Below are 115,343 nucleotides of genomic sequence, written 5' to 3'. Positions count from 1 at the left end.
TGTTTCGCCCTGCCTTTCCTCTTTGTGATTTGGTGTTATTTAAAAGCTAATAGGGTGAACTCCCACGGTATATTTTCGCCTTTCCAACCAGGATGTTCATCAAATCGCTGCAAATTAAAACCAGTCGTAATGACGGAATTAAGGATCTCACTCAGTGTATGGTATCTAAGCGATACATCCGGAAAATCTTGCTGCTCTTGCCCACTAAAAAATCTTTTATAAGCTAGGTCTCCTTTGTGCAATTCAGTATTAAAATAGGCAGGGATATAGTTGAAGTCTGAGCTGATGCATCTTTTTATAGGATGATAATCACTTAAAATCATTCGTCCCCCTTCCTTAAGAATTGAAAAAAGCACCTCCATCAATTTATCGATGTCCTCGAAGTAATGCAAAACTCCGCCTTCCATATAAATAATGTCAAAACGATTTCTGTATTGAACCAAATCAATCTCATAGACATCTCCCACTATGTAATCGATAACCGTATTTGCACAATCGGCTAATTCCAAAGCGTATCTTCTATTTTCTTCTGATATATCGAAAACCGTTACCTCGGCACCTAATAAAGACAACGGAACAGCTTTTCTTCCATTCGATCCGCAGACATTTGCCACCTTCATCCCGTCTAGTTCTTCAAAATAGGTTTGATGCTTTTTTAAATTCGCCCTCGGATTGTTTATGATTTCTTTTGCCTTTTCTTCCGGCGAACCGTCCCGCTTATTCCAAAATTCATATGCACGATGTTCCCAAGCACTTTTATTGATTCTGCTCTGTTCACGCATTGGAGTTCTCCTTCCCTAATAAATTCGGTTTCTCTATCTAACCTCATAATAGCAATAATCTCCATGGATGATTCACACTTCGTGAAAACGAAAACCATTCGTATAAGTATAGAGAGGATCCCTTTTTATCTTTACAGGTACTGAGACGGCTTCAGTAAAAAGCAGCCAAGGAAAATTTCCAAGTTAAAAAGCACAGCTTCTCTGTAAATCAAAACAGAGAAATTGGGCTTTTCAGCTCCTTCATTTGTTTAGTGAATTCATTAACTGGAAGAAGTATTCTGGTTCATGTGTCTTATTTAAGCTATACCATGAATTCAATGCATCAGGTGCAACTACATCCAATTTCCTCAATACTTCCACCGCAAATTCCAGCGGCGCTATTCCGGATGCCGTAATTAAATTCCCATCCGATACCGCAGAATTCAACTCGTAGAAATCTTCTCCTTTATAGTCAGGGCAGACCATTTTGGTATACTCCAAGTTATTGCTTGTATGCCTTCTAGTATCTAAGTATCCCCTATGCGCAAGAGCCTCAATTGCACCGCAAATCGCAGCAACAATGACGCCATGCTTTAAAGCTTCGCCCACCCGTTCCAAGACAGGTTGATGAATTTTTTCATTCCAAGTAGTTCCTCCAGGCAAAATCAAAAGATCATTCCTCTCAAGCATGCATTCGTTGAGTGAAAAATCCGGTTTTAAGTGCAGCCCTCCCATCGTCGTAATCATCTCTAGGTTCGCTCCTACGGTAATGACCTTTAAAGGCGCTGCCCCTTTTTTGAAATATCTTCCTGAGTTTAGTTCAGCAATTAAATACCCATATTCCCAATCCGACATTGTATTAAATACATAAAGATACGCTTTTGTTGTCTGCATCCCCTGACACTCCAATCACATTTGATAAAGCAATTATAAAACGACTTCCCTGACAGCTAGTGTCAGGGAAGTCATCATACTTCATGAAATTTAATTAAATCTACTAGAACTTCGACAATTCTATTCTTAAGACTGATTGGCTCAATTACTTTAACGGATTTATTGTATGGCAAAAGCAAATGAGGGACATACGTATGGATCACATCTTCTTCAATAAGAAAAACGGCTTGAGTTGGAGTACGTTCTTGTAGATAATGTCCCAAAAACCAATGTTGGCACACATCATCCAATACATTTTTATTCCCGTTAAGAACCAACGGAATAACCCCTGCTTGCTCTTCCATCGTCGGCAGCAGATTTTTTATGAAAAAGTCGCGTGCCGAAAAATTCTCTGGCCGGATAAACTTGTTTTTAGTGAGCAGCAGACTTTCAATTCAATCTACCCTGAAACTGCGGATATCGTTCCTCACATGGCAAAATCCAATCACATACCACTTCTGATTCCAATAGAGTATTCTGTACGGATCGACCAATCGATCATTCGATTGGGTTTCGCCGCTTTTTTGGTAAACAACTGTTACGGAGTGTCCAGCAACTAAAGCTTGCTCCAATTCCTTCAAAAACGGTTCTGCAGAAATCGAACCGCTCCGGCTGATTACTTCAAGACTTGTGATATGTTGGTTGACCTTTGTTTCCTGCTCTTGATTGGAATGATTGCTTAATTTTGAAATGGCCCTATTTAGGGCTTCCCCTCCATAATAGCCCGCTTCTTCTGCAAATACAGCAGCGTGAAAAAGGGAAGTCTGCTCCTCAAAATCAAAAAAAGAGGAGCCTCAATAAAATGGTTCAATACCGTGTACCCCCCGTTATGGCCCGGTTCGGAAACGATGGGGACGCCGCTTGTTGAAATTGTATCGATGTACCGATAAACCGTCCTGATATTCATCTCCAGCTTTTCTGAAATTTGCTTCGCCGTAATTTTTTCACCTGAACGAAGCATCCAGAGGATTGCCAGCATATTGTCGATCTTTGGCATATGATTCCACCTTTATATGTAATTCTTTTTGGTTATGTACTAAATTCAATTGATCTGTAGAAGAGTCTACTTCTTTTAAATATGACTTCTTTTAATCTATCTTTAAGAAACTACTTAGCATGGATGAAAAATTTCTCAAGGGGCAATTTCGAGGATCCTTCCAGTGTCCGGAATAAAGAGAAAGGAGATGTGCTCTTGGCTTGAAGGCACGGTTCCCACAAAAGCATAGCCCCATCTAGGCGCGAAAGGATTCCAGGAATCGTCCCGATCGAGAGGCAAGTTGTCTTGTTCGGTCAACTTCAGGTCTTGGCCATAGGCGTCCAAAATCTCCTCTTGGGCTTGCTGATGGGTGTATTCTGGCAACGAAAAGAAAATCGACGCTCCTACTACCAGAACAAATAAAAAATAAGCGCCATACCGCTTTTCCGGCATAAGGTGTTTATAGACGATGACATGGAGGCTTAAGAGGATAATCGGCGTATTTAAGAGCATCACATGACGGTAAATTTGTGCATTTACAATAAAGAGAAGAAGCAAAACAACGAGGGATAAGAAAAGCCCAACACCATATTTTTTCAACAAGTTACCTCCTGCTTCTATTGGCATGAACTAAATTCGTCAAAAATAAATTACTAAAGAATTCTTACTTAAAGTAAACCGAGTGCGGCCAAGGAAAAGGTGAAATCAGTAAAATCAAGGAATTACATGGATCTTATTTCAGTAATCTCGGCGTTTTTGTATTTCTGAGCAACTCAAAAGTATCGGGAATCTGAAAGTAATTTGTTTAGCATTAAGTTACATTCATTTTGGAATTAGTTCTCGAGTCTTTCTAATTAGAAATCACAATTGAGAAAACATTCAATGGTTCCATCACTTCTTCATCTTCTTCCATCTCATTGGAAATCTCGTCATGAGTCTCCGTTATAGGGAGACCCTCGTGAAACGGAAATTGCAAAAATTCAGCTACAATGGGTTCTATACTCGCGATTGTTTTGTATGGTCTGCCAAAAGGTAACTTTTCATGGAAATCAGATATGAGACTGAACTTTAGGCTAGCGGCCTGCCAGTCAAACCAAGCATAAAAAATTATGGGATGATCACTGGTTTGGACAATCTGTTCTTTTCTATTGGTTTGAACTTGAGTAAAGAATAAAACCAATTCTTCCTTGGTGAATTCATCCACCAGCGCTTGTCCCATCGAAACGGACCAAGTGTTTTCTCCTGTCTCACTGAAGAGGTCCTCAATAGAGTTTCCAATAAAGATAGGGTCTTTTATAATTTCGTTCAGCTCTTCTATAAACTCTTTTTTGCTCATATGGGCCTCCTGACTGCATGAAAAATAAAGAATAACTCGCTGAATACCTTTACCATGAAATTACGTTTTGAATGTAACTTAATTGTTAATAAGTTACATTCAGATTCAAAGAAATATTTTTTAAAGAATACAATAAATATTGGTGCTGGTATAGAAATTAAAGAAACTATTATTTGTTTGATTCAATAGACCATCCAGTTAAGACTGACAAGATAGAACGTTTTGAAGTAAGATGACAGTATTTGAAAGGCTTTAAAGGGAAAGGGGCTTAATAAATGGAGAATCAAGAATACTCTTATATAACTATTTTCGGTCAAATGGGAGATAGAAACGCGAATAAAGCAGTCGGCTCTCATTTCCCTGAATTAACAAAGCTTTTAGATCACCATTGCGATAAACCCTACTGCAAAGATGTAGATCAATTTCTTGTAGCGTTCAGAGTGGATGGGGAAATATGGTATTTTGAGTTTGAAGGATGTGAAAAGTTACGCCTTAGCAAAAAGAATAGATATATATCGATTGATGTCTTCATGGCACGCGATAAATGGGGAAATATCGATGAAAAAATCATTAAAACATATATAATCACTAATTTAAGAAAAGCTCTCAAACTTTCGATAAATCGGTTAAAAAAAGAAAAATATGTGGTAAATGAGGAAAAGCTTTGGAATGACTTCAAGCACGTAGAAACCAAATTTCTCTCTCCGTGACAAACGATAAGAATATCAAGTTAAAACAGAAACTGAATGTAACTTATTTCACAATAAGTTACATTCGTTTTGCGGCTATTATATAAAATTGATTTTAAAGGATCTCAATCACTGAAATCCTTTCAGTTTTCTTCTTGATACTCGGTCCATATTTTTAAAGCCACGGGATAACATTTTTCAATTGGTAAACACTCATCAAACCATTTTATTAAAACTTGTCGGATGTCTAATGCGAGTTCATCAATTGATTTCGCATGATAGGAAAGTCTTTCAATTTCTCTTATTTCAGGTTCATATTCGTCATTTGGGCATCCCATTTCTAATAAACCGATTGGATCCCACTCATCGATAGTTTTTTTAATAAATAGATACTCAACCATAACCATGTCCCCTTAAATTTGTAGATAAGTTAAGTAGGCTTCAATTTCTATTAATGCCTCTTTTTCTTTATTTGAATGTAACTTAACTGCACATAAATTACATTCACTTTCACTAAGCTAGCACCTTTCATTTGTTTTCTATCTTAGCTCATGAATATCTAGTAAAATTTCCCCTACCATTCCCGCCATTCTTCGGTAATGTCTTCCTCTGTCTCCAAACCGGCGTTTTGCGCTTTTTCCATGATGAAATCACAAAGTTCTTCCCGTTCCAGTGTCTCGATGAAGGAATCATATTTTTCATTTAATGCATTTAAACGAAGGATCGTTTCCTTTACTTTCCGAAGGATTTCTTCGTCACTCGGGTTTTGAAGATGAGAAAGGCCTTCCCTATAAGCTTGAAGCACTTTCTCTGTTGCGGCTATATTTTCATCTGTAAACAGGTCGTCGCCTTCGTCCATTCGAATTTTCCAAGCTTGCGTAGGTAAAGGCTGCTCCAACTGATTTGCGTTTTGCTGGACGAATTCAGCGTCTTGCGACAATGATTTTTCTATAAAAAGGGGTCGGTCACTGAACCTATCCCCTTCTATTAGCTTGTGGGAATAATGTTTCTTATTCGTGAAATAAACGTATTCCAGCTCGAGGCACGGTGAGACGTCCCCATCTACTACAGTGGAATCCCAAAATTTCATGCTTTCTAGATGCGGGAGGTGTTTTATGAAACGGATGGATGGAATCGTTCCACAGTTATCTAAAGCTAAATCTTCAAGCGACCAGACCTTGCCTATCGGAGAAAAATCCTCTATTTTTTTCGCAGACTCTATTTCGAGATCTTTCAACTTTTCCGACAGATGCTGTATCGCGCTGATGTCCATCAGGCTTCTCATACTGAACAGGCCCAGGCGCCGCAATTTCTTTAATCCTTGGATCCCTTCCAGGGAAGTGATGTTGGAGCTGATGAGCTCGAGATCTTCGAGCGCTTTCAGGTCTGTGAACTCCTTGAGGTTTTTCTCTTTTGATTTATAGCCCGAAACCTGCATTTTCTTCAAGTTGATCAGGCTGCCCATGGCCACGGCTTTCGGGGGCAGTGTGCCGTAGATCTCTTCCAATGTGGTTAATTGGCTAAAATCGATCGCCAAGGAAGGAGCCGTATCATTGATTGACAAAACTTTAAGCCCCTTCAACTGATAGAGTCCACTCAAATTCTTCACATTCGGACCTTCCAGGGAAAAAGATTCGATGGTTGGGCATTTACTTAAGAAATCGATTTGGGATTCTTCATAGGAATAGGTCACCTTTGCACTTTTAATTTGGTGTGTTTGGATATACAGAATGGATTCTTGTACGTTATTTTTCCCAATTAACACTGTGATTCCATCCTCGTCTTTTCTTGTACGAATTTTACTTTGGTCCATAGTTCCTCCTTGGTTATCTTTTAGGCATTGGTATCAAAACTCTTATGTTAAATATACGTAGAACTAAAATTAATAGCTAGATAATTTGGAAAATCAAAGCGTTCGTAAAAGCACACTTATACAAACGAAAATGGAGAAAAGAGGCGCTCTAAACGGCCTCTTTTCTCCATTTGTATTCATACAACTTCTGATAATCTGATGATATGTGAATTAAATTGGTATTTTGCGTAAACTTAAAAGTCTAAACTAAGAGTAAGTTCTATTCTCCCTCCACCTTCAAAAAGTTTATGTATGTTCGTTAAATTGATATTTTGCGAACAAATATGAATTTAGAGATTGGATAAATGCCTTTTTGTCGAAAAGTATCTCTCCTTCTTCTATTCCTAAAATGTACCCGCTCGCGGGAGTATTTCCTGAGAGACATTGGATAACATCGACTCTTTCATTAATTCAATCCACATTTAAATGTCAGCTAAAAATGGATTCAGCATAAATTTTGACTATCTTTGAATTTAATCCTTTTGTATAAAAGATAATAAACTAAATAATAAAGGAAGTGTTCTGATGTCTGCTCCACATGAAAAAACATATTAGCTGAACAGTATGTTAATCAGGCCATAAAGGATATGTCCTTCTATATTGTCGAATATGTACGGGCAAAGAAACGGGCCACTTATTCGGTGCGTACGCTAAGCGGCTACCTGCACGATTTTAAGCGTTTCTTTAATTGGCTGCGTCAAGAAGGCTTCAGTGATGCTGAAACCAACGTTGCAGTCCCCTACACCGTTTTAGAGTCACTGAAAAAGAAGGACGTTGAAATGCTCTTCGAAATGCTGATGGACGAAAAGATCGAGAAGCGCAAAGACGTCTTTACCACCCGCTCCATCGACAGCACCAACCGCTTTATCCAGTCGCTGAAGTCCCTGTTCAATTACCTGACGACGGAAAGCGAAGACGACGAAGGTGAATGCTATTTCTACCGAAACGTCATGGCAAAAATCAAATCGCCAAAAAAGACTGAATCGACTGCCCGCCGATCCAAACGAATCAGTGCCAACACCTTTGACATATTGGAAATGAAGGATTTCTTGCACTTTGTCCGGGAGGAATACGTATTGACTTTGACCTCTCGAGCAGCCGCTCGCTTCGAACGTAATCGACTACGCGATATTGCGATCATTTCCCTGCTTCTAGGGAGCGGTGTCAGGATAAATGAAGTCGCAGGATTGCTAACTACTGATATCGACTTAATCCATGGGGACATTCACGCTCTCCGCAAAGGTAACAAGTTGGACACCATTAGCATCACCGATACTGCTATGACGGATTTAAAAAATTACCTGGATAAACGGGTGCAGCTCTACAGCCCTGAAAAGAAGAATCTATTCGTCTTCTTGACAAAGTATCGGGGTAAAGCCAATCCGATTTCAGTTGAATCCATTGAAAAATTGGTGAAGAAGTATTCGGAGTCATTCATGGCCGGGAAACGGTTAAGCCCTCATAAGCTACGTCATTCTTTTGCCAAGGGTTTTCTGGATGAAGGTGGATCGCTTGTGGCATTACGCGATCAATTAGGTCATAATTCAATTGAAACCACTTCCCTTTACACCAACCTCAGCCAAGAAGAGCAGCGCGTCATTCTGAGGAGAATGGATAATAAAGATTAGGAAAAAGTTAAAAAATTAGCGAAAGGAATCACTATCAGTAGTGTTCCTTTCGCTTTTCATTACAGTGGTTATTATAGTATATTTTTATATTTTTTAAACAAACTCACTCCATGCTTTGTAAAGATTATATAACGCTTTTTCATCGCTTTCTCCATTTATTGATCTTAAAGTTAAATTGTAAAGAATTTCTCTAGGATCCAGCGTAAGAGTGTTCGAGAAACCAATCGTTACTGGACGATTTAAATATTCAACTGTTTTTGGTTTTGTTCGATATCCCCAACTTAAATCACCGTGATTTCTAATTAACACTTCGTTGAAGTAGATTGCTATATCCATCGCAATACAAACTGTTCCTTCGCTAGGTTTTTCTGTATTTTCCATTAAAGATTCATGAAGCCAATCTGGTGCGTTTAACCTTTCTTCAGCAAGGTCTTCTGCTGATTTCGGAGCACTTTCAATTTGCAATAAAAACCATTTCCACAAATTCACTAATGATAGTGGTGTAAAATCAAGATCTTCTTTGTCTCCTCCCCCTGTATATACGTAGGCCATTTTTAAAAGTTCTAACCGCTTTGGCACTTCTTCCATGTACCAATCGTAATGTAGTTGCGCTTCTTTTTTTGTCATTTTTTCAAAAGATTCGAATTCAAATGGTGGTTCCATAAAAGGATAGTTCATATAACATTCTCCTTAATAGTAAAGGGTATATTTTATTGCGTATAATGAATTGTATATTTTATACCATGTTTTTTCAAAAAATCTAAAAGTGGCTGAGACGGACCGATCTTGCCGGTTTTGCCGCTTCTGAAAAAATGCCAATGTGCCCCATTTATTTTACCAAGTTTCTTCAATTCAGCATCTTTTAAAACTTGTTTCTTTATAAAACTTGTTAAAGAAGTATAGCCAACTTTTGACTCGTGAGCAATTTTATTAGCATAAGAATCTACTATCCTTTTTCCATAGGTAGTATTGAATGATGTCTGCGTTGAACCTCCTACTAATTTACTCAAATATTTTTCGCCATCTGATCCAGTGTTAAATTTCAGACTTTTAGTTGGCTTTGCTCCTGCTTTTGGTGCACCTGCACGAATAGGACCTAATTTGACTCTATCCACATACATATGCCCATCAGGATCAATAAAGCGAACTGGATTGTTTATGGCATAGTTATATCCGTTCTGAGTGTTTGGACTTTCTATATCCCCGCCATTCGGATCGGAAGAAATAAATACTCCTTCCGTCGGCTCGTAATATCGAGCAATGAGATAATACATTTCTGTATCATAATCGTAATAGTAAGATTTATATCGGAAGGGATTTTCTGTTGCCATTGGTCCATCTTCAGTTAGAATGTTACCCCATGCATCATACGTATATGATGCAACAACGACACCCTTCTGATCTGTTAGATACGTTATTTCATGATTACTGTTATAAATAAAGTAGTAATTCAGATTATTCTTCGTCATTACAGTTGGTAATCCAAAAGAATCGTAAATATATTCTGTAGTAACATTGCCACTATTATCGGTTTCAAAGAGAACATTTATTCCTTGATCATAATGATAATTCGTTGTTTTACCGTTAGTAGTTTTGCTAATTCTACGGCCCTTTTCATCATAAGCATAAATGGAAATTGTAGCACCTGAAAGATTCTTTACACTTGTTAAACGATTGAACTTATCGTAAACATAACTGTATTTTCCGTCTTTAAGCCGATTCCCATTGTCATCATAAGTATATAATTGCCCATCTGCAGAAATAAGGCGGTTGTTTGCGTCATACTCATATAATTTGGTAATAGTGGTGCCATTTTTTATCGTACTCTTACTTATTCTATTCCCGACTTTGTCATAAGAATAGGATTCATCTATTCCGAATTCTGAAAGTTCCTGGTTTGATAGCTGATTTTTTTTATCATAACTATACACTTTTTTCCCAAAAGCGGATGTTACCGTAGTTAGATTACCATTCAAATCATAATCGTTTGTCTCTTCGAAGAGCACATTAGTTCCGAGACTAACTTTAATATTACTTAATTGCTGCGCTACATCATTGCTGTAAAAGGAATGTACGCCATTAACATATCGACGTTCAGAAAGGAGCCCGGCCGTTGTATAATCCATTCCTACTTGAATAGAGCCGTTATGATAGACATTCTTTAATTGATCTTTGGTATCATAAACGAAGCTTTGGGTGAATTTTTTTGTTCCAGAACTTCCTATGATACTAGTCCACATATTAGTAGGAGAGTAATTGTATTCTATTAGTTGATTTCCATTTGATTCAGTTTTCAACTGGTTTAACTGATCGTATGAAAAACTTTTAGCACTATTGGTTTGAGCATTAATTACAGAGGTCTTATTTCCATTTTCATCATATCCATAAGTCCATTTTAATTCACTGTTTATTTTAATTTTATTTGGTCGGCGGTTTGCGTCATATTCTGTTATAACAGATGTTTGGCCGTCGGGTTGTGTTACTTTAACTAAATTTCCAATCGCATCGTAATCTAGTTTTATTGTCTGACCCAAAGGCTCAGTACGAGATATAAATTGATTTTGATCATTATAAGCGAATTTAAAGACGTTTCCTATACCATTTAGAATTGCTATCATATTTCCATTCGCATCATATGAATAAGAAGTCACGTTATTAGTGCCATCTCTCAATGAGACTAACTGATTTTGCTCGTTATAATCATATGAGGAAATATTTCCATTCGCATCTGTTGTTTGAATTATGTTTCCATATTTATCGCTAATATTTGATATACTTCTATTCAGTTTATCAGTAGTTTTAGTCATATAATTTTGTTGATCGTCATACTCATTAACTTCCATTGAGCCATCTGGTCGAGTTAGACTAAGAAGATTTCCATATGGTTCTTGATAAGTAAAATAAGTACTTTCACCTAAGGTGTTTGTTTCCTTAATTAAATCCCCATAGGAATTATACTCATAAGCTACAGTACCATTTGCGTCAGTTTCAGTAAGTGGTTGACTAAAATTATTATAAGTTGTCGAAACGGTATTTCCTAAACTGTCAGTTATTGAAAGTAAATTTCCTTTTGTATCATAATCCTTAACAGTCAAGTTTCCTTTTGGATCTTTAACTGTTTTTAGATTATATTGATTGTCATAGGTAAGAGTTGTATTATATTTCATTGGATCAGTAACGGTTACAACGAGATAATTATTGTTCAAATTATAAGTAGTCTGGTTACCAATTCCATCACTCTCAATTACAATAAAGTTATTTAAATTACTATAATCATAAATAGTAGTGGAACTGGCTTCAGTAATTGATGGTTGCTGCACTGCTCTCAAATAACCATTTTCATATAGGTAGTATGTTTCCCCCCCATTAGGATCTATTATTGCAGATAATAATCCTTCAGAATTATACTGGAATGAAGTTATAGAACCTGAAGTGCCATCTTTGAAATCGGTCACTGACTTCAAACGGCCATCTATATGATAACTATAAGCAGAGTTCTTTGTTCCTTCAAAAGTTGTTGAAATAACGCGCCCATTCTCGTACTGCAAAGTTAAGGTACGCCCTGTAGCATCTTGTATTCCTGTCAATGTACCGTCTACTTGCCGTTGAAATGTAATTCTATTTTGATTACGGTCCTCTTTATATGCAATTCGATATATTCGACTCTGTAATTCAGGATTATCTACCCGTTCACTAAATACAGTACGGTTCCCATTGAAGTCTGTCAGAACAAATATATCAGGGTTTAATTTTGATAATGACTGATAAACACCTGGGGGAGCTGTATAAGTGTTGTTTACTAAATTCCAATCAAATAGATGGGTTGTACCGTCAGCATCTTGATATAAAACGTCATTGTTAGGAAATTGCGATATGGTTTCTGATCCGGTAAATGACCAACCAAATCCAAAAGCAGAATCTTCTACAGCTTTTGAATTATAATTTCGATTAAACAAGAATCCAGAATTTCCGCGACCACTAATGGAAAAATCACTATAATCCACAACAAGATTTCCAGTACCAATATTTATTGCTCCCTGACCATTCACTAGGTCGTGGTAAAAGTAAGCCCAATAATTTTCCATACCTAGCCGGCTGATAGGATAATAAGTGATTGTTAGCTTAGGCGAGTAGTTAAGCATGCCACTGGCATCACTCGAATAGAACTTCTTGTAGGTGGCGAGCGTTTCGTTCGATGACTTTAAAGTCAGGCCAAGGTTCTGCGTCGGTGTATCCATCCATTTCTGGACTGTTTCAGCTTTGATGGGCCATTTGAAAAGCGGTGGCTCTGTGGCAGTGGTTTCTAATGCTCCGACCGTCTGACTCGATAGGAAAGAGCTGTAGTCGCCGCCTTTGTTTGTCCAAAGGGAACCGAGCGTTCGGCGGTTCCAGGTCGCACGGTCCTCTTCCCAAGCGTTGCTTGTTTCATAGAGCTGAATGGAAGCGGCCGTATCGTTCCAGACTGAGGACAAACGCAGGTTCAACTGGGCGTTCATGATCTTGGCACCGCGCGGCAAAGTACCCACATCAAACTGGAGCAGGGAACGGACGATGTTGTTAGTCGTGCTGTTCTTGTATAAGCCCGCTCCAAGTTCCTGGTCCGCGCCGCCAGTCGTATCCGGCAACGCGCTTCGGATCGTCGTGTCGTTCAATGCGTGATTCGGCTGATACACTTTTACGGTCGGATCCAGCACTACCGGGTAGACCCGTTTCGGGTCCTGCAGCCACGCCATGTCCGGTTTTAAAGTCAGCGTCAATTGGTCGCCGGTTTGCTGGGCGTCCACTTCAATGGCATTGGTCCAGGCGCCTTCCGGCACCGGATTCGGTAGATTGGAAACGAACCCTTCCGGTGTCGAGGAGTCCATCATGAACGGCTTCTCGATGGTGAACACACGGTCCTTCGTCACGGCATCAAGCAGGTACAGGTAGCCGTCTGCCGTCCGTTCCAACGTCATGCCGGTAATCTGAAAATCAAACGAATACGAAAGCGGCTCAGTTCCAGCCGGCTGCTTCTTGAGGACGATGTCCTCTTTGATTTTCGTGTTGCCGACGGTGTAGACCAGATCGGTATCCGGATAGATCTCTTCGTACGTGACTTGGTTCTCTTCTGTCACGGCGTCAACCTTCGCGGCAGCTTTTCCTTTGTACTTGATGGCTTTGATTTCCACGGTTTTCCCTTGTTGCTTAAGTGAGACCAGTGAATCCCCACTTGCAGTCTCAGCTGCAAACGAAGCATCAAAGTCGTTTTTTGCGTTGTGGTGACGGCCAGTCGACTTCTCCACGAGGGTATTGTCAATCGGCACCCATTTCTTCGTTTTGGCGTCCTGCACATGGATCGGCTCCGGCGAGATTTCCATGCGGTGCGCCCCATCCTCCTGCTGGAAGACCTGGGTGGTCGCCGTGCGTTCCTCTATAAGTTCAATTTCCTTTTGGAAGGAAGGTGGTTGAGTTTCCTGGACCGGAAGCGTTTCCGGTGTCGTGGATGGATTGGTATCAGCTTCCACAGGCTGAAGCGGTGAAACTATACTGATACACATAACGGTCGCAATAAGCGACAAAAGGTATTTCTTCAATTTCTTTCCCCCTAATGTAGTTGTACTAAAATAGTATAAAAGGAAAGAAATAATAAAATATAGGAATTTGTAATCGTATTGTAATATATTTGAAATAATACATTAAAAAGTTAATTTTATTAACAAATTTTTATGAATATTTTCAATTGATCGTTAAAATAAAAACGGTGTATTAATAAATTATTTCATTACTGCCGAAATTAAAAATTATTATTCGTTAAACTAAAGTTTTGCGAACAAATAGAAATCAAGAAAGAAAGATAACCAACCTCCATTGTTATCTTCCCTTCCTCTATACTCTTAACTTTGGGGTTAGAGAGTGTCTATCAGTTCAGCAAGCATGACACCATCTAACAGTTATCCAACTGCTAAACACAGACTCCTGGATTACTTTATTCATTTACCCATTTCTAAAATTCACTTAAAATTTCTGTAGCCCAGTAATAAAACCACCCTAAGCCTGTGAACCCGACGCCCATTCTCACAATGAAAAAAGGCATTCTAATGAGTTTTAGCATTCCACCCACCAACATCGGAAGAAGCACGCAACCTACTGCTAATATTCCGATAAACAAAGCCATTCTATCGATGACACTGGTGTCTATTTGAGAAAAATCTATCTGCATTTTCTTGGCCTCCCCGTTATCTTTATCGGAAAAATCCCTTTAATTCTTTAGCTGGCTGAATACTGCGATTAACTTCAACGTGAAATAAATTTACTGTTATTTAAAATGTAAACTTTGAACCGTTTTTCTCTAGCGGTACTATGTATAACTGGCATGCTGCTCTATTAGGTTATAGAGACAACCACCTGTTTGGACAGTCATCTTCTCAGGCGGGCCGTCATGCCGTTAATGGATGTTTCCCGTCCTAGAGCCACTGCATAATAGTCGTCTCCGTTGTGTTCGATGGTCGTCAGGATCCAATACGCTCTCTCATCTTCATCTTCGTCCTCATCCTTCACCAGAAGTTCGATGGTACTCCCGCTTGTGAAGTATTCACCGTTCAGCATTTCATAACGGCCAGCGGAATTATGGAAAATCGGCCCTTCTGAGATGACGTCTTTGGACAGATACTCCAGCTTCCGGTGGATACCATCCAACTTTTCGGTCAGTCCACGGTATTGCTGGATTAAAAATCGTTTGTCCGAGTCCCGACTGGGGGCAATGTTTTCTCCATCATCCCCTAGCCGGTAAAGCAGATCATGAAGCTGTTTTTTCAGTTTGCCAAACTCTTTCTGTGTGTCCTCTAATGAAATTTCTGTACTGCTTTTCGAAAAATAACTCAAAGAATCAGCTCCCTCATACAATTTAATATGGCCATTCATGTTCTAACCCAATTATTTTCATCCGGATGACTTCTGCTTAAGGAGAAAACCGGCCTCCAGCATTTTGACAGATAACTCAATCTTATTTCACTATACTTGTTTCAGGAACAGACTTCCAGGTCTTCTCCATCATTTCCAAAGCCAATAATGCCCTCACTTATTTGTAAAACAAAATTCCGGAAGTGGATTTTCAGCAGTTGCAGCTGAACACTCCAACAACCGATGGATCAGTCCAGCATATGCATGGAAGTAATCGTATCAATGGCCAATGGCCATTCGCCAAACGGATCTTCATAGGTGATGATGCGCTGCACATCATCTATTTCCTGGATTGTGCACCGGTGGAATTTGAAATGACGGTCTTCCCAGGATTGGATGAAGACGGTACATTTGCGGTCAAGTGCGACGATCAGCATATCCCCTATAGCCTGTTTTTCATCGGCACTGAGCATCGGCTGCGGATCGCATACTGCATCGGACCCCCAGGCATGCTGCGAGACAAACAACCCCTCCCATTGCGTGTGCCTTCCTCCATTTGATTGACTAAAACTTCTATTTTTCTCCATAATCTACTCCCCTTTCAATAATAAGAACGTTTGTTCTTATTATACCCATTATATTTGGCGAGTGTTCTGTTTCTGAAAAATTTTTATAAGCTAGAGGCGCATTATTAAAAAGAGAAGAAGCTTAGTCGGCTTCTTCTCTTCCGATAATCATGGCTATGTAAATTACATACTTCACAATACTCGTCTCCGAGGCTTATAGAATAGCCTTTTTGAATGTAACATTTTTTTAGCAAATTCACTTTCGCTTGTGATGCTTCTAACTTTTTTGAAATAGGGATTTTGAATGTAACTTAATTAGGATTAAGTTACATTCAAACTGAGTAGAAATTTTCTTGAATTCCCTATCGGCTGTTCATCCGAATACAGCCCCATCCATGCTATAAACTCGTTGCCCTATTGCAGTAACTCCTCAAAATCGTTATAACTAGATTCCATGATGAAAACGCGTGTGAGCCTTTCATTTACATAGCGGTCAATATCCAGCCAATCGAGCTCTTCGTCGTCATCTTCCGTTTTGTAGATAAGCTGCACTTGAGCCAGACCTTTTCTGATCAGTTCTTTCCCAAGCTCCCTCTGCCTATTCGCTACATAATATTGCCCTAATTCCAGGTAGTTCTTAACAAAATAAGGATAGGTTTCGATCGATTTTTTTAAGAAAGCCTCATATTGGATGCTATCTTTCCTTTCATAGTAGCTGGCAAGGAGAAGTGAAATCATGGAAGCAATTTCCGGATCTGCTTTGTTTAGCGCACCCTTTGCTTGTTCAACCAACACATGATCCAACTCTCCCCTATGCAAGCGAGAAAAAAGCAAAATCAAAACGAAATAAATCGGCTGGTCGTTGTGATGCATCAGCGCATCTTTAGTATACTCAGCTGCCTGTTCATAATCCTCAATGGGATCTAAGGTTTCTAGCATAATCAATCGATTCCACCCTTCAAGATCATCGGGGTTTTTCTGTACATAATCGATCAATAAAGCTTCCGCTTTCTCTAATTTCCGATTGGAAACCAGCTCGGTTATTTGTCTCTTTAATTCGCTATCCTTCATGTTCTCACCTCATATCCCTTTATTTGTTGGCTAACCCACAGTTTTCACCTGCGTTGCCCCTTATTCTCCGTCTTTTCCTGCACCTTCAAATAGTATAATGACGTCCGATCAAATGGAAAATTATGTTAATATTTAATAGAGATGTAAGAGGAGGCCACCAATGAAGAAACTATTAAAGGAAATTTCCGCCATTCTACTGCTTATTCTTCTTGTGTTCATCATCTGGTTTATAAGCTTGCGATCAACAACAGGCTATGTGTATCAAGAAATGGAATTGAATCCCTATGGAGATTTACGCACCGAAAATATCTGGGTAGTAGAACTCGAACCAGATGAAACCGAAGGAAAGACAAAGGCCGAAATCATTGAGGCAGTTCAAGCGCAAGCCGATACTTCTCGCTTTCTGGATGAAGGGAGTACGGATAATAGAAGTCCAGGAACGATTTATCAAATCCCGCTAATAAATAGGCAGCTCAGCACCGAGTTTCAGATTGGTGATAAGGTCAAGATATACTGGAGAGGTAGCGTTATGGAGTCGCTGCCAGCAAAAATCGATGGAACAGTCTTAGTAATTAAAACTGGAAAATAATTTAATCTCTTCATAATCAAAAGAACACTTAAAAAGCTGTTTGAAATTGTTTTCTATCTGTTCTATTTGGATTTGAATGTAACTTAATTGCTATTAAGTTACATTCAATTTATTTAATTTATATCCCTCGGTCTTTATCAAACCATTCTTCTCCATTCCAATCGGGAACCATTCCACCTATGGCAGGGAGCAACATTCTCGGATCAGTTGATTGAATAAAACTCATTACTGCTTTTCCTTCGAGTAAAAATCTCCAAGAGTTTATATGGACGACCTCTAACATAGCAATAGCTACTTCAGGATGTTTCGCGAGGAAGAACTCGTAATGAGTGAAAACCAACAAAATGCCCGTATTATTTATTGGTAAATCAGATAGACAATCACTAAACGCAGCTAGGTTTTCACCGTAGTAAGCTGGAAAATTCAATTTCCTCGCAACTTCTTTATGGAAAATCTCTTCATCCCATTCTCTGCAATCAAACCGAACTACCTCAAATCCTTCAGATTCTATCTTTTTAATATTTTTTTCTAAAAGGTCGGTTTTGCCAAAAAGAATTATACTGCCGTTTAGCATCAGTTCTTTCCACTTCACTGGTTTCGTATCTATGTTTTCCTCCTCCTACCTTTCTTATTTTAGAAAGTATTTTAGAAATGCTTTTTCTATAATGCTACTCTTTAAATTTCTTTAGAATAAAGGCTTCGAATGTAACTTAATTCACAATAAGTTACATTCAGACTCCGCATCTAACTATCTCAATCGATTTACAGGTAATCTGACAATCCATCATGGGAATAACCATTTTAACTTGATAAAGAGGAACACCTTCCACGACAATTTCTCTAATCGAAATGTCATGAAAATAGAAAGCCGCGTCATTGGGCGATTGTGGAATATCTCCCTCTGCCCCTTCCAACCAGGTATTGAAGATGGCGGAAAAACATTCCTTAAACAGAACGGTATATTCTCTATCTTCTACTTCATCATCTCTTGAGCCCATATACTTCATTGTCACTAAGTGCTTGCTGTTGTCATAATATAATTCCTTTAACTCTGTATCAATATAGTTCGTTGCCATTAATTGCTCTTCAACAGCTTGCCCACTTAATCTCACTATTGTCCCCTCCATTTCGAAACTTTAGTTGAAAACACATTAAAATACGAATGTGAATGTAACTTAACTGCACTTAAGTTACATTCGATTACTAGTCTTTACATCAAAAATTATCTTCAGATTTTTAAAAGACTTTTCATTTTTATATCTCTAAGAATAGAATTGAACCTCTTTTGTTAAATATACTTAGAACTCAAATTAATAGCTAGATAATTTTGGAAATACAAGCTTTTGTAGAAGTACACTTACACAAAGGAAAAAAGGAAGAGACTTTTTATGAAGTCCCTTCCCTGCCGATAATCCCTCATATGTAAACTCGATTTTATATTTTATTGCACAATACCACTTCATCCAATTATTGATTCCTAGAATGTAACAGCTGAAATGGCGCTAATACATCGAGCTTGGGTTGGGCAACGGTTTTCTGCAGTTCTTCTTTCTTCCCTTCTTCTTCCGAAGAGATAACCTGATTCAATCTATCCAGCATCGCTTTAGCAGCCAGGATCAGCAGCGTCAAGAACACCATCGGGATGAAGGCAATCCAGGGATAAGACGTCCACAGGTAATCCCACCACATCCCAAGTGTGCCTGCCCACTCACCGGACTGCGAAGCCGCGGTACTTCTGCCGAATAGATTTTCCATGAAAACCGTTCCGCCGATGAAAATGCCGAGAATCCCCAGGTGCGCCATCAAAATGAGCGTTTGGATAAACTCCCGGATAAAGATGACAAATAACTGAGGAATCAGGAATGGACGAATGTGCCGGGTGATGATTTGCCACGTACCGGCTCCGAGCGTCCTCGAACATTCGATGAATTCCTTCCGGTAGATCAACTCCACTTCATTGGCAATCAGAACCGAATTCAAAGGAATGAATATCAGCGAAAGGACGGCAATATACAGCAGAATCCGCATCCCGAAAGAAGGGATATCTTCTTGCATCAAAACCCCTTCCCGAGTGGCCCAATTCAATAACAGAAAAGCCAGCAAGGTAATCGGAAAGTAATTGATGGCGTCTGCAATCGATTTTAGCGGCCTTTTTAGTCCTTTCAGAAAAAATTGGAGGAACAAGCCAATAAAAACCGCTGGCACTACCCGCAGCACCGTAATGAGCAAGGCAGCGCCGATGGTGTATTTGGCGCCGACAAGCATGACAATGGCGATGTTACGTCCAAATTCATCCGTTCCAAAAGGAGGATAGACAGAACCGTTGTACGGAGCCGGAAGTGGTTTGCCGTTTTCACCATAGAGCAAGGAAGCCACCGGTATGTGATCATCGAAAAAGATGAAATAGAAGAGGCTGACGAAGAAACAACCGGCAATGAGGCTGAAGCCGGCTAAAAACAATTTATTCTTTACGAGTCGTTTGAACAGATACACGGTTCACCACTCCAATCTCTGACCGGTCGTTTTGTTGATGACCAGTGTCACGAATGCATACAATAGGAAAATGGGCAAATAGAAGAGAATCAGCGTAAAGGCGATGACATTCGGTTCCGGATAGGTCATGATATAGGTGAAGATGCCATTAATGTTAAAGATCCGTTCAAAGATGACCATCGATGATAGGAGCAGCAGCACGATTGACTTGCTGTGGCTAAAAATACTCGGAGTGATGTTCCGCAAAATGTGATGAAAAAACACGTACGTCTGGCTGAAGCCTTTGCTCTTCGCCAGATTTACATAGGTTTTTCCCAGTTCATCCCGCACCAGGAACAAAATCACTTTGTACATCATCAAGGTTGGAATGAGCGCCAGTGCCAAAATCGGCAGCAAATAGGATTTGTTTTGTCCGGTCCCTGCCACTGGAAATAACAGCGTTCCGGTTTGCTTGAAGTAATACAGGACCCCGTACTGGATAACAATGATAATGAATAAATCCGGCAACGCTTCCAACAACGAGATGGTCTTCGAAACCAATTGGAGACGCTTCTCGGGAAGCAGCGTCGTTAAATAAGCCAATCCAATACCGATGAGCAAGGATAAAAGCAGCGCCGACAAAAAAATCGTTAAGGAATAGAAATAATGATTCCAAAACTGAAGGAAAATGGAGTACTCCATTCCGGTCGGACCGATCACTGAAAGATTGGTTGGCGAAATTAGAGATTCCAGGATATGAACGATATGGGAAAGGAACAATCCGCCATCCAGCTGAATGCCATGGGTAAACAACCCCGTGAAAGCGCTTACCAAAATTAGCCCAATCGATACATAAAAAAATCTGAACAGAACATCTAGGAAGGCTTTCATTCGTTTTCCTCACTTTCTTCCCTTTTTTATGATCATTTTTCTGTGTTTCAAGCTTCATTTCTTGTTCGCCGGGACACACATTTGACCCCTTCAGATTAAACACAAAAGCTTTATCCCTAATATACCAAATAAAACCATTTTATAGATTAAATATTTCAATATCTTTTTCTTCTATATGCAGTTGATTAACTTCATTGTACAAAAACACCTTATTTGTTCTAAAACTCGTTCTTAAAAGGATTTTTTGTGAGACAAAAAAGAAGAAGCTCTTTTATAAGCTTCTTCTCTTCCGATAACTCCTGATATGTAAACCTAATTCATTATAATTGAGATCTTACGAAGATTGTAAAGCAATGTTTTATATAAAATGGTTACCCAGTCAATTTTTTTCAGCTAAGCCAGGTCACTGCTCGTTAAGAAAATACATAAATGCCCTTCCGCCAACAATTGGAAAGGCATTTTCTCCATTATTCGGTTTTATTCCAGTCCTTATATGTAAAGACAATAAAGAGCAGAATTGACAGGCTGTAAATAAGCAGAAACCATGAAAATACTATTTGGTGGATGACCCCTACAATGGAGTTAATAAAGACAAGGATTGCCAGCACTAAAACAAAAATTGTTTTTTGTTTTTCAGTTACCTTCATAACGCTTGGATGTTTATGTTACTCATATGTATCCTGCCTCCAATCATATGGTGTTCCTGGGATCGCCTCATAACCAGCGATCATTTCGCTGCAAATACGAAACTGGTTAATAACGGCTTAAATAATTCCAACACAGGATTTACAAACTTTTTTTCTTTCAATAACGCTTGATGGGTAAACCCAAATCCTTTTGAAATGCGAGTTTTCAAACCTTATGGCACGGCCTTTTGAATGTATCATATTTTCGTTTGAAATCAGTTTCGTGGATTTTCTAATAAAGCGCATGGAATTGGGTAAGTGAATGTAACTTAATTAGAGTTAAGTTACATTCAGATTTAACAAAAAGTCTCGAAAAATGGTTCCTAAAAGTTAGTAACTCGGAGAGTAGATCCTGCCGGTATCCATATCCAAGACAAAATCAACTTTTATATCCTCTGAATACGGAAGTTGATCAAAGTTATGAAGCCGGCAAAACACATTGGCAAAATCACGAGTCTCAAAAGTTAATTGTTCTGCTTGTCGATACATCTGCCTCAATTGCTGGTTGGAACATTTTTTACCGGTCAATAAGGCTTGGTTGAAGTAGCCGTTAATTTCAATAATCATCCTTATCACGGCTGGTTGCTAACCAGCTATATAGCTTAAATTTTTCAATACTTTCCTTTTTCCTACGTTACTAGAATTAAGATAAATCAAGTACTTTGAATGTAACTTAATTGCTAATAAGTTACATTCGAACTTAAAACCATTCACTGATTTTCTTCATCTTTAAGTACCCCATATCGTTGTTTTTCGCCCATCCACGAACTTACATCACGCCAGAAAAGCTCTTTAGCGGAAATCCAGCTTATGGGGTGAAGAAACGGTTGATTGATTTGCCACTCTTCATCCTCTGCCCAATAGAAGAGCCCTTCCTTGACCATAAGCTTTGCTCCATAAATGATGGCATCTTGGCCTTCCGCACGAGGAACCACATGGAACTGGGTGACGCCTTTAAAGAGTAACTCAATGGCAGAGGGTTCAGGGACTTGTCTCTGGAACAAGACACGGACACAGGTGTCCAATTCGATTGACATGATCATAGAGAATTCTTCATCAACGGAAGTCTCGGTACACATATAAAGTTCTTTTAGGCAGCTGTCATGAAATCCCCCGAAGAGTTCCATAAAATTTTCAATGTCTACCTGATCATTAAGCTTATTCCAGTTCACGACTTTGCACCCTTTCTACTCCTCTGGTTGATTGCTACACAAAAACTAATTTTCTTAGATTGAATGTAACTTAATTCACATTAAGTTACATTCAGATATTGAGAAAACATTTTAAGGTTTATAAAAATACGGACCGCAGTCTTCTTCGTGAGTTACGACATAAGTCCAGGTGAAGTGTTCATCGACGATATAAAGATCACTGCCTACATGAATGATGTCTTTCGCTTTAAGTCGAGTAGCTTTTGGGATGTGTATTGCTTCTTCGCTGGATGTGCAAATAAGATAGCACCCTGCTTTTTTCTGTAAATCAAATGCTTCTATCGCCCGTTTCTCTTTTAAACACTCGATTTTCCCCCGGCTAAATACATTCCACATGCATTGCTCAAAAGACATCTTTCTCTTTTGCGATTGGCTAATGTTCTTGGTAAAAGCTTCTTCCCATTGTTGCTCTAGCTCATTCTCTTTGTTTGGCACTAGTGTAAAGCTAATATTCTTGTCCTGTAATCGATTTGTTTGTTCATGTAAAAATTCATCCAATCTACTAGCCTCCTTTTTTTAAAGTTCCATATTGTTATTTCCTAATTTTTAACTGAATGTAACTTAACTGCACTTAAGTTACATTCACTTTCGCTAAGGTAGCGCCTTTCATTTGTCCCATACCTCAGCTTATATCCTTCTTGTAAAATTCCCCTCTACCATTCCCGCCATTCTTCGGTAATATCTTCCTCTGTCTCTAAACCAGCGTTTTGCGCTTTTTCTAGGATGAAATCATAAAGTTCTTCCCGTTCCAGTGTCTCGATGAAGGAATCATATTTTTCATTTAATGCATTTAAACGAAGGATCGTTTCCTTTACTTTCCGAAGGATTTCTTCGTCACCCGGATTTTGAAGATGTGAAATGCCTTCACTATACGCTTGGAGCACTTTCTCTGCTGCGGCTATATTTTCTTCTGTAAACAGGTCGTCTCCTTCGTCCATTCGAATTTTCCAAGCCTGAGTAGGTAAAGGCTGCTCCAACTGATTTGCGTTTTGCTGGATTATTTCAACGTCTTGCGGCAATGATTTTTCTATAAAAAGGGGTCGGTCACTGAACCTATCCCCTTCCAGCAGCTTGTGGGAATAATGTTTCTTATTCGTGAAATAAACGTATTCCAGCTCGAGGCACGGGGAGACGTCTCCATCTACTACCGTGGAATCCCAAAATTTCATGCTTTTTAGATGAGGGAGGTGTTTTATGAAACCGATGGATGGAATCGTTCCACAGTTATTCAAAGCTAAATCTTCAAGCGACCGGACCTTGCCTATAGGAGAAAAATCCTCTATTTTTTTCGCTGACTCTATTTCGAGATTCTTCAACTTTCCCGTCAAATGCTGTATCGCGCTGATGTCCATCAAGCTTCTCATGCTGAACAGGCCCAGGCGCCGCAACTTCTTCAATCCTTGGATCCCTTCCAGGGACGTGATGTTGGAGCGGATGAGCTCGAGATCTTCGAGCGCTTTCAGGCCTGTGAACGCCTTCAGGTTTTTCTCTTTTGATTTATAGCCTGAAACCTGCATCTTCTTCAAGTTGATCAGGCTGCCGATGGCCACCGCTTTTGGCGGCAGTGTGCCGTAGAACTTTTCCAACGTAGTCAATTGGTTGAAATCAACTGCCAGGGAAGGAGCCGTGTCATTGATGGACAAAGCTTTGAGCCGCTTCAAGTGATAGAGTCCACTCACATTCTTCACATTCGGACCTTCCAGGATAAAAGACTCGATGGTTGGGCATTCACTAAGGAAATCGATGTGGGATTCTTCATAGGAATAGGTAACCTTTGCCCTTTTAATTTTATTTGTTTGGATATACAGAATGGATGCTTGTACGTTATTTTTCCCAATTAACACCGTGATTCCATCCTCGTCGTTTCTTGTGCGAATTTTACTTTGTTCCATAGTTCCCCCTTAGTTATCTTTTTAGCATTGGAATTAAAACTCTTATAGTAAATATACTTAGAACGAAAATTAATAGCTAGATATTTTGGAAAATGAAACCGTTCGTAAAAGTACACATTTACGAACACCCCCTATAGGATTAAAAAACACAAAAAAGAACGTTCGTAAAGGTCCCTAGCCTCTTTACGAACGTTCACTGGATTCTCGATACTTTTACGGACGGTTTTCCTCTTCCAAAATTAGCTGCAACAAATAAAGCTGCCCGAATCGCATTCGAATCAGGCAGCTTCCTTGCATAGATTTCAACTTTTGTTAGGAAACTTTAATGGCGACCAGCGCATCGTGGATCGCTTCAAGTTTCGATTCCACCCGGTGCATCAAGTAAAATGACACAAAGATCGGGAATCCCACTTCCTGGATCAACCGCATCCACTCATCCATCCTGTCACTCCTTTCTACTAGAAAAAGCTCCCCCTTGCGAGGAGAGCTTCAAGCCACTTTGTTTAGATGGTGAAATCGACGACATTGCGTTCGACGATGCGGGCCGCTTTCGCGACGGTGAATGCTGAGCCTTCTACGACGAAGACGTTTTGAGCGATGATCGACTGCATGCCGGTTTGGAGTTCAAGCGGCGTCAGATCCTCTCTCGGATCCTCCACCGACAGCGTCGCTTCCTTGCCTGCCGCAGTCTCGAAAATCAGTTCCAATGTTTTAGCCATTCCTTATTCCCCCTTTTTTAATGGTTACGCGTAAATGTTCTGCCCTGATTGCTTCTCAAGGAACATCAGCGGCTTCGTGCCAAACCCTGCCAGGACGTTCACTGTTGCAACGATTGCGTCAGCTCCTGCCAGTTCAGCCACGTTGTGGTACGATTTCAATTTCTTCTTCGTCTTGCCCTCTTCGTCAAGGCCATTGTCGAAGGTACAGCGGATGCTTGCGCTTTTGAATTCTGCTACTGCCATGTCGATCACCTCCTTTCATTCGCTATATAGACACAAATGCGGAAAGAGGATACCTTTTTTGATGAATTTTTGAAGAATTGCTTTTATAATAGATGGAGGTACGAATAAACGAGGTGAACAACGTGGCACTTGAAGGCTGGTTTTTATATTTTATCCTTTTCTGGGTCGTGGTACTGGTCGGACTGTTTGCCATTGGCGGCTTTTTCATGTTCCGGAAATTCCTCAAGTCCATGCCGAAAAAAGACGGATTGTCGGATTTGAACTGGGAAGAATACTATGTCGATAAAACCATCCATCTGTGGGGAACGGAAGAAAAAGCCCTATTGAACGAATTGGTGCAGCCGGTTCCGGATCTGTTCCGCCCGGTTGCGAAGCAGAAGATCGCCGGGAAGATCGGCCAGATTCTTTTGGCAGAAAAAGCGAAATCGATCAAGCTCGAACACATCATCCGCGGCTATATCGAAGCGACGCCAAAGCGCGACCATAAATTCCTGCGCAAAAAGCTCGCGGAAATGCAGATTGACATCCAGCCATATGAACAGTATTTCGGTCACTAAAAAAAACGCTGCTCCTCATTGAGGAACAGCGTTTTCTAGTTTTTGCTGCAATTTGCGGTACTGCATGTACATCGCAAGGCGCCAAGGCACGATCATGCCGAACGCGAGCAGCCAGAACATGCCGCCCAGTTCGCCGACATCGATCGTGTCGCTCAGCACCACTTTGCCGACCAGTCGGATCAAAAGCAAGCCGATCAGGATGAAGACGAAGGCTTTCGATCGTTTCAAGTAAATGTCGCCGTCCCGGACTTCGAATTTCGATGTCCAGATCAACACGGACGAAAACAGCATGCCGACTGCCAACGCTTCCACGATCTGCAGCGGGGCCACCCGGAAAAACGGGAAGATGAACATCAAGGCACCCGTCGACATGAACAGCGGCGGCAAGATGATCTTCTTGGCCGATGCGGGCTTTTTCGCCGACTTCGAACGGACGAAAATGGCGAGAATCCCCATGCCGAGCGCTCCGACCGTCGTCGCAATCAGCATCAGCTCAGGCGGAATCATTTCAAGCATGGGCTCCCTCCTTGCTGCATAGGGCAAATGGCGTTGTTTCTTCTATTATTAATCTTTCTTTCATTTCTCCACCTGCTCTATAAGTTAAAATCCTTGGAAGTCTCCGAAAAACGGGCTTAAGATACGTATAATATACGTCATTCCGTCGAAGAAAAGCAAGATGCCGACCCCGATCATGACGTAGCCCCCGGCTTTCATGATCTTCTGGCTGTTGCGGCGGAGCCAGCCCGTCTGTGCGACGAAGAACGATAGCACGAAGAACGGGATGCCGAAGCCGAGCACGTACGCGAGCATATACCAGATGCCCGAACTCGGATTGGTCGCAGCGAGCGCATAGATGGCCGCTGTGATCGGACCGGTGCACGGCGTCCAGCCAGCTGCAAAGGCCACCCCGATGATGAACGTACCCAGGAACCCTGATGGCCGGTTTTTGAACGAGAACTTCCGGTCCTGCATCAGGAACTTCGGCGAAAAGACGCCGATGACGATCAAACCGAAGATCACGATGAAAATCGCGCCAAGCTGGCGGATCAGATCATCGTAGCGCAAGAACCATTCATAGAAAAATGAAGTGCTGAATCCGAGGGCGATGAAGATCGATGAAAAGCCCAAAAGGAAAAATAGCGTATGGTACATGCCGCGACGCCGCATGACTTTCTTGTCGTTCTGGATTTCGTCGATCGTCATCCCGGTGATATACGACAAGAACGCTGGATATAAAGGCAGCGTACACGGGGAGATGAAACTCAAGAACCCCGCACCGAATGCCAGAAATAAATTGATATCAGTGCCCACACTTGTCACTCCCTTACTTTACTCCCCCTATCTTACCAAATATCCCAGCCCAACACCGCCCCTCTGCCTGTGACATCTTTGTGGACAAAGACGAGCCGTTACGTTTCTCAGGCCATCTAAGCCGTCCCGTGAGACATGCTTCAACGCTCCCTTTCATTTTCTGACGCGCTCTTTGCTGTTTTCTTGTTACGGTTTTGTCTTTTTTTAATAAAACCTTATGTAGTTTTCTACATGTATTTTCTCCATAGACCTTCGCTTCTGCATGTCCATTTCACGTCACCGGAGCATTTTTTTACTGCCCAAAGTATCCGGCTCAGATATTCGGCCCGTAGAGGCTGAAAAGGATCAGCGCTGCGTGCAGCACAGCTTGGAGCAAGATCACATAGCCTTCCGCCAACAGGAAGCTCTTCATGAGCCCTGCCGTTTTCTTCTGCAGGATGTAAAGGAAGACGATCAACAGGTTCGGAAGCGATGCAAACACCAGATTCACCGGTATGATCCAGTAAAGGTTATCGATAATTTCCTGGTTGGTGTGGGCCTGCGCCATGCTCATCGCCATCGCAAAGACGACGCCCGCATGGTACGGGATGAGCAGGGAATTTAATAGAATGAATGTTTTGGTCATCGGCTTCTTCCCTCTCCCTTTCCTTCAGCTATATAAAAAAGGCGGCCGAAGCCGCCTCTCCTTCATTCATTTCGCTGTTTCGACGATGCCGTTTTGGAGCAGGTACATCTTGTGGTAGAGCCCGCGATGCATCAAGAGCTGCTGGTGCGTTCCCCGTTCGACGATTTCGCCGTGGTGGAGCACCAGGATGGAGTCGGCGTCCTGGATCGTGCTGAGGCGGTGGGCGATGGCGATCGTTGTACGGCCTTGGCGCATATGCTCCAGCCCCTGCTGGATGGCTACTTCCGTTTCCGTATCGATGTTCGCCGTCGCTTCATCCAACACCAGGATTTTCGGGTCGGTGGCCATCGTACGGGCGAATGCGACCAATTGGCGCTGCCCGCTCGAGAACGTCGATCCGCGTTCGGTGACGACTTGCTGATAGCCGTCCGGCAAGGCATTGATGAATTTATCCGCCTGCACGAACTCTGCGGCTTCGCGCACTTCCTGGTCCGTCATGTTCTGGTTGTGGAGGCGGATATTGCTTTCGATGGTGCCATAGAACAGGAATGGATCCTGAAGCACCAGCCCGATTTTATTGCGCAGTTCTTGGGTCGCGTAATCTTTCACCGATTCCCCGTCGATCAGGATGTCGCCTTCGGCAAATTCATAAAAGCGCATCAGGAGGTTAATGATCGAGCTTTTGCCGCTGCCGGTGTGTCCGACGAGCGCCACGGTCTGGCCTGGAAGCGCCGTAAACGAGATGTTCTTCAGGACGTCCGTCTTGCCGTCATACGAGAACGTCACGTTGCGGAACTCGATTTCGCCTTCGCGAATCTCGCCTGCTGTGTTGTTCTGATGCGGCGCAATGTCCTTTTCATCGAGCAGCGCGAACACGCGCGACGCCGCGACGATCGCCTGCTGGAAAATCGACAGCCGCTGCATGACCTGGTTGATCGGTTCGAAAAACCGGTCGATGTAGGTGACGAACGCATAGATGACGCCGACTTCGACCGTGTTCGAGAACGACGTGATGCCGAAGTAGCTGAGGAGCATGATCAACGCGAGTGCATAGACCAAGTCGATCGCCGGGCGGAGCAACAGGCCGTCGATTTTGATGTTGCGCTTGCCCGCCTGCCAATGCTTGTCGTTGATGGCGTTGAACTCATCCTGCAGCCTCGCTTCCTGGCCGAATGCCTGGATCATGCCCATGCCCTGGACCGATTCGGAAATTTTGCCGTTGAGCTGGCCGAGCCGCTCGCGCAGGTCCTGGTAGAAGATGGAGCTGTATTTGCGGTACAGGTACATGATCCACACGAGGAGTGGCAGGAGGAGCACCGTGATCAATGCCAGTTTGACGTTCAAGAAGAACATCGCGATATAGACGCCGACGATCAGGAACGCGCTCTGCAAAAAGCCGATGAGCACGCTGACGAACATTTCCTTGATCGCTTCGGTATCATTCGTGACGCGCGACACCATGCTGCCTGCCGGCGTGCGGTCGAAATAGCGCATGCCGAGATTCTGCACTTTCGTGAACACGTCGATGCGCAGCTGCTGGATGATGATCAGCGCCGCTTCTTGGAACTTCAGTAATTGAAAATAGCTGATGATGACGTTCGATAGCTGGATGAACGCATAGCCAAGCGCCAGGCCGATGACCGGGCCGCGCGGAAATTCGCCCGGCGTCAAATAGTCATCGATGAACGTCTTGATAAGCAAGGGCCCGAGCACATCGCCGAGTACGGTGAGCACTAGTAAAAATACCGCAAATGCCAGCATTTTCTTATGCGGGGCAAGGTAGCCGAGCAGCCGCTTGAAGACGAGCCATTGGTCTTTGCCTGTAAGTTCCGGCTGTTTTTCCATCATGCCTCGCCTCCTTTCTCGACCAGTTCCTCAAGTTTCTGCAGTTCATACATTTCGTAATAACGCCCTTTTTTCCGCATCAATTCTTCGTGCGTGCCGATTTCCGCGACCGTGCCATTTTCCATGACCAGGATCTGGTGCGCATGCTGGATCGCGCTCAAGCGGTGCGATGTGATGATTGTCGTCTCGCCGGTGCGCATCTTCTTCAGCGAATCAAGGATCGCTTCTTCCGTTTTGGCATCGACCGCAGACAATGAATCGTCGAGGATCAATAGCTCCGGCTGCATCATGAGTGCCCGCGCGATCGAGATCCGCTGTTTCTGGCCGCCCGACAGCGAAACGCCGCGCTCGCCGACGACCGTGTCGTAGCCGTCGCTGAATTGGAGGATGTCTTCATGGATATGGGCAAGCTTCGCGGCCTGGTGGATTTCGTCCATGGACGCCTCCGGGCGCGCGAAGGCAATATTGCCGGCGACGGTCGCCGAGAACAGGAAATGGTCCTGCGGCACATAGCCGATCGCTTCGCGCAGCCGCTGCTTTTTATAATCGTTGATGGAAATGCCGTCATACGTGATGGTGCCTTCGTAATTGTCGAATTCCCGCAGCAAGAGCCGCAGGATGGCGGACTTGCCGGATCCGGTCTTGCCGGCGATGCCAAGCGTTTCGCCCCGTTTGATCGTGAAATGGATATCGCGGAGCGCGGCCCGTTCGTCTCCTGTAAACTGGAATTTCTCCAACGAGAACGAAATGTCGCCGGACGGGCGCCGGTCAAGTGCGCCTAATCGGTCCTCGATTTCCGGCTCCACCGCAAGCAGTCCGCGGATGCGGTCGTAGGATGCGCGCCCCCGCTCGACGATATTGAAGAGCCAGCCGAACGCGAGCATCGGCCATACGAGCAGGCCGAGGTACGCGGTGAATGCCACCAGGTCGCCGATGGTCATTTCGCCGCTGACGACGAAATAGGAACCGAAGCCGATTGCGAGCATGTAGCAGACGCCAATAATTGCGGAAATGGTCGGGTCGAAAAGCGAATCGACTTTCGCGACTTGGATGTTTTCGGCCACCACTTTTTCGGACAAGCGCATGAAATCTTCGACGTCTTCCTTTTCCTGGCCGAACGTCTTGATGACTTTCATGCCCGAGATGCTTTCCTGGGTCTTGTCGTTCAATCCCGAAAACGCTTCTTGTGCGCCGTGGAAGCGTTTGTGCATCAGTTTGCCATAGTAATTTGTCATGTACGCCATCAGCGGCAGCGGCAGCAGCACGATCAGCGTCAGTTTCCAGTTGACTGTGATCGCCATCGCCGCAATGACGAAACCGCCGGTCGCAATCGAGTCGACAAGTGTTAAGACGCCCGCCCCCGCTGTCTGCTGGACCGCCTGCAGGTCGTTTGTGGCGTGCGCCATGAGGTCCCCGACGCGGCGTTTCTGGTAGAACGCCGGCGACATCTGGGTGAAATGGCGGAACAGCTGCTCGCGCAGGTTCCGTGCCAACAGGATTGACGAACCGAAGATCATCAGCCGCCATGCATAGCGCAGCACGTACATGAGCAGCGCCGCTCCCGCGAGCACCGAAAGCCATGTAAAGAGATAGCCGGAAGTCAGTGTGCCGCGGCTGATCTCATCGACGACAAAGCCGATGATGCGCGGCGGCAGGATGCCGAGAAATGCCACGATCAGCAGCATGAAAATCCCGATGGCGTATTGCTTTTTCCGTTCGTTGAAAAACCAGCCCAGTTCTAAAAATACTCGCATTTTCTTTTCCCCTTGCTGTTCATATGTATGTAACCTTTTTTATTCTAGCAAATATCAGGAAGCAAATGGGAAAAATAATTCGACTTGTGAAATAAATCAGTCTTTTGCCGGAAACGGGCTGCCGTCCGCTTTATGGCCGCCGATCAGGCTGGCGCGTTCGACGGCAGTGCCCGCTTCGGTGTAGGAGACGGCGCGCAACACGGCGGTCGGCCCGTATTTTTGGCGCAGCTTGTCCATCGCTGCGCCGAGGCGGCGCGTCTCCCATTTCCGCTGTTCAAACAAGCTCAGCTGCATCGACGTTTCGTCCTCGAGGTTCGAAAGCGTGATCGAAAGCCGGCGCGCCGGCCGCCCGTCGTAGAACTCCGAGAGCAGTTCGCGGCACACGGCGTACAGCTTCAAGGTTTCATTGGTCGCTTCGTCCATCGTCCGCGCCCGGTTGAAGCCGCCGCCGAACGCGTGCTTGCTGTAGCCGACTGCTAGCGTCACAGTCCGCCCCGCCTTGCCGGCTGTGCGGGCGCGCATGGCCACGTCTTCCGCCATTTCGAGCAGCACCGCCGAGATTTCTTCGACGGTCGTGTAATCGCGGTACAGGATCTGCCCTTTGCCATAGCTCACCTGGCCTTCGACAAGCGGCGCCCCGAGCTCCGACAGGTCGATGCCCCACGCGTGGTGATAGAGCTGGTTGCCGACGATGCCGAACACTTCTTCGAGGCGCGAGAGCTCCGCCTGCGCCAAGTCGCCGACCGAGAAGATGCCCATGCCGTTCAAGGTGTTCTCGATGCGGGTGCCGATGCCCCACATTTTGCTGAGCGGCGCGACGGGCCATAATTTCTCCGGCACGTCGTCGAATGTCCATTTCGCAAAGCCGGTCTTTTTCGCATCCAAGTCGAGCGCAAGCTTCGCCATCAGCATTTTCGGACCCATGCCGATTGCCGACGGCAGGCAGAACTGCCGGGCGATGTCGTCCTGGATGCGGGCAATGAGCTCTTCGGCCGTCCCCCATAATTTCTCCGTGCCGCTGAGGTCGACGAAGCTCTCGTCGACGCTGTAGACATGGATGGCTTCTGTCGGTACATATTCCTCCAAAAGCCGGGTAATTTCCATCGCCACCTTCAGGAAAAACGCCATCTTCGGTTCGATCTTCTGGATGCTCGGATCATCCGGGATTTCAAACAGCCGGGTGCCCGTCCGCACGCCGAACTCCTTTTTCAGCCGGGGCGATGCCGCGAGCACAACGCTCCCCCGGTGCTCCTGGTTGCCGATGACCCGATGCAGGCCTCCATCGGGTCAAGGCCAAGGTCAATCGCTGCACAGCTCGCGTAGAAGCTGCGCATATCGAGACAGATGATCGGCCGCTGTTCCAATCCTTCATACATGGTACTCCCTCTTTTCCTGCCGTCTGCTGGTTTCTTCTCCAGCATATACGAACACTTGTTCTTAATCAATATCCGTTTTAGCGGAATCTCAAACACCGCATGGTTTTTATCACGGGGGGGGATTTCTATCAAAAAAGCCGATACTCCCGGGTTTCAGGGTGTATCGGCAAACGGATTTTCAATATGAGCTAGAGGTTTTATTTCCAGCTCGGATGCGCAGATGAATTTCCCGGCAATGCAGTTCCACGAGTCCTGTGCTAGGAATTCAAAAAACCCCTATATACTTTTGGAATCGATTGGTAAAATGGATAAAGAAAGCCCGATTCCAATCCGAAGGAGTGATGTTTATGTTTTGGTTCCTGGTTCCTTTTGTTTCGCTGATCGGCCTCGCGGCAGCAATCGACCGCAAACGGAAGAAGGCCCATAACCTTCCGCTGCAATCCACCCATCCGGACAGCCATGCTGCGAACTCGCCCAGTTTTGAATCCGGCGGGGATGATCATAGTGGAGGGGAGTGAAGGCTGCGAAACTTTTAGATCTTAAAAATTTCTACCAAACGGAAAATCTGCTCCTTGCATCATTGTCAGCCCGAATACGCTCCAAATTTCGGACCTTGTTTTCCAAAGCATTTTGATAAAGCGCTTCAAGCTTCGTTGGATCTTTTGCATAAATTATTACATAAACACTGTCTACTATTAATATTACGAATTCGCAGCTGCTGCTCTGGAACTCTTCATAAGAAGCGATATCCACTGCAGGTTCGTCTGAAGGGAATGCCTTTAAATCGGCGAATATCACATAATAATCGGATCGGCGTAAATGCTTCTGCAAAGTGAGGCCATCCAGGTTTCCAAGGGCATCATTTCCCCATTCTTCCCCGCTCCCGCCGACAATCTCAGTGCCTTCGCCAACCAGCCAATTGCAATTCGCTCCGTTGATCGGCTTTAAGATTTTCCCGAGCCAATTTCCATATTCATTGGGGATTTCAAAACTGATTCCTCTATCCAGAACATTCACCTCCAAAACATTTTTCCGCCCGGCTCGTATACCGTTTACCATCCCTTTAAAATTCTATGTAAAACGGACGCTTGCTCTCATCCAAACAATGCTCGATCCGCTGCCTGAAGTTTTTCCACGTCACCCGTTCCAACGCTTCAGGAAGAGGAAAGAAAGCCACTTCCAAGCTTTCGAAAGAAGTTCTGAATTCTCCGCCGACCGGTTTAGCCAGGAACAGCGTATTGCAGATGGACCCTTCTACATTTTGAAAAATGCCGCAGAAATCCAGCACTTCGATGTCGATCCCGGTTTCTTCTTTTGTCTCGCGGATGGCGGCCGATTTCAGCGATTCGCCTTCTTCGACCTGTCCGCCTGGCATTTCCCAGCCTCTTCGCGGCCCTTTGATCAATAGGATCTCCTGCTTGTCGTTCAGCACAATGGCGGCAGCTGAGACGATGTGTTTCGGCGGGGTAGATGCCGAATTCATTTCTTTTATTTGTCCTGCCATTACTACTCCTCCTCTGTTTTCAGCATCAAATAAATTATTCGTAGGATCATTTCCACACTTCATCCAATTTATCGAAATAGAATGCGATCGCTCTTTTATAAGATAAGTTTTCCGGTTAATAGTCGGTTTATTTGGAATAAATAAATCATATCATAACTTGGTAGTCCGGTTAGATGATGTTGGAAAGGCGATAGAATGATAAAAGGAAGGACCACTCCAACTAGCGGCCCTTCCTTTTCACCTGTTCGCATCAACTTGTTGGTTTCCATTCATCTTAGCATGCGCCTATACCGGAGTGAGCGATAGCCCTCCTCTTCACTCGTCCCGTAAGCCGGGCGTTCTTCCTGCAAATCAAAACCGACGGCTTCGTAGAAGGGAATTCCCATGGCATTCCCTTTGGCGATGGAGACCCATTGTTCCTTGGCGCCGCGCCGGACCTGGTCCTCCGTGATTACTGCCAAGAGCTTGCTCCCGATGCCTTCCCTTTTCCGGTCAGGCGCCAAATACAGCACGAACAGTTCCGCCGTTTCTTCTCCGGTCATTCCGCCGCCTCCTGCCCCGACCACTTGCCCGCCGTCCACCACAATGAACCAGCCGGTCCATTCCCTGCCGGTATTGCTGACTTCTTTGGCAATCCGTTTCCCGTTATAGAATTCCTCAATGATTGCTTCAATCCGCTCTTCCGGAAGCAGCCCTGGGTAGGTTTTCCGGTAGCCGTCGGAACAGACCTTGCGGATGCCGTGCACATCATCCGGCACGGCTTTTCTGATCTCGATCATCGGTCGTTTCCTCCCGCATATTGAATTCTTCATTGGAATACTTCTGCCGCCCTGCATACCGCCCGGATCAATTTCTCTGAGCTCCCGGCAACGATCTCCACTTCGGGCAGATGATAGAACGTGCTCGTCAGTCCGATGTCGTAGACCGCCTCATCCGGCGAATGGAGGAACACTTTTCTGCCGGCAGCGAGAGCCATCCCCATTTCGATATGGCTGCCTTTGCCGGCCGGCAGCAGGATGATGACAATATCCGAACCCATCACCGCGCGCTTCTCGAGTGAACCGATCCGCTCCAGATCGGCCAGATCGGAAGTCCTTCCGTTAACGGTCCAATCATATGTTTGGACAAATCCATGATTTTTTAATTCCTGGCTTATGTATCTAACATTTTCTACATTTTTAAAACTTGAGGCAACGTAAAACTTCATAGTCTTTCTCCTCCCCTCATGAAATCCGTGTTCAATGCCCCGCCATTGGTATCTACTCCTCGATACTTCCTGATATACTTGTTCATAAGAACCGGAAAGGATGATTCTCATGTCTGAACTGACACACTTTAATGAACAAGGGCGGGCCAAAATGGTCGACGTTTCCGAAAAAACTGAAACGGTCCGGACCGCGCGCGCGAAAACCGCTGTTTTATTGAACAAAGCCATCTACGATCAAATCAAAGAAGGCACAAATAAAAAAGGCGATGTGTTCGCAGTGGCGCAAGTCGCCGGCATCATGGCTGCGAAAAACACGGCACAAATCATCCCGATGTGCCATCCGCTCGCCCTCAGCGGCGTCGATATCAGATTCGAATGGAATATCGACGAAGCGGACTCCCATTACGAAGTGCTCATTTATGCGACGGTTAAAACCAAAGGCCCGACCGGCGTTGAAATGGAAGCGTTGACGGCAGCATCAGCCGTAGCATTGACCATTTACGATATGTGCAAGGCGGCCGGCAAGGAAATGGTCATCGGACCGACGATGCTGCTCCAAAAAACCGGCGGCAAATCGGGCGATTATGAACGTGACTGACGGTGTTTTCCCAATTCAAATGTGATGTGGAGGAGCTCCGGCAAGATGAGCCGTTCCATCGCAAGCTTCACCGCTCCGCGCGATCCGGGCAGGACAAAGATGGCTTTATCATGGGCCACCCCTGCCGCAGCGCGGCTTAGGAGCGCCCTTGTGCCGATGTCTTCCGTAAAACTCAAATACCGGAAAATTTCGCCGAATCCCGAGATTTCTTTTTCAAATAGAGGTTCGACCGCTTCAATTGATACATCCCTCTTTGCGATGCCTGTGCCGCCCGTCAAAATGATCGCATCGAGTTCATGATCCCCGAGCCATGCCAAAACCGCTTCTTTTATATCCGCTTGATCATCTTTCACAATCTGGTAGCGGGCCACTTCCATTCCTTTAGCCAAGGCCAACTCTTTTACCAAAGCACCGCCGCTGTCGGTCTCGGGAGTACGCGTATCACTGACGGTCAATACTGCTATGCGGATGGTCCGATCCAATTCAAATGCCTCAGACATATAGATTCCCCTTTCTCTCATTCAATCAAATAATTAATGAAACATCCTTCTGCAACCTTCCGTCTGCCGGAATAAAACAAAAACATCTCTATTTGAGAAGAGATGTTCGCACTGGTGCCTGTTCCTTCATCTCGCCTTTTTCAATTCGGACGATGCGATGAGCGAGTTCTTCGGCATCCGCAATCCGGTGGGTTACCAAGATCACCGGAATCTGCCAAAGTTCATGTATCCTGAACAGTTCCTGATGGCAACGGCTCCGAGTGTCATCATCCAGTGCTGAAAACGGTTCGTCCAAAAGCAGAATGTCCGGCTTTGCGGCAAGAGCCCGGGTTAATGCAACCCGCTGTTTTTCCCCGCCAGATATCTGGTGCGGGTATTTGTGGAGCAGATCCCGGATGCCGAGAAGCCCGGTCAGTTCACTGACATGGGACAGATCGGCGTTTTTGGATAAGCTCAAGAGAATATTTTTTTCTGCAGTGAAATGTGGAAATAAGGCGTAATCTTGAAACAGATACCCGACTTTGCGCTTTTGGATTTTCAAGGGTTTCTCCCCTTGCCGGTAAAAGACCTGGCCGTTCAGGGATATCTCACCGTTGTCCGGCTGAGAAATGCCGGCAATGCAATTGAGCAGCGTCGTTTTCCCCGACCCCGAAGAACCGATCAACGCCATTATTTCCTTATCCAGCGCAAAACTCGTTTTCAGTTCAAACTGATCCAGTTGCTTGCTGAAGTTTACATTCAACATGGCTTCTACTCCCTTCCAAGCCGGACTTCGTTCTTTTTCTTCCAGTAATTCAACCAAGAAATTCCTGCTAACCCCAGAGACGAGATGACAATCACCCAGAACCAGGCTTTTTCCATTTGCCCGGCTTCATAAGCAAAATAGATGGCAAGCGGCACGGTTTCCGTTTGTCCTGGGATGTACCCGGCAATCATTAGCGTTGCGCCGAACTCGCCTATTCCTCTTGCAAATGACAAGATTAGACCAGCAAAAATCCCCGGCCAGGCAAGCGGAAATGTGATGGTCCGGAAAATGCGCCATTCAGACATGCCCAGTGTCCGTGCAACATTTTCCCAGCGAGGGTCCACTTTTTCAAAAGCAGCAAGCGTGCTTTGGTACATCAAAGGCACAGACACGATAAACGAAGCGATGACAGCACCCACCCAAGTAAATACGATACGGACGCCAAACCATTCCTCTAACAGACTTCCGAGAGGTCCATTGATTCCAAATAAAAAAATGAGGCCGAAACCGATGACCGTCGGAGGCAAGACAAGCGGCAGCAATATCAACGCTTCCACGAAGCTCTTACCGAAGAAAATCCTTCTACTCATAAAACGTGCCAAAAAAAGGCTGAAGAAAAACACGAAAAGAGTGGAAATCAGAGCCACTTTCAACGATAAAGCAAATGGCGATAAGTCATATGGCATCAGTCTAGCTCTCCTTTACCGACAAAGAATCCATAGTCCTCCAGCAGTTTCTGCCCTTTACTGCCGGTCAGATAGTCCAGAAACAGTTCAGCTGCTTCCTTATTTTTAGCGCCTTGCATGATGCCGGCCGGATAAACGATGTCCACTCCATCCTGCGGCAAGTCCACCGTCGTTTTGATGCCCGAAGAGCGTTGGGCATCAGATGAATAAACAATGCCCATCTCAGCATTTCCACTTTCAACGTAACTCACTACTTGGCGGGCATCTTTGGCGAAAATCAGGCGGCCTTCAAGATTGTCCCATAATCCAAGCTCTTCTAGTGCCTCTTTCGTATAAGAGCCGACCGGCACACTTTCCGGTTCTCCAACTGCAATCACTCCGCTCGATCCCGCAAGCGTTTCTATCGGGTCCTGCTCCGAAAGTTCTCCAGCTGATGCGAGCACCAGGCGGTTCTCGGCAAAATCGCGGATATCTTCTTTATATACCAATTCTTCTTCCTGCAGAATCTCCATGTCTTTCGCGCTCGCCGACAAAAACAGATCCACAGGTGCCCCCTGCTGAATCTGATTTCTGAGGTTTCCAGAAGAGCCGAAGTTGAAGGCAATGTCCACTTCAGGATGCGTTTCTTCAAATTCTTTTTCGGCAGCGTCCATGACATCTTTCAAACTGGACGCTGCAGAAATAAAGAGTTCGCTGCTGTCATCTGCCGATGTCTTTCCACAGGCAGCAAGCAGTCCAAAAGCCATGAGCAGTGGCATTATTTTTTTCATTCGCAACCCATCTCCTTTATTTCAAGAAAGCCGCTTTCAATGTCTTTGTTCCTGACACGGAAAACGGCTCCTTCTCCCATCGTTCAGAACAGCCCCTTGTCTGCAATAAAACCAGAAGGCGGCGGCTATTGAATTGCCTAGATCCATTGGGGCAGGAATCCCCTCCGTATAAATCGAAGATTCCTCCAATTGCATTACGACAAGAATACCGTTTTTACGAGGCAAGCGTCAAATCAGTTGAGCTTCATTTCTAGCAGTTCAGTGGAATGCCTGCGGGCTCTGCGCGGCAAGGATGATCAACTGGCAGGCCTGAAATGATGCCGGAGCAGAGATTCGCAAACAAAAAACCGGTATTCCTAAGGGGGATAGGAATACCGGTCAAAGGGGTCGCCGGAAGCGGGTACCAAGCGCTTCGGCTTTATAGATGGACTTGTTCACCCGATGAGTTGCTTGGCAAGTCCCAATTGGTGATTCACTTGTTCAAAACCTGTGCCGCCGAGCGAATTCCGGCGCTTCACTGCTGTTTTCGGCTCAAGGGTTACGTAAATGTCTTCCCCGATCAGCGGACTTGCATCCTGCAAATCCGAAAGCGGCAGATCCTTCAGGTAATACCCGCGCTGGATGCAGGTAAATACCAGTTTTCCGGTCACGTCATGCGCTTCGCGGAACGGCATGCCTTTAGCAGCCAGGTAATCAGCAAGTTCCGTAGCATTGGAGAAATCCGAATGTACGGCGCGTTCCATTGAATCGGTGCGGACATTCATGGTCCGGACCATCCCTTCAAAGATCGGCAGCGAGCCCATCAGGGTATGGACCGTATCGAACATGCCTTCCTTGTCTTCCTGCATGTCTTTATTATAAGCAAGCGGCAGGCCTTTGAGCGTCGTCAGCAACCCGAAAAGATTGCCGTAGACGCGCCCTGTCTTGCCTCGGATCAATTCCGCCATATCGGGATTCTTCTTCTGCGGCATGATGCTCGAGCCAGTCGAGAAGGTGTCGTCGAGTTCGATGAAACGGAACTCTTCGCTCGACCAAAGAATGATTTCTTCGGCAAAGCGCGACATGTGCATCATGAGCATCGAAGCATTGCTGAGGAATTCAATAATAAAATCACGGTCGCTGACAGCGTCCAGGCTGTTCTGGTAGACGCCTGAAAAACCGAGGAACCCGGCAGCCATTTCCCGGTCGATCGGGAACGTGGTGCCTGACATCGCGCCTGCGCCAAGCGGCGACAGGTCGATCCGTTTCAGCGACTCTGTCAAGCGCTCTTTGTCGCGCTGGAGCATCCAGAAATACGTCAGCAGGTGATGGCCGAAGGAAATCGGCTGGGCTCTTTGCAGATGGGTATAACCCGGCACCACAGTTTCAATATGGGCTTCCGCTTGATCGACAATTGCCGACTGGAAAGCGGACACTGCTTCTATGATTTCATTTACCCGGTTTTTCAAATATAAATGCATATCAGTCGCAACTTGGTCATTCCGGCTTCTTGCTGTGTGCAGTTTGCCGCCGACCGGTCCGATTTCATCGATTAAATGCTTTTCCAAGTTCAAGTGGATGTCTTCATTCGAAACATTGAATTCCAGATCCCCCGCCTGCGCTTTCACCTTCAGCGTCTCCAGGCCGGAGAGGATCAGTTGGGCATCGTCCTGGGAAATGATCTCACAGGCAGCGAGCATTTTGACATGCGCAGTGCTGCCTTCAAGATCTTCCATGACGAGCTTTTGGTCAAAAGATATCGAAGCGCCGAATTCATCGACCCACTGTTCGGCCGATTTCTGGAAACGGCCTCCCCACAGTTTGGTCATGCTTTCACCTTCTCTTTCACTTGTTCCGTGACGGCGACTTCTTTCTTGTTGACCATTGCATTGACGACTGTCGGAAGGCCCCATAATTCAATGAAACCGACAGCAGATTCGTGATTGAATGTGTCGTCTGTCGAATACGTTGCCAACTGCTCGCTGTACAGCGAATTCGGTGATTTACGCCCTTCTGTGATGGCATGCCCTTTGAACAGTTTCACACGGACCGTACCATTGACGAATTCCTGCGTTTCTTTCAGGAATGCCTCAAGCGCGACACGCAGCGGTGAGAACCATAGGCCTTCGTAGATGATTTCCGTCATTTTCTTTTCGATGACCGGTTTGAAATGGGCCATTTCTTTGACCAATGTGATGTCTTCAAGCTCCTTATGCGCTGCAATCAATGTCATCGCAGCAGGCGCTTCATAAATTTCACGTGATTTGATGCCGACCAAACGGTTCTCGACATGGTCGATTCTTCCGACGCCGTGCTTGCCAGCGATGTGGTTCAATTCAAAGATCAGTTGCGTCAACTTGTACGGCACGCCGTTCAATGCGACCGGCACCCCTTTGACGAATTCGATTTCGACAATGTCCGGCGTATCCGGCGTATTTTCAAGCGCTGACGTCAGCTCATAGGCATCCGCCGGCGGGGTTGCCCAAGGATCTTCCAGAATGCCGCATTCGTTCGCACGTCCCCAAAGGTTCATGTCGATCGAGAATGGGCTGTCGAGATTGACCGGGATCGGGACATTGTGTTCTTTGGCATACGCGATTTCCTCGTCACGCGACCAGCCCCACTGGCGAACCGGCGCCACGACTTCAAGCGCTGGATTCAATGACTTGATCGAAACTTCAAAACGCACCTGGTCATTCCCTTTTCCTGTACAGCCATGCGCAACAGCAGTCGAGCCGGTTTCTTCGGCAATTTCAACCAGTTTTTTCGAAATCAACGGACGCGACAGCGCGGACACCAACGGGTACTTCCCTTCATATAATGTATGGGCTTGTAATGAAATAAGTGCATACTCTTCCGCAAATTCATCTCTCGCATCGATCATGTAACTTTCCACTGCGCCCACCTGAAGCGCTTTTTGTTTGATGAACTCCAAGTCTTTTCCTTCGCCGATGTCAAGGCATACCGCCACGACGTCATAGCCTTCCGCTTTCAGCCATGGAATTGCCACCGATGTATCAAGTCCCCCAGAGTAAGCCAGTACGATTTTTTTATTCAATATGAAAACCTCCAATGTATTTTTATGCATTATCTGATATGAATATTCATATAATAGCATGGAATATTTATTAGTGCAAGTGAATATGCCTCTAAAATTGCAATAAAAAAAAGCAGCCGCAGCTGCTTTACTCTTTACCTATTGTATATTCATGTGTATCAAGATCGATTTTCACTTCAGACATCTTGCCGTTTTCCATATTCGAGAACAGGAATCCGATTTTATTGTCGCGCACGATCGGCTGGCCGAGCATCAGCAATCGGGACAATTGCTCTTTGTTGATGAATGAAAGAAGGGCGTCCGACTGCGATTTCGATTCTGCGTCTGTCAGAATGGAGAGCGACTCCGCTTCCGCTTCCATCGGGAAGCTCTGCTCAAGCGGCCCCATGTAATCGACATTCACTTTCATGCCGGTCCGGATGTCGCCGATGACGGCGTCCGTTTGTTCAGTGCCATTGTCAAAGTTGATTTTCAAGTCTTCCGGGATGGCGAAATAGATATTGTTCACGAGAATCTTATCGGTGGTCACTTGTGTGATGAATCCCTCTTCGGTCATTTCCTGCTGCTGTTCCGCAGCCACTTCCTGCTCCGGTTCTTTTGCAGGCTCTTCTGCCGCTGGCTTTGCTTCTTTATCATCAGAACATGCTGCCAAAAGGAGCAGGCTTGCTAACATCAATCCAAATTTCTTCAAAAGTATTCATTCCTTTTCATCGTAATCAGAGTTGTGCCGGCATTTTTAGAAAAGTCCAACGAGTTCATTTTAACCGCTCCGGCTGCATCATGCAATAGCTGAAGGTTAAGCTTTCGTATAATAGAAGATTCCGATGTCCGACAGGCGCTCCAGGATCAGCCCGTCTTCAAGCAGGTAGTCGATTTGACCGATGGTTTCCGACAGCGTCAGCCCCAGCTCTTTCTCATAGGCATGCGGGAAAAGCTGCCGGGTCAAATCATAGACCGTCCCTTCCCGGCCGTCCAATAGATCGAGCACTTTCATCGCGCGCAGGTGCTGCTTTTCGAGCCGCTGCGTGATCAGTTCATGGACATTGCGCACTTCTTCGCCATGCCCGCTGTAGATGACATCGATGGGCATCTTGAGCAGCCGGCCGAGCGAGGCATTGTATTGGAGCAGGGATTTCGGCCGGCCTTCAGCCGGATCGAACGGCGGCTCGATCAGCGGATTGGAACTGACCTTGGCGATGACATGGTCGCCGCCGATCATTTCCCGGCTTTCTTCATTCCAGAAGGACAGATGGCTTTGAGCGTGGCCCAGCGTTTCCATCACGCCCCATTCCGGATGGCCCGGCAGCACGTCGCCTTCGTTGATGGTCATGTCCAAAGGACGGTCTCCGAGAAGGTTCAACGGCCGTTTCATCTTTTTGACCCAGAACCACAGCTCTTCGGGTACGCCTTCCTCTTGGAGGCGCTCGAGATAAAAAGCGTCATGGTAATCGAAGAATGCCTGGTCGCGGCGCAGCCACAGGTCGTTATAGGGATGGCCATAAAGCTTGGCATTTTCAAAGCCGTCCACCCATCCTGCATGGTCGGGATGATGATGGGTCAGGACGACTTGTTCAATATCTTCCGGCCTGACGTTCGCTTCCTTCAAACCGGCTTTCAGCGCCAGCCACGCTTTCGGTGTTTTCGGCCCGGCGTCGATCAGCGTCAATGCATCGCCTTTGATCAGATACGAATTGACATCGCCTACCGCAAAAGGTGTTGGAATAATAATTTTATGTAAACCCACGTTACCATCTCCTCTAAACTGAATGACTATTCATCTATCATACATCGAAACGGCCGGCCCGTCACCTCCAGCACCATTTGACAAAGGCGCGGAAAACCGCCTATAATGCATGTACATATGAACAAGCTGCGATAAAGGCCAGTACAGAAGGTGATGGTGCCCAGAGAATGCGCTCCTGCTGAAATGCGCATCCCCGCTCCCTTCTCGAACCTGCTTTTGAGCTGCCGTGCAAAACACGGCCGTTTTTCCGCGTTATGGAAATCGAGAAGTGCCGGCAACGGCAAACTTAGGTGGTACCGCGGAAACCAAGCGTTTTCGTCCTTGCAATGCAGGGACGAATGCGCTTTTTTTATTGCATTTCGAATCATTGACAAAAGCCATTCTATAGAAGAAAAGGAAGTGCTGAAGATGAATATTGTATGTGTAGGAGCAGGTTCCATGGCGGAATCGATGATCCATGGCTGGATCAACAAACGCATCATAAAAGCGGAGAATATTGCGGTGATGAACAAATCAGACCTGGAACGGCTGGAAAGCCTGAAGGACGAATACGGGGTCAATATTGTCCAGAAGGAGCGCGTCGAATTGCGCGATGCCGATTTTATCCTTTTGGCGATGAAACCGAAAGATGTTGAAGCGGCGCTGACGGACATCAAAGACAATCTGTCCGGCAATGCGGTGATTTTGTCGGTCGTCGCCGGCGTGTCCATTGAGACGATCCAGCGCCACGTCGGAAACTTGCCGGTCGCGCGCGCCATGCCGAATACTTCGGCGAAAGTCGGCAAATCGGCGACCGGCGTTGCCTGGAGCAAATGGGTGACGCTTGAGCAGCAGCACGACCTGCGGAACCTCCTTTCCTCGATCGGCAGTGTGACGGTCGTCGATGAATCGCAATTGGACGCAGTGACAGCCGTCGCTGGCAGCGGCCCGGCGTATATCTATTATTTCGCAGAAGCAATGACCGAAGCGGCCGTCGCTAACGGGCTTTCCCTTGCAGATGCCAAAAGGCTCGTGCGCCAGACGTTTGCAGGCGCATCCGACATGCTGCAGCAAGAGGACTTTGCGGTGCTCCGCAAAAAAGTGACGAGCCCCAACGGGACGACTGCAGCCGGAATTGCGGCGCTTGAGCGCAACGATTTCAAAGGCATCATCGGCGAATGTGTGAAAGATGCCGCTTCCCGCTCGCAAGCCTTGGGACGGGAATTCAAATAAAGCCTTCTGCTATACTGGAACATAGTGATTCAGCATTCAGAGGAGGCATTTGGAGTGGCAAAATTATTTGAACCGTTTACCATTAAAGACACTACATTCAAGAACCGGATCGTGATGGCACCGATGTGCATGTACCAAAGCGACCAGGAAGACGGACATGTCCGGGATTGGCACCGCGTCCATTATCCGGCGCGTGCGGTCGGCCAGGTCGGTCTGATCATCATCGAGGCAACAGCTGTCCAGCCGGTCGGCCGCATCTCGGCACAGGACCTCGGCATCTGGGACGATGCCCATATCGACGGATTGGCCGACATCGTCCGCTTGATGAAGCAGCACGGCGCGAAAACCGGCATCCAATTGGCGCATGCCGGCCGGAAAGCGACCGTCGAAGGACCGATCCAGGCACCGAGCGCGATCGCGTTCAACGACAAGTACCAGACACCGGTCGAAATGAGCCAGGATGAAATCAAGGAGACCGTCCAGGCATTCAAAGAAGGCGCCGTCCGCGCTAAAAAAGCGGGCTTTGACGTCATCGAAATCCACGCGGCCCACGGCTATCTGATCAACCAATTCCTTTCCCCGCTGACGAACAAGCGGACCGACGAATACGGCGGCTCTTCGGAAAACCGCTACCGCCTCCTCCGAGAAGTGATCGATGCGATCAATGAAGTTTGGGACGGCCCTCTTTTTGTGCGCATTTCAGCACACGACTACGCGGAAGGCGGCATGGATCCGGAACAATACGTGGAAATGGCGCAATGTATGAAAGCGCAGGGCGTCGACTTGATCGATGTCAGTTCCGGCGCTGTGGTTCCTGCACAGATCCAGGTGTTCCCGGGGTATCAGGTGCCATTTGCCGAAACCATCAAGCACCGCACTCCGATCGCAACCGGAGCAGTCGGCCTGATCACAAGCTCGCTCCATGCAGAAGAAATCCTGCAGAACAACCGCGCAGACATGATTTTCCTGGCACGTGAGCTGCTCCGCGACCCTTACTGGGCTTATACAGCTTCCCGGGAACTTGGCGCGTCTATCGATGTACCGGAGCCGTATACACGCGGGTGGGTATAAGTCAGTTGCAAAACGTCCGGAATTTAGTATACTTAAAGTAACGTAAAAAAACCGAATGCAGGCGCATTCGGCCAGCTGCATGCCGCGCAAGAGCGGTTGGCTGGAATCTTGGCTTTTGAAATAACCGTCATTCCTCACCACAAGGGACGGTTATTTTTTTTTATTGACGATCAAGATCATGGAAACGACCAGCGTCAAGGCGCTGATGGTAACCCCGATGCTCGTAAAGACGAGTCCGAATGATTCTGCAATTGTCATATCACCACCCCCTTTCCCGGGAATGGCCAAACCGTCCTCATGCAGCTGTACCTTTATTTTATCATATATCGAACATATGTTCTATTATTTATATAAAGAATTTCAAATATTACCTAAAAAAAGCCATCTTTTTAGATGGCTTTCCAATTTCTTCTTATTTTTTCTTGATTTCGCGTGTCTGGTGATGCCATTCGAATTCCATGAAGTCCCTGGCGATAAACGCAGACGAATGGACTTCTTTCACTTGGCCCAACAACCGCTTTTCATCTTCCGGCAAAAACCGGGCGCTGATGTGGTTGAAGATCACGCTTTTTGCGCCGGCAAGGCTTGCGGTGCGCGCCGCGTCGAGGAACGTCGAATGCCCATAGTCCGTCGCCAATTTCTGCGTCTCCGCATCGAACGTCGCTTCGTGGACAATGACGTCCGCATCGCGGCTGAGCCGGATGGCGGCTTCCGAAAACCTCGTATCGCCCAATATGGCTACCGTGAAACCCGGTTCCCCTTTTTCCGTCACTTCGGAACTTTTCACCACGGTTCCATCGCTGAGCATTATGTCTTCCCCATTTTTCAGCTTGGCGAGAAGCGGCCCTTTCGGCACGCCGAGTGCGGTGGCTTTCTCGATCAAAAGCTTCGGCGGAAGGGGTTTCTGCTGGATGCGGTAGCCCCAGCACGGAATGGCGTGGTCGAGTTCGGCCGTTTCCACTGTCATCCCTTCGTCTTCGAACAGGATGCCTTCGCGTTGCTCAAAATAATTGATGCGGTATGTCAGGTGGGTCCGGCTCAGACGCAGGACCGTTTCGACATATTCCTGAAGCCCCGGCGGCCCGTAAAGATCGATGGCTTCGTCGCCGCCCAGAAACGAGCGGGACCCCAACAAGCCGGGCAGCCCGAAAATATGGTCGCCGTGCATATGCGTAATAAAGATCTTCTCGATTTTGCGTAATTTCACCGAGGTGTGCAAAATCTGGTGCTGGGCGGCTTCGCCGCAATCAAACAGCCAGACAGTGCCGCGCTCCTCGAGCAGTTTCAAGGCAAGCGAGCTGGTATGGCGCATTTTGGATGGCATGCCCGCACCTGTGCCCAGAAATAATAGCTGCATAATTCCCCTACTTTCTTTCATGTTCGTGGTCATCCAGAAAATCCTTGCTGAAGCTGGTCTTGGAATCATACGAGGTCTTTTTGTATTTCGCGCCTTTGATCACGACGTTCTTGCCGAACTTTGCTTCGAGCTTGCTCATCAGTTCGAGCAGCGGCTCTTCTCTGGCATGCTCCTGATAATTGAACAAGCTGAGCTGCTCGGTCATTTCGCCTTTGTCCGCAACATTCGACACAGTGACGCCGACTAGCCGCAGCGGTTCGCCGTTCCAGTGCCTGGTGAACAGCTCCCAGGCGTTCCGGAATATATCATCCGCTTTCCACACCGTGTTTTTCAACGTGATGCTTCGGGTGCGGTTCTGCCAATCGGAGCTCCGCGTCTGGATGCTGACGGTCGGGCCGGCAAGCTCTTTCGCTTCGAGCCGGTTCGCCACTTTATCGGACAGCTTGCGGAAAATCGCTTTCAGCTCTGCTTCATCGGTTTCATCAATGGGAAGCGTCGTCGATGTGCCGACGCTTTTCGTATCGTAGATGGAATCGGGATCCACAATTCTTTCATCGATGCCGTTCGCGCGCATCTGGAGCCGGATGCCGTTTTTCCCCATCTTCTCTTTCATGAGGCCTTCATTTGCCGTCGCCAGGTCGCCGATCGTCAATATCGACAGCCGCTTCAATTTCTCCGCTGTGCTTTCGCCGATGCCATGCATCTCGATAACCGGCAAATGCCAAAGTTTTTCTTGGATATCCCGTTTGCGCAGAATGGTGATGCCAAGCGGCTTTTTCATATCCGAGGCAGTCTTCGCCAGAAATTTGTTCGGGGCAATGCCAAGCGAACATGGCAGATCCAGCTCCGACAGCATGCGCTGCTGGATTTCCTTCGCCAATTCAACGGCATCCCGTTCCATGGCAATGTCAGTGACATCGACATAACCTTCATCGATCGACACCGGCTCGACCAGGTCGGTGTATGAGCGCAAGATTGCGAACATCGCCTTGGAAGCTGCCCGGTACCGCTCGAAATTCGGCGGCAGGAGGATGAGCTCCGGAAATTTGCGCTTCGCTTCGTGCACTTGCATCGTCGTATAGATGCCATGGGCACGCGCTTCATAGGAGCAAGTCACGATGATGCCCCGCCGCTCTTTCGGATTTCCTGCAATCGCGAGCGCTTTCCCTTTCAGGCTCGGGTCATGCGACTGTTCGACCGATGCATAAAAACTATTCATATCGATGTGGAAAATCACTCGCCCTGCCATATAGATCGCTTCGCTTTCTTCATTGTATTCTTCCATTTTACCATAAGAAAAGCGCGTCCGCCTTACTTGCCGCGCGGCTGGAGTTCAGACCATGCTATGCTTGGGCTGAATTAAAACCTGAGAACTCTTTGTTTTTATTCCTGGAAAACGAATGTTTCTCCTGCAGTTGGCGGAGAATGCTTCTATGGGAACATTCATTATTATGGCTAGGAAAATAAATACGCTCAGCGAATGTTAAAATACGCACGACGATTGAGGAAATACGCACGACAAAGGTTAAAATACGCTCAGCAAAGGTTAAATACGATTCTGAGGATTCCTGCCCACTATTATTGTTTCTCTAATTGATGCCAATTACCATTTTCCCTAATTGCTTATCTACAAAATAAAACAGAGAGACCCGGCCAGGTCCTCTCTGTTTCGATGGCACATTATTTTTTTACGGACTCTTTGACGATCTCCACGAGAAGTTCCGTCAGCTTCTCGAGTTCTTCGATCGGCATGCGTTCTTTTTTGGTATGGATTTCTTCATAGCCGACACACAAGTTCACCGTCGGGATTCCGAAACCGTTGAAGATATTGGCATCGCTTCCCCCGCCGCTTGTGAGGATCGGTGAGGGGCGTCCGATGTTCGCTGCCGCCCGTTTGGCGATTTCCACAACCGGTGCGTCTTCATCGAACGAAAATCCAGGGTACATCAGCTTGACTTCCGTGACCGCACGGCCGCCGAAGCTTTCCGCCACTTCCTCGAAGACGGATTCCATATGAGCGGTCTGAGCGGCCAGCTTGTCTTCTTTGATGGAACGGGCTTCTGACAAAATATGCACTTCGTCGCAGACGATGTTCGTCGCTTTGCCGCCTTCGAAACGGCCGATGTTTGCGGTCGTCTCGGAATCGATGCGGCCGAGCGTCATTTTGGATATCGCTTTTGCAGCCAGCGTGATGGCGGAGATGCCTTTTTCAGGCGCTACTCCGGCATGCGCTGTTTTGCCATAGATCGTGGTCCACAGTTTCGCCTGGTAAGGCGCGGCTGTGACAATGCCGCCTACTTTGCCGTTGCTGTCCACGGCGTAGCCGTATTTCGCGAACAAGAGCGACGCGTCCAGCTCTTTTGCACCCACGAGGCCGCTTTCCTCTCCGGCGGTGATGACGAACTGGATATCGCCATGCTCGATTTCCTGCTCCTGGATCACACGGATCATTTCGAACATGGCGGCGATGCCTGCCTTGTCGTCAGCCCCGAGGATCGTCGTACCGTCGGAATAGACATAACCGTTGCGGATTTCCGGCTGGATGTTCTTCCCCGGTACGACTGTGTCCATATGGGAAGTGAAATAAATCGCCGGCACGTCCGGCGCTGCTCCGCGAAGCGTGGCAATCAGGTTGCCGGCACCGTGGCCGTTATGGAACGCTGAATTGTCTTCTTTCACATAAAATCCGAGCGCTTCCATTTTTTCTTTCAGGACTTTTGCAATCTTCGCTTCATCTTTTGTTTCTGAGTCAATTTGTACCAACTCGAGAAATTCATTGAGCAATCTGTCTTTCTTCATTTTGGTACCTCTTTTTCTATTATAATGGCATGTTGCCGTGCTTTTTGGCAGGGCGGGAATCTTTCTTGTGGCGCATCATTTCAAGCGCCTGGATCAGTTTAATGCGGGTTTCCCGCGGATCGATGACGTCATCCACCATTCCTTGCGCTGCTGCGACATAAGGGTTTGCGAACTTCTCGCGGTATTCTTCGATTTTCTGGGCGCGCATCTCTTCCGGGTTGTCGCTTGCAGCGATTTCACGTGCAAAGATGATGTTTGCAGCGCCGTTTGGCCCCATAACGGCGATTTCCGCATTCGGCCATGAATAAACCAGATCCGCGCCGATCGATTTCGAGTTCAGGGCAACGTAGGCGCCGCCATATGCTTTGCGCAGGATGACTGTCATTTTCGGCACAGTCGCTTCCGAGTACGCATAAAGGATCTTCGCGCCGTGGCGGATGATGCCGCCGTGTTCCTGTTTGATGCCCGGGAAAAAGCCAGTGACATCTTCGAACGTGATCAACGGGATGTTGAATGAGTCACAGAAGCGGATAAACCGCGCCGCTTTATCGGAAGAATCGATGTCCAGGCCGCCTGCCATCACTTTCGGCTGATTGCACACCAATCCGACGGTTTCACCTTTGATCCGTGCAAGGCCGATGACGATATTGCGGGCAAACTCCGGCTGCACTTCCATGAAGCTGTCCGTATCTACGACCTGCTCCACGACTTTCCGGACATCGTATGGCCGGATGGCTTCATATGGAACAACATCCGCTAGGTCCGGACGGTAATCGTCCTTTTCATCCACGGCAAGGCGCGGCGGCAGCTCCTGGTTGTTCTGCGGCAAGTAACTGATAAGGCGGCGCACCATGTTCAGGACTTCCTCTTCGGAATCCGAACGGAAATGCGCATTTCCGCTGATTGCTGTATGTACTCTCGATCCACCGAGGTCTTCGGAAGAAATCTTCTCGCCGGTCACCGTTTCGATGACTTTCGGGCCTGTGATGAACATCTGGCTCGTTTTATCGACCATGAAAACAAAATCCGTGATTGCCGGCGAATACACCGCGCCGCCGGCAGATGGCCCCATAATGACCGAAATTTGGGGAATGACCCCGGAATAGATCGAATTGCGGTAGAAGATATGGCCGTAGCCATCAAGCGATAAGACGCCTTCCTGGATGCGGGCGCCGCCTGAATCGTTCAGGCCGATGAATGGCGCGCCGTTTTTCGCCGCCAAGTCCATGACGTTGGCGATTTTCTTCGCATGCATTTCGCCGAGTGCCCCGCCGAAGACCGTGAAGTCCTGTGAAAACAGGTAGATCGGGCGTCCGTTGACTTTTCCGTATCCTGTGACCACGCCTTCGCCAGGGCCTTTTGCCATGCCGAAATCGGTCGTCCGGTGTTCCATGAACGGGCTGAGCTCCACGAATGAGCCTTCATCGACCAATAATTCGATCCGTTCCCGCGCTGTCAGCTTCCCCTTTTCGTGCTGCTTGCTGATGCGGTCTTCCCCGCCCCCAAGCTCGATTTCCCGCTTGCGGTCGTACAATTCATTGATTCTTTCGTAAATGTCCATTTCCCCACTCCTCAATCATTGCTTTTCACAAAGTTCGTATAATACCCCATTTGAAGATTTCGGATGCAAAAAGGCAACCATCGCCCCGCCAGCTCCCGGTTTTGCTTCCTCGCTTAAGAGCTGCACCCCTTTTTCACGCAGTTCCGCCATTCGCGTATCGATGTCTTCCACGCCGAACGCGATGTGGTGGATGCCTTCGCCCCGCTTGTCTATGAACTTGGCTATCGGGCTCGTCTCATCCATGGGCTCCAGCAGTTCCAGTTTGATGTTGCCGGCATCGATGAACGCAACCCGCACTTTCTGCGAAGCCACTTCCTCGATTTTCAATAAAGGACAGCCGAGCGTCTCCGTGTAATACGGAATGACATCTTCCAAAATACGCACTGCGATGCCGATATGGTCGACTTTCTTCATCTTTTTCACTTCCTTTTTTATGTTCTCTTTTATTGTACCTATTCAAGCCTTAAAACTCTAGCTGTTCGCAGAATATTGGGTACAGTAAACCGTCACTCTACAAATTGCTCTCCATTTATGGTATCATTTTTCTAAGCAATCAAGAGACAAAGGAGCAATAATTGAATGAGAAACCAATCTTTCCGCAAATTTGTTATCTATGCAATGATCACATTGATGCTATTGTCGTCACTGATGATGGGCCTTAGCTTCATCATTTAATCTTCAAAAAGAACAGCAGAAGCCTCCTGGCTTCTGCTGTTTTCAATTCGATGCTATTTAAAGGCGCTGGCAATGAACATTGAAGCATCCTGCCCGGCGAAAATACGGGGGCCGTGATGGAAAGTTCGTACGGACGGATTGCGGAAACCTGCTTCCCGCAGGCTTTCCTTCAGTCCCTCATGTGTGAAACCGTTATGGATCTTCGGATGGTTTACATTCGCGTTTTTATCAAAGTCGACAATGATCAGTTTGCCGCCTTCCGTCAGGATGCCATGCAATTCCTGCAGTATTTTCCGCGTATCCGGTATATGGAGCAGGACAAGGGACAGGAGAATGACGTCAGCCTGCAGCTCTGCCTTGTTTTGCGTGAAGTCCGAAACGAGCACTTCAGCATTGGTGATGCCCCGCTGTGCAATTTTGTATGAAGCGGCTTCAAGCATGCCTTCCGATGAATCTACAAGCATGACCGAATCCAGTAGATCCGCCAGCTCCAAGCTGACCAGGCCGGTGCCGCTGCCGTAATCCAGCAGGGATTGGGCTTGGGAGCCCCGCAATTCCTTCCGAACTTCCCCGACAACCACCTCTGCCAAGGCCTTTCTTTCCACGGTATCGTATTTTTTAGCCATCTCTTCGAAAATGTTGTTCTCCAATTCATTCTCCCCCTATTGTAAACCGATTACCGCTCGCTGCCGATCCATTCAAAAAGGATAGCCGCCCTTGAAGTTGAGCAGGCTATCCCTGAATTTAGGCATTCGACGTTTTCTTGTTTGTGAACCCTTTATAGGAAGACTTGATTTCCAAGTAATCTTCCATTTCTTCAATGACATGGTGAAGAGCTGCCATCGCCAAGAATTTCTGGTGGTTGTCCGGGAGCGGCATGTCGGCAAATTTAGCTTTTAAAGAAGCTAGCTTCGCCAAGTAATGGGACGCTGTGTTGCCGGAATGCACGTGGGCTGCCAAATCTTCCATAAATTCAGCCACTAAGCTGGACTGGCCGATGGTCACTGGCAGCGCTGTAATCTTCGGAAGTATGCGCTCGATGATTTCGAGCTGCTGTTCGCGCATGTCGAAATAGCGATAATACTTGTTTTCGAGCCTCGTGACATGATTTTCTACGTCCTGGTAGGCCAGTGCTTTGGCTTTCCGCAGGAGCGCTTCGCTTTCCATCAATTCCTTGCCTGTCCAGTCGGAATCGCCCTGCCGCAGATAATGTGCAGTTTCCTTAAAGATAGTGGAGTACAGCGTCTCAATGTCATACCGGTAAGCGTCGAGCTTTTTCTCGATGCTCGGCATGTACATATTGACTGCAAGCGCTGTTCCGAAACCGACAGCCATCAGGGATAATTCATTCAAAAACAGATCAAGCGTCAAATTCTTGGAATCGTAAATATGCAGCAGGATGACGGCGCTGGAAACAAAGCCGTCCGAAAATCCGAGCGATACCAGCACGGGGATGAACAACAGGATCATCAGCCCGAATATCGCCGGATGATAGGCAACTCCTTCAAAGAAGACAAAGGCATAGCCGATACCGATCAAGCTCGCGACAAAACGGGAAAACGCAGCCCGTATCGAGCGCTTCTTGGTCGGCTGGATGCACAGGATCGCCAGAATGCCGGCTGAAACATAATAATCCAATTGCAAAAGCTGCGCCACGTAGATCGCGGCTGCGGCGCCTGCCGCCGTTTTCATCGTCCGGTAGCCGATGGAGAATCGTTTCAGTTTCATAGCCCTCTCCTTTTTCACGTTAAAAAAGATGCCCTTTTTCAAGGGCATCTAAAAATTTAAATTTCGTTGCAGTGCTCTTCGAACATTTCCTGAATGTGCGAAATGACAGACATCGGGTCATGGCCTTCGATTTCGTGGCGGCCGATTTCGTCCACCATCTTGCCGTCTTTCAGCAAGACGAATGAAGGAGAAGACGGCAGGTGGTCATCGCCGAAAATGGCGCGGGCCTGAGCTGTCGCTTCCTTGTCCTGGCCTGCAAAAACCGTCAGCAAACGGTCCGGGCGCTTGTCGTAATGCACGGAATGCAATGCAGCAGGGCGTGCAATGCCGCCGGCGCATCCGCAGACCGAGTTGATCATGACGAGGCTAGTGCCGGGCTGTGCAAACACTTCGTTCACTTCTTCAGCTGTCTCTAATTGTGTATATCCGCCGTCAACCAATTCCTGACGCGCTTGTTTGACGATATCGTTCATCAAAAAGTTGAAATCCATAGCCATTCGTTCATCACTCCTTTAAATTTTCCTTCATTAATCATAGCAGGCTTTGAATAGACTTGCAAAAGAGCTTACTCAAAAAGGGTTTCGATGGCGCGGGTGACGGTCACCTGTTCCTCCATCACTTTTTGTTCCAGTTCCTTCACTTGCTCACGGCGCGTGCGGTCGTCGAAAAAGCGGCTGAGCAGCTCGTCGGTGAGCATCGAACGGAACCAGTCTTTTGTCTGTTTTTGGCGGCGGCTCTTGAAGATGCCGTTCGCTTTTGCAGCCGATTCGAATTCCTGTACCATGTCCCAGACTTCCCGGATGCCGGACTCTTCGAACGAAGAGGCTGGCAGAGCTTGCGTTTTCCAGCCTTCCGTCGCCTGCTGCAGGAAATGCAGGATGCTTTTGTATTCGCGGACGGTCTTTTTCGCGAGCTCCGCGTTCGGCCCGTCCGCCTTGTGGACGATGATGGCATCCGCAAGCTCGAGGATGCCCTTTTTCATGCCTTGCAGCTCATCCCCGGCACCGGTCAAAACGAGCAGCAGAAACATGTCGACCATACCGCGCACCAGCGTCTCGCTTTGTCCGACGCCGACCGTTTCCACCAAAATGATGTTGTAGCCAGCCGCTTCACACAGCAGCATCGTCTCGCGCGTCTTTTTGTGGACGCCGCCCAGTGTGCCGGCTGTCGGTGAAGGCCGTATGAACGCTTTCGGATTTTTCGCCAAGCTTTCCATCCGGGTCTTGTCGCCGAGGATGCTGCCGCCGGTGACCGACGAACTCGGGTCGATGGCGAGGACCGCCACACGGTGCCCAAGCGAAGTCAGCAGCTCGCCGAATGTCTCGATAAACGTGCTTTTTCCGGCTCCCGGAACGCCAGTGATGCCGATCCGGATGCTGTTCCCGGTTTCAGGCAGCAGCCGGTTCAAGAGCTCCTGCCCGAATTTCTTGTCGTCCGGATTGGCGCTTTCCAGAAGCGTGATCGCCTTTCCTAAATGCAAACGCGATCCGCTCTGGACTCCGTTGGCCAGTTCTTCCAGATCGAAATTCCTTGCCGGAGGTTTTTTGAACTTTTTGCGGGGCGCCGATTTCATGCCGTCATGGGACTCATTGACCCCTTCCATGACCCGGCGCGACCCTTGTTCGCGGTCCATCAGTCGGCCACTTCCTCATATCCGAGCCGCTGGTAGATTTCTTCAATGACTTTTTGGGCCGCTACCGGAATGACGGTTCCCGGACCGAAAATGGCGCTTGCGCCGTTTTCGCGGAGGAATGCATAATCCTGTGCCGGAATGACCCCGCCGACGACAATTAAGATGTCCTCGCGCCCGACTTTTTTCAATTCCGCTGCCAAATCCGGTACAAGTGTCATATGGCCGGCAGCCAGGGAACTGACCCCGATGACATGTACATCATTCTCAGCTGCCTGCTGTGCGGTTTCTGCAGGGGTCTGGAAGAGCGGTCCGATATCCACATCAAAGCCAAGATCGGCAAATGCCGTCGCGATTACTTTCGCGCCGCGGTCATGGCCATCCTGCCCCATCTTCGCAATCAGGATGCGAGGACGGCGACCTTCATTTTCAATAAAATCTTCGGTCATTTCTTTGACGATCTTCATTTCTCCCTGGTTGGAGAAGTTGGAGCTGTATACGCCGCTCACTGAACGGATCACCGCCTTATGTCTGCCGGACGCTTTTTCGATGGCATCCGAAATTTCCCCGAGCGACGCGCGGTGGCGCGCCGCATCGATGGCACATGCCAAAATATTGGCTTCGCCGCTTTCGGCAGCATGCGCCAATGCATCCAGGGCTTTTTGGACCCTTTCCTCGTCACGTTCCGCTTTCATGCGGTCGAGCCGCTCAATCTGCTTTTTGCGGACCATCGTGTTGTCGATGTTCAGGATATCGATCGGGTCTTCCTGGTCGAGCCGGTAGCGGTTGACCCCGATGATGACTTCTTCATTCGAATCGATTTGCGCCTGCTTTTTGGCAGCCGCTTCTTCGATCCGCATCTTCGGCAAGCCGGTTTCAATCGCTTTTGCCATGCCGCCGAGCTCTTCGACTTCCTCGATCAATGCCCATGCTTTCTCCGTCAATTCCTTTGTAAGCGCCTCGACATAATGCGAACCGCCCCATGGATCGATGACTTTGGTCATGCCGGTTTCTTCCTGAAGGAACAACTGCGTATTGCGCGCAATTCGAGCGGAGAAATCGGTCGGAAGCGCAATCGCTTCATCAAGTGCATTCGTGTGCAGTGATTGCGTATGGCCCATCGCCGCCGCGTTCGCTTCAATCAACGTACGCGTGACGTTATTGAATGGGTCCTGCTCGGTCAGACTCCAGCCTGAAGTCTGAGAGTGCGTCCGGAGTGCCAGCGATTTATCGTTTTTCGGATCGAACGATTTCATCATCTTCGCCCAGATTTCCCGGCCGGCGCGCATTTTCGCAATCTCCATAAAGTAGTTCAGGCCAATGCCCCAGAAGAACGACAGGCGCGGTGCGAATGAATCAATGCCGATCCCGGCAGCGAGCCCGGTGCGGACGTATTCCAGTCCATCAGCCAGCGTGTAAGCCAGCTCGATGTCAGCTGTCGCTCCTGCTTCCTGGATGTGGTAGCCCGAGATGGAAATCGAGTTGAACTTCGGCATATGCTCAGAAGTGTATTTAAAGATATCCGCGATGATCTTCATCGACATCGCCGGCGGATAGATATACGTGTTGCGGACCATATACTCTTTTAGAATGTCGTTCTGGATCGTTCCCGCCAATTGCTCCGGAGAGACGCCTTGCTCTTCCGCAGCGACGATGAAAAACGCCATGATCGGCACAACGGCCCCATTCATGGTCATGGAAACCGACATCTGGTCCAGCGGAATGCCGTCAAAGAGGATTTTCATGTCTTCGACGCTGTCGATCGCGACGCCTGCCTTGCCGACATCGCCGACGACGCGCGGATGATCGGAATCATAGCCGCGGTGGGTGGCCAAGTCAAAAGCGACGGAAAGGCCCTTCTGCCCCATCGCCAAGTTACGGCGGTAAAACGCGTTGCTTTCTTCAGCAGTCGAGAAGCCTGCATACTGTCGTACGGTCCACGGGCGAGAAACGTACATTGTCGGGTACGGCCCGCGGACATTCGGTGCAAAGCCCGGCATGCTGTCCTGTAGGGTTTCCGTGTCTTCCGCCGTGTAGACCGGTTTGACCGCAATCCCTTCATTCGTTTCAAAAGGCTCTTGTTGGATGGCTTCATTTTGCTTGATTCTCAAATGTGCTAAATCCACTTTGGAAAAATCAGGTTTCGGCATGTTTACAAGGCCTCCTTTCCGAGACTGAGGATTTGTTCGAGCTTGGATGTAATATGCCGTCCGGAATAGATGGCGTCTTGTACGCCATATGACTTCCATTCTTCCGATTTGTCTGCTGGAATTCTGCCGGCTACATCGACGTTAGCCTCTGTGTCCAACCCCGGTAATAGCTGCCCGATCTCTTCTTTCGATCCGCAAAGGACCGCATAGTCGATGCCATGTTCAGCCAAGTAGCGGTTAACTTCTTCGGCTGTCGTCAGTTCCGGGCTGATCGCCGGTTCGATGCCGCCGACTGCCAGGAAGCCCTGCACAAAATCGGACTGCGCTTTGACCGTCTTTAACGGGCCAAGGAGAAGGATCGCCGCCTTCAAAATTTTCTCTTTGTTTTGCGATCGCAATTTTTCGAAAGGCGACGCCAGGCGTTTCGCTGTGATGTACTCAAGGTGGCTGTCATCGATCGCCCCTTCTTTTACCACTTCCTGCGGATCGGCGTAGACATTCGTGCCGATCAGAGAGGCTTTCCGTGTGGCCACTTGTTCTTTGCGCTCCAACCACTTCGCCTGGAAGTCATCTGCAAGCCAGCCGGACTGCATCACTTCGGCATAGCCGCCGGCCTGTTCAATTTCGAGGAAATAGCTCCATGCCGCATCGACGTACTCTTTCGTCAGCGTCTCGATAAAATAAGAACCGGCCGAAGCGTCAAGCACATGGGTCACATGCGTTTCTTCTTTTAGGACCAATTGGACATTGCGCGCAATGCGGCGGCTTTTGGAGTCCGGCCCCGTCAGGAAATCATGCGGATGGACCGTATGGGCATTTGAACCGCCGAGTACCGCAGAAAAGGCGGAATTGCCTGCACGGAGCAAGTTCACATAGGAATCCAATTTGGAATAAGAGCGCACCGAACTCTCGGTGAAGACCGGAATCGGCGGTGCTTCTTGGCCATACGCTTCACAAAAAGCGTTCCACAGCACGCGGAAAGCGCGCAGTTTCGCGATTTCCTGGAAAAATTGCGTATCCACTGCAAAACGGACCCATAATTTCGAAGCCTCTTCAGAGAAATTCTCTTTTGAAACCGATTCGGCGAGAATGCTGAGCGCCACCCCGAGTTCGTGGACAATCGTGCCGCCTGCCTGGTGGACAGGGATGGTATCGACCATCCTTGTCCGCACATTCTTCGGCGCTTCTACCGGGTGTTCCGAGAAAATGACACCTTGGACATGATCAGAATGGTCTACGTCGATAAAGTCGAAGACGCGCAGGATTTCGTTGTCTTCCTTGACCAGCTTGAAATAAAGCGGGTAGCGGACGATCAATGCTGCAAGCTCCTCCAGTTCAGCGTCCGACCAGACCAGGTTTTTATGGCTGGTATAGACGATCATTTCATTCCCTTTGGAAATATCTTCTTTGGCAGCCTCCAAAAAACCGGCTGCCGTTTCTGCAGCCGTTTCCTGTGCGATAAACCAGCCTGGCAAGCGCTTGCCATTCTGGACGGCGGCCGCCTGGTTTTCTGCCGAATGGAGGATGCGTTCGAGCATTTCTTTGGTATATAAAGGTTCGAGGGTAATCTCTTCAATGGTCGGCGTTTTTAATGTCTCGTCAAAAGGCTTGCCTTTCAGCGCCTTTTGAGCCGCTTCTTTCCATTCCTGGTATGTACGTTCCGAAAATTGAGTCTTTTTCATTGATTCGATAGTCAAGTTTTTCCCTCCCTACAGGATCTCTCTTTCATTTTACCTGAGTGTTGCTGGACATTAAAGCAAAAAAAGGGGCTTTAACAATAAGCTTGTTGCTCATTCCGGCGGACGCTTTCCGCGGGCTTGCGCCGAACTAACTAAGAACCTGTGCTCCTGCGCAAGCTCGTCGCAAATACTTGCCCTCGCAAGCTTCGGTCAAGCATTGACTGGCGTCCGAGTGGATTTCGGCACTTCGCTTTCCCGCTGGCAAAAACGGTGCTCCTGCATCGCTTCGCTGCTTCGTCGCAAACAAGTTGGTCGAACTGCCTTCGACCAACTTGCTCGCCGCCTCCATTCCCAACAGTCTTATAAAAAATGCAAAAAGCTAGCAGGGAAAAGCAATGCTTTTTCCTGCTAGCTTTAAGATTAGATTCATAAGAAAACCTTTTAAACTTAATAAACAGATGTATTTTCTTTGTTCATGTTCTCCAGGATCTCTTTTACGCGGCCGAGGAATTGTCCGCAGACAAGCCCGTCAAGGACGCGGTGGTCTAGAGAAAGGCACAGGTTGACCATGTCGCGGGCGGCGATCATGCCGTTGCCCATGATCATCGGGCGTTTGACAATCGATTCCACTTGCAGGATGGCTGCCTGCGGATGATTGATGATGCCCATCGACTGGACCGATCCGAACGAACCGGTATTGTTGACGGTGAACGTTCCACCCTGCATGTCTGCAGAACCGAGTTTGCCGCCGCGCGCCTTGAGTGCAAGATCGTTGATGTCGCGGCCGATGCCTTTTACCGATTTTTCATCCGAATTGCGGATGACCGGCACAAAGAGGGCGTTATCAGAAGCGACAGCAATCGAGATGTTGATGTCTTTCTTCTGGATGATCTTGTCGCCTGCCCACATCGAGTTCATCATCGGGAATTCTTTCAAAGCTTGGGAAACGGCTTTCACGAAGAACGCGAAATACGTAATGTTAAACCCTTCTTTTTTCTTGAATTCGCCTTTGATCGAATCGCGGTATGCGACAAGGTCCGTGACGTCCACTTCGATCATCATCCATGCGTGAGGCGCTTCGTGCTTGCTCTTCAGCATATTGGCAGCAATTGCGCGGCGGACGCCGGTAACCGGAATTTCCACATCTCCCGGAGCGCTTTGGATTGGCGCCGATTTAGCGGCTGGTGCAGACGGCTGCGCTTGCGGTGCTTCCGTCTGTGGAGCCGGCGCTTCCGTTTGGGCAGGTGCTGCAGCCGGTGCATCGCCCGCTTTCGGGATATTGCCGCTTTCGATCAAGGCTAGCAAATCTTTGCGCGTGATGCGCCCTTCATTGCCGGACCCCTGTACTTGAGACAAATCGATGTCGTTATCTTGAGCCAGGCGGAGGACCGCTGGCGAGTAGCGGGCTTTCGATCCTTCCGGACGAACCGGTTGGGAAGAGCCTTTTTCGCCCGTCAAGCCTTTTGTAACTTCTGTGTCCGCTGCCGGCATGACGTTTTCTTTTCCTGCATTGGCAGGCTGCGGCGTCGCTTCTTCAGCAGGGGCTGAATCGCCGCCTTCTGTTTCGATCGTGCAGACGATTTCGCCGACTGCGAGTGTTTCCCCTTCAGCAGCAACCAGTTCCTTGATGGTCCCTGTGAATGAAGAAGGCACTTCCGCTGTCACTTTATCTGTGTTGACTTCCGCCAACGGGTCGTATTTATTGACGTGGTCGCCCGGCTGGACGAGCCATTTCTCAATGGTACCTTCCGTGACACTTTCGCCAAGCTGGGGCATTTTGATATTTTCAATAGCCAAAGGGATTCCTCCTTTTCTGCATTTCAATTAAAATTCTGCTAGTTCCCGCATCGCTTTTTCAACTTTGTCCGGGTTGATCATGAAGAATTTCTCCATCGTCGGCGCATACGGCATTGCCGGAATGTCCGGGCCGGCCAAGCGCTTGATCGGAGCATCCAGGTCGAACAGGCAGTTTTCAGCGATGATCGCTGCGACTTCCCCGATGATGCTTCCTTCTTTATTGTCTTCTGTCACTAGCAAAACTTTGCCGGTTTTCTTCGCTGCTTCGATGATCGCTTCTTTATCTAACGGATAAATCGTCCGCAGGTCAAGGATGTGCGCGGAGATGCCGTCTTCTGCCAGGCGCTCTGCCGCTTGAAGGGCAAAGTGGACCGCCAGGCCGTAAGTGATGACGGTGATATCGTCGCCTTCACGCTTCACATCGGCTTTGCCGATTTCGATCGTATAGTCTTCTTCCGGCACTTCGCCTTTGATTAGGCGGTAAGCGCGCTTGTGCTCGAAGAACATGACGGGATCTTCATCGCGGATTGCTGCTTTCAGCAAGCCTTTCGCGTCATACGGTGTTGAAGGGATGACGATTTTAAGTCCCGGCTGGTTTGCAAAAACCGCTTCCACGGATTGCGAATGGTACAAAGCGCCGTGGACGCCGCCGCCGAATGGCGCACGGAAAACGATCGGGCAGGACCAGTCGTTGTTTGAACGATAACGGATGCGCGAAGCTTCCGAGATGATCTGGTTGACTGCCGGCATGATGAAATCCGCGAACTGGAATTCTGCAATCGGGCGCATGCCGTACATGGCAGCGCCGATGGCTACGCCCGCGATAGCGGATTCCGCAAGCGGAGCATCCACTACTCGGTCTTCGCCGAACTGGTCGTACAAGCCCTGCGTCGCTTTGAAAACGCCGCCTTTTTTGCCGACATCCTCCCCGATGACAAAGACGTTTTCGTCGCGTTCCATTTCTTCTTTCATGGCAAGCGTGATGGCGTCGATATAATTCATAACTGCCATTATTCGTTACCCCCTTGTTCTGCGTAAACGTATTTCATGGCATGTTCCGGTTCTGCGTATGGTGCATTTTCAGCATAATCGGTTGCTTCGTTGACGATCGCCATGATGCGTTTGTTGATATCCGCTTCCAGCGCATCGTCCATGATGCCATTTTCTTTCAGATAAGCGCCGAATAAAAGAATCGGATCTTTTTCTTTTTGTGCAGCCAGTTCATCGGCTGAACGATATTGGCGGTGGTCATCATCCGAAGAGTGCGCCGTCATCCGCTCCGAGACGGTTTCGATCAAGCTCGGGCCTTCGCCGCGGCGTGCGCGGTCTGCCGCTTCTTTTACGTGCTTGTAGACTTCGATCGGGTCGTTTCCGTCGATCGTAACACCCGGCATGCCGTATCCGGCAGCGCGGTCTGAAACGTTCTTGCTCGCCACTTGGCGGTCATAAGGAACGGAAATCGCGTATTTATTGTTTTCGACCATCGTGATGACCGGCAATTTATGGACACCTGCAAAGTTCAGGCCTTCATGGAAATCCCCTTGGTTGGACGAGCCTTCACCAAGCGTCGTAAATGTGATGAAATCTTTTTTCTTCATTTTTCCGGCAAGCGCCACACCGACTGCGTGCGGCAATTGCGTCGTTACTGGAGAAGAACCTGTCAGGATGCGGTTTTTCTTCTGTCCGAAATGGCCCGGCATCTGGCGTCCGCCGGAGTTCGGATCTTCCGCTTTTGCGAATGCCGAAAGCATCAATTCTTTCGGAGTCATGCCGAAATGCAAGACGACGCCAAGGTCGCGGTAATAAGGTGCGATATAGTCTTTTGTGTTGTCCAGCGCGTAAGCCGCTCCGACCTGGGCCGCTTCCTGCCCCTGGCATGAGATGACGAACGGGATTTTGCCCGCCCGGTTCAACAGCCACATGCGCTCATCGACGCGGCGCGCCGTAAGCATCGTTTCATACATTTTCAGCAAATCATCGTTTGATAAGCCTACCTCTTCATGTCTTGAAGCCATTTAAATTCCTCCCTTAGCTATGAATCGCTTTGCCGTCTACAGCCAATGCCGCTTCGCCCATCACTTCGGAAAGTGTCGGGTGCGGATGGATCGTATCGGCGATTTCCCACGGTGTTGCATCCAGAACCATGGCCAGGCCAGCTTCTGAAATCATATCGGTCACGTGCGGCCCGATCATGTGGACACCTAGAATGTCATTTGTCGCTTTATCGGCTACGATTTTGACAAAACCGTCCGATTCTCCGTAAACAAGCGCTTTGCCGATCGCTTTGAAGGAGAATTTGCCGACTTTAACATCGTGGCCTTTTTCTTTCGCCTGCTCTTCAGTGATGCCAACGCTTGCAGCTTCCGGATTAGAATAAATGCAGCGGGACACCAGATCGTAATTGATGGCATGCGGATTGTTCCCTTTAATATGCTCGATCGCAGTAATGCCTTCGTGAGATGCGACATGCGCCAATTGAAGGCCGCCGATCACATCGCCGATTGCGTAGATATGCGATTCTTTGGTCTGGAATGAAGGTTTGACTTTGATAAAGCCGTTCTCCACCTGGATGTCCGTGTTTTCCAGTCCAATGTTCTCGACATTGGCTTGTCGCCCGACCGATACCAGCATTTTTTCAGCGGTGAAGGTTTCATTGCCGCCTTTTAGTTCGGCTTGGATTGTCACGCCGTTTTCACCGGTTTGAAGGGTATCCGCGAGCACTTTCGCACTTGTCGCAAACTTGATGCCTTTTTTCGCCAGCAATTTCTGCATTTCTTTTGAAACGTCCTTGTCTTCTGTCGGAATGATGCGGTCTGCGTATTCGATGACCGTCACGTCCACTCCAAAATCGTTGAGCATCGAAGCCCATTCGATTCCGATGACGCCGCCGCCGACAATCAAGATCGACTTCGGAAGCTCTTCCATTTGAAGCGCTTCATCGGAGCTCATGACGAATTCTCCGTCGATCGTCAGGCCAGGGAGCGTCCGCGGACGTGAGCCCGTTGCGATGATGACGTTATTCGGGATGAGCATTTCGTTTTCTTCACCGTTGGTCATTTCCACCGAAACCGTACCGGCATTCGGAGAAAAGATGGATGGCCCGAGAATCCGGCCGATGCCTTCATAGACATCAATCTTGCCTTTTTTCATCAAGCCTTTGACGCCATTGTGCAATTGGTCGACAATGCCTTGTTTGCGTTCCTGTACACGCGAAAAGTCCAAAGAAACTTCGCCTGTCGTCACACCGAAATCGGCGGCATGGTTTTTCGTAGTTGAATAGACCTCTGCGCTGCGGAGCAATGCTTTGCTCGGGATGCAGCCTTTATGAAGGCATGTTCCACCAAGATTCCCTTTTTCGACGATTGCTGTTTTTAAACCGAGCTGGGCAGAGCGGATCGCTGCGACATAGCCGCCGGTTCCGCCTCCCAGGATGACCACGTCATAATTTTGTGCCATATGTGAAGCCGACCTCCTTTAATTATTGTGCTGCTGGATAAATTTTCGCGTCTTCTTCTCCGTGCAGGACACGGGAAGCCCCTTCGGCAAGCGCCTGAAGTTCGTTTTCGCCTGGCTGGACCACCACGTCGGCAATCCAGCTGATGCGGCTGGTAATCGCTTCCACGAATCCTTTGCCGTAAGCCAGGCCGCCGGTCAAGATGATGGCGTCCACTTGGCCTTCGAGAACGGCGCTCGCAGATCCGATTTCCTTGGCTACCTGATACGCCATGGCATCATAGACAAGCTTCGCTTCCTCGTCGCCTTTTTGAATCCGCTTTTCGACCCGCACTGCGTCGTTCGTGCCCAGATAGCCGACGAGCCCGCCTTGGCCGACAAGCATCCGCATGATTTCCTGGCGGTAATACTGGCCGGAAAAGCACAATTCGACCAAATCGCCTGCCGGCACCGTCCCTGCGCGCTCCGGGCTGAATGGCCCGTCGCCATGCAGGCCGTTGTTGACATCGACAACCCGGCCGCCTTTATGTGCGCCAACCGTAATTCCGCCGCCCATGTGCACAACAATCAGGCGAAGGTCGCTATAGGCGCGACCTTGTTCTTTTGCGAACCGGCGGGCGACCGCCTTCTGGTTGAGTGCATGGAAGATCGATTTCCGTTCAATCAAATGAAAGCCGGAAATCCGGGCGATCGGGTCCAGTTCATCTACCACCACCGGGTCGACAATGAACGATGGGATATTTAATCCGTCAGCAATTTCAAAAGCGATGATGCCGCCTAAATTCGAGGCATGCTGGCCGGAAACACCTTTTCTCAGATCGTTGAGCATGGCTTCATTAACTGCATAGGTTCCGCCTTCGATCGGCCGGAGCAATCCGCCGCGTCCGCACACCGCACTCAAATTTGAGACATTCATGCCTTCTTCATCAAGCGCTTCCAAAATAGTCTGTTTGCGGAAAGCGAACTGGTCAATGATGGCAGGGAATTGTTCGAGCGATTCCGTTGAATGCCGAATTGTTTTTTCCATAATCAGGATATCGTTGTCAAAAACACCGATCTTGGTTGATGTCGAACCTGGGTTTAAGACCAAGATCCGATGCTGCTGTTTTTGCACAGCGACCCCTCCGTTTCGAATGTTGTATAAATTTGGGATTAATGCTTCTTGATAACGCTTCAGCCCCGTCACTCATGGCGGGGCTGCGGCGCATATCGATTTTTGAATCTTTCATTTGGCAAGCTCAACGGCCGTTTGCACTTTTCTTCTTGTCCAGCTCCAGCGCTTAGGCCCTCGAGGTCGCTTCGGTCTTGGCCAGAATGGCAAAGAGCGCCATTCACGCCAAGCCCTCCAGCGCTTGTCGGGCCTTGCAAAGCGCTTCCGCTTTTCTTTTTATCTTCTGCTTAGAATATTGTGTTCGTTGCGCAGGAATTGGCTTCTTGAGTTGCGCACGCGTTCAATGCGCTCTTCTGCCATACGGTCAGCCGCCTGGTAGCTCGGAATGCCGTCGCGTTTTGCGATTGCAAAAATTTTAGTGATGCTGTCGTAGATTGTTTCAACGCGCTTCATCGCACGCTCGTTGTTGTAGCCGTACAATTCATCGGCTACGTTGATGACGCCGCCTGAGTTAATTACGAAGTCAGGTGCGTATACGATGCCGCGTGCTTCGAGTTCATCGCCGTGGCGTTCTTCTTTCAATTGGTTGTTTGCCGAGCCGGCAACCACTTTCACTTTCAATTGAGGAATCGTTTCATCGTTGATGATCGCACCCATAGCACATGGCGCAAAGATGTCCGCATCTTGTGAGTAGATATCGTTCGGCGCCACTGCAACTGCCCCGAAAGCTTCAACCGCACGGTCGACCGCTTCCTGGTTAATGTCCGTTACGATCAATTTTGCGCCTTCTTTGTGGAGGTATTCGCAAAGTGTGTAGGCAACGTTCCCGACGCCTTGTACTGTGACCGTCTTGCCTTCCAATGAATCGTCGCCGTATGCTTCAAGAGCCGCCGCTTTCATCCCGATATAGCAGCCGTAAGCTGTAACCGGTGACGGGTTGCCTGAAGAGCCGAATGCCGGCGAAATGCCTGTGACAAAATCAGTTTCTTCGTGGATCAAGTCCATGTCCGCCACTGTTGTGCCCACATCTTCAGCAGTTATGTAGCGGCCGTTCAAGCCTTGGATGAAGCGGCCGAACGCGCGGAACATTTCTTCGTTCTTGTCTTTCAATGGATCGCCAATGATGACAGTTTTCCCGCCGCCCAGGTTCAGGCCGGCTGCAGCGTTCTTGTATGTCATTCCGCGGCCAAGGCGGATCGCATCTTCGATCGCTTCTTCTTCAGTTGCATAATTCCACATGCGGGTGCCGCCTAAAGCCGGCCCTAAAGTCGTGTCGTGGATGCAGATGATCGCTTTCAAGCCTGAAGTTTTATCTTGGCAAAAAACCAGTTGTTCGTAGTCGTGGTGTTCCATTCTTTTGAAGATTTCCATTGTCAATTCCTCCTAGTATGTTTCGTTGCTTTTAGCTGAGCGAAGCGCAAGTACGAGCGAAAACAATTTTGTTTCGGCGCTGTCTGCGCGGGAAGTCAGCACGATCGGCGCTTTCGCACCCGCGATGACGCCGCCGACTTTCGCCTGGGCAAAATACACCAATGATTTGTACAGGATATTGCCGGATTCAATTGAAGGAACGAGCAGGATGTCGGCTTTGCCGGCAGTATCGCCCGAAAGTCCTTTATGTTGTGCGGCCGCAATCGAAACTGCGTTGTCGAGTGCCAAAGGGCCATCCACAATGCAATCCATAATCTGGCCGCGCCGGTTCATAGCGGTCAATGCTGCAGCGTCCAAAGTGGCCTGCATGGCAGGGTTGACTACTTCGACTGCAGCGAGCGGCGCGACGACAGGCATCTTTACACCGGTCGAGCGCGCGATATGAACGGCGTTCTGTATGATCTGTGCTTTCTGTTGAAGGTCGGGATTGATATTCATCCCGGCGTCCGTGACAAAAATCAGGCGCTCGAACCCTTCGATTTCAAATGCTGCCACATGCGAAAGAATGCTTCCGGTCCGCAGCCCGTATTCCGGGCTTAAAACCGCTTTCATCAACATGGCAGTGGGGATATGCCCCTTCATCAAAACATTGGAATCGTTCATGTAGACTGATTTGACAGCTTCTTTAGCGGCCAGGGCATTCGTTCCTGCGTGATGGATCGAGACATCCGGGTGTCCATCCAATAAGGGAAATTCCTTTTGGATCATCCCTTTCAATTTCGCTTCATCGTCATACAGTCGGAAACTCGCAAGCTTCCGTTCGAGCGCCATGGACACAGCTTCCAAAACTTCCGTATCCGCTGCCGCTGCGACTGCGACGGCATTGTTCTTATCAACCGTAATTTCTTCCATGATCTGCGTCAATGTGGTCATGTCGGTCACCCCATTCCTTCTTAATTAAAACAGATAAAACATTGATATATAAGGCTTGTAAGCGCTTTATTTCAGTTTTAGGGCAAAATCATTTGCAAATTCTTGCAAAAGTGTGCAAGAACCTGCAAAAACTACGTAAGCCCGTATTTTTCAAGTTTGTAATACAACGTACGCAGGGAAATTTCCAACTGCTTGGCGGTCTTGGATTTGTTTCCCTTGAACTGCGTCAATGCGTGGTGGAGGATGCCCCGCTCCACCGCATCCAGCTGCTCCTGAAGCGGCACGGACGCTTCAATGGTCACTTCATTTTTCGCCTCCGCCGCACGGAGCATATTGCGGGGGATGTGTTCTTCGGTCAGCACTTTATCGTTGATCTGCATAAAGATCATGGAGCGGCTGATGATGTTCTCCAATTCGCGGACATTGCCCGGCCAGTCATAAACGCGCAAGAGCTGCAGCGCTTTATCGGTGACCGTCTCGACATTGCGCCCGTATTCCTGGTTCAGTTTCAACAGCAGGCGGTCGACAATCCGCGGTATGTCCTGCTTCCGGCTGCGAAGTGGCGGAATGAGGATCGGCATGCGGTTGAGCCGGTAGTAGAGGTCTTCCCGGAACGTTCCGTCAAGGAGCGCTTTTTCCATATTGGCATTGGTCGAAGCGATGACGCGCACATTGACCGGGATCGGCTTCGTGCCGCCGATCCGCAGCGTTTCATGCTCCTGCAGCACGCGGAGCAATTTGCTTTGGACCATCGGCGACAGTTCGCCGATCTCATCGAGGAAGATGCTGCCGTTATTGGCTTCCTCGAACAAGCCGCGCTTCTCTCCGCTTTTGCCGGGCACCGCCCCTTCTTCATAGCCGAACAATTCGCTGTCGAGCAGTTCCTCGGAAAGCGCCGCGCAATTGACCCGGACAAATTTATTGAATTTCCGCTCGCTCGCGCTGTGGATGGCATGGGCGAACAATTCCTTGCCCGTCCCCGATTCGCCGCGCAGCAGCACCGTCACAAGCGTCTGGGCAGCGAGCTTGGCCTGTTGGAGGCTCAGCTGCATTTCCGGCGACAGGCCGATGATGTCGTCGAATGTGTATTTCGATTCGAGCGTGCGGATGATGCTGCGGGCCCGGTCCAGTTCTTTCATGAGCGAGCGGATTTCCGTCGTATCATGGATGACGCCGACACTGCCTTTCAGCTTGTTGTCGACAATGATCGGCGCCACGTTGACGATGACTTCCCGGTTCGCCGGGCCGACCTTCAAGTTGACGCCCCGGTAAGGTTTACGGGTCTGCAGCACTTTCAAATGCATGCTTTCCCCTTCGGTGATATCTGCGGAAGCCGGTTTGCCGATCACGTCCTCCACTTGGAGCCCCGTGATCCGCGTGTACGCTGGATTCACGAGAATGCCGTTGCCGCGCTCATCCACCACTGAAATGGCGTCATCGCTGGACTGGATGATCGCCTGCAGCATCGTCTGCACTTCGTTCAGATCCGTGATCTGTTCAGCGAGGCTGACCACTTCGGAAATGTCCTTGAAAACGGCGAACGCGCCAATCGCTTCGCCCGATTCTCCAATCATCGGAAAACGGGATGTGACGATTTTCATGCCGTTTGTCAAGGAGAGTTCGCGGTTCAATTCCGTCCGCCCCGTCTCATAGATGCGGGTCAGCTCGCTCAGCGGTATCAGTTCGCTGATCGGGCGCCCAATCGCCGAAGCGGCATCGACATCAATCATCCTGGCGGCACTTTTATTGATGAAATTGATGCGGCTCTTATGATCGATGCCGATCATGCCTTCTTCGATGGAATTGAAGATGATGTTCTGTTTATGGCTTTCTTCGCTCAAGCGCGAAATGAAATGTTCTTTTTCAGTTACGAGCTGTACGAGAACGTTCGCGATGCTGCCGGGGATGATGACTGTGTTCCCCGAAAAGTGATCGGGCAAGTCGCGATGCACCGCTTCATCTCCTGAGACATTAAAAACGATATCAACTTCTTCGACCGGAAATTCCCGGTAATCCTCCGCCGCCCGAATCCCGATTTCCTTAGCCGCTTTCATGGCCGGTGCATCCGGATTGATGTCGGCTACACCAAACACTTGGAGATACTCCGATTCCAATAAAATCTTGAGAATCGCAGATCCTCCTGCGCCTCCTCCGATAATGACTACATTTTGCAATGGGCTTCATACCTTTCCGCACGGATGCGCAAATTCTTGCACTGCTCCCTTAAGCGTAACGCAGGATGGTTTTCTTGACAACTTTGGGCGAATTGGAAACAATAGATGGAGAAGGAGTGGAAACATGGGACGTCTGATCGCTTTTATCGTATTGCTCATCCCTGGCATCATGGCTGCTTACGGCATCAAATTGATGCGTGATACGCTTTTCAATAAATTGCTCGAGCCTTACCCGGCCCTTTGGCTGCAATTCACGCTCGGCACCATCTTCGTCGTACTCGGCATCGGTTTTTTTGCCGGCTTCCTGCTGAACCGGGACCGCAAAAAAGGGACCGTATCGAAAAGATTCCAGAAATAAAAAATTGCGTCTACCTCTCAGAGGCTAGACGCAATTTTTTTGTTACCCGGCCTGGGTAATCGGTGATGATGCCTTTCAGTTCCGGCATGAGTTTCTTCATTGCCGGCTCGGTCCCGCGCATGCCGTAAACCCTCACAGTTTTCTCCATCCCGTGGAGGGCTGCCAGTAACGCCGGTGAATAAATCCGTTTGTGCAGATGCAGACTGTCGATCCAATCCATCGCCGCTAATGCTTCGAGCGGAAGTTTTTTCTTCAGAATCAACGCGGTTTCCACTTCCGGCAAGAGCTCCTTCATACTTTTAAGCAAATGGGGATGGAATGAAGACAAATGGAAATTCCCCATCCCTTCAAGCATTGCCGCCAGGATTCTCGGCCCGTCCGGATGTGCACCAAACGAACTTTTAAGCTCAATGTTCAGCGGCACCCGCTTTTCTTTCGCCCAGTGGAACACTTCATACGCCAACGGAATCTGGTGGTTCCAGATGCGGCGGCGAATCTTCTTGCCGATCTTCAAATCCTTCAAGAACCGGTACTCCGATTCTTCGATCTTCCGGTTCTGGCCGCTCAGCCGTTTTAAATTGTCGTCATGGTAGACGACGACCACCCCGTCTTTGGTGATCTGGACATCCAGTTCGATTCCTACACCAAATTCGCAGGCCTTGTAAAAAGCGTTCCAGGTATTTTCCAGCGTATAACCCGATGCCCCACGATGTGCGTAAACTTCAAGTTCTGGCAAAAGATATCAACTTCTTTCTCATGTATGTTCAGGCACTTGCTGGACATTGCCGCCAGCGAAGTCATTTGAATCCCACATTATGGTCCAGTGTGTCTTCATTAACCCATGTAACTGTCGTTCCCGGTGCAATGGTCACAGAACGTTCGGAAAAGGCCAAGTCTTTCATTGCAATCGTGGTCTCTCCGCTAATGTCCGCCCCTTTTTTCACCATGACCGTCATTTCCATCGCCGGATGGATCGGGCAATAAACATCAAAACGTCCGGGTTCGCCGAAGAAAAATGCTGCTTCTTCCCCCGGAGGGAAAATTTCAGAAACTTCCCCTTCTTGAGCTTCCGGAACCCCAGCCGGCGCTTCTGCTCCCCCGCCTTCCTCTTCCCCGCAAGCGCTCAGCGCCAATAGGACACTAAGCAATAAAATCCACCAAGTTCTTCCCACAACAATCCCTTCCTTTCATAACTAATTATGTACAAGGGCTGAAGAATGATGGATATGGAAAGCTGTAACAGGAAGAGAACGCCCTCAGTTCATAGGCTTGATATTTCGCTATTGCTCAAATAAATAATCATTTTTTTCTTATTTACATACAATATTATATTACTTTTCCGTTCATTTTAATAGCCTTTATCCAAAGATAATGCGCGCCTCGCCAACAATAAAACACCCCGCTTCCGGGCTCTATCGCCGAGAAACAAGGTGTGGATGGGAATATTTTTCGCTATTGGTTATCGTCCCATTGGGCGCTGTTGACAAACATTGCGATGAATTTCGAGTTGGTCGGCTTGGTCTCGAGATGCTCTTCGCTATAACCGAAGATTTCCGCGATTTGTCCGATGTCCTTATCGTTCCAAAGAAGTTCAATGGCATGGCGGATGGATCGTTCGACTCTCGATGGCGTCGACCCGAGCCGTTCAGCGACGCTTGGATACAACTCTTTGGTCACCCGGTTCAAGAGCGCCGGGTTTTCCATCACTTGCGAAACCGCCTCTTTCAGGTAATGGTAGCCCTGTACATGCGGCGGAATGCCGATTTCCTTCATCAGGTTCACAATCTTTTCATGCTTGGCCGCTGCTGTCTTCTTGGGGTCTACCGCAACGGTCCGATTCTGCATGATATGGTTGATGTGCACCGCGAGGCGTTCATTTTCGAACGGCTTCATGATGAAATAGGAAGCTCCGTACTGGGCAGCCTGGCTCATGATGGATTCCTGGCCGAAGGCGGACAGCATGATAACCTCAATTCCCCGCAGGTCATCATCCTCTTTGATGGCATCCAAAACTGCAATGCCGTCCAAATAAGGCATGATGATGTCGAGCACCAAAATATCGATCGTATGCTTTTTAAGCATTTCAATGCACGTCTTGCCGTTATAGGCAGCTGCAACAACTTCCATATTTGGCTGGTTGCTCAAATAATCGCTCATCAGTGAAACCAATTCGCTATTATCATCTGCGATCGCAATCTTTATCATGTCCATCCACTTACTCCTCCTGTTGGCTGCACGTGCAACCCTATCTCATTGCAAGCTTTCTGTCCTTTGCGAGCGTCAGCAGCTCTTCTGCATGCTGGAGCGTCAAGTCGGTAATTTCCGCTCCGGACAGCATCCGGCTCATTTCTTCTGTCCGCTCATGGCCGTCCAGCTCGTGGACAGCCGTCGTAGTCCGTTGTTTTTCCACTTTTTTCTCGATGAATAAATGCTGGTCCGCCATCGCCGCCACTTGGGGCAGATGGGAGATGCAGAGCACTTGGGAATGGACGGATATGGCTGCGATCTTCTCTGCGATCGCTTGCGCCACCCGCCCACTGACGCCGGTGTCGACTTCGTCGAAAATGATCGACGTGATGCCTTGGTGGCGGGAGAAGATCGTCTTCAGCGCCAGCATCATCCGCGACAATTCTCCGCCCGAAGCCACTTTGGTCAGCGGTTTCAACGGCTCGCCCAAGTTGGTCGATATGTAGAACGACACCACATCACCGCCGTGGCGGTCAAAACGGCCATTCGGCAATGCGCCGAAATGGACTTCGAAGGAAGCTTTGCCCATATGCAGTTCACGCAATTGCTCCATGATTGCCTTGCCCAATTTCCCTGCTGCCTTTTTGCGGAGAATCGTCAATTCTTCCGCTTCAACGCGAAGGTCGTCCGTCAATTCCTTCAGTTTCGCCTGATCCAGCTGCAGCCGCTGGTCGCGGTTGACCAGTTTATCAAGTTCGTCGCTCTGCGTTTCGTAATACAGCAGCATATCCTCGACAGAAGCGCCGTATTTCCGCTTCAGCGATTGCAAAAGCGCCAGCCGCTGTTCGATTTCATTCAAGCGGGACGGATCGAATTCCATCTGGTCGACAAGCCGCTTGATCTCCGATGCCACGTCCTGCAATTGATAGAATGCACCCGAAACCAACTCGGAATGGCTTCCGAACTGTTCATCAACCGAAGCGGCGTGTTCGAGTTCCGACATCGCCGAACCGACCCAGTCGAGCCCTTTCGATTCCCCTTGGATCGCTTCATGGGCCGCCGAGACCGACTCATAGATCTTGTTGAAGTTCTGCAATTTCTTGCGCTCCTGCAGGAGTTCCTCTTCTTCGCCCGCCACCAGTTCTGCCGCTTCGAGCTCGCGCAGCTGGAATGTCAGCAAGTCGATGCGCTGCGCAATCTGCTGCTCGTTTTCATTGTAGCTCGCGAATTCGCGTTTGAGCTTCATGTATTTATCGTACGTATGAGAATAGCTTTCCTTCGCTTTTGACAACGTCCCGCCGGCAAACTGGTCAAGCAGATGCAGGTGCTGCTTCTCGTCCATCAGCTCCTGCGTCTCGTGCTGGCCATGGATGTCGATCAATGCAGCACCCACTTCACGCAAAATGGAAATCGTCACCAATTTACCGTTGACCCGGCAGACATTCTTGCCTTTGTCGTTCAGTTCACGGCGCAGTAAAATATCGCCATCAACTGATTCGATGCCGAATTCGCCCAATTTCGTGAATACCGGATGATTTTTTTCATCAATTGAGAATAAGCCTTCGATTTCCGCTTTTTTGGCGCCGTGCCGGATGAATTCCTGGCTTCCCCGACCGCCTGCAAGCAGGTGGACCGCATCGATGATGATTGATTTTCCGGCGCCGGTTTCACCGGTCAAGACGGTCAATCCGTCCGTAAAGCTGACTGTAAGCGCCTCGATAATGGCAAAATTGCGTATATCCAATTCCCGCAGCATACCCATCCACCTCTTTTTTAAAGCATTTCAATTAAACGCTGTCTTAATACTTCCCGTTGGTCCGTGTCCCGGCAAATGATCAGGCAGGTATCGTCCCCGCAAATGGTCCCGAGGATTTCTTCCCAGTCCAGATGGTCGATCAGCGACCCGATTGCATGGGCATTGCCCGGCAAAGTTTTCATGATTAGGAAATGGCTCGCTCCGTCGATGCTGACAAAAGCATCCGTCAACGCGCGGTGCAGTTTCTGCATCGGGTTGAAGCGCTGGTCTGCCGGCAAACTGTATTTGTAGCGGCCATCCTGCAGCGGCACTTTCACCAGATGCAGCTCCTTGATATCGCGCGAAACGGTCGCTTGGGTCACTTCATAGCCGGCGGATTTCAGCAAATCCACCAGTTCGTCCTGTGTCTCTATTTCCCTGTTTGAAATTAAATCCCGAATTTTGATATGGCGTTGGCCTTTGTTCACGATGGCTCCTCCTAGAATGAATAATTATTCTATATATCTTATATCGTACCTTTAAACAGCACGAAAGACAAGCAAGCCGGTAAATCGGATAGAACGCCGCCGTGCCGAACCTGACCGTTCATTTGCAGCCGAAAAGAAAACACATCCCTCATGGAATGTGTTTATAATTTTTCGTGGGCCATCGCAACTGTTTTTGCCGCTTGCTCTTCCTTTACAGGGGCGATTTCCTCGCCTTCTGCAGCAGACTGCAAATGGAACAGAAATTCGATATTGCCTTCCCCGCCGGTAATGGGGGAAAAGGACATATTTTTTATATGGAAGCCGGCATCGGTCGCAAATGCCCCGACTTTCATCAGTACATCGCGATGGGTTTTCGGATCCCGGACGATGCCTTTTTTGCCGACGGCTTCGCGCCCCGCTTCAAACTGCGGTTTGACAAGCGCAATGACGTCGCCCCCCGGAACCAGCACCTGCTTTAATACGGGCAGGATGTGCTTCAAGGAAATGAAGCTGACGTCAATCGTTGCAAATTCAGGCAGCCCTTCGGCAAAGTCTTCCGGCTTGGAGTGGCGGAAATTCGTCCGTTCCATCACCGTGACCCGCTCGTCCTGGCGGATTTTCCAAGCCAATTGGTTGTACCCGACATCCAAGGCGTAAGCGTGCTTCGCACCGTTTTGCAGTGCACAATCTGTAAAGCCGCCCGTCGACGAACCGATATCGAGCATCAATTTGCCTTCTACCGACAAGTCGAATTCCGCCAAGGCTTTCTCGAGTTTCAGGCCGCCACGGCTGACATATTTCAGGTCATTGCCCTTCATCTGCAGCGGTGCATCGGCCGCAATCTTCTCGCCGGGCCGGTCCATGCGTTCTTCATTTGAATAGATGATTCCGGCCATGATGGCCCTTTTCGCTTTTTCCCGCGTTTCGCAGATGCCGCGTTCCACAAGCAGGACATCGACACGCTCTTTTTTCGGTTTGATCATAGAACGTTCGATTCCGCCTTCTGGGCAGACACCAATTTCTTGGCTACGCGCACCACTTCATCGCTGTTCAGATGGATTTCGTCCATCAGTTCGGCGACATCGCCGTGTTCGATGAACTGGTCAGGGATGCCGAGGCGGTGGACGATTGCGCCCGTATATTCGTTTTCTTCTATAAACTCAAGTACGCCGCTGCCAAAACCGCCTTGCAGCACAGCTTCTTCAAGCGTGATGACCGGAACTTTGCGTCCGAAGATGCTATGGAGCATTTCCGTATCCATGGGCTTGATAAAGCGTGCATTGACGACTTCTGCATTAATGCCGCCTGCGCGCAATTCTTCCGCTGCATGGAGCGCCATCGGGATGGTCGTTCCGAATGTCAGGATGACTGCATCCGTTCCGCGTTGGAGCACTTCCCAAGAACCGATCGGCAAGGTTTTCAAGCTGCTGTCCATCGGTACACCAAGCCCGTTGCCGCGCGGATAGCGCAGGGCAATCGGTCCATCGTTATATTCGATCGCTGTCTTCACCATGTGCTGGCCTTCATTTTCATCTTTCGGCATCATGACGACCATATTCGGCAAGTTGCGGAGGAACGCGACATCAAAGACGCCTTGATGCGTTTCGCCGTCAGCGCCGACAAGTCCGGCACGGTCAATGCCGATGAATACATTCAAGTTCTGGCGGCAGACATCATGGATGACTTGGTCATAAGCGCGCTGAAGGAATGTAGAGTAGATGGCCAGGAACGGTTTCATATCCTGTGTGGCAAGGCCGGCTGCCATCGTCATCGCATGCTGTTCCGCAATGCCGACATCATAGAAGCGGTCTGGGAATTCGGATGCGAACCCGACCAGTTTCGAACCGACCGGCATAGCCGGTGTGATGGCGACGATGCGTTCGTCTTCGCGTGCGAGCTTGCGCACCGTTTCAGCGATCAAGCCGCTCCACGATGGCGCTGACGAAGAAGATTTCACCAAATCACCGGTCTCCATTTTATAAGGTCCGGTTCCGTGCCAAGTGCCGACAGTATCTGTCTCAGCCGGCAGGAAGCCCTTGCCTTTTTTCGTGACCACGTGAAGGAGCACGGGGCCTTTGGTTTTCTTCGCATATTTCAGGTTTTCTTCCAGATCTTCGAGGTCATGGCCGTCGATCGGCCCGAGGTACGTAAAGCCCAGTTCTTCAAAGAACATGCCGGATACAAGAAGATACTTCAGGCTGTCTTTGACGCGTTCTGCCGTGGAAGCCAATTTGCCGCCGACCGCCGGAACTTTCTTGATCAGGTATTCCAGATCGTCTTTGACTTTATTGTATTTGCCGGCAGTGCGCATCCGCCCGAGGACGCTGTGCATCGCGCCGACGTTCGGGGCGATGGACATTTCGTTGTCGTTGAGGATGACAATCATGTCGGTCCCTTCATGGCCGATATGGTTCAATGCTTCAAAAGCCATGCCGCCCGTCAAGGCGCCGTCGCCGATGATCGGGATGACGTGGTTTTTCGCTTTTTTGATATCACGCGCAGCCGCCATGCCCATTGCTGCGGAAAGGGACGTTGAACTGTGGCCCGTCTCCCAGACATCATGGTCGCTTTCATTGCGCTTCGGGAATCCGCAAAGCCCTTTGAATTGGCGGAGCGTATCGAATTGGCTTGCCCGCCCCGTAAGGATCTTGTGGACATAAGACTGGTGTCCTACATCCCAGATCAATTTATCGTCCGGGCTGTCAAACACTTTATGCAGCGCCAAGGTCAATTCGACCACGCCTAAATTGGGGCCGATATGGCCGCCCGTTTTCGAGAGGTTTTCAATTAAAAATCGTCGGATATCTTCACTTAATTCTACGAGCTGCTCGTTGTTCAGCTCTTTTAAGAAAGATGGACTGGTAATCGTATGCAGATCCATTGCCATCACACACCTTCTAAAAAAATTTTGCCGCTAATTAATCTGTCCTTATTATAACAATCTATCCCCAATGTACAAATCAGAGTGCATCGGTTCAGCTTTTTCTTTTTACAATCAATGCCGTCAATTCCTCAAGCAGCGGTTTCGTTCCGCCCAGTTCCGCGATCGCCTTGAGCGCTTCGCCGGCGTGGAAATCCAGTTTTTCTTTCGCTTTCGGGAGCGTCAGCAAGCCCGGATACGTGCTTTTCTCGCTCGATTCGTCCTTGCCGGCGGTTTTTCCGAGTTCTTCGGAAGTGCCGGTGACATCAAGGATATCATCCTGGATCTGGAAAGCCAAACCAAGATGCTGGCCGAATCTGCTGAGCGCCACAATTTCCTCATCCGTGGCTTTTGCAAGGATGGCGCCAGCCAGGATGCTGTAGGTCAACAAGGCGCCGGTCTTCAGGCGGTGGACCTGTTCAAGTTCTTCGAGGCCGAGTTTCTTCTCTTCCCCTTCGATGTCGAGCACTTGGCCGCCGACCATCCCTTCCGCTCCGGCAGAAACGCTCATCAGGTCAATCAGGCGCACTTTGTCTTCGCTGTCGACATGCTGGAGTCTTGCCACGACGCCAAAGCTGTACGTCAGCAAGGCATCGCCCGCAAGGATCGCGACCGCTTCGCCGAATACTTTATGGTTTGTCGGCATGCCGCGCCGCAGGTCGTCATTGTCCATGCTCGGCAGATCATCGTGGATCAAGGAATAGGTATGGATCATTTCGATCGCTGCTGCGACTTTCAATGCGTCCGGATGCCCGTCCCCGAGCTCATGCAGCACCGCCAAAAGAAGGATCGGGCGGATGCGCTTGCCCCCGGCCTGCAGCGAGTAGTGCATGGAGTCCTTCAATGAAGCAGGGATTGACAGGCGTTGGATCAAATCAGCCAGTTCCTGCTGGATCAGCGGCTCGTAATGGGTTCTGAAATCGGACAGGTTCATTTTGCATTCCCGCCTTCGATATCCGCCGGTACTTCTTTGCCTTCTTGCATCATCGTGACCAATTGCTTTTCGGCGCTCTGCAATTTATCGTGGCAGACTTTCGAAAGTTCCATGCCTTTTTGATACAGCGTCAGCGCTTCTTCGAGCGGCACGTCCCCTTGCTCCAATTGACGCACGATTTCTTCGAGTTGTTCCATCGCTTGATTGAATTTGATATCTTTATCTGCCATCTTTCCGGTCTCCTTTGTTCGCTAGAATGCGTTCGTTTACTACCGCTTTCAATGTGCCGTCCTTCATCGCGACGGTCAGTTCATCGCCAGGTTCCACTTGTTCCACACTTTTGACCACTTCATCGCCTTTATAGGAGATCGAGTAGCCGCGGTCCATGATCTTCAATGGGCTTAAGGCATCGAGCGTCCGCATGGCCGATGACAATTGGCGGCTCCGGTCCTTGACCGAAAGATTGGCCAATTGGCCGAGCCGGCGTTCAAGGCTGTCCACTTCGAGCATCGCTTGGCGGATCCGGTTCTCCGGACTTCTTGAAGCCAGCTGGTTTGACAGGTTGCTGTACCGCTCGCGCGCATAGTTCATTTGCTGGAATGTTTCGCGCTGCAAGGAATCGGTCGCCCGTTCAATCCGTTCGATGAACGGCCGGTACAGCCGGTCCGGATAAGCGAGCGGGTAGGAAGACGTCAGCCGGTTGAGCGACGCTTTGTCTTTTGCAATGACGTTCGCCGCTTGCCGGTACATGCCGCTCCGGTAGCGGAGCAGCCGGTCCAAAAGTTCCGTCTTGCTCGGAACGGCCAATTCTGCCGCTGCGGTCGGCGTCGGCGCACGCATATCCGCCACAAAGTCGGCGATGGTCGTATCCGTCTCATGCCCGACAGCGCTGATGATCGGAATGCGGGACTGGTAGATCGCACGTGCGACCGCTTCTTCATTGAACGCCCATAAATCTTCGATCGACCCGCCGCCGCGTCCGACGATCATGACGTCAAACTCCTGCTGGTTGGCCGCTTGGATGGACTGGACGATCGATTGGGTCGCCTGCGCACCTTGTACAAGCGTCGGATAGATGACCACTTTCGCCAGCGGGTAGCGCCGGTTGAGGGTGATGACGATGTCGCGCACCGCTGCCCCTGTCGGAGCTGTCACCACGGCAATCCGTTCCGGAAAACGCGGGAACGCCTTTTTATGGGCAGGATTGAACAAGCCCTCTTTCGCCAGCTGTTCTTTCAGCTGTTCAAAGGCCAGGTAATAGTCTCCGACACCGTCGGCCTGCATCGACTGGGCATAAAGCTGGTACTGCCCGGATGCTTCGTAAACGGTTACATCCCCCCGGATCAATACGGTCATGCCGCTTTCAGGCCGGAACTTCACCGCTTTCGCATTGGCGGAGAACATGACAGCCGGCAAGCGGGACACATTGTCTTTCAACGTGAAATAAATATGGCCGCTCGTATGGATTTTGACGTTCGACAATTCCCCTTTGACGTAGACATCACGCAGATGGGGATCGACGTCGAATTTCTTCTTTATGTATTTGGTCAACGCTTTTACGGATAAATACGGGTCTGCCGCCAAAATTACAACCCCAATCATCGAAATTAAAAAGCTGTCTTTCTCTCGAAAAACAGCTCTGTTTCTATTTATTTTACATGGTTTGGGCGCTTTTGTCTTTCGACAGCCCGTTTTCGGCAGATTGCAAGGTGTTCTCCATGAGCATGGCGATGGTCATCGGCCCGACGCCGCCGGGAACCGGCGTAACGAACGATGCGGTTTCTAGGACATCCGCATAATCGACGTCCCCGCATAGTTTGCCGGATTCATCCCGGTTCATGCCGACATCGATGATGACCGCCCCCGGTTTGATATGCGTGTGATCGATGAATTTCGCTCTCCCGATAGCCGCAACCAGAATGTCCGCCTGTCTGGTGAACGAGGCCAAATCTTTTGTTTTGGAATGGCAATAAGTGACCGTTGCGTCTTTTTGCAGCAGCAATTGTCCGACCGGTTTGCCGACAATATTGCTGCGCCCGATGACGACTGCATGTTTTCCGGCAGGGTCGATGCCGTAATGTTCCAGAAGCTTCATAATGCCGTGTGGCGTGCAAGGAAGAAACGCCTCTTTTCCGATCATCATATTGCCGACCGAAATCGGATGGAAGCCGTCAACATCTTTCAATGGCGAAATAGCCGTAATCACCTTGAACTCATCAATATGCATTGGCAGCGGCAATTGAACCAATATCCCGTGGATGCCGGAATCATTATTCAGTTCATCGATTTTCGATAGCAGCTCCGCTTCGGTCAGCGACTCCGGATATTCATGGAGATCCGAACGCATGCCGAGCGCTTCGCACGTCCGCTGCTTGTTTTTTACATATGTAAGGGAAGCGGAGTTATCTCCCACCAGCACCACCGCAAGTCCCGGTGTCACCCCTTGGCTTTTCAAATTTTCAACGCGCACTTTCACTTGCTCTTTAATCTTCTGGCTTACTGCTTTTCCGTCGATGATGGTCGCCGTCACAAAAAAACCCTCCAATTCAGTTTGCTTGCCTGTTCGTGCCTTAGTTTGCCAATTCGTCAGTGAACTTCGACAAAACGCCGTTTACAAAGCGGCTCGATTTGTCATCGCCGAACGTTTTGCTGAGTTCGATCGCTTCGTTCATGACCACGCTCGAAGGCGCATCTTCCATGAACGCCAATTCAAAGACCGCCATGCGGAGAATCGTGCGCTCGACTTTCGGAAGCCGCTCAAGCGACCATTTCTCCAAATGGCCTTTCAGCTTCTCATCGATCGCCGCCATATTGGCATACGTGCCCTGCACAAGCAGATCGTAAAAATTGTCTTTCTCCATGCCCATGACATGTTCGGCCGCCTCGTTGACAGTCAGCTCTGTGCCGTCCAGCTGGAACAATGTCTGAAGCGCCTTTTCTCGTGCCTCGTGTCGTTTCATAAGTTTTCCGGTCTCCTTTACACCCTAATTACCCCTCATTATACAGGTAATCTGTTTGAAGTTCCAAGTTTGAAATGTTCTGACAAGGGACTGTCCAAAAAGGGCTGCTGTCCATTGCGGCGGACGCTTTCCGCGGGCTTGCGCCGAACTAACTCGGACTCGCGTCCGAGTGGATTTCGGCACTTCGCTGTCCCGCTGGAGTCGCCGCCTCCATTCCCATCAGCCGTTATAGGATAAAAAAATTCAGAGGAGAAAAGCATTAATTTTTTTCCTCTGAATTTTCGTTGTGGGCTTTTTGGACAGCCCCTTTGCTTCGAAGAGAACGATGCAACGCTCTTCCATGCCTCGAAGCTAGTGCAGAGGCAGAGATAGAGACAGCCGTAAGGATTCTGCTCCATACCACCTTTGGGCACCAAACAAAAAAAGGCGCCGGCTAGGCCGGCACCTCTTTCATTTATTGCTATTTCAATCAATGATGCTCTTCCCCGGTTTCAAATTGCACACCGGTGATGTGGACATTGACTTCCTGCGTCTGCAGGCTCGTCATGTTCTCAAGCGTCTGGCGGACATGTTCCTGCACTTTCAACGCGGTCTTCGGAATCGACACGCCGTAGTTCACGACACAAAAGACGTCAATCATCAGCCCGTTTTCGGACAGCTCCGTTTTGACCCCTTTGCCGTGGACTTTCTTGCCCAGGCGTTCTACAACGCCGGACGCGAAGTTTCCGCGCATGCTCGCAATGCCTTCGATGTCCGAAGCCGCAATGCTCGCAATGATTTCGAGGACTTCCGGTGCCACTTCGATATTGCCTAGATCTTGTGGGCCGTGGGATTTCATGCGCAAATATGGTGCCGCTTTTTCAGCCATAGGGCAACGCTCCTTTTAGGATTCTAGAACATCGTACTTTTCAAGGAATTTCGTGTTGAAATCGCCGGATTTGAACACTTCGTGATCCATCAGCTTCAAATGGAACGGGATGGTCGTATGGACCCCTTCGACGACAAATTCATCGAGGGCACGCTTCATTTTCGCGATCGCTTCTTCACGCGTGTCCGCAAATGTGATCAGCTTGGCCACCATGGAATCATAATAAGGCGGAATGCTATAGCCCGGATACATCGCCGAATCCACACGGACGCCGAGGCCGCCTGGCGCCAGGTACATGGTCACTTTGCCTGCCGAAGGCATGAAGTTCTTCGCCGGGTTTTCCGCGTTGATGCGGCATTCGATCGACCAGCCTTTGAACGTCACATCTTCTTGCGTGTAGGCGAGAGTTTCGCCGGATGCCACACGCAGCTGCTGCTGGATCAGGTCGATTCCGGTAATCATTTCAGTCACCGGGTGTTCCACCTGGATACGGGTATTCATTTCCATGAAATAGAACTTCTGGTTCACGGCATCGAAAATGAATTCGACCGTTCCCGCTCCGCGGTAATTTACAGCAAGCGCAGCTTTCACTGCCGCTTCGCCCATTTCAGCGCGAAGTTCAGGGCTTAATGCCGGTGACGGCGCTTCTTCCACTAGTTTTTGCATGCGGCGCTGGATTGAGCAGTCGCGCTCGCCCAGATGGATCGCATTGCCGTGGGAATCGGCCAGCACCTGGATTTCCACGTGGCGGAAATCTTCGATGAATTTCTCGATATAAACGCCAGGATTGCCGAACGCTGCGGCCGCTTCTTTTTGTGTCATGCGAAGGCCGGTAATGAAATCATCGCGGTCGCGGGCGACGCGGATACCTTTCCCGCCGCCTCCTGCTGTCGCTTTGATGATGACGGGGAAACCGATTTCTTCCGCGATCTCCAAGCCTTCCTTTTCGCTTCCGACAATGCCGGTTGAACCCGGAACGACCGGAACGCCGGCTTTGCGCATCGTTTCACGCGCAACATCCTTTGTCCCCATCTTCGAAATCGCATCCGAAGTCGGACCGATGAACATGATATCGCAAGCTTCGCACAATTCAGCGAAGCTGGCATTTTCAGCCAAGAATCCGTACCCCGGATGAATGCCGTCACAGTTCGTCAATTTCGCGACGGAAATGATGTTCGAGAAATTCAAATAGCTGTCTTTGGACGCTTTTGGCCCGATGCAATAAGCTTCATCGGCCAATTCTACATGGAGCGCCTCTTTGTCAGCCTCTGAATACACAGCGACCGTTTCAATATCCATTTCTTTGCAGGCGCGGATGATGCGGACAGCGATCTCCCCGCGGTTGGCTATCAATACTTTTTTCATAGGGGACCCCTCCTCAGTTTGTTTTAACGAGGAATAGAGGCTGGCCGTATTCTACAAGCTGGCCATCTTTTACAAGAATTTCAGCAATTTCCCCATCTACTTCCGCTTCGATTTCATTGAACAATTTCATCGCTTCGACGATGCAGACCACCTGGTCAGCTGAAACTTTCGTTCCTGGCTGTACATATGCTGGTTCTTCCGGTGATGGCGACTGATAGAATGTCCCGACCATCGGCGAAAGGATCTGATGCAAGTTTGCGTCGTTTTGGACCGCCACTTCAGGCGCTTCTTCAGAAATCAGTTCTTCCGCTTTTGCTGCAGGAGCTGGCGCAGCTGCTTTCGGCGCTTCTTCCGTTTTTGGAGCTGGTGCCGCTGGCGCCTGTGCTGCCGGTGCCGAAACAGCCCCGCCGTTTTTCTTCAATTTCACTTTCGTGCCTTCGGATTCATAAATGAATTCATCGATTGACGAGCCATCCACTAGTTTGATGATTTCGCGAATTTCCTGGATTTTCAAATTATCCAACTCCCTTTATGTATGGTTGTGCCTACCTGTACTATTTTAGACTTTTTCAGCCCATTTTGGAACAGCGAGCTTTTCTTTAAAAAAAGGCCTCTTCGGAAGAGGCCGATTTTCATTATTGTGCGCGTGAAACGTAAGAAGAATCCGTCGTGTTGATGATTAGCTTGTCGCCTTCGTTGATGAAGAAAGGCACTTGGATGACAAGGCCGGTCGTCAATTTAGCCGGCTTCGTGCCGCCGCTTGCTGTATCGCCTTTGATGCCGGGATCTGTTTCAGCCACTTCAAGAACGACCGAATTCGGCAATTCAACGCCAAGCACTTCGCCCTGGAATTGGATTACTTGTACTTCCATGTTTTCCTGAAGGAACTTCAATTCATACTCGATGCTTTTTTCTGGAAGCTCGATCTGGTCATAAGTTTCCGTGTCCATGAATGCATGGACATCGCCGCTCGCATAAAGATATTGCATTTTGCGGTTGTCGATCTGTGCTTTCGCCACTTTCTCGCCGGCACGGAACGTTTTTTCCGTTACGCTGCCTGTGCGCAAGTTGCGCAATTTCGTACGGACGAATGCCGCACCTTTGCCCGGTTTTACGTGCTGGAATTCCATTACACGCCAGATGGCGTTATCCACTTCGATTGTGACGCCTGTTTTAAAATCGTTTACTGAAATCATTTAATTTCCTCCGTTACTTGTAAAATACGCAGCTCTTTCGTCGAATGAGTTAATCGCTCATTGCCAGACTCGGTAATCATTATATCATCTTCTATGCGCACTCCGCCAATTCCCGGCAGATAAATGCCCGGCTCTACCGTCACGGCCATGCCCGGTTCAAGAACTGTCTGCGATTTAGATGATAACCCGGGAGCTTCATGGACTTCAAGCCCGATGCCATGGCCGGTTGAATGGCCGAATGCATCGCCGTAGCCCTTTGATTTGATGTAATCACGTGCAATTGCGTCGGCTTCAATGCCCGTCATGCCCGGTTTGATGTTTTCGAGCGCCAGAACTTGGGCGTCCAGGACGACCTGGTAGATTTCTTTCAGCTTTTCAGACGGTTCACCGACAGCCAGCGTGCGCGTGATGTCCGAGATGTAGCCATTGTATAGCGCTCCGAAATCGAGCGTGATCATGTCGCCCGCCTCGATCCGTTTGTCCGTCGCCACCCCGTGCGGCAATGCAGAACGGGTGCCTGACGCAACGATGATATCGAACGAGGAAGATGTTGCACCTTGGCTGCGCATGAAGAATTCGAGTTCATTCGAAATCTCCAGCTCCGTTTGTCCCGGGCGGATGAATGTGCAGATATGCTCGTAGGCAGCATCGGCAATTTTTGCAGCGGCTTTCAGCACTTCGACTTCTTCCGGCGTCTTGAACATCCGGATCTTTTCAATCAACCCGCTGACAGGTTTCATTTCTGCATCCATTTTCTCTTTGTACTGGCTGAAGAGAGCGTAAGTCATATAATCCTGTTCGAATGAAACTGTCTCTAAACCAAGAGATTGAACGATTTCAGCGACTTCTTCCAATAAATTCGTCTTTGCCTGGACCACTTCGAATTCCTTGACCTGGGCGCCGGCCTGTTCGGTATAGCGGAAATCGGTGATGAAGAACGCTTTTTCCGGCGTCACGAGCGCCAGCCCAGCTGTCCCGGTGAACTCGGTAATATAGCGCAGGTTGTATTGGCTGGTGATCAAAAGAGCCTCGATTTGCTGTTGTTGCATTTCATTGCGTAATTTTTGAAGTTTCAATGGATTCATCCTCTCGATTGTTGTAGGAGCAGCGCATGCAGCGCCAATTTATAAACGTCCTGGCCAAAGCCCGTAATTTGTCCGGCCGCAACCGGCGCGATATAGGAATGATGGCGGAACTCCTCCCGCTTATAAACGTTTGAGATATGTACTTCAACCACAGGGATTTGGATGGAGGCGATGGCATCCCTGATGGCGACGCTGGTATGTGTATACGCCCCGGCATTCAGCACAATGGCATCCGTGCCGTCGTCAGCCGCCAAGTGGATCCAGTCGACCAATTCCCCTTCATGGTTCGACTGCATGCACATCAGGTTGATCCCGTTGCTGCCGGCAAAATCCATCAATTCATTTTCCAGTTCCTCCAAAGTAAATGTACCGTACGCTTCTTTCTCGCGTTTGCCGAGGCGGTTCAAGTTCGGCCCGTTCAAACACAACACCTTCATTTCTCCCAACTCCCATCTGTCACAGTCTTCATTATTTTATCATAAGGGAATGGCAGAGCAAATATTTCCTGAATAGTGCCGCGACGATTCTCTCTCACGGCTTTTCCCGGCCTGGTTTTTGTTTCTTGTTGCGTTTTTTGGTTTTCGAACAATTAACCTTATGTAGTTTAGTACATTTATCTTTTCTTACAGCAATTTTATGTGATTTTCATGTTGGATCACCTCTTTTCACGATTTTTTTTGATGCCGGCCCGTTTTACCTATTTTTGGAACCGGTTCAATAAAGCGGTTGGAGCACCGTTGCTTCAAATTCGGAAAACCGGTCGATCCAAAAGCCAAAAAAAAACCATCTTCCCTCTGCAGAGGAAAGATGGTTTTGGATGAATAAGATAAGTGTTGCCGGAATTTATTCTCAAGCGGCTGTTTTTGAAGATTTTTTGCTTACAGTCCGCATTTCAGCTGCGCGTTGCAGTTCGTGCAGGTGTTGCAGCCGCCCATTTCTTCGACTGTCCCTTTGCGGCAGACCGGGCATGTGTTGCCGATTTCAGAGCCGATGGTGACATTCGTTGAACGGAGATCCTGGATCGTGTCGATCAGGACGATCGGGCGTTTGCCTTTGACGTCTTCCTGATGCGGCTCCTCGAATGTGTTCTCCTCCGCTTTCAGCGTCAGCACCTGCGAGTCGCGGCTTCCGTCGACGTAGACCGTGCCGCCTTTTGCTCCGCCTTTGTACAAGCGCTCGTAGACGCCTTCAACCTGCTCGACTGTGTAGCCGCGCGGTGCGTTGACTGTCTTCGAGATCGATGAATCGATCCAGCGCTGGATGATGCACTGCACGTCCGCATGCGCTTCCGGAGCCAGGTCCATCGACGTAACGAATGCTTTCGGCAGGTTTTCTTCGTCCGCTTCCGGGTTGTTCTTCAAGTATTCACGGACGATGTCCGCTTTCACTTCGATGAACTTGCCAAGGCGTCCGCTGCGGTAGTATGTGAATGAATAATATGGCTCGAGCCCTGTAGATACGCCGACCATTGTGCCTGTAGAACCGGTCGGTGCAACCGTCAGCAGATGCGAGTTGCGGATTCCGTTGTCCAGGATGCCCTGGCGGATTTCTTCCGGCATGCCTTGCATAAAGCCGGTTTCGCTGAACGCTTTCCGGAGTGAAGCTGTTTCTTCATCTGTGTTGCCGATCAGGAACGGGAAGCTTCCGCGCTCTTTTGCAAGAAGCGTTGATTCTTCGTACGCCGCTACAGCAATCGTCTTGAAGATCTCATCGACAAGTTCGTTGCCTTCGGGCGAGCCGTATTCCTTGTCGCAATAAATCAGCAGGTCGGCAAGCCCCATGACGCCTAAGCCCACACGGCGTTCGCCGAGCGCCTGGACGCGGTTCTCTTCCAGGAAGTACGGTGTTGCGTCGATGACATTGTCCTGCATACGGACGCCGACTTTGACGGTTTCTTTCAATGCTTCGAAGTCCACTTCCTTGCTTACTGGATCTGCAAAGCGCGCCAAGTTGACGGCAGCAAGGTTGCAGACGGAGTATGGCGCCAGCGGTTGTTCGCCGCAAGGGTTCGTCGCTACCACTTTTTGCCCATATGCCGTTGCGTTCGTCTTGGCGTTGGCATTATCGATGAAGAAAATGCCCGGCTCAGCTGAGTACGTTGCACAGACGTTGATCAAATTCCACAGTTCGCGGGCTTTGATCGTACGGTAGACGCGGACGCCGTGGCCCATGCGCTCCCATTCACGCACATCGCCGATTTCCTGCCATTGTTCATTGTAGATGGCCATTTCTTCTTTTGAATACGATTCGACCGCCGGGAAGCGCAGGTCGTAATCCGCATCTTCTTCGACCGCTTTCATGAAATCGTCTGTCAGGGTCACGGAAATGTTCGCGCCTGTCAGGAATTCTTCGTTGTGGACCGAGTAGGTTCCGCCGTCGCGCAGCTTCGTTTCAGCATCGCGCATGATCTTCTCGTTGAATCCGCCCATGCCCGGAATCGCCCGGTAGTTCAGGATCCCTTGGTACATGGCTTCTTCCTGTTCGAGGAGCGGCTTGAACTTCAATTTCTCATTCGCCAGCTTTTTGATCATTTCGTCTTCCGTATTCTCGATCAAGTAGCGGAGGATGCGCGGGTTCTGCATTTTGGAAATGATGAATTCCGCGATATCCGGATGCCAATCAGCCAGCATGATCATCTGAGCGCCGCGGCGGGAGCCGCCTTGTTCGACCAGATGCGTCAGTTTTGCAATGTCGTCGAGCCAGGAAACCGAACCAGATGATTTTCCATTGACCCCGCGCGCAAGCGTGTTTCTCGGGCGCAGCGTAGAACCGTTCGTGCCGACGCCGCCGCCCCGGGACATAATTTCCATCACTTGTTTGCGGTGGTCTGAAATGCCTTCACGCGAATCTGCCACGAATGGCATCACGTAGCAGTTGAAATACGTGACGTCCGTGCCTGCGCCGGCTCCGTAAAGGACGCGGCCTGCAGGGATGAATTTCAGGTTGACCAGCTGTTCATAGAACTTCCCGAACCATTCTTCGCGTTTTTCAGGCGTCGTTTCCACTGAAGCAAGTCCGGCCGCATTGCGTTTAGCGATCTGCTCGTAATAGACTTCCAAGGGTTTTTCGATGACATCAAGCGAACGGTTGACGATTCCCGCCTCCGCTTCCTCGGGTTTGTCGATTGCGCTGCGGTAGTCTTCTTCGATCCAGACTTTCGCTGTATTCGACGTTCTGTCGACCGATACGATATATCCCAAGCCGCGTGCCGGGAATTTCGGATCCTCCTTGACTGTCAGCACGACGAAGTCGCCCGCTTTCAGCGTCTTCTTTTCCGTATCCTTGAATGAATAGCGGTCGATCATGACGAGGCGCGATACCCCTTTATGTGTTGTTTTCATGTCCGGGGTGATCGCGAAAACTTGCGGGAACGCTTCGATGTCGCTGTTCAGACTCACCGGATTTAGAGAATATTCTTTTTGAGTGGCAGAAACCATTTGACAATTCCTCCTTCATATTATATGGAGTAGACACTATATATAGTATTATTACATTTCCCATCGTACTATATGTTGAAACATCGAAGCAATAACAAAATTTTGCTTCCAGTTTCACGTGCCGTCTCAAAGCTGAATCCACAAAGGTTTCCACCATTTCACCCTATGTAAAATGAGTCTTTAGACTCCTCAGACCCGAAGATTCCAGGCCGGATTGGCATAGCGCATTTCCTCAATCTTCTGAACTTCCAGACGCTGTTCCGCGGTCAGCGAAAACGGCTTCAGCCGGATGCCGAGAGCCGCTTCGAACCCGGCTTTGAACGCACTTGCGCATTCTTCGGGAGTGGCTTTCTCCTGCCGCAGGTCATTGATCGCCGCCGCTTTTTGGGGTATTTTTCTGCGCATGCGCTCTTTCGCATCTTCATCCGGAAACTTGAAGACCGATAATAATTTCTCAGCATCCAAGTCGAGCAGGATGGCACCGTGCTGCAGGATGACCCCTTTTTGTCGCGTCTGTGCGCTGCCGGCAATCTTGCGGCCTTCGACCACCATTTCGTACCAGCTCGGCGCATCAAAGCATACTGCGCTTTTCGGCTTTTTCAGATCCGCCTTCTGGCTATCGGTCAGCGGAACGGAAAAGGACGCATCGAGGCCGAGATTCCGGAACCCCTCCAGCAGTCCGCCGCTCAGCACCCGGTAGGCTTCGGTCACCGTTTCCGGCATGTCCGGGTAATCTTCGCTGACGATGATGCTGTAGGTCAGTTCATGTTCATGGAGGACCCCCCTCCCGCCGGTCGGCCGGCGCACGAAGCCGAGCCCGAGGCGCTCCACTTGCTCCATGTCGATTTCTTTTTCCACTTTCTGAAAATAGCCGATCGAAAGCGCTGCCGGCTCCCAGCGGTAAAACCGGATCACCGGCGGGATGGCCCCTTCGCTGTGCCAGTTCAGCAGCGCTTCGTCGAGCGCCATATTGAATGACGGTGTCCCTTTGCCTGAATCAATAAACAACCATTCCGGAAAATTCACAAGATCGCCCCCTAATTTCTTTAATTAGTGTAACATTGCCATTGAACATGAGTCACTCCATCTTTTATAATGGAGAGAGATTAGAAAGGGGCAAGAACAGTGGAGTTTCTTTATATTACTTTAGGCATAGTTGCCGCATTGCTCATCTTTGCAGCAATTTCGTATTTCCGCATCAAGAAGGCCGTCACTACTTTGACGCAAGAGCAGTTTATCGAAGGATACCGCAAAGCGCAGCTGATCGATGTGCGGGAACCGAAAGATTTTGCGAACGGCCACATCCTGGGCGCGCGCAACATCCCCCAGACCCAACTGAACCAGCGCTACCGCGAGATCCGCGCTGACAAACCGGTTTACATCTACGACCAGAACGGCGCACGCAGCGGCCGGGTGGCGTTGTTCCTTAAGAAAAAAGGATATGACCAATTGTATCAATTGCAAGGCGGCTTCAAGCAATGGACCGGCAAGGTCAAAGCCAAATAATCATCTAGAGCCTTTCCCAGGTGCGGAAGGGCTCTTTTCATTCTGAGAAATGACCAGGACTGGAGGAATATCATGTTGCCCAAAATTCTTTTTCCCCACGGGGAAACCCTTCGGGAAACGCTGCCCCATTATGCGGAAGTTGCAGCTGTTTCCGAAAAAGCATTGGCTGAACTGAATGAACGGTCACCGGGGACTTGGTTCCACGTCGATATTGAAGAGACGATCTCGAGGCTCCATACTCACCTGCTCGACCTGATGGAAAAGGGGATCCTGAATTTTGAAACCCTGTGCTTTTTGTATCAGGCCCGACCGCTCGGCAAAATTGCGAGCGCAGAAGAAGACGATCAGAGCGGCAGCCTGCGGGTGCGGCAGAGCTTTGAGAACCGCCTGGTCTTTTTCCCTGATTACGATGTCGCCCTTTCTCAATACCAGCTCTTTACCGCCGCCGAGAATGCATGGCCGGAATTCCAATTTTTCGCTAAATCGGAACCTGCTGCCCTTGCCTTCCTGGAAGCCATGAACGAGCTGCTGCGCATTGAACTGATGAACAGCATCACGTTCCTTGTGGACACCGACGAAGGCGTAAAACGCCGGAATTACGGGGAAATGGCCATCGTCAACCGCGACGATGTCATCTTGGAAGCAGGCATCAAAAAGGACATTTTCCGCTCGATTGATGAATTCTTCCTGGAAGACGGCGTGTTTTTCAAAGAGTACGGCGTCCCGTACAAACGAGGCATCCTACTCTACGGAGCTCCCGGCAACGGCAAAACGACACTTGTCAAGTCAATCACCGGCTCCACTGAAGCGCCGGTCGTCTATTGGCAGATAACTGAATTCACGTCCAGCTATACCGTACAGGAAGTTTTCGGGACCGTGTCGCGCCTCGCCCCTGCGATTCTTGTCATAGAAGATATCGATTCGATGCCCGAGTTCACACGGTCGGTCTTCCTGAACACACTTGACGGCACGCAGTCCCGTGAAGGCCTTTTTATCATCGGGACAACGAATTACCCCGAGCGGATCGATCCCGCGCTCATCAACCGGGCTGGCCGGTTTGACCGGGCGTACGAGATCCCTTCTCCTGACAAAAAGCTGCGCAAGCAATACCTGCAAAAACTCGACGTCAAATCGATTTTCACCCCCGAACAGCTGGATGACATGGCCAAGCTTTCAAAAGGTCTGTCGATTTCCCAGCTCAATGAACTGTACATGTCCACTGCCCTGAACTGGCATTACGAAGGGGAGACGAAATACGGCGAACGCATCCAGGAACTTCAAAAGCAGAGCCGCCGCTCTGCAAAGAATGATTGGGAAGAAGCCGATTCGCCCATCGGATTCGGATGAAGAACCGGTAAAATGGACAGCAAAAGAGCCCGCCTGTGGAAATCTGCAGGCGGGCTCTGACTGTCGAGAAAACTTCTCCAGATTAGTTGATAAAAGAAATAAACCTCTTATTCCGCTTCGGCGCTTTGGGAATGGCTCCCGCCATGAGCCGGAAAGGACACCCGTCTCATAGCTTCGCCTAGCCCGTTGACGCGCCGGCGCTAGATACGCTTTCTATAGGAGAAATGTACATAGTCTGAACCTGGTTGAGTAAACATCTCTGAGATATGAAGCAAAACAGCGGAGAAAATCGTACTGCTCCTGTCCCTGCATCGCTGCGCTAGCTGCGGGACATGAAAAACCGTTGCAGCGTTATGCGCTTCGTCGCGAAGCTATCGGCCGAACTACTTTCGGCCAATAGCTTCGCAGCTGTTTTGCGGAATATCGTTTGAGAGACTAGCGTTTTATATCTTTTCCAATAATTTAAGCCCGCCTGCGGAAATCCGCAGGCGGGCTCTTCGTTTGTTCTATTCAGCTTTGGTGTAGCGCAGGACCGGCTTGCGAGCCGCCTGTGTTTCATCCAAGCGTTTGATGACAGTCGTGTGCGGTGCATTCTGGACGATTTCCGGATTGTCTTCCACTTCTTTCGCAATCTGGATCATCGCATCGATGAACGCGTCAAGCGTTTCCTTGGATTCCGTCTCCGTCGGTTCGATCATCATGCCTTCCTCCACGTTCAACGGGAAGTAGATCGTCGGCGGATGGTAGCCGAAGTCAAGCAAGCGTTTCGCCATATCAAGCGTACGTACGCCCAATTTCTTTTGGCGGCGCCCGCTGAGGACGAATTCGTGCTTGCAGTGGCGGTCATACGGCAGATCGAAATGCGGCTGTAATTTGCGCATCATGTAGTTGGCGTTCAATACGGCATATTCCGTCACGGCTTTCAGGCCGTCCGGGCCCATGGAACGGATATACGTATAGGCACGCACGTTAATGCCGAAGTTGCCGTAGAACGGTTTGACGCGGCCGATTGATTCCGGGCGGTTGTAGTCGAATGTAAAAGCTTCGCCTGACTTCACCAGCACCGGGCTTGGCAGGTATGGAATCAGGTCCTTCTGGACGCCGACAGGGCCGGAACCCGGGCCGCCGCCGCCGTGAGGGCCGGTGAACGTCTTATGCAGGTTCAAGTGGACGACGTCAAAGCCCATGTCGCCAGGGCGTGCTTTCGACATAACGGCGTTCAAGTTCGCGCCGTCATAGTACAATTTGCCGCCGACTTCGTGGATGATGGCAGCCATTTCCAGAATCTGTTCTTCGAACAAGCCGAGCGTGTTCGGGTTGGTCAGCATCAAAGCAGCGGTATCAGGTCCGACAACGCGCTTCAAGTCCTCAAGATCGACCAGGCCGTGTTCGTTCGATTTCACTGTTACGGTTTCGAAACCGGCTACTGTTGCCGATGCCGGGTTGGTGCCGTGTGCAGAATCCGGAACGATGACTTTGGTGCGGTTCATGTCGCCTCTCGACTCATGGTAAGCGCGGATCATCATCAGCCCTGTCCATTCGCCATGAGCGCCGGCAGCCGGCTGGAGCGTCACTTCGTCCATGCCGGTGATTTCCTTCAGATGCTCTTGAAGATCGAACATCAATTCCATTGCACCTTGAACGGTAGATTCATCCTGAAGCGGATGGATATTCGCGAATCCAGGGTAGCGTGCTACGGATTCGTTGATTTTCGGGTTGTACTTCATCGTGCACGATCCTAACGGATAGAACCCGGAATCGACGCCGTGGTTGCGCTTGGAAAGCGCTGTATAATGGCGCATGATATCCAGTTCAGACACTTCCGGCAGATCAGCCGCTTCGTCGCGGATCAAACCTTCCGGCAAGACATCGGCCAAATCGATTTCCGGAACATCAAGGTCCGGCAGGCTATAGCCAATGCGGCCTTCTTTCGTCAATTCAAAAATGAGCGGTTGGTTGTCTTTATGCATGAGTAGCCCCCATTTCCTGCACTGCAGCAGCAAGTTCCTGCACGAATGCATCGATCTCTTCTTTGGTGCGCTGTTCGGTCACAGCAATGAGCGTATGGCCTTGGAGTTCCGGATAGCTGCGCCCTAAGTCATAGCCGCCGATCATGCCTTTTTCGAGCAGACGGGCGTTCAATTCTTTGGACGGAGCTTTCGTTTTCACAACAATTTCATTGAAATGGGCGCCGCCAAAAATCACGTCAAAGCCGGCCCCTTGCAATTGCTGTTTCATGTAATGCGTTTTCGTGATGTTCTGCACGGCAATCTGTCTGGTGCCGGTTTTACCGAGCGCCGTCATCGCCACGGAAGCCGCAAGGGCATTCAACGCTTGGTTCGAGCAGATATTCGATGTCGCTTTGTCGCGGCGGATATGCTGTTCGCGCGCTTGCAGCGTCAAAACGAAACCGCGGCGGCCGTCTTCGTCGACTGTTTCGCCGACCAAGCGCCCAGGGACTTTGCGCATCAATTGTTTGGTGACCGCGAAATAGCCGCAATGCGGTCCGCCGAATGCTTCGGAGATGCCGAACGGCTGTGCATCACCGACTGTGATGTCCGCTCCGAGCTTGCCGGGCGGCGTCAATGCGCCGAGCGCCAACGGGTTTGCAGAAACCGCGAACAAAGCGCCCGCTTCGTGGATGACCGGCTCAAGGGCTTTCAATTCTTCCACTTGGCCGAAGAAGTTCGGGTATTGCACCATGACTGCAGCTGTGTCGCCGTCGATCATCGATTTCAAAGCTTCGATATCTGTATGGCCGTCTTTCAATGGCACTTCTTCCACAGCAATCGATTGGCCAAGCGCATAAGTGCGCACGACATCGCGCGTTTCCGGATGTACGGCACGGGATACCAAAATCTTCTTGCGGCGCGTGTGGCCCGCTGCCAGCATGCCGGCTTCAGCAAGCGCAGTTCCGCCGTCGTACATCGAGGAGTTCGCCAGGTCCATGCCTGTCAACTCGCTGATCATCGTCTGGAATTCGAAGATGGCCTGCAGCTCCCCTTGCGAGATTTCCGGCTGGTACGGCGTGTAGGCTGTATAGAACTCAGAACGCGAAATCACGTGGTCGACGATGATCGGCTTGTAATGGTCATAGACGCCTGCACCGAGGAATGAAGCATAGCGGTTCGTGTCCGCATTTTTTGCGGCCAATTGCGCCAATTCCTTTGTCAATGAAGACTCCGACTTGGCTGCTTTGATCTTATACTCGCCTTTAAAACGCACTTTTTCCGGGATATCTGCAAAAAGCTCATCGATTGACCCTATGCCGATCGCTTCCAGCATTTCTTTTTCGTCTTGAGACGTCATTGGTAGATAACGATGTTTCATCGGTAGCTGTCCCCTTTTCAATTGAGATTATTTTGAACGCTTGTAAAATGGCGTTTCAGCTGTTTTCGCTTTCAGGCGCTTGTTGCGGATCTCCACTTGGAGTTCCGTACCGAGCTCTGCAAATTCACTTTTGACCAAAGCCAGGCCGATGTTCTTTTTCAATGTCGGCGATTGGGTGCCCGTCGTGACTTCCCCGACCAGCTCCCCGTTGGCATAAACCGGATAGCCGTGGCGCGGAATGCCTTTATCGATCATTTCAATTCCCACAAGTTTACGGGGCACGCCGTTCTCTTTTTGGGAGGCCAGCGCTTCTTTGCCCGAAAAATCTTCTTCTTTGTTCAGCTTCACCACAAAATTCAGGCCGGCTTCAAGCGGCGTGATGTCCTTCGACAATTCCTGCCCGTAAAGCGCGAGGCAAGCTTCAAAACGCAGCGTATCGCGTGCACCAAGGCCTGCCGGCACCGCTCCGTCCGCTTTTCCTTCTTCGAGGATGCGGTCCCAGAGGGCGACGACCGCTTCCGGGCTTGCGTAAATTTCAAATCCGTCTTCTCCTGTATAACCGGTTCGGGAAACGATGACTTCATGGCCGGCAACCGGCACATCCATTTTAAAGCGGAACGGTTTGATTTCGGACAAGTCCTGTTCCGTCAACCGCTGGAGGATCTCCATGGCGAGCGGCCCTTGGAACGCCAATAACCCGTAGTTTTCGGATTGATTATCAAGCGAGACGCCATCGGTTACAGTCTTCTGCATCCATTCGAAATCCTTTTCGATATTCGATGCATTGACGACCAGCAGATAATTGCCGTCTTCGATCTTATAGACCAGCAAGTCATCGACGGTTCCGCCGTCAGCGTAGCACATGGCCGTATACTGGGCTTGCCCGTCTTTGATCTTGGACACATCGTTCGTGACCAATTGTTGCAGGTAAGGCAAGCTATTGGGTCCCGTGACGAAGATCTCGCCCATATGGGAGACATCGAACAAGCCCGCTTTGGTTCTTACCGCTTCATGCTCTTCTTTGATGCTTGAAAATTGGACTGGTAGTTCCCACCCTCCGAAATCGATGGTCTTTCCACCGTACTTCGAATACGCCTCGAAAAGTGGGGTGCGCTTCAATTCTGCCATTCATCTTCCTCCTCGATAATCAAATTCCGCAAAAAAAAGACAGAGATTCCCCTGCAATAGGGAAATCTCTGTCCTGGAACCTGAAAGTTTACCTTTACGGCTTTCCTCTTTGGTAGCTGCCAAAAGCAGCGTTCTCCAGAGATGCGTCCTGTACGAGTCTTTTTGCCTGAGAGATTCATGGCATTTTGCCATTTGCTCCTTCGGCGACGCTTCCGCGTTCTCTCCCCGTACACTCATCCGCCCAAATCAAATGTTTGGTCCAAACCGTTATACAGAATAGTATAACTTCGTCTATATCCTAACATTGTTATGAGGGAAGCGCAATCTTTTTTCATCGTGCCATTAAAACACGAACATTAAATTAAATAAACGACTTTTTCATCCGCTTTTTAGCCGATTAACTTGAAAAGCCGCGTATTGGGTGATCTGCCGCAGCGTCCGGAATTCCGTGCGGATCGTAATATGTGCTGCCGCTTTATAATTCCGGTAGCGTTTTTTGAACATCGCTTCAATTTCTTCCCGCGTCGATTGCTGGACAATCGGCCGGTTCGGGTCTTTGTGGATCCGCCTCCAGATTTCCCGGAAAGGGGCGTCGAGAAACAGGACCAGCCCCGTGTCCCGCATGATCCTGCGGTTCTGCTCGCGCATGGCCACGCCACCGCCAGTCGATATGATGCAATTATCGTGGTTGAAATTTTGCAAAAATTCGGTTTCCAAATCGCGGAAATACTCTTCCCCGTACTGTTTGAAGATTTCCGGGATCGGCATGCCGGTCTGCCGGACGATTTCTTTATCCATATCATAGAAAGGCAGCTTCAAAGCAAAGCTGAGCCTCCTGCCGACTGCACTTTTGCCGCAGCCCATAAATCCGACCAAATATATTCTTTTCATCTTACCACCCAATGCACCCTGCTACTCAGGTATTTTATGTTGTTCAATTTCACTTAGTAGTTGTATCGTAGCATGTCTATGCATATTTTCCAATCCATCATATGTTCGGTATTGGACCGAATAGACGGCTGTCCCGTGGAACAGCAGGAGAAGGGCCGATATGAAAAAAATTACAGAGACCGGATAAACGGAGCCTTCATTGCCCTTCAGAGTGTGTAAAAACGTATTCCGCTTGTTCAACTGTGCCATTGGACATTTCTGCGCGCAGCGAAAGCTTGTTGCCGTCGATGGTAAACCGGCAGCCTTTGATATCGGTCAGCATGATCTCATGCCCTTGCCGGAACTTCTGTTTCCGGAGAAACCGGTCATACAGCTCGATATCGTATTCTTCCGCGTCCCGGACGATGCGCACTCCTCCCCCGTTATTGATAATCTCTAAAGAATCCACCCGATGCAAGTAGCTTTGGAAGTCCGCTGTGAACAGATGCCATTCTGCCGTCTGCACGTCCGTTTCGGCCGAAAAATGGATCATGTACCCGAAGAACAGGGCGACGAGCGGCAGAAAGATCATCAGCACCATCAGTTCAAGCAGCGCATTCAACAGCGTGAAGCCTCCTTCGCCAAGGCGCTTCATTCGACACATACACGCTGCCGGCGGTTCCGGTAGTCGTCGTATTCCACACAGAGCTGCTCAAGCATGTCCCAGCTGTAGGTCCTGCCATTGACTGTCCGTTCACCTTGCCGGCTGTCTGTGGCTGCCATTTCTTTTGCTGCTTCGTGCATCGTTTCATACGCAATCATCCGCTCCCGTTTGAGGTGGAGCGATTGCTGGAGCTGCTGCATCATCGGCAGGAGCGTGCCGAAAAGCATGAACAGCATCACCAGGCCAAGGATTGTTTCTGCCCATGAAAAACCCCGTTCATTCAGAAAGAACCACCCTCCCTTTCCCCAGATGGACGACAAGCATCCGTTCACCGCCGCTCGTATCAAAGCGAAGCGTGCCGGCGGTGGTCACCGACCCGTTCGCAGTGAAATACACGCCGTTTATATTGCTCGTCTTTTTCAGCCGCACTGTTGCCGGCAGTTTCCGCGGCGGCAGGAGCGCCTGGAAGTTCTGGACCACTTCATAAGTGCCGCCCGTTTCCCGGAACACCACCATCGCAGAAGCTTGCGTCCGGTATGTTTCGCTTTGCGCAAAATAAATGTCGTGCAGCAGCCCATCGAAAAACCGCGCTTCTTCCCGGTCCGCGGCGAGCGTACGGTAAGAAGGGACGCCGATGCCGGCAAGGACCATAACAGCCATCAGCACAAGGAGCATCTCGGTCAAGGTGAAGCCTTGCTCGTTTAAGGCGTAGCCGATGACGAAACCACTCCATCCACCGAAATCGCGATCTGGTCGCCATTCGGGCAGCTTGTTTCATTCGCTTTCAAATACCCGTCCGCCACCAGGTTCTCGACGGTCGGGACCGATTTCATATCCATCCGGAAAGATTCGACTTGCCCCTGGACCATGTGGACGAACGCCTTGCATCCCTTGTCGTCGACCGAAGCCGTCTGTTTGGTGACGTTCGGCAGCGCGATGGCAATCAAAACTGTGATGATCAGCATGACAATTAGCATTTCAATCAACGTGAATCCTTTTTGGCTTTTCAAAATTTGCATGTTTTTCCTCCTCAGATAGTGTGGATTAGATTGTACATTGGCAAAAGGATCGCCAAATAAGCACCGATGATGCAGATGGCGATGATGACAAAGAAAGCCGGCTGGATGACGCGGAGCAGCTTCTGGGTCTGCTGTTCGATCCGCTCCATCAGGACTTCGCTGTAAAGGATCAGCTCTTTCCCGAGAAAACCGGCCATTTCCCCGTGCGCGACAAATGCCGGCATGTCATCGGATATGAAGTTATGATGGGACAGCGCGGCCGACAGCTGATGCCCCGTGACTACTTCTTCATGACAAGTTTTCGCCATGTGCCGGATGATGGTATGGTAGGTCTGGTTCTGGAGCAGATGAAGCGATTCCTGCAGCGAAATGCCGCTGTGCAGAAGCGTGCCGAGCTCACGGGCTAAAAGATGCGACCAGTAAAGCCGCATGTATTTCCGGAGAAGCGGGACGCGGAGCAGCCAAATAATCCTTTCGTTCGGCGGCCTTTTTGAAACAAGCTGCCAAAACAAGGCGCCCAATGCTCCGGCCAGCGCAAATGCCCCGATAAAGAGATCCGGCAAACTGAGCAGGTAGACTGGCACCCCGCCGGCTTCCCCGTCCCCCCGTAGCGATTCCATCAACGCTGTCAAATTCGGCACATAATTCGTCCGGAAAAACAGGAACAAGCCCGACGTGAAGAACAGCAGGGACAACGGATAGACCAGGATGCCCTTCAGTTTTTTCTGCACTCCTTCGGTACGGGCGAAGCTCTTTGAGATGCTTTCAATGGAGTCGGCCAAACGTCCATGATGTTCCGCAATTTCCACCGGGAACAGCACCGGATCTTTGAAGCCGAGAAGCTTCAGGATCTCGGCGGCATTGCCTCCCCCTTTCAGGATTGACGTGATGCCCGACAGTGCGTCATCCAATTTCGGAGTATGCATCGGCAAAAGCAGCGCCAAGGCTGTCGGCAGCAGATAGCCTTCGTTCAAAAGCACCGACAGCCTGCCGAGAAACTGCGCGCGGTCACGAATCGGAATCCGTTTTTGCTTGGACCGTATCGGCAATCGCACCGATTTTCACCCCTTCCCGGATTTGACCGCCGAATGTCAGGTGCTCCGGCAGGCTGTAATTCCGTTGATCCCTCGCAGACGCCAGCGCTTCTTCGAGCCGTTCGCCGTGCAGAATCTCATAAAGGGCGCGGTAGGCCGGCTTCGGGTCTGACATATCCGGATATACCGGTATGATGCGCTGTGCAGAAATGGCGATCAGCGTCTGCCGCATATCTTCATACGAGATGCCGAGGTCGTGGAGCCTGTGCAGGCAGCCGACCGAATGGCGGGCATGGATGGTCGAGAATACAAGATGCCCCGTCAGCGCTGCACGGACAGCAATGCCTGCCGTGTCAGCATCCCGGATTTCACCTATCATGATGATGTCCGGATCGTGGCGCAGGATCGCCTTGAGACCTGCCGCATAGCTGAGCCCCGCCTTTTCGTTCACCTGGATCTGAAGAATCGCTTGATTTTTCCGTTCTACGGGGTCTTCAAGCGTGATGATGTTCCGATTCAGCTTCTCGTTGCAATGCTTGAGCAGCGAATACAGCGTCGTCGATTTCCCGCAGCCGGTAGGCCCTGTAAGCAGGATGAGGCCCTGCTTGGCTTCGGCCAATTTTTCAAGCAGCCGGGCAGAATCGCGGAACGCTGCCAGCTCATGCACGGATTGCGCCGCCTCTTCGGCCATGACCCGGATGACAATGCTTTCTTTGGTCAAAACAGAAGGCAGCGTTGATATTCTGAAATAATATGGATGGTTTTGAATTGGGAGATGAAAGGATCCTGTTTGGGGTTTGCGTTTTTCGCTCATGTCTAAAAGGGAAAGATATTTGAAATAGGCAATCATGCGATCGCCAAGATCAAGGGGGATTTTCATCACTTGCCGCAGCGCGTGGAACGAGCGGAAAGAGACGCTGTAGCAGGTCGGTTCGGGTTTGACGTGGATATCGGTCGTGCCGCTTTCAACCGCTTTCTCAAGCAGGCTGGAGCATCGGCGTTCAATGATTTCTTGCATGGCCACCTCCTGTTTTGAGCTTGAACAAAGGCCGCATCTTTGTTCCCCCATAGTATAACTGCGTGTTTTATAGAAGGGAATAGTTTCCTGCAAAATAAATATTTGACCCCGCATATCGCGGCAAATCCTGTTTTTGGCACCTCTTTTTAACCTTCCAGAAAGCACTGTCCAGTTTTCATCCACCGGTTTGTCACAAAGAATCGCCATCTCGCTGTTTACACATTCACTCCGTTTCCTATATAATAAATAAGAGATTATTGTGTTGTGGCAAAGGAGGGATTACCCATGGATAAGATGTTCAAATTAATGGGATGGTGGACTGGCATATTTGCAGTTCTGTTTTATGTAGGCGATATGGTGGAAGTGTCATTGTTAATGGTCGCTAATACCGGATTTTTTGTACTTCTAGGATTCTTAAATATTTCTGAACGCATGTACATGTACATTTTCGCAGCTTACTTAACTGTATTCTTCGTAGGCTTCACTTATTACACAACGTTCATCCATATTCCCGGTGCTGGACATTAATTACCGAAACCAAAAGCAAAAAGCGGCCAATACGGCCGCTTTTTTATTTTTCCTGGTTTCACTTTTTATGATGCGTACCTTAACTGCAGGATGAACATCGCTTTAGAACCCGTTCAGGAATGGATTGCTTGCCGCTTCCTGTTCCGGTGTGGTTTCCGGTCCATGGCCCGGGAACAGGACCATGTGGTCAGGGAGCGTCATCAAAGAATCGCGTATCGACTCCAGCAGCTTTTTCTCCGAACCGTCGATCAGGTCTGTCCGCCCGATGCTGCCGCGGAATAGCGTATCGCCGACGATGGCAAACCCTTCATTTCCGAATGAATAGGAAATGCTTCCCGGTGAATGCCCCGGTGTATGGAGAAGCTCCATTTGGAAATCGCCGATTTGCAGCTCCTTCTCCCCATCTAGCAGCACATCGGCTTCCCCGATGCGGTAATCCGGCACCATCGGGTATTTACCGGAGCCGTTCAGATTTGGGCGCCCCAGCCAGTCTTTCTCCAAACGGTGCAAGTAGACCGGAATCTTGTATTCTTGCCGCAAATCATCCACGGCCCCGATATGGTCGAAATGTGCATGCGTCAACAGGATGGCGAGAGGCGAGAGCCCTTTCTTCCTTAAAAAGCCGATGACTTTTTCAGCTTCTTCGCCCGGATCGAAAATCAGGCATTGTTTTGCATCGTTTGAAACGATATAGCAATTGGTCTGGATCGGCCCCAGCTCCATGTGGTTTATTTTCAGCATTTTCTTCACCTCACTTTCAGTATAGCATCCCAAGTGTTCAACGGACCGACAATATTATCCCTCGACAAACAACCTGAATTTCTTTACAATATAAGAGAACAAGACGGCACTGGCTGTTAAAGTTGAAGGGAGTGTCATAGATGAACTTGCTTATGGTTATTTTTGGCCTTATTGCGATTCTTGCTGCAATAGGTTCTGTGCAAACCTTAAAAAACAAACAAATTTTAGGCTTTCTTTTTAACTTCGGTACGTTTGTGATTTTCGGTGCTTTTACAGTAGCGACAGTCATCACACAAGGCTATCCGCCTAGCCTGCACTAATTCCCGAAAAGCCGATGCTTCCCGCATCGGCTTTTTTATTTTGTCCGCAAAAAAACAGGAGCTCTGGGCTCCTGTTTATTCCTTGCTATTCATGCTGTTTTCCAGCTCTTCTTTTTCAAGTTTTTCTTGTTCTTCTTCGGTAAGGATCAGCTGGCCGTTCTCCTGGTCATAGAATCGCAACAGGTCGCCGTTGATGATCGACTCTGAGTAATCCAGTTCCTGCATGGCCGGTTCAATATACGGTTCGCATTCGGCGATATCCGCTTCTTCGCCGGTTTCGATGTCATAGCAGACATTGCCGGCATAGACGTTTTTATCGGTGATGAAGCGCCCGTCGCGGAAAATGACGAATTCTTCATGTTCATCGGAGAACAGGTCGCCGCCGAACTGGAGGTCTTTTTCCGTTTCGATTCCCATGAGGTGCATAATCGTTGGGCGCATATCGATCTGCCCGCCGATTTCCTCTTCGACATATCCTTTGCCGGAGCCCGGGATATGGACGAAGAAAGGAACTTTCTGGAGCTGGGCCGATTCAAACGGCGTGACTTCCTTCCCGAGGTACTGGGCCATCGCTTCGTTGTGGTTTTCCGAAATGCCGTAATGGTCGCCGTACATGACGATGACCGAATTCTCGTAGAGACCTTGTTCTTTCAGGTCTTCAAAGAGCGCTTCGACGGATTCATCCAAATAACGCGCTGTCTGGAAGTAGCGGTTGAGCGTTCCGGAGTTCGAATCGAACTCTTCGATCAGCTTGTCCTCTTCATCCAGATAGAACGGATGGTGGTTGGTGAGCGTCAACAGGCGGCTGTAGAACGGCTGCGGCATTTCAGCCATCTGGTCGACGGATTGCTCCATGAACGGAATATCCTTCATGCCCCAGTTGACCGCCTGCCCTTCACCGATCGTATAGCTTTCGATATCATGGAATTTCTCGATATTGAACGATTGGTACATCATATCGCGGTTCCAGAAACTCTTCGTATTGGCGTGCTGGACGGCTGTGTAATAGCCGTTTTCCCCCAACCGCTCCGCCATCGAATTGAATGTGTTTCCGCTATGCGTGAAGAACACGGCCCCGCCGCTCAAAGGATAAAGCGAATTTTCAAGAAGGAACTCGGAGTCCGATGTTTTCCCGAGGCCTGTCTGGTGGTAGAAATTCGGGAAATAGACCGTGTCTTCGTCTTTGGTCAAGCCGTTCAGGAATGGCGTGATTTCTTCGCCGTTCATTTCGTTATTGATCAGGAACGACTGCATCGATTCCAAGGTGACTACAATCAAATTACGCCCTTCTGCAGCGGCAAACATTTCCGGCGAAGGTTCCGGCTGGTTGGAGCGGACATAGTTGTTCACTTCCACCAGTTCGGAGCCGTCCGCCAATGCCCGCTGCGCCTGGGATTTGGATTGGATATAGATGTCGTAGATATGGTAATTGTACATCCCGATGTTTTTGACGAGCATCTCACGGTCGAAGCTGCGCGTCAAAAGCTGCGGCCGCTCCGCTTCCGCCAGCCCGAGGTTGAAAAACAGCACCGCTGCCGTCAAAATCATATAGGATTTCCGCTGGACCGATGCTGTGTTCATCGATGACGGTTTGACTTTCAGAAATTTGATCGCCAGGAAAATGACGATCACATCCAGAAAGAACAAAACGTCGGTGGCATAGATGCTTTCGGCAGCGCTGGAGCCAAGGTCGCCGAAATTATTGGTCTGGAACAGGACCGGCAGCGTGATGAAATCACTGAAGAACCGGTAGAATGCCACGTTGGCATACAAAATGATTGAGGCAATGACAGCGACCGCCATGATTGACCGGTTTTTCGCTTTCTCCGTTTTGAAGAACAGCGAAATTCCATACGCAAACAGCAACAGGCTCAACGGATTGATGAATAGAATGAACTCTTGGAGCGCATTATCAATCGTAATGGAAAAACTCGTTTTATACGTTACATAAGTTTTGAGCCAAGTAGCTACGATGGCGATTGCCAGGATGGAATGTTTGGGCCATTCTTTTTTCAACATCCGGCATATCCTCCTTTTTAACTAAATCATACTTTACACTACCGTAAAACCGCCTCCATGTCCACTTAACACTCCCCTGTTATAATGAGGAATTATCCAACTTATAAGTTCCCCGTTACTGGACTGCTGAAACGCTGGAGGGTTTTCAAGAACGGAAAATTATTTCTTTTTTCCGGATTGCTTTTGGCGCAATATGAGGACCGCAGCTGCATACTCTTTCGGGGTGATGAATTGAAGGCGGTAAAGTTCCTTGATCTCCTCTTCCATCAGTTCCAGATCCGCCTGCGGATCACCAGTATAGATGATCGTTCCGTAGCCTTTCAGCAATTGCATGACGTCATACAGCGTCTTCATCTGTCTGCCCCTTCCGTATCGATAAATCCGCTCTCGGTGTAGATGCCCCCTACCGGCACGTCATGCGGTTCTTCCGCAATCGCCTCAGCCAACTGGGCATCGAACGCAAGCGACCGGGTCTCACCTGTGTAGCCGGCGAGATAACGGTCGTAATAGCCGCCGCCGAAGCCGATCCGGTAGCCGTCTTTTGAGAAGACCACACCCGGCACTACCATCAGGCCAATCCCGTGAGGCGGCACAAATTGCGCCTCATCGGTTTTCGGTTCCTGCAGATGCATATAGACGACTTCCAGCTGGTTCCAGTCTTCGATGATGTAAAAATCCATGCCGCGGCTTTTCGGCAGGCATTTTGGAACCGCTGCCTTTTTGCCGGACGCCCAGATAGAATGGATAAGTTCTTTCGTATCCACTTCCGGGAACGACGAAATGGTCAAGCCGATGATGTCTGCACCAATGAATGCAGAATCGTTCATTAAATTGCTGATGATGCGCCTTGATTTTTCGTGATGCTCTTCCGGCGTCATCTTCGCCAGTTCTTCCAAGACCTTTTTTCGGTGGGCAACTTTATCCATGTCGATTCCTCCTCAAAACTTAGCGCCTGCCCGGCACATCCATCGATTGGCGCAATGGTATCGGTATAGTGATCCGGTTCCGGCCGGCTGCCGCAGACGTAGAAAACCGGTAAAGCTTATGTATAGATAAAGAAAAAAGCCAAAACCCCTTGAGGTTTTGGCAGTCAATCAATTACTTCGTTTCACGGTGTAGAGTCATTTTCTTTTCACGTGAGCAATATTTTTTCATTTCAAGACGCTCAGGGTTGTTGCGCTTATTTTTAACAGTGCTGTAGTTACGTTCGCTACATTCTGTACAAGCTAAAGTGATGTTAACACGCATCGGTATCCCTCCTAATTCTTTCAAAGATCGTTTGTAAATAAGCGTGATCTATACGACTTAACTATTATAGCATATCCAGCGGCAAAGTCTACTCCCAAAACCCATGTTTTATTTGGAAAAATAAAAAGATTCCCCGGCATCTTCCATGCCGGGGAAAAGGCTTATTTGTTGAGGTCGTAATGGCGGCCCCGGACGAGGTAGAACAGCTGCTCCGCGATGTTGGTCGCATGGTCCGCAGACCGCTCCATGTAGCGGCAGACAAATGCCAATTGCGTGATTTGGCTGAGCTTGTCCGGATGTTCCGCCCCCGATTTCATCAATTTTGAAATGACTTCGCCGTAAAGGTTGTCCACCTGGTCATCCAGCTCTGCGATCTCCTTGGCTTTGACGACGTCTTCTTCGACGAATGCCTCGATGACCTGGCGGAGCATCGCGGTGGCCAGTGCGTGCATCTGCTGGATTTCATGGATCGGCGAAAGCAGATCCTCCTTGCCGATGCGGATGGTCTCTTTCGCGATATTCACCGCGTAGTCGCCGACGCGCTCCATGTCCGTCGCCACTTTGATGATGACGATGAGCCTTCTGAGGTCGGTTGCGACCGGCGACTGCTTAGCGATCAGCAAGATGACCCGGTCGTTGATTTCTTCTTCGAGCTGGTTGATATCGGCATCGTCCTCGATCACTTCGAGAGCGGCGTCGATGTCGTGGTTGGCGAGCGCCCCTACCGCTTTCGTCAAGGCATCCACCGCCATATTGCTGAGCAGGACCAATTGCTCCTGTGCTGAGTTCAATTCATAATCAAATTTTTCGCGTACTGACATTGTGATTCCCCGCTTCCTCAGCCGAACCGGCCTGAAATATAATCTTCCGTGCGCTTGTCTCCCGGATTGGAGAAAATCGTATCAGTGTCGTCGTATTCGATTACTTCTCCATTCAAAAAGAACGCTGTTTTGTCCGAAATCCGGGCTGCCTGTTGCATGTTGTGCGTAACGATGATGATGCTGTAGTCTTTTTTCAGTTCCTGGACCAATTCCTCGATTTTCAATGTGGAGATCGGGTCCAGTGCGGAGGTCGGCTCATCCATCAGGATGACATCCGGCTCGATGGCCAGTGCACGGGCGATGCAGATCCGCTGCTGTTGGCCTCCTGAAAGGCTATAGGCGTTCTCGTCGAGGCGGTCTTTTACTTCATCCCAGATCGCCGCGCCGCGAAGGCTCTTTTCCACGATCTCGTTCAGGATCTTTTTGTTCTTGATGCCGTGGATCCGCGGTCCGTAAGCGATATTGTCATAGATCGATTTCGGGAACGGGTTCGGCTTCTGGAACACCATGCCCACCCGGGTGCGCAGTTCTTCCACGCCGTAGTCCTTGTTGAAGATATTGCGGTCCCGGTAAAGGATCTGGCCGGAAGTCTTGACCGACGGCACAAGCTCGACCATACGGTTCAAGGTTTTGATGTAGGTCGACTTGCCGCAGCCGGACGGCCCGATAATCGCCGTGACTTCATTTTCCTTGATGTCGAGGTCGATGTTCTTGAGCGCGTGGTTGTCGCCGTACCAAAGGTTCAGCTGTTTTGTATAGTAGACCGATTTTTTGTCCTGCTGGACGGCAGGCGCTGCTTTTGTTTTTTCTGTTTTGATCGTTGTCATGTTGGAACCCCTTCCGCATAAAGTGCTTTAATAGCGTTTCTGGAATTTGTTTCGGATGATCACTGCAATGGAATTCATAATGAGCAGGAAAATCATCAGGACGATGATCCCTGCAGCTGCCACCACTTGGAATTCCTGCTGCGGGCGGCTTGCCCAATCGAAGATCTGGATCGGGAGTGCCGTGAACGTGTCAAACACGCCTCGCGGCAGGAACTGGATGATGACCGGGATGCCGATGACGATCAGCGGCGCCGTTTCCCCGATGGCGCGCGATAAAGCCAAGATGCTTCCTGTCAGGATTCCCGGAATGGCTGCCGGCAGGATAATGTTGACGACCGTCTGCCATTTCGTAGCGCCCATGCCGAGCGATGCGTCGCGCAATTCTTTAGGCACAGAGCGGATCGCTTCTTGAGAAGCGACGATGATGACCGGCAGAATCAAGAGGCTCATCGTAAATCCGGCAGCCAGAATGCTGTTGCCAAGTGCAAATGCACGGACGAAAATCGTTAAGCCAAGAAGTCCGAAGACGACGGATGGCACACCCGCCAAATTCGAGATGTTCAAGCGAATAAATGTAGTTAACCGGTTTTGCTTTGCATACTCTTCCAAATAGATCGCCGAGCCGACGCCGAGGATGATTGAAGTCGGCGCAACGACCGCCATGAGCCAAAGCGATCCGATCAGCGCGGCCTTGATGCCGGCTTTTTCCGGAAAGCGCGAAGCGAAATTGGTCAAGAAGTCGAGCGACAAGTGGCTTGCTCCCTGCGTGACGATTCGGTACAGCAAGATGACCAGCGCCAACAGCGCCAGAAGTGTTGCTGCCATGAAAAGCCCTTTGAAAATCATGTTGACGACCAGGCGGCCGTTCATTCGTTTGACGACTTTTTCCTGTTCGATGTATCTCATATTAATATTCCTCCCTGAAACGTTTTGAGACGTATTGGGCGAGGATGTTCATCAGCATGGTGAACAGGAAAAGCGTGAACCCTACTGCATAGATGGAATAATAGATTGTTGTTCCGTATCCTGCGTCCCCTTTTGAAACCTGGACGATATAAGCGGTCATCGTTTGGATCGACCCTGCAAAATCGCCGTCGAACTTCGGTGTCGAACCGCCCGCAAGCGATACGATCATCGTTTCCCCGATGGCGCGCGACACCGCGAGCACAACTGATGCGATGATTCCCGACAAGGCTGCCGGCACGATGACCTTCCATGCCACTTCGAATTTCGTAGAGCCCATTGCTAAGGCGCCGTCGCGGATCGATCTCGGTACAGAAGACATAGCGTCTTCCGACAGAGATGCGATCATCGGGATGATCATGATGCCGACGACAATCCCCGGTGAAATGGCGTTGAAGATTTTGATTTCCGGAAAGACGCTCTGCAAAAGCGGCGTCACGAATGTCAGGGCGAAAAAGCCGTAGACGATTGTTGGAATGCCTGCCAGCACTTCAAGCACCGGCTTGACGATGCGGCGCACGGTTTCCGTGGCGTATTCGCTCAGGTAAATGGCGGCCGAGATGCCGATCGGCACTGCCACGATTACAGCAATCAGAGTGACTTTCAAAGTCCCGACGATCAGCGGCAGGATGCCGTACAATTCTTCTTTGTTCGAAAACGGCAGCCAGGTGGTGCCGAATATAAAGTCGAAAACCGAAACGCGCTGGAAGAACGTGATGGTTTCGATGATCAATGTCAATACGATGCCGATTGTCGTCAGTACAGAGACGGATGCAATCAGCAATAAAATCCACGGAATAACTTTTTCAATAAACTTCTTGTTTTTCTTGCCTTTCGACTGCGCGATCATTTCCTGCACAGATGTCCGCATAACGAATCCCCTTTCAACCGCAAAGGGCGAGCAGTGGCTGCTCACCCTCTTACTAAAACTTTATAGGTTATTTATTTTTTCAAGGCTTCAAGATCAGCTAGGCCTTTTTCGTACTCTTCCTCAGGAAGCGCTACGTAGCCGACAGATTCAGCCATCTCTCCTGCATTTTCAAGCGTGTACTTCATGAAATTATAAGCTGCTTCGTTCTCAGCCAATGCTTTGTTGCTGGCGTAAGTGAACAATGGACGGGATAGCGGCGCATATTCGCCGGTTTCAATCGTTTCGTTGTTCGGTTCAACTCCGCCGATTTTTACAGCTTTCAACGTATCCTGGTTCGCCAGGTAGTACGCATAGCCGAAGAATCCGATCGCATTCGGGTCCGCTTGGATCCCCTGCACCAAGACGTTGTCATCTTCCGACAAAGTCGCATTGCTTACAAGGTCTTCTTCTTCAAGAATGACTTCGTTGAAGTAGTCGTATGTTCCAGAGTCCGTTCCTGGCGAGTAGAAGACGATTTCTTCGTCCGGCCATTCAGGATTGATGTCAGACCATTTTTTTGTCGATCCGTCTTCGATCCACATTTTCTTCAAGTCTTCGACTGTCAGATCTTCCACCCAGTCGTTGTCCTTGCTCACAACAACCGTCAAGCCGTCATAGGCCAAAAGGAATTCCGTGTAATCGATGCCTGCTTCTTCCAAGCTCGCTATTTCTTCTTCTTTAATCGGTCGTGAAGCGTTCGAGAAATCTGTTTCTCCCTGGATGAATTTTTCAAATCCGCCGCCTGTGCCGGAAACGCCGACAGTTACCTGGACGCCAGGTTCTTCAGCAGCATACTCTTCTACAATGCCTTCCATGATCGGCGCAACAGTAGATGAACCATCACCGGAAACTGACCCTTCGGCTTGCTCCGCTTCGGTGCCTTGTTCTGTCGTAGTTGTTTCACCCGGCTGCGTCGCGTTTCCGCCTCCGCATGCTCCCAGTACTAAAGCCGATCCAAGGATTGTTGATGCCATTGCATATTTCCAGATTCTCATTGCTCATTTCCTCCTAAGGTTTATGTTTGCTTTACATTTCTTACTATAACGGCTGATTATTGATGCTGTGTGGAGACAATGTTAAGAAATTGTAAAGACAAAAAAGCCCCGGCAAGCATTTTTGAAATGCTTGCCGGGGCTTACGGGTTATTGGACTGGCGCTTCTTCCTGCCCTTCTTCGATCACCTTGTTTGTATAAGGGTCTTTGATGACGGAAGTCGGCTGGGCCGCCGCTTTGTTCTTCAATTCAAAGTATTTATCCACCGCTTCGCGGGCGATCAAATGGGTAGTCACCGGCACCCGGCCCGGATCGGTCGTGATGTATGGAATCAGGATCGCGTATGCGACTTCCGGGTTCTCATACGGCGCGAAGCCGACATGGGCGGTGTTGACGGATGGTTTTGTATACCATGGGCTTTCTTTGTCGTCGTAATAATTGATCTGCGCAGTACCGGTCTTGCCGGCGGCCGTATAGTCCGCATCGCCGAAGAACGACCTTGCCGAACCTTGGCTGCCGGTATAGACGAGGCGCATCCCTTTTTTGATCTGGTCGATTTCCGCCTGCGTGTTGTTGATGCGGTTCAGGACCTTCGGTTCAACGACCGACTCGACCTGGCCAAGCGTCACGCCGTCTTCCGAAGGCTGGCGGATTTCCTTGACCACGTGCGGCTGCATGCGGTAGCCGTCATTGGCGATGGTAGAGATATATTGCACCAATTGAAGCGGTGTATACGTATCATACTGGCCAATCGCCAAATCGAGGAATGTCCCGGGCTGAACCTTGGAGACGTCCCCTTGGAAGCCGTTCCCTTCATTCGGAAGATCGATGCCCGTCTTGACGCCGAGGCCGAACTGGGCGAATGAATTCCGCATCGTCTGCCAATCTTCCGGCTTGACGCTGAATCCACGCTTGTATTCATAGGTATTGCCGGAAATCGCCAGCGCCACCTTGAACATATAGACGTTCGAGGAACGCTCGAGCGCTTTCAGGTCGCTCATCGGAATCCGGTTGAACGGGATCCTGTTGAAGATGGAACCTTTCATCAACCCGCCGGGCAATTGCAGCGGTTCATCGATCATCACTTGGTTGAGTTCAATCGCATCTTGCTGATAGCCGGTCAAGAGCGTCGCCCCTTTGACGACCGACCCGCTCGGATAAGCGGCCGTGATGGCGCCAAACGAGTAATCGCGTACGATCCGCTTGCCGTTTTCATCCTGGTCAAGCGTCTTGCCGACCATCGACAGGATGTCCCCTGATCTCGGGTCCATCATGACCAGATAGGCATCCTTCACCAATTGGGAATTCGGCCCGGCTTTCAGCTCAAGCAGGTGCTTCTCGACGATGTCTTCCATCGCCGATTGCATTTCGGAATCGATGGTCAGGATCAGATCTTTTCCGGGCTTGCCTTCATCGACGGGCATCGTGTCCACTACGCGGCCTTTGCCGTCGGTGATGTTCTTGACAACCGATTTCTGGCCTTGCAGCACTTCTTCATAATATTGCTCGATAAAGCTGACGCCGACGCGGTCGTTGCGGGAATAGTCGCGCGCCAGGAAATAATCAAGCTTGTTCGCCGGAATCCCTTGCTCAGGCGTCGTCGTGCTGCCGAGAATCGACAGGTCGCTGGTCTTGACGCGCTTCCAGTCAGTCACGGTATTGACGCCTTTCAGTTTCGGATCGGTAAGGCGCTCGGAAACCCGGGCGAATTCCTCGTCCGTCACCCCTTCGTTCTTGATGATCTGTGGCGCGAGCGCATAGCCGGACGTCATTTCGCGGAAGATAGCCAGGATTTCCAGCTGTTCCACAGTCATACTGCCTAATTCCTTGTCGGTGATTTTGTCGCGGACCAGCTTATCGATTTTCCGCGTTTTTTCTTTTTCCTGAATATCTTCGTTCTCGATCGCTTTCCGTTCTTCGTCTGTCACTTTCGCCAGCGCTTCTTCGCGATTCAGCATGATGTAGAAATCCTGCTTGTCGCGGAGCGTCACGCGCTTCGGTTCTTTTTCGATCAATTTGGCCAGCTCTGTTGCGACTTCGAGCATTTCTTCGCGCTTCGTCGTCTGCATGGCTGTATACGTGATCGCGTTCACGGGATTGTTATCCACCAGGACGCGCCCTTCATTGTCAAAAATACGGCCTCTTGGCACGCTTGTATTTACCGGAACTTCTTCAGTCCTCGCCAACGCTCTCGTAAAATCCTCGCCTTTGACAATCTGCAGATAGCCTAACCGCAAAATCAATACGGAAAAGAGCAGGAAAATGGAGAAAAATAGGACGTTCATCCGAAAGACGGTATGGGACTTCAACTTCGCCTTTGCCAGCGAAACTCGTCTTTTCTGGGGGGCATTCATAATATTGCGCGCACTCCTTCCACCAATAATGCACTTGTTAGTATATCACCAAAACAAAAAAACACACACCTTTTCTGACGAAAAAGTGTGTGCGATGTTTCATTATTTGACAATTATTTTGCAGATTCGAAGCGTTTAGAAACTTCTTCCCAGTTTACTACGTTCCAGAAAGCCGCAAGATAGTCCGGACGGCGGTTCTGGTATTTCAAGTAGTAAGCGTGCTCCCATACGTCCACGCCAAGGATCGGTGTTTTGCCTTCCATTACCGGTGAATCCTGGTTCGGAGTCGAAGTCACTTCAAGTTCGCCGTTTGAAACGACCAGCCAAGCCCAGCCGGAACCGAAGCGTGTTTTGCCTGCGTTCTCAAATTGAGTCTTGAACTCTTCAAAGCTGCCGAATTTGCTGTCGATCGCTTCTGCAAGAGCGCCTGACGGGTTGCCGCCGCCGTTTGGAGACAAAAGCTGCCAGAACAGCGAGTGGTTCGCGTGTCCGCCGCCGTTGTTGCGCACTGTTGTGCGGATTGATTCAGGAACTGCGTCCAAGTTCGCGATCAATTCTTCGATTGATTTTGAAGCAAGGTCTTCGTGGCCTTCTAATGCCGCGTTTACGTTCGTCACATATGTGTTGTGGTGTTTCGTGTGGTGAATGTTCATCGTCTCTTTGTCGATGTGTGGTTCAAGTGCGTCGTACGCGTAAGGTAGTTCAGGTAATTGATAAGCCATGATCTAATTCCTCCTTGAGTCTAATTGTCTACTTTCTTAGGTTATCAAAGTTTGCGGATCGTTACAATTAAAACGCATAGCGCTTTCATTGAATCAGACTTTCGGCTGAGTCAGACCAGGACAAAGAACAACAGAACCATGATGGCCTGGATCGTCCCTTTTGTCACGACCGAGGTCACAAAGCCTACGACCGACCCGATGCCCGACCGCACCGATTGTTTGACCGTCGAGCGGTTGAACGCCAATTCCGCCAGCACTGCGCCGATGAACGGCCCGATCAGGATTCCGACGATCGGAATGACGAACGGCCCGACAAGCAAGCCTATGGTGCTCCCCCAGAGCCCCGCTTTCGATCCGCCGAATTTTTTTACGCCGAACGCATTGGCGAGCAGGTCCGCTCCGAACAGCAGCACGACAAACAGCGATTCGATAGCCCAGAACCACCACGGCAAATCGCCGAAACTGAAGAACAGCCCGTACATCAAGAATCCGCCGAATATGAACAGCACCGCAGGGATGATCGGGTAAAGGAGCCCGATAAATCCGATTGCGAAAAAGATCAGTATAATGGCCCAGCCGATCACTTCCATTTTTCCGCCTCCTATAATAAAAAGCACTCTATTCATCGTGCCCCACATTTCGAAAAATGTAAAGCGATGACAGAGTGCTTTCCTATAGAAAGTTATTTGGATCCGGCCGGCTGCAATACTTGGCAAAAGCCGTTCCTGCAGAGGCCGATTCGTTTTCAGGTCAATCAGTTTAGCTGAACGCTATTAAGCGCGGTTGCCGAGAATCGCTTCTGCAATGTTCACGGAATGGTCGCCGATCCGCTCCAGGTTGCTGATGATGTCGACAAAGACGATGCCGGCCTGTGCAGAACATTGCCCTTCGTTCAAGCGCATAATGTGCTTTTTGCGGAATTTGCGTTCCATCTTGTCGATCAAGTCTTCCTGCTCGGCCACTTCACGTGCCAGTTCGTGATCGGAAGTATCCAAAGCAACCAAGGATTTCTTGACTGTCGCGATCGTCAACGTGAACATTTCCTTCAGGTCTTCCAATGCGTCGCCGGAGATGATGACGCGGTTGTTTTCCTG

At 49.2% G+C, this 115,343-nt stretch carries 117 protein-coding genes, 2 pseudogenes, 1 riboswitch and 1 other annotated feature (1 of these 121 only partly in view); of the genes and pseudogenes, 14 read left to right on the top strand and 105 right to left on the bottom strand.

What is annotated here, in order from left to right; genetic code table 11:
• Positions 1-35: 35 nt before the first annotated feature.
• The 5 genes and pseudogenes from ACTL32_RS08635 to ACTL32_RS08615 all read right to left on the bottom strand — a co-directional run bounded on the left by ACTL32_RS08635 (position 36) and on the right by ACTL32_RS08615 (position 4,006).
• Entirely contained in the window at positions 36-782 is a 747-nt protein-coding gene (locus tag ACTL32_RS08635; protein ID WP_441341056.1) for a class I SAM-dependent methyltransferase, read from the bottom strand.
• 240 nt (positions 783-1,022) lie between these two features.
• Positions 1,023-1,655 carry a type 1 glutamine amidotransferase family protein gene (locus tag ACTL32_RS08630; RefSeq protein WP_441341055.1) on the bottom strand — a complete coding sequence of 211 codons (633 nt, stop codon included), beginning with the start codon at positions 1,653-1,655 and terminating at the stop codon, positions 1,023-1,025.
• Between the two features lie 74 nt (positions 1,656-1,729).
• A pseudogene (locus ACTL32_RS08625) lies at positions 1,730-2,691 on the bottom strand (helix-turn-helix transcriptional regulator).
• Between the two features lie 135 nt (positions 2,692-2,826).
• Positions 2,827-3,270, bottom strand: a complete 444-nt coding sequence (locus ACTL32_RS08620) for a hypothetical protein (protein ID WP_441341054.1) — start codon at positions 3,268-3,270, stop codon at positions 2,827-2,829.
• Between the two features lie 250 nt (positions 3,271-3,520).
• Positions 3,521-4,006 (bottom strand): hypothetical protein, encoded by a 486-nt coding sequence (locus ACTL32_RS08615; protein WP_441341053.1) that lies wholly within the window; start codon positions 4,004-4,006, stop codon positions 3,521-3,523.
• Between the two features lie 275 nt (positions 4,007-4,281).
• Here ACTL32_RS08615 and ACTL32_RS08610 point away from each other — a divergent pair, with 275 nt between their 5' ends.
• On the top strand, positions 4,282-4,716 hold the full coding sequence (locus ACTL32_RS08610; protein WP_441341052.1) for a hypothetical protein: 435 nt from the start codon (positions 4,282-4,284) through the stop codon (positions 4,714-4,716).
• Between the two features lie 122 nt (positions 4,717-4,838).
• Here ACTL32_RS08610 and ACTL32_RS08605 read toward each other — a convergent pair whose 3' ends face one another.
• A complete protein-coding gene (locus tag ACTL32_RS08605; protein ID WP_441341051.1) occupies positions 4,839-5,096 on the bottom strand; it encodes a DUF1871 family protein in 258 nt (85 codons plus the stop codon).
• 173 nt (positions 5,097-5,269) lie between these two features.
• A complete protein-coding gene (locus tag ACTL32_RS08600; RefSeq protein ID WP_441341212.1) occupies positions 5,270-5,554 on the bottom strand; it encodes a hypothetical protein in 285 nt (94 codons plus the stop codon).
• Between the two features lie 1,541 nt (positions 5,555-7,095).
• Between ACTL32_RS08600 and xerS the strand changes: the two genes are divergently transcribed.
• Positions 7,096-8,175: a tyrosine recombinase XerS gene (gene xerS / locus ACTL32_RS08595; RefSeq protein ID WP_441341211.1), complete on the top strand. Its 1,080-nt coding sequence runs from the start codon at positions 7,096-7,098 to the stop codon at positions 8,173-8,175.
• Positions 8,176-8,268: 93 nt separating this feature from the next.
• Here the strand turns inward: xerS and ACTL32_RS08590 are convergent, their stop codons facing one another.
• The 6 genes from ACTL32_RS08590 to ACTL32_RS08565 form a co-directional block, all read right to left on the bottom strand.
• A complete protein-coding gene (locus tag ACTL32_RS08590; RefSeq protein ID WP_441341050.1) occupies positions 8,269-8,853 on the bottom strand; it encodes a hypothetical protein in 585 nt (194 codons plus the stop codon).
• 32 nt (positions 8,854-8,885) lie between these two features.
• Entirely contained in the window at positions 8,886-13,748 is a 4,863-nt protein-coding gene (locus tag ACTL32_RS08585; protein ID WP_441341049.1) for a DNRLRE domain-containing protein, read from the bottom strand.
• 410 nt (positions 13,749-14,158) lie between these two features.
• Positions 14,159-14,374, bottom strand: a complete 216-nt coding sequence (locus tag ACTL32_RS08580; RefSeq protein ID WP_441341048.1) for a hypothetical protein — start codon at positions 14,372-14,374, stop codon at positions 14,159-14,161.
• A gap of 197 nt (positions 14,375-14,571) precedes the next feature.
• The gene (locus ACTL32_RS08575) at positions 14,572-15,036 is read right to left on the bottom strand and encodes a DUF5348 domain-containing protein (protein ID WP_441341047.1); all 465 of its coding nucleotides are present in this window, start codon (positions 15,034-15,036) and stop codon (positions 14,572-14,574) included.
• A 266-nt stretch (positions 15,037-15,302) separates the two neighbouring features.
• Entirely contained in the window at positions 15,303-15,641 is a 339-nt protein-coding gene (locus ACTL32_RS08570; protein ID WP_441341046.1) for a YolD-like family protein, read from the bottom strand.
• A gap of 393 nt (positions 15,642-16,034) precedes the next feature.
• Positions 16,035-16,691: a hypothetical protein gene (locus tag ACTL32_RS08565; protein ID WP_441341045.1), complete on the bottom strand. Its 657-nt coding sequence runs from the start codon at positions 16,689-16,691 to the stop codon at positions 16,035-16,037.
• A gap of 160 nt (positions 16,692-16,851) precedes the next feature.
• Between ACTL32_RS08565 and ACTL32_RS08560 the strand changes: the two genes are divergently transcribed.
• Positions 16,852-17,280 carry a hypothetical protein gene (locus ACTL32_RS08560; RefSeq protein WP_441341044.1) on the top strand — a complete coding sequence of 143 codons (429 nt, stop codon included), beginning with the start codon at positions 16,852-16,854 and terminating at the stop codon, positions 17,278-17,280.
• 118 nt (positions 17,281-17,398) lie between these two features.
• Here ACTL32_RS08560 and ACTL32_RS08555 read toward each other — a convergent pair whose 3' ends face one another.
• The 11 genes from ACTL32_RS08555 to ACTL32_RS08505 all read right to left on the bottom strand — a co-directional run bounded on the left by ACTL32_RS08555 (position 17,399) and on the right by ACTL32_RS08505 (position 25,394).
• Positions 17,399-17,872: a barstar family protein gene (locus ACTL32_RS08555; protein WP_441341043.1), complete on the bottom strand. Its 474-nt coding sequence runs from the start codon at positions 17,870-17,872 to the stop codon at positions 17,399-17,401.
• A gap of 139 nt (positions 17,873-18,011) precedes the next feature.
• Positions 18,012-18,392, bottom strand: a complete 381-nt coding sequence (locus tag ACTL32_RS08550) for a hypothetical protein (protein ID WP_441341042.1) — start codon at positions 18,390-18,392, stop codon at positions 18,012-18,014.
• A gap of 355 nt (positions 18,393-18,747) precedes the next feature.
• Positions 18,748-19,773: an ABC transporter permease gene (locus ACTL32_RS08545; RefSeq protein WP_441341041.1), complete on the bottom strand. Its 1,026-nt coding sequence runs from the start codon at positions 19,771-19,773 to the stop codon at positions 18,748-18,750.
• A 3-nt stretch (positions 19,774-19,776) separates the two neighbouring features.
• Positions 19,777-20,643, bottom strand: coding sequence for an ABC transporter permease subunit (locus tag ACTL32_RS08540; protein ID WP_441341040.1), 867 nt, complete (start codon positions 20,641-20,643; stop codon positions 19,777-19,779).
• Between the two features lie 1,016 nt (positions 20,644-21,659).
• Positions 21,660-21,896 (bottom strand): hypothetical protein, encoded by a 237-nt coding sequence (locus ACTL32_RS08535; protein WP_441341039.1) that lies wholly within the window; start codon positions 21,894-21,896, stop codon positions 21,660-21,662.
• A gap of 143 nt (positions 21,897-22,039) precedes the next feature.
• A complete protein-coding gene (locus ACTL32_RS08530; RefSeq protein ID WP_441341038.1) occupies positions 22,040-22,501 on the bottom strand; it encodes a hypothetical protein in 462 nt (153 codons plus the stop codon).
• A 111-nt stretch (positions 22,502-22,612) separates the two neighbouring features.
• Positions 22,613-23,038, bottom strand: a complete 426-nt coding sequence (locus tag ACTL32_RS08525; RefSeq protein ID WP_441341037.1) for a DUF4275 family protein — start codon at positions 23,036-23,038, stop codon at positions 22,613-22,615.
• A 155-nt stretch (positions 23,039-23,193) separates the two neighbouring features.
• Positions 23,194-23,478, bottom strand: coding sequence for a hypothetical protein (locus ACTL32_RS08520; RefSeq protein WP_441341210.1), 285 nt, complete (start codon positions 23,476-23,478; stop codon positions 23,194-23,196).
• Positions 23,479-24,744: 1,266 nt separating this feature from the next.
• Positions 24,745-24,873, bottom strand: a complete 129-nt coding sequence (locus ACTL32_RS08515; RefSeq protein WP_204890565.1) for a YvrJ family protein — start codon at positions 24,871-24,873, stop codon at positions 24,745-24,747.
• 62 nt (positions 24,874-24,935) lie between these two features.
• Positions 24,936-25,151 carry a DUF2922 domain-containing protein gene (locus tag ACTL32_RS08510; RefSeq protein WP_441341036.1) on the bottom strand — a complete coding sequence of 72 codons (216 nt, stop codon included), beginning with the start codon at positions 25,149-25,151 and terminating at the stop codon, positions 24,936-24,938.
• A gap of 24 nt (positions 25,152-25,175) precedes the next feature.
• Positions 25,176-25,394 carry a DUF1659 domain-containing protein gene (locus ACTL32_RS08505; protein ID WP_441341035.1) on the bottom strand — a complete coding sequence of 73 codons (219 nt, stop codon included), beginning with the start codon at positions 25,392-25,394 and terminating at the stop codon, positions 25,176-25,178.
• A gap of 92 nt (positions 25,395-25,486) precedes the next feature.
• On the opposite strand from ACTL32_RS08505, the gene ACTL32_RS08500 reads away from it, so the two are divergent.
• A complete protein-coding gene (locus tag ACTL32_RS08500) occupies positions 25,487-25,951 on the top strand; it encodes a DUF2621 family protein (protein WP_441341034.1) in 465 nt (154 codons plus the stop codon).
• A 15-nt stretch (positions 25,952-25,966) separates the two neighbouring features.
• Here the strand turns inward: ACTL32_RS08500 and ACTL32_RS08495 are convergent, their stop codons facing one another.
• From ACTL32_RS08495 to ACTL32_RS08470, 6 genes and pseudogenes are all read right to left on the bottom strand, one after another.
• Entirely contained in the window at positions 25,967-26,467 is a 501-nt protein-coding gene (locus tag ACTL32_RS08495; protein ID WP_441341033.1) for a CcdC family protein, read from the bottom strand.
• 84 nt (positions 26,468-26,551) lie between these two features.
• Positions 26,552-27,262 (bottom strand): cytochrome c biogenesis CcdA family protein, encoded by a 711-nt coding sequence (locus ACTL32_RS08490; protein WP_441341032.1) that lies wholly within the window; start codon positions 27,260-27,262, stop codon positions 26,552-26,554.
• 313 nt (positions 27,263-27,575) lie between these two features.
• On the bottom strand, positions 27,576-27,887 hold the full coding sequence (locus ACTL32_RS08485; RefSeq protein ID WP_441341031.1) for a hypothetical protein: 312 nt from the start codon (positions 27,885-27,887) through the stop codon (positions 27,576-27,578).
• A 66-nt stretch (positions 27,888-27,953) separates the two neighbouring features.
• Complete coding sequence (locus ACTL32_RS08480; RefSeq protein ID WP_441341209.1) at positions 27,954-29,732, bottom strand: ABC transporter ATP-binding protein; 1,779 nt, start codon at positions 29,730-29,732, stop codon at positions 27,954-27,956.
• A complete protein-coding gene (locus tag ACTL32_RS08475; RefSeq protein WP_441341030.1) occupies positions 29,732-31,486 on the bottom strand; it encodes an ABC transporter ATP-binding protein in 1,755 nt (584 codons plus the stop codon). The genes ACTL32_RS08480 and ACTL32_RS08475 overlap by 1 nt, the downstream gene beginning before the upstream one ends.
• Positions 31,487-31,582: 96 nt before the next feature.
• Positions 31,583-32,862: pseudogene (locus tag ACTL32_RS08470) on the bottom strand (Y-family DNA polymerase).
• A gap of 347 nt (positions 32,863-33,209) precedes the next feature.
• Between ACTL32_RS08470 and ACTL32_RS08465 the strand changes: the two are divergent.
• Positions 33,210-33,380, top strand: a complete 171-nt coding sequence (locus ACTL32_RS08465) for a hypothetical protein (RefSeq protein WP_441341029.1) — start codon at positions 33,210-33,212, stop codon at positions 33,378-33,380.
• 31 nt (positions 33,381-33,411) lie between these two features.
• On the opposite strand, the gene ACTL32_RS08460 is transcribed toward ACTL32_RS08465, so the two are convergent.
• The 4 genes from ACTL32_RS08460 to ACTL32_RS08445 form a co-directional block, all read right to left on the bottom strand.
• The gene (locus ACTL32_RS08460; protein WP_441341208.1) at positions 33,412-33,879 is read right to left on the bottom strand and encodes a DUF2691 family protein; all 468 of its coding nucleotides are present in this window, start codon (positions 33,877-33,879) and stop codon (positions 33,412-33,414) included.
• Positions 33,880-33,925: 46 nt separating this feature from the next.
• Entirely contained in the window at positions 33,926-34,366 is a 441-nt protein-coding gene (locus ACTL32_RS08455) for an NUDIX hydrolase (RefSeq protein WP_441341028.1), read from the bottom strand.
• A 269-nt stretch (positions 34,367-34,635) separates the two neighbouring features.
• Positions 34,636-35,145, bottom strand: a complete 510-nt coding sequence (locus ACTL32_RS08450; protein WP_441341027.1) for a GNAT family N-acetyltransferase — start codon at positions 35,143-35,145, stop codon at positions 34,636-34,638.
• Positions 35,146-35,174: 29 nt separating this feature from the next.
• Positions 35,175-35,573, bottom strand: coding sequence for a group-specific protein (locus ACTL32_RS08445; RefSeq protein WP_441341026.1), 399 nt, complete (start codon positions 35,571-35,573; stop codon positions 35,175-35,177).
• Positions 35,574-35,682: 109 nt separating this feature from the next.
• Here ACTL32_RS08445 and moaC point away from each other — a divergent pair, with 109 nt between their 5' ends.
• On the top strand, positions 35,683-36,171 hold the full coding sequence (moaC, locus tag ACTL32_RS08440; protein WP_441341025.1) for a cyclic pyranopterin monophosphate synthase MoaC: 489 nt from the start codon (positions 35,683-35,685) through the stop codon (positions 36,169-36,171).
• Here the strand turns inward: moaC and ACTL32_RS08435 are convergent.
• The 8 genes from ACTL32_RS08435 to ACTL32_RS08400 all read right to left on the bottom strand — a co-directional run bounded on the left by ACTL32_RS08435 (position 36,156) and on the right by ACTL32_RS08400 (position 43,653).
• On the bottom strand, positions 36,156-36,671 hold the full coding sequence (locus tag ACTL32_RS08435; protein WP_441341024.1) for a MogA/MoaB family molybdenum cofactor biosynthesis protein: 516 nt from the start codon (positions 36,669-36,671) through the stop codon (positions 36,156-36,158). The genes moaC and ACTL32_RS08435 overlap by 16 nt on opposite strands.
• Before the next feature lie 88 nt (positions 36,672-36,759).
• Positions 36,760-37,416, bottom strand: a complete 657-nt coding sequence (locus ACTL32_RS08430; RefSeq protein WP_441341023.1) for an ATP-binding cassette domain-containing protein — start codon at positions 37,414-37,416, stop codon at positions 36,760-36,762.
• A gap of 5 nt (positions 37,417-37,421) precedes the next feature.
• On the bottom strand, positions 37,422-38,102 hold the full coding sequence (gene modB / locus ACTL32_RS08425) for a molybdate ABC transporter permease subunit (protein ID WP_441341022.1): 681 nt from the start codon (positions 38,100-38,102) through the stop codon (positions 37,422-37,424).
• Positions 38,102-38,872, bottom strand: coding sequence for a molybdate ABC transporter substrate-binding protein (modA, locus tag ACTL32_RS08420; protein ID WP_441341021.1), 771 nt, complete (start codon positions 38,870-38,872; stop codon positions 38,102-38,104). The genes modB and modA overlap by 1 nt, the downstream gene beginning before the upstream one ends.
• Before the next feature lie 434 nt (positions 38,873-39,306).
• A complete protein-coding gene (gene argH / locus ACTL32_RS08415; RefSeq protein WP_441341020.1) occupies positions 39,307-40,680 on the bottom strand; it encodes an argininosuccinate lyase in 1,374 nt (457 codons plus the stop codon).
• The gene (locus ACTL32_RS08410; RefSeq protein WP_441341207.1) at positions 40,677-41,912 is read right to left on the bottom strand and encodes an argininosuccinate synthase; all 1,236 of its coding nucleotides are present in this window, start codon (positions 41,910-41,912) and stop codon (positions 40,677-40,679) included. The genes argH and ACTL32_RS08410 overlap by 4 nt, the downstream gene beginning before the upstream one ends.
• Before the next feature lie 124 nt (positions 41,913-42,036).
• A complete protein-coding gene (locus ACTL32_RS08405) occupies positions 42,037-42,600 on the bottom strand; it encodes a hypothetical protein (RefSeq protein WP_204890522.1) in 564 nt (187 codons plus the stop codon).
• Positions 42,601-42,705: 105 nt separating this feature from the next.
• Positions 42,706-43,653 carry an MBL fold metallo-hydrolase gene (locus ACTL32_RS08400; RefSeq protein ID WP_441341019.1) on the bottom strand — a complete coding sequence of 316 codons (948 nt, stop codon included), beginning with the start codon at positions 43,651-43,653 and terminating at the stop codon, positions 42,706-42,708.
• 119 nt (positions 43,654-43,772) lie between these two features.
• Positions 43,773-43,979: a binding site (T-box leader), on the top strand.
• A gap of 82 nt (positions 43,980-44,061) precedes the next feature.
• On the opposite strand from ACTL32_RS08400, the gene proC reads away from it, so the two are divergent.
• Entirely contained in the window at positions 44,062-44,865 is an 804-nt protein-coding gene (gene proC / locus ACTL32_RS08395) for a pyrroline-5-carboxylate reductase (protein ID WP_441341018.1), read from the top strand.
• Between the two features lie 54 nt (positions 44,866-44,919).
• Complete coding sequence (namA, locus tag ACTL32_RS08390) at positions 44,920-45,936, top strand: NADPH dehydrogenase NamA (protein ID WP_441341017.1); 1,017 nt, start codon at positions 44,920-44,922, stop codon at positions 45,934-45,936.
• A 412-nt stretch (positions 45,937-46,348) separates the two neighbouring features.
• On the opposite strand, the gene rnz is transcribed toward namA, so the two are convergent.
• The 5 genes from rnz to mce form a co-directional block, all read right to left on the bottom strand.
• Positions 46,349-47,293, bottom strand: a complete 945-nt coding sequence (gene rnz, locus ACTL32_RS08385) for a ribonuclease Z (RefSeq protein WP_441341016.1) — start codon at positions 47,291-47,293, stop codon at positions 46,349-46,351.
• Positions 47,294-47,300: 7 nt separating this feature from the next.
• Positions 47,301-48,542 (bottom strand): DNA polymerase IV, encoded by a 1,242-nt coding sequence (locus ACTL32_RS08380; RefSeq protein WP_441341206.1) that lies wholly within the window; start codon positions 48,540-48,542, stop codon positions 47,301-47,303.
• Between the two features lie 431 nt (positions 48,543-48,973).
• Positions 48,974-50,092, bottom strand: a complete 1,119-nt coding sequence (locus ACTL32_RS08375) for a M20/M25/M40 family metallo-hydrolase (RefSeq protein ID WP_441341015.1) — start codon at positions 50,090-50,092, stop codon at positions 48,974-48,976.
• 19 nt (positions 50,093-50,111) lie between these two features.
• Complete coding sequence (locus tag ACTL32_RS08370) at positions 50,112-51,653, bottom strand: acyl-CoA carboxylase subunit beta (protein ID WP_441341014.1); 1,542 nt, start codon at positions 51,651-51,653, stop codon at positions 50,112-50,114.
• A 15-nt stretch (positions 51,654-51,668) separates the two neighbouring features.
• Positions 51,669-52,067 carry a methylmalonyl-CoA epimerase gene (mce, locus tag ACTL32_RS08365; protein WP_441341013.1) on the bottom strand — a complete coding sequence of 133 codons (399 nt, stop codon included), beginning with the start codon at positions 52,065-52,067 and terminating at the stop codon, positions 51,669-51,671.
• Positions 52,068-52,232: 165 nt separating this feature from the next.
• Here mce and prli42 point away from each other — a divergent pair, with 165 nt between their 5' ends.
• The gene (gene prli42, locus ACTL32_RS08360; RefSeq protein ID WP_204890514.1) at positions 52,233-52,328 is read left to right on the top strand and encodes a stressosome-associated protein Prli42; all 96 of its coding nucleotides are present in this window, start codon (positions 52,233-52,235) and stop codon (positions 52,326-52,328) included.
• 53 nt (positions 52,329-52,381) lie between these two features.
• Here prli42 and ACTL32_RS08355 read toward each other — a convergent pair whose 3' ends face one another.
• The 14 genes from ACTL32_RS08355 to ACTL32_RS08290 form a co-directional block, all read right to left on the bottom strand.
• Positions 52,382-52,978 carry a class I SAM-dependent methyltransferase gene (locus tag ACTL32_RS08355; protein WP_441341012.1) on the bottom strand — a complete coding sequence of 199 codons (597 nt, stop codon included), beginning with the start codon at positions 52,976-52,978 and terminating at the stop codon, positions 52,382-52,384.
• A gap of 94 nt (positions 52,979-53,072) precedes the next feature.
• Entirely contained in the window at positions 53,073-54,056 is a 984-nt protein-coding gene (locus ACTL32_RS08350; RefSeq protein ID WP_441341011.1) for an aromatic acid exporter family protein, read from the bottom strand.
• Positions 54,057-54,112: 56 nt separating this feature from the next.
• On the bottom strand, positions 54,113-54,553 hold the full coding sequence (locus ACTL32_RS08345; RefSeq protein WP_441341010.1) for a BrxA/BrxB family bacilliredoxin: 441 nt from the start codon (positions 54,551-54,553) through the stop codon (positions 54,113-54,115).
• Positions 54,554-54,621: 68 nt separating this feature from the next.
• Positions 54,622-55,689 carry a methylmalonyl Co-A mutase-associated GTPase MeaB gene (meaB, locus tag ACTL32_RS08340; protein WP_441341009.1) on the bottom strand — a complete coding sequence of 356 codons (1,068 nt, stop codon included), beginning with the start codon at positions 55,687-55,689 and terminating at the stop codon, positions 54,622-54,624.
• Positions 55,689-57,836, bottom strand: a complete 2,148-nt coding sequence (gene scpA / locus ACTL32_RS08335) for a methylmalonyl-CoA mutase (protein WP_441341008.1) — start codon at positions 57,834-57,836, stop codon at positions 55,689-55,691. Before scpA ends, meaB begins: the two co-directional genes overlap by 1 nt.
• A 2-nt stretch (positions 57,837-57,838) precedes the next feature.
• Positions 57,839-59,533, bottom strand: a complete 1,695-nt coding sequence (locus ACTL32_RS08330; protein ID WP_441341007.1) for a methylmalonyl-CoA mutase family protein — start codon at positions 59,531-59,533, stop codon at positions 57,839-57,841.
• Between the two features lie 429 nt (positions 59,534-59,962).
• Positions 59,963-61,312, bottom strand: a complete 1,350-nt coding sequence (locus ACTL32_RS08325) for a dihydrolipoamide acetyltransferase family protein (RefSeq protein ID WP_441341006.1) — start codon at positions 61,310-61,312, stop codon at positions 59,963-59,965.
• Between the two features lie 27 nt (positions 61,313-61,339).
• Positions 61,340-62,323, bottom strand: coding sequence for an alpha-ketoacid dehydrogenase subunit beta (locus tag ACTL32_RS08320; RefSeq protein ID WP_441341005.1), 984 nt, complete (start codon positions 62,321-62,323; stop codon positions 61,340-61,342).
• Positions 62,323-63,327 (bottom strand): thiamine pyrophosphate-dependent dehydrogenase E1 component subunit alpha, encoded by a 1,005-nt coding sequence (locus ACTL32_RS08315; protein ID WP_441341004.1) that lies wholly within the window; start codon positions 63,325-63,327, stop codon positions 62,323-62,325. The genes ACTL32_RS08320 and ACTL32_RS08315 overlap by 1 nt, the downstream gene beginning before the upstream one ends.
• Before the next feature lie 13 nt (positions 63,328-63,340).
• On the bottom strand, positions 63,341-64,768 hold the full coding sequence (gene lpdA, locus ACTL32_RS08310) for a dihydrolipoyl dehydrogenase (protein ID WP_441341003.1): 1,428 nt from the start codon (positions 64,766-64,768) through the stop codon (positions 63,341-63,343).
• A gap of 22 nt (positions 64,769-64,790) precedes the next feature.
• Positions 64,791-65,879: a butyrate kinase gene (gene buk / locus ACTL32_RS08305; protein WP_441341002.1), complete on the bottom strand. Its 1,089-nt coding sequence runs from the start codon at positions 65,877-65,879 to the stop codon at positions 64,791-64,793.
• A gap of 273 nt (positions 65,880-66,152) precedes the next feature.
• Positions 66,153-67,247 carry a Leu/Phe/Val dehydrogenase gene (locus ACTL32_RS08300; RefSeq protein WP_441341001.1) on the bottom strand — a complete coding sequence of 365 codons (1,095 nt, stop codon included), beginning with the start codon at positions 67,245-67,247 and terminating at the stop codon, positions 66,153-66,155.
• Between the two features lie 12 nt (positions 67,248-67,259).
• Positions 67,260-68,180: a phosphate butyryltransferase gene (yqiS, locus tag ACTL32_RS08295; protein ID WP_441341000.1), complete on the bottom strand. Its 921-nt coding sequence runs from the start codon at positions 68,178-68,180 to the stop codon at positions 67,260-67,262.
• A 131-nt stretch (positions 68,181-68,311) separates the two neighbouring features.
• A complete protein-coding gene (locus tag ACTL32_RS08290; protein ID WP_441340999.1) occupies positions 68,312-70,354 on the bottom strand; it encodes a sigma 54-interacting transcriptional regulator in 2,043 nt (680 codons plus the stop codon).
• 124 nt (positions 70,355-70,478) lie between these two features.
• Here ACTL32_RS08290 and ACTL32_RS08285 point away from each other — a divergent pair, with 124 nt between their 5' ends.
• A complete protein-coding gene (locus ACTL32_RS08285) occupies positions 70,479-70,712 on the top strand; it encodes a DUF2627 domain-containing protein (protein ID WP_204890500.1) in 234 nt (77 codons plus the stop codon).
• A 10-nt stretch (positions 70,713-70,722) separates the two neighbouring features.
• Here ACTL32_RS08285 and ACTL32_RS08280 read toward each other — a convergent pair whose 3' ends face one another.
• The 20 genes from ACTL32_RS08280 to ACTL32_RS08185 form a co-directional block, all read right to left on the bottom strand.
• Entirely contained in the window at positions 70,723-71,448 is a 726-nt protein-coding gene (locus ACTL32_RS08280) for a glycerophosphodiester phosphodiesterase (protein ID WP_441340998.1), read from the bottom strand.
• A gap of 61 nt (positions 71,449-71,509) precedes the next feature.
• Positions 71,510-71,884, bottom strand: coding sequence for a plastocyanin/azurin family copper-binding protein (locus ACTL32_RS08275; protein ID WP_441340997.1), 375 nt, complete (start codon positions 71,882-71,884; stop codon positions 71,510-71,512).
• Positions 71,885-72,164: 280 nt separating this feature from the next.
• Positions 72,165-72,923, bottom strand: a complete 759-nt coding sequence (spo0A, locus tag ACTL32_RS08270) for a sporulation transcription factor Spo0A (protein WP_441340996.1) — start codon at positions 72,921-72,923, stop codon at positions 72,165-72,167.
• Between the two features lie 34 nt (positions 72,924-72,957).
• Positions 72,958-74,655 carry a DNA repair protein RecN gene (gene recN, locus ACTL32_RS08265; protein ID WP_441340995.1) on the bottom strand — a complete coding sequence of 566 codons (1,698 nt, stop codon included), beginning with the start codon at positions 74,653-74,655 and terminating at the stop codon, positions 72,958-72,960.
• 17 nt (positions 74,656-74,672) lie between these two features.
• Complete coding sequence (ahrC, locus tag ACTL32_RS08260; protein ID WP_135501202.1) at positions 74,673-75,122, bottom strand: transcriptional regulator AhrC/ArgR; 450 nt, start codon at positions 75,120-75,122, stop codon at positions 74,673-74,675.
• 161 nt (positions 75,123-75,283) lie between these two features.
• Complete coding sequence (locus ACTL32_RS08255) at positions 75,284-76,102, bottom strand: TlyA family RNA methyltransferase (RefSeq protein ID WP_441341205.1); 819 nt, start codon at positions 76,100-76,102, stop codon at positions 75,284-75,286.
• Positions 76,102-78,003 carry a 1-deoxy-D-xylulose-5-phosphate synthase gene (gene dxs, locus ACTL32_RS08250; RefSeq protein WP_441341204.1) on the bottom strand — a complete coding sequence of 634 codons (1,902 nt, stop codon included), beginning with the start codon at positions 78,001-78,003 and terminating at the stop codon, positions 76,102-76,104. Before dxs ends, ACTL32_RS08255 begins: the two co-directional genes overlap by 1 nt.
• Positions 78,004-78,097: 94 nt before the next feature.
• The gene (locus ACTL32_RS08245) at positions 78,098-78,976 is read right to left on the bottom strand and encodes a polyprenyl synthetase family protein (protein WP_441340994.1); all 879 of its coding nucleotides are present in this window, start codon (positions 78,974-78,976) and stop codon (positions 78,098-78,100) included.
• Complete coding sequence (gene xseB / locus ACTL32_RS08240) at positions 78,973-79,206, bottom strand: exodeoxyribonuclease VII small subunit (RefSeq protein ID WP_441340993.1); 234 nt, start codon at positions 79,204-79,206, stop codon at positions 78,973-78,975. The genes ACTL32_RS08245 and xseB overlap by 4 nt, the downstream gene beginning before the upstream one ends.
• Positions 79,196-80,560: an exodeoxyribonuclease VII large subunit gene (gene xseA / locus ACTL32_RS08235; RefSeq protein ID WP_441340992.1), complete on the bottom strand. Its 1,365-nt coding sequence runs from the start codon at positions 80,558-80,560 to the stop codon at positions 79,196-79,198. Before xseA ends, xseB begins: the two co-directional genes overlap by 11 nt.
• A 70-nt stretch (positions 80,561-80,630) precedes the next feature.
• A complete protein-coding gene (folD, locus tag ACTL32_RS08230) occupies positions 80,631-81,506 on the bottom strand; it encodes a bifunctional methylenetetrahydrofolate dehydrogenase/methenyltetrahydrofolate cyclohydrolase FolD (protein ID WP_441340991.1) in 876 nt (291 codons plus the stop codon).
• Between the two features lie 40 nt (positions 81,507-81,546).
• On the bottom strand, positions 81,547-81,936 hold the full coding sequence (gene nusB / locus ACTL32_RS08225; protein WP_441340990.1) for a transcription antitermination factor NusB: 390 nt from the start codon (positions 81,934-81,936) through the stop codon (positions 81,547-81,549).
• Between the two features lie 469 nt (positions 81,937-82,405).
• The gene (locus tag ACTL32_RS08220; protein WP_441340989.1) at positions 82,406-82,804 is read right to left on the bottom strand and encodes an Asp23/Gls24 family envelope stress response protein; all 399 of its coding nucleotides are present in this window, start codon (positions 82,802-82,804) and stop codon (positions 82,406-82,408) included.
• 15 nt (positions 82,805-82,819) lie between these two features.
• A complete protein-coding gene (accC, locus tag ACTL32_RS08215; RefSeq protein ID WP_441340988.1) occupies positions 82,820-84,169 on the bottom strand; it encodes an acetyl-CoA carboxylase biotin carboxylase subunit in 1,350 nt (449 codons plus the stop codon).
• Between the two features lie 13 nt (positions 84,170-84,182).
• Entirely contained in the window at positions 84,183-84,683 is a 501-nt protein-coding gene (gene accB, locus ACTL32_RS08210) for an acetyl-CoA carboxylase biotin carboxyl carrier protein (protein ID WP_441340987.1), read from the bottom strand.
• A gap of 121 nt (positions 84,684-84,804) precedes the next feature.
• Positions 84,805-85,365 carry an elongation factor P gene (gene efp, locus ACTL32_RS08205; protein ID WP_441340986.1) on the bottom strand — a complete coding sequence of 187 codons (561 nt, stop codon included), beginning with the start codon at positions 85,363-85,365 and terminating at the stop codon, positions 84,805-84,807.
• Positions 85,362-86,450: a M24 family metallopeptidase gene (locus ACTL32_RS08200; RefSeq protein ID WP_441340985.1), complete on the bottom strand. Its 1,089-nt coding sequence runs from the start codon at positions 86,448-86,450 to the stop codon at positions 85,362-85,364. The genes efp and ACTL32_RS08200 overlap by 4 nt, the downstream gene beginning before the upstream one ends.
• A complete protein-coding gene (gene aroQ, locus ACTL32_RS08195; RefSeq protein WP_441340984.1) occupies positions 86,447-86,887 on the bottom strand; it encodes a type II 3-dehydroquinate dehydratase in 441 nt (146 codons plus the stop codon). Before aroQ ends, ACTL32_RS08200 begins: the two co-directional genes overlap by 4 nt.
• A gap of 441 nt (positions 86,888-87,328) precedes the next feature.
• The gene (locus ACTL32_RS08190) at positions 87,329-89,887 is read right to left on the bottom strand and encodes a vitamin B12-dependent ribonucleotide reductase (protein ID WP_441340983.1); all 2,559 of its coding nucleotides are present in this window, start codon (positions 89,885-89,887) and stop codon (positions 87,329-87,331) included.
• A 189-nt stretch (positions 89,888-90,076) separates the two neighbouring features.
• Positions 90,077-90,856: a lipoate--protein ligase family protein gene (locus ACTL32_RS08185; protein WP_441341203.1), complete on the bottom strand. Its 780-nt coding sequence runs from the start codon at positions 90,854-90,856 to the stop codon at positions 90,077-90,079.
• A 156-nt stretch (positions 90,857-91,012) separates the two neighbouring features.
• On the opposite strand from ACTL32_RS08185, the gene ACTL32_RS08180 reads away from it, so the two are divergent.
• Both ACTL32_RS08180 and ACTL32_RS08175 read left to right on the top strand, forming a co-directional pair.
• Positions 91,013-91,393, top strand: coding sequence for a rhodanese-like domain-containing protein (locus tag ACTL32_RS08180; protein WP_441340982.1), 381 nt, complete (start codon positions 91,013-91,015; stop codon positions 91,391-91,393).
• A gap of 72 nt (positions 91,394-91,465) precedes the next feature.
• Positions 91,466-92,740 (top strand): AAA family ATPase, encoded by a 1,275-nt coding sequence (locus tag ACTL32_RS08175; protein ID WP_441340981.1) that lies wholly within the window; start codon positions 91,466-91,468, stop codon positions 92,738-92,740.
• 506 nt (positions 92,741-93,246) lie between these two features.
• Here ACTL32_RS08175 and gcvPB read toward each other — a convergent pair.
• The 10 genes from gcvPB to comGA all read right to left on the bottom strand — a co-directional run bounded on the left by gcvPB (position 93,247) and on the right by comGA (position 101,803).
• A complete protein-coding gene (gene gcvPB / locus ACTL32_RS08170) occupies positions 93,247-94,710 on the bottom strand; it encodes an aminomethyl-transferring glycine dehydrogenase subunit GcvPB (RefSeq protein WP_441340980.1) in 1,464 nt (487 codons plus the stop codon).
• Positions 94,703-96,070 (bottom strand): aminomethyl-transferring glycine dehydrogenase subunit GcvPA, encoded by a 1,368-nt coding sequence (gcvPA, locus tag ACTL32_RS08165; protein WP_441340979.1) that lies wholly within the window; start codon positions 96,068-96,070, stop codon positions 94,703-94,705. Before gcvPA ends, gcvPB begins: the two co-directional genes overlap by 8 nt.
• A gap of 27 nt (positions 96,071-96,097) precedes the next feature.
• Complete coding sequence (gcvT, locus tag ACTL32_RS08160) at positions 96,098-97,198, bottom strand: glycine cleavage system aminomethyltransferase GcvT (protein ID WP_441340978.1); 1,101 nt, start codon at positions 97,196-97,198, stop codon at positions 96,098-96,100.
• 144 nt (positions 97,199-97,342) lie between these two features.
• Positions 97,343-97,435: riboswitch (glycine riboswitch) on the bottom strand.
• Between the two features lie 141 nt (positions 97,436-97,576).
• Positions 97,577-98,089, bottom strand: coding sequence for a shikimate kinase (locus ACTL32_RS08155; RefSeq protein ID WP_441340977.1), 513 nt, complete (start codon positions 98,087-98,089; stop codon positions 97,577-97,579).
• A gap of 196 nt (positions 98,090-98,285) precedes the next feature.
• Positions 98,286-98,723: a competence type IV pilus minor pilin ComGF gene (comGF, locus tag ACTL32_RS08150; RefSeq protein WP_441340976.1), complete on the bottom strand. Its 438-nt coding sequence runs from the start codon at positions 98,721-98,723 to the stop codon at positions 98,286-98,288.
• Positions 98,720-98,959 carry a hypothetical protein gene (locus ACTL32_RS08145; RefSeq protein WP_441340975.1) on the bottom strand — a complete coding sequence of 80 codons (240 nt, stop codon included), beginning with the start codon at positions 98,957-98,959 and terminating at the stop codon, positions 98,720-98,722. The genes comGF and ACTL32_RS08145 overlap by 4 nt, the downstream gene beginning before the upstream one ends.
• Before the next feature lie 49 nt (positions 98,960-99,008).
• Complete coding sequence (locus ACTL32_RS08140) at positions 99,009-99,407, bottom strand: competence protein ComG (RefSeq protein ID WP_441341202.1); 399 nt, start codon at positions 99,405-99,407, stop codon at positions 99,009-99,011.
• Between the two features lie 26 nt (positions 99,408-99,433).
• On the bottom strand, positions 99,434-99,751 hold the full coding sequence (gene comGC, locus ACTL32_RS08135; RefSeq protein WP_441340974.1) for a competence type IV pilus major pilin ComGC: 318 nt from the start codon (positions 99,749-99,751) through the stop codon (positions 99,434-99,436).
• An 11-nt stretch (positions 99,752-99,762) separates the two neighbouring features.
• Positions 99,763-100,806: a competence type IV pilus assembly protein ComGB gene (gene comGB / locus ACTL32_RS08130; protein ID WP_441340973.1), complete on the bottom strand. Its 1,044-nt coding sequence runs from the start codon at positions 100,804-100,806 to the stop codon at positions 99,763-99,765.
• Positions 100,760-101,803, bottom strand: a complete 1,044-nt coding sequence (gene comGA, locus ACTL32_RS08125; protein ID WP_441340972.1) for a competence type IV pilus ATPase ComGA — start codon at positions 101,801-101,803, stop codon at positions 100,760-100,762. The genes comGB and comGA overlap by 47 nt, the downstream gene beginning before the upstream one ends.
• A gap of 285 nt (positions 101,804-102,088) precedes the next feature.
• Here comGA and ACTL32_RS08120 point away from each other — a divergent pair, with 285 nt between their 5' ends.
• Positions 102,089-102,331, top strand: coding sequence for a DUF2626 domain-containing protein (locus ACTL32_RS08120; RefSeq protein WP_135501257.1), 243 nt, complete (start codon positions 102,089-102,091; stop codon positions 102,329-102,331).
• Positions 102,332-102,433: 102 nt separating this feature from the next.
• On the opposite strand, the gene ACTL32_RS08115 is transcribed toward ACTL32_RS08120, so the two are convergent.
• A complete protein-coding gene (locus ACTL32_RS08115; RefSeq protein WP_441340971.1) occupies positions 102,434-103,072 on the bottom strand; it encodes an MBL fold metallo-hydrolase in 639 nt (212 codons plus the stop codon).
• Positions 103,073-103,212: 140 nt separating this feature from the next.
• Here ACTL32_RS08115 and ACTL32_RS08110 point away from each other — a divergent pair, with 140 nt between their 5' ends.
• A complete protein-coding gene (locus tag ACTL32_RS08110; RefSeq protein WP_441340970.1) occupies positions 103,213-103,392 on the top strand; it encodes a DUF2759 domain-containing protein in 180 nt (59 codons plus the stop codon).
• A 75-nt stretch (positions 103,393-103,467) separates the two neighbouring features.
• Here the strand turns inward: ACTL32_RS08110 and ACTL32_RS08105 are convergent, their stop codons facing one another.
• From ACTL32_RS08105 to ACTL32_RS08045, 13 genes are all read right to left on the bottom strand, one after another.
• Entirely contained in the window at positions 103,468-105,411 is a 1,944-nt protein-coding gene (locus tag ACTL32_RS08105; RefSeq protein WP_441340969.1) for an LTA synthase family protein, read from the bottom strand.
• Between the two features lie 159 nt (positions 105,412-105,570).
• Complete coding sequence (locus ACTL32_RS08100; RefSeq protein ID WP_441340968.1) at positions 105,571-105,765, bottom strand: YqgQ family protein; 195 nt, start codon at positions 105,763-105,765, stop codon at positions 105,571-105,573.
• Positions 105,762-106,337 (bottom strand): 5-formyltetrahydrofolate cyclo-ligase, encoded by a 576-nt coding sequence (locus tag ACTL32_RS08095; protein ID WP_441340967.1) that lies wholly within the window; start codon positions 106,335-106,337, stop codon positions 105,762-105,764. Before ACTL32_RS08095 ends, ACTL32_RS08100 begins: the two co-directional genes overlap by 4 nt.
• A 172-nt stretch (positions 106,338-106,509) precedes the next feature.
• Positions 106,510-106,659, bottom strand: coding sequence for a 50S ribosomal protein L33 (gene rpmG, locus ACTL32_RS08090; RefSeq protein ID WP_036809376.1), 150 nt, complete (start codon positions 106,657-106,659; stop codon positions 106,510-106,512).
• Positions 106,660-106,820: 161 nt separating this feature from the next.
• The gene (gene phoU / locus ACTL32_RS08085) at positions 106,821-107,480 is read right to left on the bottom strand and encodes a phosphate signaling complex protein PhoU (RefSeq protein WP_204890467.1); all 660 of its coding nucleotides are present in this window, start codon (positions 107,478-107,480) and stop codon (positions 106,821-106,823) included.
• A 17-nt stretch (positions 107,481-107,497) separates the two neighbouring features.
• Positions 107,498-108,307, bottom strand: a complete 810-nt coding sequence (pstB, locus tag ACTL32_RS08080; RefSeq protein WP_441340966.1) for a phosphate ABC transporter ATP-binding protein PstB — start codon at positions 108,305-108,307, stop codon at positions 107,498-107,500.
• Positions 108,308-108,334: 27 nt separating this feature from the next.
• The gene (gene pstA / locus ACTL32_RS08075) at positions 108,335-109,213 is read right to left on the bottom strand and encodes a phosphate ABC transporter permease PstA (protein ID WP_204890465.1); all 879 of its coding nucleotides are present in this window, start codon (positions 109,211-109,213) and stop codon (positions 108,335-108,337) included.
• Position 109,214: 1 nt separating this feature from the next.
• Positions 109,215-110,141 (bottom strand): phosphate ABC transporter permease subunit PstC, encoded by a 927-nt coding sequence (gene pstC, locus ACTL32_RS08070; protein ID WP_441340965.1) that lies wholly within the window; start codon positions 110,139-110,141, stop codon positions 109,215-109,217.
• A 71-nt stretch (positions 110,142-110,212) separates the two neighbouring features.
• Positions 110,213-111,175, bottom strand: coding sequence for a PstS family phosphate ABC transporter substrate-binding protein (locus ACTL32_RS08065; protein WP_441340964.1), 963 nt, complete (start codon positions 111,173-111,175; stop codon positions 110,213-110,215).
• A gap of 147 nt (positions 111,176-111,322) precedes the next feature.
• Positions 111,323-113,527 (bottom strand): peptidoglycan D,D-transpeptidase FtsI family protein, encoded by a 2,205-nt coding sequence (locus tag ACTL32_RS08060; RefSeq protein WP_441340963.1) that lies wholly within the window; start codon positions 113,525-113,527, stop codon positions 111,323-111,325.
• Positions 113,528-113,640: 113 nt separating this feature from the next.
• A complete protein-coding gene (locus tag ACTL32_RS08055) occupies positions 113,641-114,249 on the bottom strand; it encodes a superoxide dismutase (protein WP_441340962.1) in 609 nt (202 codons plus the stop codon).
• 110 nt (positions 114,250-114,359) lie between these two features.
• Positions 114,360-114,839, bottom strand: a complete 480-nt coding sequence (locus tag ACTL32_RS08050; protein ID WP_441340961.1) for a DUF456 domain-containing protein — start codon at positions 114,837-114,839, stop codon at positions 114,360-114,362.
• A gap of 183 nt (positions 114,840-115,022) precedes the next feature.
• Positions 115,023-115,343, bottom strand: the 3' end of a protein-coding gene (locus tag ACTL32_RS08045) for a Na/Pi cotransporter family protein (RefSeq protein ID WP_441341201.1). 1,311 nt of this gene lie beyond the right edge of the window; 321 of the gene's 1,632 nt are visible here — the last part of the coding sequence; the start codon falls outside the window, past its right edge; the stop codon is at positions 115,023-115,025.

This window comes from Planococcus sp. FY231025 (genome assembly GCF_052078085.1).
In the GTDB taxonomy this organism is placed as follows: Bacteria; Bacillota; Bacilli; order Bacillales_A; family Planococcaceae; genus Planococcus.
Note: the sequence above shows the minus strand (reverse complement) of the source record. Positions and strands in the feature narration are given on the sequence as shown.

Bases quoted from the DNA above. Each gene is read 5' to 3' on its own strand.
- ACTL32_RS08480 (WP_441341209.1), bottom strand. From the start codon at position 29,732: ATGGAAAAACAGCCGGAACTTACAGGCAAAGACCAATGGCTCGTCTTC.
- ACTL32_RS08565 (WP_441341045.1), bottom strand. From the start codon at position 16,691: ATGAAGGATAGCGAATTAAAGAGACAAATAACCGAGCTGGTTTCCAAT.
- ACTL32_RS08445 (WP_441341026.1), bottom strand. From the start codon at position 35,573: ATGAAGTTTTACGTTGCCTCAAGTTTTAAAAATGTAGAAAATGTTAGA.
- ACTL32_RS08115 (WP_441340971.1), bottom strand. From the start codon at position 103,072: ATGCTGAAAATAAACCACATGGAGCTGGGGCCGATCCAGACCAATTGC.
- pstC (WP_441340965.1), bottom strand. From the start codon at position 110,141: ATGCGGACATCTGTGCAGGAAATGATCGCGCAGTCGAAAGGCAAGAAA.
- ACTL32_RS08435 (WP_441341024.1), bottom strand. From the start codon at position 36,671: ATGTCTGAGGCATTTGAATTGGATCGGACCATCCGCATAGCAGTATTG.
- ACTL32_RS08095 (WP_441340967.1), bottom strand. From the start codon at position 106,337: ATGGATAAAGTTGCCCACCGAAAAAAGGTCTTGGAAGAACTGGCGAAG.
- ACTL32_RS08100 (WP_441340968.1), bottom strand. From the start codon at position 105,765: ATGAAGACGCTGTATGACGTCATGCAATTGCTGAAAGGCTACGGAACG.
- meaB (WP_441341009.1), bottom strand. From the start codon at position 55,689: ATGGACCGCGAACAAGGGTCGCGCCGGGTCATGGAAGGGGTCAATGAG.
- rpmG (WP_036809376.1), bottom strand. From the start codon at position 106,659: ATGCGTGTTAACATCACTTTAGCTTGTACAGAATGTAGCGAACGTAAC.
- ACTL32_RS08110 (WP_441340970.1), top strand. From the start codon at position 103,213: ATGAACTTGCTTATGGTTATTTTTGGCCTTATTGCGATTCTTGCTGCA.
- ACTL32_RS08105 (WP_441340969.1), bottom strand. From the start codon at position 105,411: ATGTTGAAAAAAGAATGGCCCAAACATTCCATCCTGGCAATCGCCATC.
- xseB (WP_441340993.1), bottom strand. From the start codon at position 79,206: ATGGCAGATAAAGATATCAAATTCAATCAAGCGATGGAACAACTCGAA.
- ACTL32_RS08155 (WP_441340977.1), bottom strand. From the start codon at position 98,089: ATGAAAAGAATATATTTGGTCGGATTTATGGGCTGCGGCAAAAGTGCA.
- spo0A (WP_441340996.1), bottom strand. From the start codon at position 72,923: ATGGACATGATAAAGATTGCGATCGCAGATGATAATAGCGAATTGGTT.
- phoU (WP_204890467.1), bottom strand. From the start codon at position 107,480: ATGTCAGTACGCGAAAAATTTGATTATGAATTGAACTCAGCACAGGAG.
- ACTL32_RS08190 (WP_441340983.1), bottom strand. From the start codon at position 89,887: ATGGTTTCTGCCACTCAAAAAGAATATTCTCTAAATCCGGTGAGTCTG.
- ACTL32_RS08065 (WP_441340964.1), bottom strand. From the start codon at position 111,175: ATGAGAATCTGGAAATATGCAATGGCATCAACAATCCTTGGATCGGCT.
- ACTL32_RS08450 (WP_441341027.1), bottom strand. From the start codon at position 35,145: ATGATCGAGATCAGAAAAGCCGTGCCGGATGATGTGCACGGCATCCGC.
- ACTL32_RS08200 (WP_441340985.1), bottom strand. From the start codon at position 86,450: ATGAATCCATTGAAACTTCAAAAATTACGCAATGAAATGCAACAACAG.
- ACTL32_RS08615 (WP_441341053.1), bottom strand. From the start codon at position 4,006: ATGAGCAAAAAAGAGTTTATAGAAGAGCTGAACGAAATTATAAAAGAC.
- comGA (WP_441340972.1), bottom strand. From the start codon at position 101,803: ATGCAAGAAATCATTGAACGCCGATGCTCCAGCCTGCTTGAGAAAGCG.
- nusB (WP_441340990.1), bottom strand. From the start codon at position 81,936: ATGAAACGACACGAGGCACGAGAAAAGGCGCTTCAGACATTGTTCCAG.
- ACTL32_RS08370 (WP_441341014.1), bottom strand. From the start codon at position 51,653: ATGGACATTTACGAAAGAATCAATGAATTGTACGACCGCAAGCGGGAA.
- ACTL32_RS08500 (WP_441341034.1), top strand. From the start codon at position 25,487: ATGGAGGTACGAATAAACGAGGTGAACAACGTGGCACTTGAAGGCTGG.
- efp (WP_441340986.1), bottom strand. From the start codon at position 85,365: ATGATTTCAGTAAACGATTTTAAAACAGGCGTCACAATCGAAGTGGAT.
- ACTL32_RS08535 (WP_441341039.1), bottom strand. From the start codon at position 21,896: ATGATTATTGAAATTAACGGCTACTTCAACCAAGCCTTATTGACCGGT.
- modA (WP_441341021.1), bottom strand. From the start codon at position 38,872: ATGAAAAAAATAATGCCACTGCTCATGGCTTTTGGACTGCTTGCTGCC.
- ACTL32_RS08510 (WP_441341036.1), bottom strand. From the start codon at position 25,151: ATGGCTAAAACATTGGAACTGATTTTCGAGACTGCGGCAGGCAAGGAA.
- ACTL32_RS08605 (WP_441341051.1), bottom strand. From the start codon at position 5,096: ATGGTTGAGTATCTATTTATTAAAAAAACTATCGATGAGTGGGATCCA.
- ACTL32_RS08380 (WP_441341206.1), bottom strand. From the start codon at position 48,542: ATGGCAGGGCGAGTGATTTTCCACATCGATATGAATAGTTTTTATGCA.
- yqiS (WP_441341000.1), bottom strand. From the start codon at position 68,180: ATGACCACATTGACGCAGATCATGGAAGAAATTACGGTTGATAAGAAC.
- argH (WP_441341020.1), bottom strand. From the start codon at position 40,680: ATGACCAAACTGTGGGGAGGCCGTTTCCAGAAATCGGCCGAACAGTGG.
- ACTL32_RS08050 (WP_441340961.1), bottom strand. From the start codon at position 114,839: ATGGAAGTGATCGGCTGGGCCATTATACTGATCTTTTTCGCAATCGGA.
- prli42 (WP_204890514.1), top strand. From the start codon at position 52,233: ATGAGAAACCAATCTTTCCGCAAATTTGTTATCTATGCAATGATCACA.
- modB (WP_441341022.1), bottom strand. From the start codon at position 38,102: ATGCCATATGACTTATCGCCATTTGCTTTATCGTTGAAAGTGGCTCTG.
- ACTL32_RS08520 (WP_441341210.1), bottom strand. From the start codon at position 23,478: ATGGACGAAGGAGACGACCTGTTTACAGAAGAAAATATAGCCGCAGCA.
- comGC (WP_441340974.1), bottom strand. From the start codon at position 99,751: ATGCAAATTTTGAAAAGCCAAAAAGGATTCACGTTGATTGAAATGCTA.
- scpA (WP_441341008.1), bottom strand. From the start codon at position 57,836: ATGCCGAAACCTGATTTTTCCAAAGTGGATTTAGCACATTTGAGAATC.
- comGF (WP_441340976.1), bottom strand. From the start codon at position 98,723: ATGAAGCGCCTTGGCGAAGGAGGCTTCACGCTGTTGAATGCGCTGCTT.
- ACTL32_RS08375 (WP_441341015.1), bottom strand. From the start codon at position 50,092: ATGAAGAAAGACAGATTGCTCAATGAATTTCTCGAGTTGGTACAAATT.
- ACTL32_RS08430 (WP_441341023.1), bottom strand. From the start codon at position 37,416: ATGTTGAATGTAAACTTCAGCAAGCAACTGGATCAGTTTGAACTGAAA.
- rnz (WP_441341016.1), bottom strand. From the start codon at position 47,293: ATGCAGCTATTATTTCTGGGCACAGGTGCGGGCATGCCATCCAAAATG.
- mce (WP_441341013.1), bottom strand. From the start codon at position 52,067: ATGAAGAAAGTCGACCATATCGGCATCGCAGTGCGTATTTTGGAAGAT.
- ACTL32_RS08285 (WP_204890500.1), top strand. From the start codon at position 70,479: ATGGGACGTCTGATCGCTTTTATCGTATTGCTCATCCCTGGCATCATG.
- ACTL32_RS08515 (WP_204890565.1), bottom strand. From the start codon at position 24,873: ATGGATGAGTGGATGCGGTTGATCCAGGAAGTGGGATTCCCGATCTTT.
- ACTL32_RS08495 (WP_441341033.1), bottom strand. From the start codon at position 26,467: ATGCTTGAAATGATTCCGCCTGAGCTGATGCTGATTGCGACGACGGTC.
- ACTL32_RS08540 (WP_441341040.1), bottom strand. From the start codon at position 20,643: ATGAAAGCCTTCCTAGATGTTCTGTTCAGATTTTTTTATGTATCGATT.
- gcvPB (WP_441340980.1), bottom strand. From the start codon at position 94,710: ATGCATAAAGACAACCAACCGCTCATTTTTGAATTGACGAAAGAAGGC.
- ACTL32_RS08465 (WP_441341029.1), top strand. From the start codon at position 33,210: ATGTTTTGGTTCCTGGTTCCTTTTGTTTCGCTGATCGGCCTCGCGGCA.
- ACTL32_RS08350 (WP_441341011.1), bottom strand. From the start codon at position 54,056: ATGAAACTGAAACGATTCTCCATCGGCTACCGGACGATGAAAACGGCG.
- ACTL32_RS08140 (WP_441341202.1), bottom strand. From the start codon at position 99,407: ATGCTCCTTGTGCTGATGGCTGTTATGGTCCTTGCCGGCATCGGCGTC.
- ACTL32_RS08610 (WP_441341052.1), top strand. From the start codon at position 4,282: ATGGAGAATCAAGAATACTCTTATATAACTATTTTCGGTCAAATGGGA.
- ACTL32_RS08560 (WP_441341044.1), top strand. From the start codon at position 16,852: ATGAAGAAACTATTAAAGGAAATTTCCGCCATTCTACTGCTTATTCTT.
- proC (WP_441341018.1), top strand. From the start codon at position 44,062: ATGAATATTGTATGTGTAGGAGCAGGTTCCATGGCGGAATCGATGATC.
- accC (WP_441340988.1), bottom strand. From the start codon at position 84,169: ATGAAAAAAGTATTGATAGCCAACCGCGGGGAGATCGCTGTCCGCATC.
- pstA (WP_204890465.1), bottom strand. From the start codon at position 109,213: ATGAGATACATCGAACAGGAAAAAGTCGTCAAACGAATGAACGGCCGC.
- recN (WP_441340995.1), bottom strand. From the start codon at position 74,655: ATGCTGCGGGAATTGGATATACGCAATTTTGCCATTATCGAGGCGCTT.
- gcvT (WP_441340978.1), bottom strand. From the start codon at position 97,198: ATGGCAGAATTGAAGCGCACCCCACTTTTCGAGGCGTATTCGAAGTAC.
- ACTL32_RS08300 (WP_441341001.1), bottom strand. From the start codon at position 67,247: ATGGAAATCTTCAAAAGAATGGAACACCACGACTACGAACAACTGGTT.
- ACTL32_RS08475 (WP_441341030.1), bottom strand. From the start codon at position 31,486: ATGCGAGTATTTTTAGAACTGGGCTGGTTTTTCAACGAACGGAAAAAG.
- ACTL32_RS08245 (WP_441340994.1), bottom strand. From the start codon at position 78,976: ATGAACCTGTCCGATTTCAGAACCCATTACGAGCCGCTGATCCAGCAG.
- pstB (WP_441340966.1), bottom strand. From the start codon at position 108,307: ATGACAACGATCAAAACAGAAAAAACAAAAGCAGCGCCTGCCGTCCAG.
- ACTL32_RS08580 (WP_441341048.1), bottom strand. From the start codon at position 14,374: ATGCAGATAGATTTTTCTCAAATAGACACCAGTGTCATCGATAGAATG.
- lpdA (WP_441341003.1), bottom strand. From the start codon at position 64,768: ATGGCACAAAATTATGACGTGGTCATCCTGGGAGGCGGAACCGGCGGC.
- ACTL32_RS08320 (WP_441341005.1), bottom strand. From the start codon at position 62,323: ATGGCAGTTATGAATTATATCGACGCCATCACGCTTGCCATGAAAGAA.
- ACTL32_RS08505 (WP_441341035.1), bottom strand. From the start codon at position 25,394: ATGGCAGTAGCAGAATTCAAAAGCGCAAGCATCCGCTGTACCTTCGAC.
- ACTL32_RS08060 (WP_441340963.1), bottom strand. From the start codon at position 113,527: ATGAATGCCCCCCAGAAAAGACGAGTTTCGCTGGCAAAGGCGAAGTTG.
- dxs (WP_441341204.1), bottom strand. From the start codon at position 78,003: ATGGATCTGCATACGATTACCAGTCCATCTTTCTTAAAAGAGCTGAAC.
- gcvPA (WP_441340979.1), bottom strand. From the start codon at position 96,070: ATGAAACATCGTTATCTACCAATGACGTCTCAAGACGAAAAAGAAATG.
- ACTL32_RS08185 (WP_441341203.1), bottom strand. From the start codon at position 90,856: ATGGCGCTCGACGAAGCGCTGCTGAACTGGCACAGCGAAGGGGCCATC.
- ACTL32_RS08485 (WP_441341031.1), bottom strand. From the start codon at position 27,887: ATGACCAAAACATTCATTCTATTAAATTCCCTGCTCATCCCGTACCAT.
- aroQ (WP_441340984.1), bottom strand. From the start codon at position 86,887: ATGAAGGTGTTGTGTTTGAACGGGCCGAACTTGAACCGCCTCGGCAAA.
- moaC (WP_441341025.1), top strand. From the start codon at position 35,683: ATGTCTGAACTGACACACTTTAATGAACAAGGGCGGGCCAAAATGGTC.
- ACTL32_RS08175 (WP_441340981.1), top strand. From the start codon at position 91,466: ATGTTGCCCAAAATTCTTTTTCCCCACGGGGAAACCCTTCGGGAAACG.
- ACTL32_RS08220 (WP_441340989.1), bottom strand. From the start codon at position 82,804: ATGGCTGAAAAAGCGGCACCATATTTGCGCATGAAATCCCACGGCCCA.
- ACTL32_RS08600 (WP_441341212.1), bottom strand. From the start codon at position 5,554: ATGGACGAAGGCGACGACCTGTTTACAGATGAAAATATAGCCGCAACA.
- ACTL32_RS08120 (WP_135501257.1), top strand. From the start codon at position 102,089: ATGGATAAGATGTTCAAATTAATGGGATGGTGGACTGGCATATTTGCA.
- ACTL32_RS08635 (WP_441341056.1), bottom strand. From the start codon at position 782: ATGCGTGAACAGAGCAGAATCAATAAAAGTGCTTGGGAACATCGTGCA.
- ACTL32_RS08055 (WP_441340962.1), bottom strand. From the start codon at position 114,249: ATGGCTTATCAATTACCTGAACTACCTTACGCGTACGACGCACTTGAA.
- ACTL32_RS08590 (WP_441341050.1), bottom strand. From the start codon at position 8,853: ATGAACTATCCTTTTATGGAACCACCATTTGAATTCGAATCTTTTGAA.
- ACTL32_RS08145 (WP_441340975.1), bottom strand. From the start codon at position 98,959: ATGCTTTTCGGCACGCTCCTGCCGATGATGCAGCAGCTCCAGCAATCG.
- ACTL32_RS08570 (WP_441341046.1), bottom strand. From the start codon at position 15,641: ATGGAGAAAAATAGAAGTTTTAGTCAATCAAATGGAGGAAGGCACACG.
- ACTL32_RS08345 (WP_441341010.1), bottom strand. From the start codon at position 54,553: ATGGCTATGGATTTCAACTTTTTGATGAACGATATCGTCAAACAAGCG.
- ACTL32_RS08455 (WP_441341028.1), bottom strand. From the start codon at position 34,366: ATGGCAGGACAAATAAAAGAAATGAATTCGGCATCTACCCCGCCGAAA.
- ACTL32_RS08315 (WP_441341004.1), bottom strand. From the start codon at position 63,327: ATGGCTTCAAGACATGAAGAGGTAGGCTTATCAAACGATGATTTGCTG.
- ACTL32_RS08630 (WP_441341055.1), bottom strand. From the start codon at position 1,655: ATGCAGACAACAAAAGCGTATCTTTATGTATTTAATACAATGTCGGAT.